Source organism: Actinomycetospora lemnae (assembly GCF_028737315.1).
GTDB lineage: Bacteria > Actinomycetota > Actinomycetes > Mycobacteriales > Pseudonocardiaceae > Actinomycetospora > Actinomycetospora lemnae.
In genome coordinates this window covers 1-114,284 of the sequence record NZ_JAQZAO010000003.1, presented here as the reverse complement: position 1 = coordinate 114,284, position 114,284 = coordinate 1, and the positions used below count along the sequence as shown (strand labels likewise).

Here is a 114,284-nt window from a genome sequence, read left to right as displayed (position 1 = left end):
GCCGCGACCGGCTCGTCGAGCGCCTGGTGCCGCTCTTCGAGCTCGCCCGGGACACCGGGTCCTTCGTCAACCTCGACATGGAGGAGTACAAGGACCTCGACCTGACCGTCGCCGTGTTCACCGCGCTGCTCTCGCGGCCGGGGCTCGAGGGCGTGCCGGCCGGCATCGTGCTCCAGGCCTACCTCCCCGACGCGCTCGGCGCGCTCACCGAGCTCGCCGGGTTCGCCCGCCGCCGCGTGGCCGCGGGCGGCGCGCCGATCAAGGTGCGGCTGGTCAAGGGCGCGAACCTCGCGATGGAGCAGGTCGACGCCGAGCTGCACGACTGGCCGCAGGCGCCGTACACGACCAAGGCCGAGGTCGACGCCAACTACGTCCGGCTGCTCGACCGCGCGATCGGCGGCGACCTCGTCGACGCGCTGCGCCTCGGCGTCGCGAGCCACCACCTGCACCACCTGGCCCTGGCCGTCGAGCTCGCGGCCGCGCGCGGCGCGGAGCGGCAGATCGACGTCGAGATGCTGCAGGGCATGGCGCCGGCGCAGGCGCGGGTGGTCGCGCGCGACGTGTCGGAACAGCTCGTGCTCTACACGCCCGTGGTGCACGCGGGCGACTTCGACGCCGCCGTCTCCTACCTCGTGCGCCGGCTCGAGGAGAACGCCTCGCCGGAGAACTACCTGTACGCGCTGTTCTCCGACGCCGGGGTGACCTCGTACGTCGACCGGTTCCGCGCCTCGGTGCGCGACCGCGACGCGGTGTCGGCGAGCCCGCGGCGCACGCAGGACCGCAGCACCGAGCGCCCGCACCTCCCGGCATCCGATGGTCCAGCTCCCCTGTCGGCGTGCTCCCCTGATCGCTCCGTGTCCCGCCGGTTCCGCAACGAGCCCGACACCGACCCCTCGCTGCCCGCCAACCGCGCGTGGGCGCGCAGGGCGATCACGACCCCCGCCCCGCCCGCGCGCGAGCCGGAGATCACCGACCCGGCCGCGGTCGACACGGTCGTCGAGCGCGCCGCAGCGTCGAGCTGGGGCGCGCGGCCGGGCCCCGAGCGCGCCGCCGTGCTGCGGGACGCCGCGCGGGCGCTCGCCGCGGCCCGGGGCGAGCTGCTGACGGTCATGGTCGGTGAGGCGGGCAAGACCATCGCCGAGGCCGACCCCGAGATCTCCGAGGCGATCGACTTCGCGGCGTACTACGCGGACCGGGCCGAGGACCTGACGGGAGACGCAGCGCAGCGGAGCTCGACCCGTCGGGACGGCGCGCCCTTCACCCCGGACCGGGTCGTCGTCGTGACCCCACCCTGGAACTTCCCGATCGCCATCCCCCTGGGCGGCTGCGTCGCGGCGCTGGCGGCCGGGGCGTCGGTGGTGATCAAGCCGGCGCCGCAGGTGCGCGCCTGCGCGGAGGTGGGTGTCGCGGCCCTGCACCGGGGCGGCATCCCCGCCGACGCGCTGCAGCTCGTCCACACCGCGGAGGGCTCCACGGACGACACGGCCGGGCGGCGCCTCGTCACGCACCCCGCGGTCGATCACGTCGTGCTCACCGGGGCGTCGGAGACCGCGGCGCTGTTCCGGTCGTGGCGCCCCGACCTGCGGCTGGTCGCCGAGACGAGCGGCAAGAACGCCCTGGTCATCACGCCCAGTGCCGACCCGGACCTCGCCGTCGCCGACCTCGTGCGCTCGGCCTTCGGGCACGCCGGGCAGAAGTGCTCGGCGGCGTCGCTGGCGATCCTCGTCGGGTCGATGCGATCGTCGCGCACGGCGGCCGGGGCGCGGTTCCACCGCCAGCTCGTCGACGCCGTCCGCACCCTGCGCGTGGGCCACGGCAGCGACCCCTCGACGACGATGGGCCCCCTCATCGGGCCGCCGGACGCGAAGCTCGAGCGGGCGTTGACCCGCCTCGATGCGGGTGAGCGCTGGCTCGTCGAGCCGCGGCAGCTCGGCCCGACGCTCTGGACGCCCGGCGTGAAGGAGCCCGTGGCGCCCGGGTCGTGGTTCCACCTCACGGAGTGCTTCGGCCCGGTGCTGGGGCTCCTGCACGCGGCGGACCTCGACGAGGCGATCGCGCTGCAGAACGCCACCGGCTACGGCCTGACCGGGGGCCTGCACGCCCTCGACCCGGACGAGATCGAGCACTGGACGGAGCGCGTCGAGGTCGGCAACGCCTACGTCAACCGCCACATCACCGGCGCGATCGTGCAGCGGCAGTCGTTCGGGGGCTGGAAGGGCTCGGTCGTGGGGCCCGGGGCGAAGCCGGGCGGGCCGAACTACGTCGCGCAGTTCGGGACGTGGCACGACGGCCCCCTCGACGCGCTGCCGTCGGCGCCGCTCGAGGCCGCCGCGGCCGAGCTGCTCGCCACCGCCGCCCCGGACTTCGGCCCCGACGACCTGACCTGGCTGCGCGCCGCCGCCGGGTCGGACGCCGCGGCGTGGCGCGACGAGTTCTCCGTCGAGCACGACCCGACCGGGCTGCGCGTGGAGGCGAACATCTTCCGGTACCGGCCGCTGCCCGCGCTGCGGCTGGTCGTCGGGCCCGACGCGCGCCCCCGCGACGTGCTGCGCGTGCGCCTCGCCGCGGCCTGCGCGGGCGTGCCGGTGCACGAGCTCGACGGGCCGCCCCGGCCCGGCGAGCGTCTCCGTGTCGTCGGCACGCCGTCGGACGAGCTCCGGCGGGCGGCCGCCGAGGCCGGGTCGTCGCTGGTCGAGGCCCCCGTGGTGGCCGACGGGCGGCGGGAGATGCTGACCGTGCTGCGCGAGCAGGCGGTCAGTGTGACCCGTCACCGGTTCGGCCACGTGGAAGCGTGAGCCGCCGCCGCGCGTTGTACGGGCCGTGGCACAGATGACGATGTACACGACCAGCTGGTGCGGCTTCTGCCGGCGGCTGAAGATGCAGCTCGACCGCGAGGGCATCGGGTACGCCGAGGTCGACATCGAGCGCGAGCCCGACGCCGCCGAGATCGTCACGAAGATCAACGGCGGCAACCGCACGGTGCCCACGGTCGTCTACCCCGACGGCAGCGCGGCGACCAACCCGAGCTTCGCCGAGGTCAAGACGACCCTGGCGCGCGTCGAGGCCGCGTCCTAGAACCCACGAACGGGGACTTCGCGCGCCTAGAAGCTGCGAACAGCACGTTCGCTGACGACACGCCTCACCCGGCGGCGGCCCACGCCTCGAGCATGGCTCGGGCGATGGACACGCCGCCGGGCAGGATGAGCTCGCGGCCGCTGCCGGCCTCGAAGGCCGTGCCGCCGACGCCGCCGGCGCTGCGCGATCGCCCACCCACCCCGCCGTCGCGGTGCGACCACGCCCCCGCGTCCAGCGCCCGCTGCAGCTCGGCGCGGGTGACCCAGCGGGCGCCCTCGATCTCGCCCTCCTGCAGGCGGAGCGTCTGCTCCGGGTCGGCGACGGCCGTGAAGCCGATCATGAGCGAGCGCGGGAACGGCCACGGCTGGGACCCCAGGTACGAGATCGTGTGGACCTCGACGCCCACCTCCTCCGCGCACTCGCGGGCCACGCACGCCTCGAGCGACTCGCCGGCCTCGACGAACCCCGCCAGCACCGAGTAGCGCCCCGCCGGCCAGATCGGCTGGCGCGCCAGCAGCACGCGGTCGGCCCCGTCGTGCACCAGGCAGATCATCGACGGGTCGGTGCGCGGGTACTCCTCGTGCCCGTGGGCGCGGCAGAGCTGCGCCCAGCCCGACTTGATCGCGTCCATCTCCGAGCCGTCGCGCGCGCAGAACCGCGAGCGGTCGTGCCAGTTGAGCAGCGCCACCGCCGTGGTCAAGAGCCCGGCGCTGCGGGCGTCGAGGTCGGCGCCGGAGCTGCGCAGGTCGGTCCAGTTCTCGTGGTCCGGCCCGCCGCCGGCGCGCTCCCACTGCTCGGCGGTCATGAACCCCGAGCCGGCGTCGTTCGACTCCGCCTCGGCCGGGTCGGGTACGCGCACCGCCCAGTACGCGGTGCCGCCCTCCTCGCCGAGGAGCACCGCGCCCTCGGGGATGTCGTCCCCCACGCCGGTCGTCGGGGCGAACGCGAGCGTCAGCGTGCCGTCGTCGCCCCGCTCGACCGGCGTGCGGCCGTGCGGGTCGACGAGGACCACCTGGGCGTCCGGCCAGAGCCTCTTGACGTGCTCCGGGTCGACGCGCAGCTGCTCGCGCCGGTCGACCGTGGAGCGCGACAGCGACGGGTCGGCGTCGAGGTGGAAGGCCGCGCGCAGGTCGGGTCCCGCGGTCCCCGTCACGAGCGGATCTCCACGCCGCCCAGCGCCCGCAGCGCGTCCGCCGTGCCCGCGGCGTCCGCGACGACGACGCCGGTGAACCCGGTGGGCGCGAAGAACGTCGTGGCGGCCGCGGCGACCTCCTCGACCGTCACCGCCTCGACGCGCCCCGGGTGCTCGCGCAGCCACGCCGAGGACAGCCCGTACGCGGCGAGGCCGGCGAGCGTCGAGGCGTAGCCGGCCTGCGTCGTCATCGAGATCAGCAGCGAGCCGACGAGGTAGCGCCGCGCCGACTCGACCTCCTCCGCACTCGGCGGCACCACCGCGAGGCGCCCCAGCTCGTAGCGCGCCTCGAGCAGGGCCGCGGCGGTGACCTCGGACGCGACGTCGGTCTCGACGAGCAGGACCGCGCCGTGCGGGTCGAGCTCGAGCGACGACGACGCGTGGTAGGTGTAGCCCTTGTCCTCGCGCAGGTTCTCCACCAGCCGCGACGAGAAGTAGCCCCCCAGCGTGAGGTTCGCGAGCTGCAGTGCCGCGTAGCGCGGGTCGCTGCGGCCCACCGCGGGCGCCGAGAGCCGCAGCTGCGACTGCACCGCCCCGGGCCGGTCGACCAGCAGGAGGTCCTGCGCCGTCAGCGCAGGCAGCGGCCCGAGGGCGCTCGCGTCCCCGCTCGACCAGCCCGCGAGGGCGGTCTCGACGCGGGCCACGGCGTCGGCCGGGTCGAGGTCGCCGACGAGGACGAGCACCGAGCCGCCCGGGCGCAGCGCCGCGGCCTGCAGCGCGCGCACCGCGTCGGGCGAGACGGCGGAGACCTCCTCGGGCCGCGGCATCTCCCGCGTGACCGGGTGGGTGCCGTAGCGCCGCTCCTGCAGCGCCCGCCGCGCGATCACCGACGGCTGCGCGGACGCCATCTCGATCCGCTCGACGAGGCGCTCGCGCTCGCGGGCCAGCTCGTCCTCGGGGTGGGTCGCGTCGAGGAGCAGGTCGGCGAGCACGTCGAGCAGGGTGTCGAGGCCCTCGGCCAGGGCGTGCCCGGACACCGAGAGGCGCTCGGGGTCGACCGAGAAGCCGATCTCGCCGCCGACCCCGGCCAGGTCGTCGTCGATGCCGACGCGGCTGCGGCGCCGCGTGCCGGACAGGATCGTCGTGGCGAGCAGCTCGGCGACCGCGGCGTGGTCGGAGCCCGCCGCGCCGGCGGACCCGGCCGTGTCGGCGAACGGCACCCGCAGGCGCATCTCGACCATCGGCACCTCGGCCCGGCGCACCGCGATGACCCGCAGCCCGGACGCGAGGACGGTGTCGACCTCGTCGGGGGCGGGCACCGCGCGCTGCGGGCCCAGCGGCGGGAGCGCGCGGGGCCCGGTGGGCGTGCTGCCGATCTCCTCGGCGCTGCGGCGGGTCGGCGCGCTCATGCCCCACCTTCGGGCGTCACCGTGAGGATCGCGCGGGCGTCGGGACGCAGCGCGCCGGCGGCCGCGGCGACCGCAGCGGGCTCGACGGCGGCGAGGCGCCCGGGCAGCTCGTCGGCGAGCTCGGCGCGGCCCTGCACCAGCTCGGCCGCCCCGAGGGCGAGCATGCGGCTCATCAGCCGGTCGTGCTCCCGGTGCAGTGACGAGGCCCAGCGCGCGGTGACCCGGCGCAGCTCCTCGGCGTCGGGGCCCCGCGCGGCGAGCCGGGCGAGCTCGTCGTCGACGGCGGCGACGACGCGGTCGGTGTGGATCGTCGCGGGGTGCACGGCGGTGATCGTGAAGGTGTCGGGGTCGCGGGCGTCGAGCGGGGCGCCCATGAGCCCGGCGGAGGCCGAGACGTCGGTGACGAGCTGGTCGCCGTAGACGAGGCGCTGGGTCAGCCGCGCGGCCTCCCCGTCGGTGAGCAGGCTCGCCAGCACCGCGTGGGCGAGGTAGCCGTCGAGGTCGGTGGCCGGGTCGGGCAGGCGGTAGCCGAGCGCGAGCGCGGGCAGCGGGGCGTGCGCGTCGATGACCGCGTCGCGGCGCTCCCGGTCGGGCGGCGGCTCGGCGAAGCTCGGGCGCGCCGGCACCGGGCGGGCCGGGATGTCCCCGAAGTGCTTCTCGACGAGCGTCGCGGCGTCCTCGACGTCGATGTCGCCGACGACGGTGAGCACGGCGTTGCCCGGCGCGTAGTAGGCGTCGAAGAACGCGGCCGCGTCGTCCAGGTCCGCCTGCTCGAGGTCGGTGAAGTCCCCGTAGCCGTTGTGGGCGTTCGGGTACGTGTCGTAGAGCACCGGCGGCAGCAGGATCCAGGGGAAGCCGCCGTACGGGCGGTTGAGGACGTTGAGCCGGATCTCCTCCTTGACCACGTCCACCTGGTTGCGCAGGTTCTCCTGCGTCAGGCGGGGCGCGCGCAGCCGGTCGGCCTCGAGGAACAGCGCGCGCTCGAGGGCCGCGGACGGCAGGACCTCGAAGTAGTTCGTGTAGTCCTGGTGGGTCGAGCCGTTGAAGACCCCGCCCGACGACTGCACGTGGCGGAAGTGCGCGAGCTTCTCCAGGCTCTCCGAGCCCTGGAACATGAGGTGCTCGAAGAGGTGCGCGAACCCCGTCCGGCCCTCCGGCTCGGAGCGGAACCCGACGTCGACGTGGACGGCGACGCCGACGACGGGGGCGGCAGGGTCGGGCACCAGCAGCACGCGGAGCCCGTTGTCGAGCACGCGGCGCGCCAGCACCTCGCTGGTTCCCTGGGGGGCGGTCACGCTGGAGGTCACACGATCAGAGCCTAATCGCGGTGCGGTCCGGAGGCCGGACGGCGCGGCCCGGCCGCCGCACCGCGGGTGCGGGGCCGTCCGGACCCCCGGGTCGTGGTGCGCGTGGAGGGCTGCCGGCGTCCGACGTCGAGGGCGGCGGGCCGCCCCGCCCGGGCCGACCGACCGGGGCGCGCAGCCGGCCGGTGCGCGGTGCGGCGGGCCGCCGGCCGCGGCGTCGCCGGGCCGCTCGCGGTGGTGGTGACGCGGCGGGCGGGACGGCGCGCCGGGGCGGTCGCCGCCCGGCGGGAGCGCTCGCGGACCACCGCGACGAGCAGCCCGGCCATCCCCAGCCCGGCGACGCCGGTGAGCAGGATCGCGAGGCGGTCGGTGAGCGGGGACTCGGCGGGCTCGGGGTCGACGAGGGCGGCGGACGAGCCCGTGCCCAGCACCCGGGCCGGCGCGTCGGCGGGCTCGCTGCCGACGAAGGCCATCCGCACGGTGAGGTGCGAGCCCATCGGGGTGCCGCAGCCGTCGAGCGGCATGAGACGGCGCCCGGCCGGGCCCTCGACGGCGATCGTGTCCCGCGGGTCCTCGCCCAGGCACGGGGCGGTGGCGACGACGGTCGCGGGGCCGACGGTCTCGACGGCCGCCGGCGCCGCGTCGGTCCCCGCGTCCGCACCGTCGCCGTGCGCCCCGACGGGGAACGCCGCGAGGATCAGCCAGAGCGCCACGCCCGCGCCGACCGCGAGGGCGAGGAGCACGCCGAGCACCGGACCGCGCCGGGTGCGACGCGTCGGTCGACCTGCTGATCGACCGCCCCGCACCAGGTGGGAACGATCCAGATCCGACCTCGCCGCGGTCCCCGTGAACGACACGGGCGGGATTCAAACACCTGCGACGCACCCACGTTCGAGGTATCCACCACACACGCGATCCGGCGTCTGCTACGGCGATCCGGGCACGGCCGACCCGTGCCCGCGGCCGTCGGCGCGGCCCCGTCCCACCGGAGAGCGACGGACCGCCGACCTTGAGGCCGCCGTGCGGGTGATCTTCGGTCGACGGGCCGCCGCGCCGGGGCCGCGTGACACGATCGGCTGACGCTCCGGACGCGTCAGGCTCGTCGAGCTGCGTCGGGCTCCGTCGGGCTCCGTCGGGCTCCGCCGGGCTCCGTCAGGCGAAGGCGTCCACGCCGGTCCGCTCGGCCGAGACGGCCCACAGGCGGGCCGCGGCGTCGGGGTCCAGGGCATACGGCCGCACGCCGTGGGCGCCCGCCTCCTGCGCCACCGTGGCGACCTCGCAGTCCTCGAGGTAGAGCCCGCCGAGGCCCGCGAGCTGCGGCGACGTCGCGGCCCACACCTCGGTGGCGGCGCCGGCCCCGGGCGTCTTGAAGCCGGCGGCGGCCTCCGGGGTCGGGTTGCCGTCCTCGTCGACCCAGCCGAGGGCGACCATCTCCTCGCGCGGGAGGTGGCGCTGCAGCGGGGTCAGGATCCCGCCGGGGTGCAGCGAGAACGCCCGGACGCCCTGCGGGGCGGCGAGCCGGTCGAGGTGCAGGGCGAACAGGACGTTCGCGGTCTTCGCCTGCCCGTACGCCTGCCACTTGTCGTACGGCTCGGTGCGCCAGTCGAGGTCGTCGAAGCGGACCGGCGAGCGGTGGTGCCCACGGGACGACACCGAGACCACCCGCGGGTCCCGCCCGCGCGCGATCGCCGGCCACAGGCGGTTGACGAGCGCGAAGTGCCCGAGGTGGTTGGTCCCGAACTGGGCCTCCCAGCCCGGGCCGACGCGCGTCTCCGGCGTCGCCATGATCCCGGCGTTGTTGATCACCATGTCGATGGCGCGGCCCGACGCGAGGAGGCGGTCGGCGAAGGCGGCGACACTGTCCTGGTCTCCGAGGTCGAGGGCGTCGGTCTCCACGCCCTCCAGACCGTCGAGGGCCTCCTTCGCGACGTCGGGACGCCGGGCCGGGACGACGACGTGCGCGCCGGCCGCGGTCAGGGCGCGCGTCGCCTCGAGCCCGAGCCCCGAGTAGCCGCCGGTGACGACGGCCAGCCGCCCGGACAGGTCGAGGCCCGCGAGGACCTCGGCGGCGGTGGTGTCCTTGCCGAAGCCGGAGCCGATGGGGTGCTGCTGTTCGATCACGCACCCGACGCTAGGCCTTCGAGTGCGCTCGAACGCAAACTCCTCGGAGCGCGACGATCACACGCCCCGGTCGCCCAGCATCCGCCACAGGTGCGCGGTCGCCTCGGCGCCGGCGAGCAGCAGGGGCACGACGGCGCGCTCGTCGGGGGCGTGGATGCGGTCCGAGGGCAGCATGACGCCGAGGAACGCCAGCGGGGCGTCGAGCTCGGTGGCGAGCAGGGCCTCCGGCCCGCTGCCGCCCTCGCGCGCCGGCAGCACCTCGGCCCCGAGCGCCGCGCCCATCGCCTCGCGGATGGTCGTCACGAGCGTGGAGTCGACGTCGCAGATCAGCGGCGGGACGCCCGGGCCGCCGGCGATGACCTCGGCGGTGATGCCGGGCGGGGTGTGCGCCTCGACGAAGGCGCGGATGCCGTCGAGGACACGCGCCGGGTCCTGGTCGGCGACGAGCCGGAACGTCAGCTTGGCGATCGCCGAGTGCGGCACGATCGTCTTGTGGCCGGGGCCGTCGTAGCCGCCGTGCAGGCCGTTGACCTCGGCGGTCGGGCGCGCCCAGAGCCGCTCGTAGGTGCTCCAGCCCGCCTCGCCCGCGGTGGCCTGGGCGCCCGCCGCCGAGGTCGCGAGCCACGCGGGCTCGTCGAAGGGCAGCGCGGCCCACGCGGAGCGCTCGGCGTCGGTCGGCGGGCGGACGTCGTCGTAGAACCCGGGCACCTGCACGCGGCCGTCGTCGTCGTGCAGCGCGGCGACCAGGCGGGCGAGCTCGGTGACGGGGTTGGGCACGGCGCCGCCGAACTGCCCGGAGTGCAGGTCGACCGAGGCGCCGCGGAAGACGATCTCGGTGTCGACCATCCCGCGCATGCCCGTGCAGACCGTCGGCGCGTCCCGGCCGACCATGCCGGTGTCGGTGACGACGATCGCGTCGCAGGCCAGCGCGTCGCGGTGCGCGGCGAGCAGCGCGTCGAGGTGCGCCGAGCCGGACTCCTCCTCGCCCTCGGCCAGGAGCTTGAGGTGCACCGCCGGGCCGTCGGCGCCGGTCGCGGCGAGGTGCGCGGCGACCCCGAGCCGGACCATCGCGAGGTGGCCCTTGTCGTCCGAGGCGCCGCGCCCGCGCAGCTCCTCCCCCACGACCTCGGGCTCGAACGGCGGATGGGACCAGCCGTCGGCGAGGTCGGCGGGCTGCACGTCGTGGTGCCCGTAGACCAGCACGGTCGGGACCGTGGGGTCAGCCGGATCGGCGGCGGGCCAGGAGGCGAACACCGCGGGCAGGGCGTCGGTGTCGTCCCAGACCTCGACCTGCGGCCAGCCCTCCGCGCGCAGCCGCTCCGCGAGCCACGCCGCGGAGCGCGCCACGTCGCCGTGGTGTCCGGGGTCGGCCGAGATCGACGGGATGCGCAGCCACTCCTGGAGGTCCGCGACGAACGCCTCGGCGCGGGCGGCGACGGCGTCCGCTTCGGTGCTGGTCATGCGCGCCACGCTAGTTCGCGGACCGCGTACGACACCGCCCGGCCACCGTCTTCCGGCGACCGGGCGGGAAGTCCTCGGGAGTCAGCGACGCGGCAGGATCTCCGCGCGGCGCACCCAGGCCACGACGCCGAGCAGCACGCCGAGGATGACCGGCGTGTACCAGAAGCCCTCGGAGAGGAAGAACAGCTGCGCGCCCGTCGCGCCGACCATGAGCGCCACCAGGCACGCCGCGGCGAGGCCCGCGAGCCGGGGCACGAGCAGGCCGATGCCGCCCGCGATCTCGAGCACGCCGACGACGTACCGCAGCCACTGGCCCGCGCCGAGGTCGGTGAAGATCTGCACGGCGTAGGCCTCGCCGACCAGCTTCGGCGCACCCGAGCCGATGATGAACATGAGCGCGAGCAGCACCTGCAGCGTCCACAGCGCGATGGTCGCCCCGCGGGAGCGCGTGGGGCCCGACGCGGTCGACGGGGTCGGGGCGGTCGCGGCGGTCATCTCGGTCCTCCAGGGGCGGCGGGGCGGTGTGGCCAGCCTGGTGGAGGTGACCGTCCTACGTCAATACCTCCTACTTGCTCATTCGTACTTTCGTCCGCCGCGGCGATCGGCTTCGCTGGCCCGATGATCCCCGCGGGATGGACACCCCCACCGGAGTTCACGACGCGCCCCGTGCTCGAGGGCACGGTCGGGATGGCGGCGGCGACGCACTGGGCCGCCGCCGCGACCGCGATGGGCGTCCTCGAGCGTGGCGGCACGGCGTTCGACGGTGCGGTCGCCGCGGCGTTCGTCCTGCACGTCACCGAGCCGCACCTCAACGGGCCGGGCGGCGACCTCGTCGCGGTGTTCGCCACCGCCGACGACCCGACGCCCCGGGTGCTCGACGGGCAGGGCCCGGCGCCGGCCGGGGCGTCCGCCGCGGCGTACCGCGACCAGGGCCTCGAGCGCGTCCCGGGCTCGGGCGCGCTGGCGGCCGCGATCCCCGGCGCGGTCGAGGCGTGGCTCCTGCTGCTGCGCGACCACGGGACCTGGGAGGTCGGCGACGTCCTCGCGCCGGCGATCGACTACGCCCGCGACGGGGTGCCGGCGGTGCCGCGGCTGGCGTCGACGGTCGCGACGGTGGCCGACCTGTTCCGCGAGCACTGGCCCACGTCGGCGGCGCTCTGGCTGCCCGGCGGGCGGCCGCCCCGGCCGGGCGAGGTGGTCCGCAACCCGGCCTGGGCGGACACCCTCGAGCGGCTCGCCGCCGCCGCGCAGGGCCGCGACCGGGCCGCCCGCATCGACGCCGTGCGCACCGTGTGGGCCGAGGGCTTCGTCGCCGAGGCGGCCGTCGCCGCGGCCCGCACGCCCCACCGGCACTCCTCGGGCACCGACCACGCGGGCGTGCTCACCGTCGCCGACACCGCGGGCTACCGGGCGCGGGTCGTCGACGCCGCCGTCGGCGAGTTCCGCGGGTGGCGGGTCGCCAAGTCGCCGGCGTGGGGTCAGGGCCCGGCGCTGCTCGCGGCGCTGGCGGTGCTCGACGGGTTCGACGACGCCGACCTCGACCCGGGCACGGAGACCGGCGCGCACCTCGCCCTCGAGACGATCAAGCTCTCCCAGGCCGACCGGGACGCCTGGTTCGGCGAGTCGGCGGACCTCGACCCCGCCGACCTGCTCGCCGACCTCCTCGCCCCCGACTACGTCGCCGCCCGCCGCGCCCTGATCACCGACGAGGCCTCGCCGGACCTGCGGCCCGGGCGCCCGGGCGGGCGCGACCCGGTGCTCGCCGACCTCGCCCTGGCCGGCGCCGGGATCGGCGGCACCACCGACGGCACCGTCGGCGAGCCCACCGTCACCCTCGCCGGCGAGACGAAGGGCGACACCTGCCACCTCGACGTCGTCGACCGCTGGGGCAACATCGTCTCGGCGACCCCGTCGGGTGGCTGGCTGCAGTCGTCGCCGACGATCCCCGAGCTCGGCTTCGCGCTCGGGACGCGCCTGCAGATGACGTGGCTGCAGGAGGGGCTGCCCGCGACGCTCACGCCCGGGCGACGCCCGCGCACCACGCTGACCCCGACGCTCGTGCTCGACGACGACGGCCCCGTCACCGCCTTCGGCTCGCCCGGCGGCGACCAGCAGGACCAGTGGCAGCTGCTCTACCTGCTGCGCACGCTCGTCGGCGGGTACGACCCGCAGCAGGCGATCGACGCGCCCGCGCTGCACACGACGTCGTCACCCAGCTCGTTCTGGCCGCGGGGCCGCGTGCCGGGGGGCGCGGTGGTCGAGGACAGGCTGCCCGACGCCGTCGTCGCCGGGCTCGAGCGGCGCGGGCACCGCGTGACCCGCAGCGGGCCCTGGACGCTCGGCCGGCTCTCGGCGGTCGGGATCGACCGGGCGCGCGGGCTGCGCTGGGGCGCGGCCAACCCGCGCGGGATGCAGGGCTACGCGGTCGGGCGGTGACGGCGGCGCTCTGCCAGGGTGCTGATCATGACCCGCTCTCCGGCGCCCCCCGCACCGGCGGCCGTGCTCGCCGGCGGCCTGCTGACGATGGGCGTGCTGCACGGCGTCGCGCCCCGTCCGTTCGACACGCTCGTGCCGCCGTGGCTGCCCGGCTCGCCCCGCCTCTGGACCTACGCCAGCGGTGTCGCCGAGCTCGCCGTCGGGGCCGCGGTGGCGGTGCCGCGCACGCGACGCCTCGGCGCGCTCGCGGCCGCGGCGCTGTTCGTCGCGGTGTTCCCGGCGAACGTGCAGATGGCGTGGGACTGGCGGCGCCGCTCCTGGCCCTGGCGCGCCGTGGCGTACGGCCGCCTGCCACTGCAGGCGCCGATGATCGCCCACGCGCTGCGGGTGCACCGCGGGGCCGGCTGACGCCGGCCCCGCGGGCCCCTCCCCGACCCCCCGGCTCCGATCCCCGACCGGAGTGGCCTACAGCCCCAGCCCCGCGCCCCCGAAGACCCCGGCCGGGTCGACGCGGCGGCGCACGGCGTCGATGCGCGCGCGGGTCGCCGGCGTCCACACGAGCTCCGGGCGCGCCGCGGCGACGGCGGGGTTGATCCAGTTGAGGCTCGTCTGCGACGCCGCCGAGGCCGCCAGCCCGTCGAGCAGCTGCGCCGCGACCGCCGGCACCACCGCGCGCAGCTCCGGCGGGAACGGTCCGACGACGCCCGCCAGGAACCGCGCGTCGCGGGCGACGACCCCCCGGCTGCCGCGCTGGACCGCGCCGGCGATGTGGCGCAGCTCGACGAGGAAGAGCGGGAGCTGCTGGTCGGGGCCGGCCAGCGCGAGCACGGCGTCGACGCCGGCCTCGTCGAGGTCGGCGAGGAAGCGCCCGTCGGCCCACGCGGGCATGGGGTCGACCGGGTCCAGGTGGATCCCGTCGATCGCCGCGTAGGGCATCACGTCGAGCATGTCCATCATCGGTGTCGCGACCGCGCGCATCGGCGCCACGAGCTCGCGGCCCTCCTCCGCGCTGCCGAGGTGGGCGACGCGCAGGTGGGCGACGGTCCGGCCCCGCAGAGGCGGCGGGACCGACTCGATGTCGGGCGCCCGCAGGATCGCCACCGACGTCGTCGTCTCCTCGGGCAGCGTCGGCGCCCAGGCGCGCCAGGCGTGCAGCACGGCCGGGATGTCGGCGGCCTCGTAGATCAGGCCGCCGCCGTAGAGCTGCGACAGCTCGACGAGCTCCATCTCGACCTCGGTCACGATGCCCGCGGCGTCCTTGCCGCCCAGCACCACGTCGAACAGCTCGGGGTCGGACGCGGCGGTGACCTCGCGGATCGCCCCGTCCCCGGTGACGAGCTGCACGCGGCGCACCCGGTCGCTCGCGTAGCCGTACTTCCGGGCGAACGGCCCGACGCCGCCGCCGACGACGTAGCCCGCGACGCCGACGTCGGTGGTCGACCCGTTGAGGCCCGCGAGCCCGTGCGGCGCCGCGGCCTCGACGAGGCGCGCCCACTTCACCCCGGCGCCGACGATCGCCCGCCGGGTGACCGGGTCGACGTCGACGCGGTCCATGCGCCGCGTGGTGACGACGAGCGTGCCCCGCTGCGCCACGTCGCTGTGCCCGGTGGCGAACACGCCGACCCGGATCCCGCGGGCGGCGGCCCACCGGACGGCGGCCGCGACGTCCTCGGGACCCGTCGCCCCGACGACGGCGACCGGGGCGTGCTCGGGACCGAGGTTGTAGGCCGCGAGCTCGGCGACCACCTCGACGTCCTCGGGACCGAGCACCGGGCCGGCGACGGTCCGTCGCAGCTCGGCCAGTGCGTCGTCCTGGTCGACTGCGGCGGTCGGGGCACCCAGCTCGGTCATCGCACGCTCCGTGGTCGTCGACTGGTCCGTCAGCGTGATGCTGCGGCTGGCGACGACGCTAGAGAGTCACGGAGCGTGCTACAAGCCCGATTTGGGTCGCCGGATCGTGACACTCCGTCAGATCGGCTCCGGCCCGGTGCTGACGGACCGTGGTCGCGCTGTGGGGTGCTCGTGTCCCTCAGCGCTCGTGGGTCGGGTTGCCGCGCGGCCGGATGGTGGCGTGCGGCAGCGCGGGCGCGGGCAGGCGGGCGGCCGCTCCCCGGCGGCCGTCGCGGCCCACGTAGCCCTCGACCTCGCCGAAGCGCTCGTCGCCGGCCTCCCACGCGGCGCGGAACGCGACGATCTCCTCGTGGCTGCGGCCGACGAAGTTCCACCACATGACGATCTCCTCGCCGAAGGGCGGACCGCCGAGGAGGACGACGCGGGCGTCCTCGTCCGCGCCGACCTCCACCGTGGTCCGGCCGGGCGGGAGGACGCCGAGCTCACCGCGCTCGAGGGGCTGTCCCTGCAGCGTCACGCGTCCCCGGTCGACGAGCACGCCGTGCTCGAACGTGGCGTCGACGGGCAGCGTGAGGCGCGCGCCGGGCGCGAGGAGGATCTCGGCGCCGAGCAGCGGGGTGGCGGTGGCGACCGGGGACGCCGACCCGGCGAGGCTCCCGAGGAAGACGCGCGCGGTGGCAGGGGTGTCGGTCGCGCCGTCGAGTGTCACCGGCTCGGGCACGTGGTGGGCGAAGGCGCGGGGCACGTCGCGCGCGTGGTCCGGGAGGGCGACCCACAGCTGGACCCCGTGCAGCACGGTGGTGTCGGGGGTGCTGACCTCGGAGTGCGCGATGCCGTGCCCGCCGGTCATGAGGTTGAGCTCGCCGGGGCGCACGAGGGCGTGCGTGCCGAGGCTGTCGCGGTGCTCGACCTCGCCGGTGAACAGCCAGCTCACCGTCGCGAGCCCGGTGTGCGGGTGCGGCGGGACGTCCATGCCGCCGGACGCCGCGGTGTCGTCCGGGCCGTAGTGGTCGACGAAGCACCAGGCGCCGATCAGCGTGCGCGCCCGCTGCGGCAGCGTGCGGCGCACCGTCATCGCCCGGGGACCGCCGAGCGGCACCGCGCGGGGCGTCAGGACCTCGACGGGAGCGTCCGTCCCGCCCGGTGCGCTCGCGAACTCCGGGGGCGCGACCTCCGTGTTGCTCACGTCCTCGATTGTGCGCCCGATCGCCGCGTGCTCATCGGGCGTCGGGCGCGCGGGGCGCTCAGCGGGGGTCGATGTCGACGTCCGGGGGCGGACCGTCGTCGCGGTCGGGGTCGGCGTGGGGGTCGTACGGCGAGGCCGCGGCGGGCGGGGGCTCCGGGTCGCCCTCGGGCGCGCGTTCCTCCTCGGGCACCGCGGCGACGAGGGCGCGCAGGCCGGCGGCGTCGAGCAGGTCGGCGGGGCTGACGGTCTCGTCGTGGCGGACGTAGTGCAGGGCCGCCCGGACCCGCTCGACCGGGATGCCCGACAGCGACGACCACGCCAGCCGGTACGCCGCGAGCTGGACCGCGAGCGCCGGCAGCGCGTCCTCGCGCGGGAGCCCGCCGGTCTTCCAGTCGACGACCGTGGCGCCCCCGTCGGCGTCGGCGAACACCGCGTCGATGCGGCCGCGGACCAGCGTGCCGGCCACCTCGGTCTCGAACGGCACCTCCACCGCCACCGGCGTGCGGTTCGCCCACCGGCTCGCGGTGAACCGTTCGCGCAGCTCCGCGGCGTCCGCGGCGCCGGCCGGGTCGGCCGCCGCGTCGGCGTCCTCGTCGGCGGCGCCGGGCAGCTCGTCGAACTCCAGCAGCTCGGTGGCCGAGAACCAGCGCTCCAGCCACGCGTGGAACTCCGTGCCCCGCCGCGCCCGCGGGTCGGGTGGGCGCGGGACGGGGCGGCGCAGGCGGCGGGCCAGCGCGCCGGGGTCGGCGGCGAGGTCGACGAGCTGGCTCACCGAGAGCTGTGGGGGCAGCAGCACCCGCGCGTGGCGGTCGCGCGCCGCCGCCCGCTCGGCGAGCAGGACCTCGATGTCCGCGGCCCAGCCCTCGGGGTCGGGGGTGGCGGCGGCGTCGGCGTGGACGGCGTCGTCGGCGGCGGCGTCGGCGTGGTCGGCGTCGGCGGGGGCGGCGTCGGCGGCGTCCGTGCTGACGTCCTGGGGCGCCGCGGCCCGCCGGGCCCGGGCCGCCCGGACCAGCGCCGCGCCCTCGTCGACCGCCGCGCGCCGGGACCCGAGCGGGTCGACCGGCCACGCCGCCTCGTGCACCGCCGCCGCCATCGGGTTCGGCTCGCCCTCCTCGGGCGGCTCGGCCCAGGTGTCGACGACACCGCCCCGCCCGGCGGCCACGAGCTCGCCCACCTCGCTGAGCAGCTCCGACGGCCCGCGGGGGCTGTCGCCCGTCTCGCCCCACCAGTGCCCGGACACGAGCAGGGCGTGCTCGGCGCGGGTGAGCGCCACGTAGAACAGGCGGCGCTCCTCGACGAGGCGCCGGTCGTCGAAGGCGCGCTCGTGGGCGTCGAGGCGCTCGGTGACCTCCTTGCGGTCGGCGGCGTCGTCGAGGTCGAGCGCGGGCAGGTCGGGGCGGTCGCCGCGCAGGTCGACCGGCAGCGACGCCACCGACGTCAGCCACGACCCCGACCGCTTCGCCGCCGGGAACACCTTGTCGACGACGTGCGGCAGCGCCACCAGCTCCCACTCGAGCCCCTTGGCCGCGTGCACCGTGAGCACCTGCACCCGCGTCCCGCCCGTCGCCGGGTCCGCGACGTCGACCTCGCCCGGGGCCAGGCCGTCCTCGGCGTCCTCGGCGGCATCCAGGTAGGCGAGCAGCGCCGAGACGGTCGCGGTGCCCCCGGACGCGGTGGCGCCGGCGGTGAAGTCGGCGACGACCTCGGCGAACGCGTCGAGGTGCGCCCGGCCGGTGGGCCCGGGGCGCGTCGCGGTCTCGACGTCGAGCAGCAGCACACGCTCGACGTCGGCGACGAGGTCGACCAGCGGGGCGGTGACGCGGCGGCGCAGCAGGCGCAGCTCGTTCGCGAGGTGCGTGAGCCGCTCGTACCCGGCGGCCGAGTAGCGCGCGGGCGGGCCCGGGTCGTCGAGCGCGTCGACCAGCCCGGCACGCTCGGCGTGCTCGCCGGGCAGGGCGGCGGCGACGGGGTCGGGGACCGCGTCGCTGACGGTGGCGGGGTGGGCCGTGTTCGCTGCGGGCGCCGCCAGCTCGCGCGCCCGGCGCCACAGCGCGGCGAGGTCGGCGCCGCCGATGCGCCAGCGCGCGCCGGTCAGCAGCCGGACCGCGGCCCCGCCCGCGAGCGGGTCGACCACCAGGCGCAGCGCCGACACGACGTCGCGCACCTCGGGCTCGTCGAGCAGCCCGCCGAGACCCACGACCTCGACGGGCAGGTCGCGGGCCCGCAGCGCGGCGGCGAGCGCGCTCATGTCGGCGCGCCGGCGCACGAGCACCGCCGTGGTCGGCGGCTCCGTGCCGGCGTCGGCGGCCGCGCGCCACCGGTCGGCGACCGCGTCGGCGACCCACGCCCGCTCCGCCTCGACGTCGGCGTGCAGCGCGACCCGGACGTCGCCGGCCGGCGCGCCGGGCCGGGGCCGCAGCTCGTCGACCGGGACCCCGGAGGCCCGCAGGGGCTCGGCGACCTCGTTGGCCAGCGCGAGGACCTCGGGCGGGTTGCGGAAGCTCGTCAGCAGGCCGTGGCGCGTCGCGGCGAGGTGCTCGCCGTCGGGGCCGACGCGTGGGAAGTCGGTGACGAAGCGGGGCAGGTTCGCCGCGCTCGCGCCCCGCCAACCGTAGATCGACTGGAAGGGGTCGCCGACGGCGGTGACCGTCGTGCCGCCGTCACCGCCGTCACCGCCGTCACCATTGTCGCCGGCGAAGAGCGAGCGCAGCATGATGCGCTGGGCGTGACCGGTGTCCTGGTACTCGTCGAGCAGCACGGCCCGGAACGCGTCGCGCTCGGCCGCCCCGACCTCGTCGTGGCCCTCGGCGAGGCGCGCCGCGGCGGCCATCTGGTCGGCGAAGTCGAGGCAGCGCTCGGCGCGCTTGCGCGCGGCCAGCTCCTCGACCAGGGGCAGCAGGGCCGCACGGAACCGCTGGGTGGCGACGCGGTTCGCGAGGGCCTGGGGCAGCGCGGGACGCTGCCCCTTCGCCGGCGGGGCGTCCTCGACGGCGCGGGCGAAGCGCTCGGCGTGCCCCCGCAGCGCCGCCGGGTCGGCGAGGTGCTCGCCGAGCTCGCCGGCCAGCGCCTGCACGAGCGCGGTGACGGTGGCGGGCACGCGGTCGGTGTCGAGGTCGGCGGCCCAGGTGGCGACGATCCGGTGCGCGAGCTGCCACGACGCGGTCGGCGAGAGCAGGCGCGCGCCGGGGTCGACGGGCAGGCGCAGGCCGTGCTCGGTGAGCAGGCGCCCCGCGTAGGCGTGGTAGGTCGAGATCGTCGGCTCGCCGGCGCGGGCGGCGAGGCGCCGGTCGCCGGATGGATCGAGCTCGTCGAGGAGGTTCGACGCCCCGAGCACACGCAGGCGACGGCGCACCCGGTCGGCGAGCTGCCCGGCCGCCTTGCGCGTGAACGTCAGGCCCAGCACCTGCTCGGGGCGCACGAGGCCGTTGGCGACGAGCCAGACGACGCGCGCGGCCATCGTCTCGGTCTTGCCGGAGCCGGCGCCGGCGGTGACCAGCGCGGGCTCGAGCGGCGCCCCGATCACGGCCGCCTGCTCCTCGGTGGGCCGGCGCAGGCCGAGGCGCTCGGCGAGCTCGACGGGGTCGATGAGCTCGGTGCCCGGCGGCGCGAGCGCGGTCACGGGACCTGCCTCCCCGAGACGTGGACCGGGCAGGCGGTGCGCACCGGGCACCGCGGGCAGGCGTCGTTCTCGCGCCCCACGAACACCGGCCCCTCGGTGGCGCGCGCCGCGGCACCGACGTGCTCGCGCCACTGCGCGAGGCCCTCGTCGTCGAGCGGTTCCTGCGCGCGCTCCTTGGCGGCGGTCCCGGCGCGCGAGAGGTAGACCAGGCGCGCCCCGCCCGGGGTGGAGCGCGCGGCCGTGCGGTCGGGGCCGGCGAGGGTCTCGGCGAAGGCGCCGAGCGCGGTGGCGAGCTGGTAGACCGCGAGCTGGGGGTGGGCCTGAGCGTCCGCCTTCGAGATCGGCGTCTTGCCCGTCTTCACGTCGATGATCACCGGGCGGCCGCGGGTGTCGATCTCGAGGCGGTCGACCCGTCCGCGCACCCGCACCCCGTCGGTGACCGCGACCTCGAGCTCGCGCTCCACCGCGGCCTCGGTGAGCTGCGCGCGCGTCTGGTCGCGCCAGCTCAGGAAGCTCGCCAGCATGCGGCGGGTGTTCGCGAGCTCGCGGCGGGAGAACCACGGCGCGCCCGCGTCGACCGACGCCCACGCGACGTCGAGCGCCTCGTCGAGCTCGCGGGCGTCGGCGCCCTCGGCGGCGCGCTGGACGAGGGCGTGCACGAGCGAGCCGGTGACCGAGGCGAGCGAGTCGGTGTCGTCGCCGCCGTGGGTCTGCAGCGCCCAGCGCAGCGGGCAGGTCAGGATCGTCTCCACCGCGCTCGGGCTGATCGCGATCGGCCCGGGCGGGCGCAGCGGCGCGTCGGTGGACGGGGTGAGCAGGCCGTACCAGTCGTCGGGGTCGGCGCCGGGCACGCCGGCGTCGGCGAGGCGCGCGAGCCCGTCGGCGGCTCGCTCGCGGCGCCCGGGCTCGGCGTCCGGGTCGGTGACGACGCGGCGCAGCTCGCCGACCAGCTCGGCCAGGACCAGCGCGCGCCCGGGGCGGCTGCGCGGCCTCGTCGCCTCGGCGGGGTCGTCGGTGGTGACGCCGCCGTCGACGTCGTCGAGGAAGCGCGAGGGCGTGACGTCCTCGGCCTCGACCGCGCTGACGTGCACCGCGCGCCGGGCCCGCGAGAGCGCGACCGCGAACAGCCGGCGCTCCTCGGCGAGGAGCGGCGCCTGGCCCGCGACGGCGGGGTCGTCGGGGATGCCGGCGAGGACGTCGACGAGCCGCTCGACCCCGAGCAACGTGCCACGCCGGCGCAGGTCGGGCCAGGTGCCCTCCTGCACGTCGGGGATGATCACCACGTCCCACTCCCGCCCGCGCGCCGCGTGGGCGGTGAGCAGGGCGACCGCCTCGCCGTCGGGGGCGCGCGGGGCGAGGGTGTCGGCGCGGATGCGCTGGTCGTCGGCCTGGGCGACGAAGCCGGCGACGGTGCCGCCGGGCAGGTCCTCGACGTAGCGGGCGGCGCGCTCGACGAGGGCGACGACGGCGTCGAGGTCGCGGTCGGCCTGCGCGCCGGTGACGCCGCCGCGCTCGCTGGCGGCGACCCAGCGCCGTTGCAGCCCGCTGCGGTCCCACACGGCCCAGAGGACGTCGGGCACCGAGGCGCCCGCGTCGATGGCGCCGGCCGCGGCCGCGAGCAGCTCGCCGACGCGGGCGAGCGGCGCGGCCTCCGACGGGCTGAGCAGCGCGAGGGGGTTCTTCTCCTGCGCGATGTGGTCGAGCAGGGCGTCGACGAGCAGCGCGTCGCTGGGCGTGTCCGCCGCGCCGCCGCCGGCCTCGTGGCGGCGCAGCAGCCCGCGGCGCAGCCGGCGCACGGCGAGCGGGTCGGCGCCGCCGAGGGGCGAGGAGAGCAGCGCGAGGGCGGTGTCGGCGTCGAGGCGCTGGGGGTCGGCGGCGCAGCGCAGGACCGTGAGCAGCGGGGCGACGGCCGGCAGCGCGGCCAGCGGGGTGTCGTCGGCGGGGACGGCGAGTGGGACGCCCGCGGCGAGCAGGGCCCGGCGCAGGGGCGGGAGCGAGCCGGCGACGCTGCGCACGAGCACGGCCATGCGGGACCAGGGGACGCCGTCGGTGAGGTGGGCGCGGCGCAGCCGGTCGGCCACCGCGGCGGCCTGGCGCCCGGTGGTGGCGTAGACGTCGACGGTGACGAGGCCGTCGTCGTCTCCCCCGTCGTCGTACGCCTCGCTCGGGGTCGGTGCCGTCCGCGTCCGTCCCGGGCCCGTGCCCGGCAGCGCGGCGACGACGCGGGCGACGGCGGCGCGCAGGGCGGGCCGGCTGCGGTGGTCCGGGTGCAGGACGACGGTGGCGAGCCCGCCGGGGTCGGCGTCGCGCAGCAGCGCCGGGTCGGCGCCGCGGAAGCCGAGCACCGAGGAGTCGGGGTCGCCGGCGAGCACCCAGTCGTCGGCGGCGGCGCCGAGGGTGCGGGCGAGCTCGACCTGCTGGGGGTCCATGTCCTGGACGTCGTCGACCACGAGGTGGCGCACCGCGGCCCGCTCGGCCTCGAGGAGCTCGGGGTCGGTGACGAAGGCGTCGAGCACGGCCGCGACCAGCTCGGCGGCGTCGAGCGGGGGCGCGCTGGCCAGCGGGTTGGCGGAGCCGGCCGCCGCGCGCAGGAGCGTGACCTCCTCGTACGTGCGGTAGAAGCGCCCCGCGGCGATCCAGGCGGGCACGCCGTGGCGCTTGCCGAGGTCGGCGAGCTCGCGGGGCCCGGCGCCGCGCTCGGCGGCGCGGAGCAGCAGATCGCGCACCTCGCCGGCGAACGCGGGCGCCTCGAGCGCGGGGCGCATGCGCAGCGGCCACCCCGACGGCACCCCGGCGCCCGCGACCTCGCCGGCGAGCAGCTCGCGGACCATGGCGTCCTGCTGCGCGCCGGGCAGCAGGCGTGGCGGGGCCTCGCCCCGGCGCTCGGCGTGGCGGCGCAGGACCGCGAAGGCGTAGGAGTGCACGCTGCGCACGAGCGGCTCGGCGACCGCGCGGGCGGGCCGGTCGGTGTCGTCGAGGGCGCGTCGCCGCGCGGCGATGCGCTCGCGGAGGGCGGCCGCGGCGCGCCGATCGCCGACGAGCACCAGCGGGCGCGCGTCGGGCTGCGCGTGGAGCAGGCGGGCGACCCGCTCGGCGAGCAGGGTGGTCTTGCCCGTGCCGGGCCCGCCGAGCACCCGCAGGAAGCCGGCGTCGTGCTCGAGGACGCGGCGCCCGGCGTCGTCGAGCACCAGCTCGCCCGGCACCCACGCCGCGGCGCGGCGGAGCTCGGGAGCGCGGTCGCCGCTCGTCGGGAGGCTCACGGGCACCACTCCACCACGGCCCCCCGACACCGCCGCGGATGCGGGTGGGCGCGCGGGCGCACGGGGTGTGCCAGCCTGGCGTCCAGGCTGGCGTTCAACGCCAGCGAAGGCCCCACGATCATGAGCGCCCCGCTGCCGTCGAGGAACGCGGCTGTGCTGGACTCAGCTCGTGGACGAGGCCCGGCACGAGCGGATCCGCGCGGCGGTGCTGGCGATCCCGGAGGGGTGGGTGGCGACGTACGGCGACGTCGCCGCCGAGGCCGGCGAGCGCTCGGCGCGCGTGGTGGGCAAGGTGCTGAGCGAGGACGGCGCGGACCTGCCCTGGCACCGCGTGCTGCGCGCCGACGGCTCCAGCGCGCCGCACATCCTCGACGAGCAGCACGCCCGCCTGCGCGCCGAGGGGGTCGAGATCCGCGACGGGCGCGTCGTGCTCGCCCACCACCGCCTCGCGAGCGGGTGGCTTTCCCGTCGTTGAGCGACAGCATGGACGCCAGGCTGAGACACCAGGCTGAGACACCTCAGCCGCCCGGGGACGGGTCAGCCGCGCCGGTAGAGGTCCAGGTGGGCGGCGGCCGCGGCGTCCCAGGTGTGCGCCGCCGCCAGCGCCCGGCCGACGGTCGCGTGGGCCGGGTCGAGCTCGGGGTCCCCACCGTCGAGCACCCGCCCGATCTCGCGCGCGAAGCCCTCCGGCCCGTCGGCGAAGCGCGCCGCGCCCGCGAACACCTCGCGCAGCACCGGCAGGTCCCGCGTCACGAGCGGCACGCCCGCCGCGAGCGCCTCCATCGCCGCGAGCCCGAAGCCCTCCTTCGTCGACGGGAACGCGAACACCGCCGCGCCCGCCACGAGCCCCGGCAGCTCGGCGTCCTCGACCGGCCCCAGCACCACGGGTGACACCCCCAGCGCCGCGGCCCGCGCGAACACCTCGTCCCGATACCCCCGGTAGTCGAACAGCGTGTCCCCGCCCGCGACGAGCAACGGGACACCGGGCAGGAGCGCCATCGCCTCGACCAGCTCCAGCGTCCCCTTCCGCGGCTCGATGCCGCCGACGGCCAGCACGTAGCGCCCGTACCGCGCCCGCCACGGCTCCCCCGCGCCGGAGGCGGCGGCCGCGGAGAAGCGCGCCGCGTCCACCCCGTTCCCGATCACCGCCGGCGACCGCCCCCACCCGTCGCGCACCTCGGCCGCCACCGCCGCCGACACGCACACCAGCGCCGCCGGCTCCACGATCGCCCGCTCGTGGCAGGCGGCGAGCTCGGGCGTCGTGAACCGGTCGAGGTGGTGCACGGTCCGCCACAACCCGGCGTAGCCCCGCGCGCGACCGACCGCGTTCGCCGTCAGACAGTCCTGGGCGTGCACCACGTCGGACGCACCCTCGAAGGCGTCCCCGAGCAGCGCGATCGACCGCAGGATCCGCTCCCCCACCGACTCGCCCTCGATCTCGGGCACCGGCACGAGACGCACGGTCACCTCGGGGGCGACCGCCCGGAAGAACCCCGTGTCCCCACCCCGCGCGAGCGCCCACACCGTCACGTCGTGCCCCGCCCGCGCGAACGCCTCGGCCAGCGCGAGCGTGTGCACGACCCCGCCGCGCGGCTTCGTCGAGTACGTCAACAGCGCGATCTTCATCAGCCGTAGGTCTCCGGCCGGCGCTCGGCGAGGTGGTGCAGCACGGCCCGGGCCGCGCCGACCGCGCCCGGCAGGTCCACCTCGGCGACGGCCAGCCCACCCTTCGACCAGGTCCGCGCGAGGATCTCCCCGCCCGGGCCGACGACCTTCGCCCGGCCCAGGAAGTGCAGCGCCCCGTGCCGCCCGCTCTGGTTCGACGAGAGCCACACGACCTGGTTCTCCGCGGCCCGCGCCTGGTCGTAGAGGTCGAACAGGCGCGCCTGGCGGTCCTGCGCCATGCGCGGCGCCCGGTTGGTCAGCGACGTCGGCCAGGCCGACAGGCACGCGATGACCTCCGCGCCGTCCACCGCCAGCGCCCGCGCGGCCTCCGGGAACGTCTTGTCGTGGTCGATGAGCAGGCCCATCCGCCCGAGCGGGGTGTCGAACGCGGAGAAGCCGTCGCCGGCGCGGAACAGCGGCGCGATGCCCGCGGGGAGGTGCACCTTGCGGTGCCGCCCGAGGATCCCGTCCCCGGACAGGCAGACTGCCGCGTCGTAGCGCACCGGGCCGTCGCCGTCGTCGGGACCCAGCTCGCTGTAGCCGAGACAGACGATCATCTCGCCGGCGATGTCGATCACCGACCGCACCTCGTCGCCGTTCGGCTCGAGCAGCGGCGGCAGGCAGTCGACGTCGGGGTGGCGCAGGTCGGTGAGGTACCCCCCGAGCGCCCCGTCGGGCAGCGCGAGCAGCGCCACCCCGGCGTCCCGCGCGTGCGAGATGATCATCTTGATCCGGTCGAGGTCGAACCCGACGTCCCGGGTGAAGTGGGCCGCGGCGGCGGCGAGGCGGACCACCCGTCGACCTCCTAGCCGGCCCGGGCCGCGACGGGCGCGAGCGGTGGCGCGTCGTACGACGCCGGCCGCCGGTCGCGCAGGTGGCCCATGAACCGGCGCGCGGCGTCCACCGCGTCGTCGACGTCCACCGACGCGACGGCCAGCCCCGCCTCGGTCCCCGTGGTGTCGAGGACCTCCCCGCCCGGGTCGACGATCTTCGCGCTCGCCACGAGCCGCATGTCCCCGAACGTGCCGGCCTGGTTCGCCGACACCCAGACGATCTGGTTCTCGAGCGCCCGCGCACGGTCGAAGAGGTCGAAGCGGCGGGTCCAGCGGTCGTCGGCGAGCACCGGCGCCTGGTCGGTGCGCGACGCCGGCCACGCCGACAGGCACACCACGACCCGGGCCCCGTCGACGGCCAGCGCCCGCGCGGCCTCGGGGAACGCCTTGTCGTAGCAGATCATCATGCCGAGCCGGCCGACCGGCGTGTCGAACGCGGTGAACCGGTCGCCCGCGGCGTACGAGCTGTGCTCGTTGAGCGGCTGGTGGACCTTGCGGTGGTGCCCGAGCACGCCGTCGCCGGTCACCGCCACCGCGCTGTTGTACGGACGCCCGCCCGACGCCGCGTCGCCCCGCTCGCAGAAGCCCGCGGTGACGACCGTGTCGCCGGCCAGCGCGATCAACCGCCGCACCTCGGGGCCGTCGACGTCGAGCTGCGGCGGCACGTCCACCGGTTCCCCCGCCCCGCCCGAGTCGTGCAGCGACGACAGGTACCCGCCCAGCGCCGCCTCGGGCAGGGCCAGCAGGTCGGCGCCGGCCGCGCGGGCCTGACCGAGCAGCTCCTCGATCCGCGCGAAGTCCTCGTCGAGGTCGCGGCCGAAGCCCGCGGCGGCGGCCGCGAACGTCCTGACGGTCATGGGGTGGTCCCTTCGGTGGTCCGGGCCCGGTCCGGTCCTGGTGCGCCGGCGCCGCCGCGGGGCGCGGCCCCGAGTCCGGTGACGCCGCCGGCGACGGCCTCGGTGGTCTCGCCGTCGGGCCAGCGCAGGGCGACCCCGGCGGTCCCGGTCACCGTGTCGGTGAGCTCCCCGCACACGGCGCTCGTCGCCGGCCCGGCCGACGGCGCGGGCGCCCCGGGCTCGTCGGCGGTGAGCAGCGCGAAGCCGGGGAAGCAGGTCAGCCAGTCGGCGGGGGTCGCGCCGGCCGGGCGGGGCACGGCGGCGACGTCGAGCACGGCGCCGGTCCCCGACGCCTCGGCGAGCATCCCGAGCGTGCCGACGACCCCGGCCATCGACACGTCCTTGGCCGCCGCCGGCCGGTGCGCCGCGCGCGGGCCGATCGCGCCGACCATGGCCCGCAGGTCGGCGGGAGCGCGCGTCGACGTCGAGTCCCACTGCCGGCCGGTGTAGCCGGGACGCCAGGTGCCGTGCAGGTCGGCGGTCAGGCGCACGGCCATGCCGGGCCGGCCGCCGGAGGCCGCGACGGGCGTCGTCGTCCGGCCCAGCGCGGTGACCGCCAACGAAGCGGGCACCTCGAGCTGCGTGTGCCCGCCGATCACCGGTACCCCGTAGGCCTCGGCGGCGGCGCGCAGGCCGGTCAGCACGCGGTGGGCGAACGAGGCGTCGCGCGCGCCGACGGCGTCGAGCAGCGCGATGGGCTCGGCACCCATGGCGGCGAGGTCGTTGACGTTGACCAGCACCCCGCACCAGCCCGCCCACTCCGGGTCGCGCTCGACCATCGCGGGCAGGATCGCGTCGCAGGCCGCGACGACGTCGCTGCCCGGCACGGGGGCCCCGTCGTCGCCGACGTGCGCACCGCTCCCGGCCAGGCCCGCGACGAGCTCGCCGAGCGGGGCCTTCGTCGCCGCGACGAGGGCGGCGAAGCGCCCGACGGGCCGGCGCATGCGCACGTGCGGCCGGCCGGCGACCGTCGTCGCGCGGACCCGCTGCCAGCCCAGCCGGCGGAAGAGGGTCTCGTTGGCGGCCTGCACGTCGGCCTCGAACCGCAGCACGCCCGCCGCCTCGGCGCGGGCGCAGGCGGCGCGGACCAGGGCGGCCCCGACGCGGATCCCGGCGCGGCGCCGGGCCGTCGGGGCGACGACGAGGCGGCTGCCCGTCCACCAGCCGAGGTCGGGGCGGGCGGTGTCCGGGTCGACGGGTGCGAGACGCACGCCGCCCAGCACCTCGCCGGCGCCGTCGCGGGCGACGAGGACGACGGCGCGCGGGTCGTGGTCGTGCTCGTCGAGGTCGCCGGCGATGTCGTCGCGGAACAGGCCCTGCTCGTCGACGAACACCGCGCGCCGCAGGGCCCGGTGGGCGACGACGTCGGGGTGGCGGGCGTCGGTCGCGGGCGCCTCGGTGATCGTGACGTCACGGGCGGGCCGGCGGGAGCGGCCCCCGAGGATCTCGTCGGCGGCGCCCAGGTCGTCCAGGAGCGACATCGTGCTCAGCCCCCCGCCGCGGACAGCGCCGAGCACGCGCCGCACGCCGCGCAGCCGGCGGCCTGGTCGGCGCCGCGCATGCCGGCGGCCTGCAGGACCTTGGCGACGCGCGCGGTGACCTCGGCGAGCAGCTCCGGGTCGGGTGCGGGGTCGCCGTCGGCGAAGGCGAGCGTGCCGGGGATCGGGCGGTAGGGGACGACGAAGGGGTAGACGCCGCGGTCGACGAGCTCGGCGGCGCCGGCGACGAGCTCGTCGGGGTCCTCGCCGAGCCCGACGATGAGGTAGGTCGACACGGCGTTCGGGCCGAACAGGCGCACGCTCTCGTCCCAGGCGAGCCGGTACTGGCTCAGGGGGACGGTGGCCTTGCCGGGCATCCAGCGGGCGCGCACGGCGTCGTCGAGGGACTCGACGTGGATGCCGATCGCGTCGGCGCCGGCCTCCTGGAGCTCCTGCAGCGCGGCGAGGTCGGACGGCGCGGGCGGCTCGCACTGGACCTGGATCGGCAGGTCCGGCACCGCGGCCTTGATCGCCCGCACGCAGCGGGCCAGGTGGCGGGCGCCGCGGTCGCGGCCGTTCGACGTGCCCGTCGTCAGCACCATCTGCTGCACGCCGTCGAGGCGGACCGCGGCCTCGGCGACCTCGGCGAGCTGGTCGGGCGTCTTCACCGCGGTGGTCGCGCCGGTGCGCAGCGACTGCTCGATGGCGCAGAACCGGCAGCGGTCCTGCTCCCCGTAGCGCACGCAGGTCTGCACGACCGTCGTCGCCAGCACGTCGTTCCCGTGCAGGCGCGCGATCTTCTCGTAGGGGACGCCGTCGGCGGTGGTGAGGTCGTAGAAGGCGGGGCGGGCGACGGTGGCGACGTCGACGCCGAGGTCGGTGACGCCGCCGTCGGGCCCGGTGCGCACCAGCCGCCCGTCGTGCAGGCGGTAGGGGCTCGCGGGGTTGATCGGGATCGTGGTCCTGAGGCCGTCGACGAGGACGTGGCCGTCGGCGGACGGGCCGGCGCCACCGGGGCGGCGCAGGGGGATCGAGGCGCCGAGGTCGGTGGTGGTGGTGGTGCTGGTGGTGCTGGTGGTGTCGGGGAGGTCGAGCGCGACGCCGCGGACGGCCAGTGCGGAGCGGGCGGCCACGAGGGGATCGGTTGGCAGCCCGGGATCGGACGACATGGGCGGACCTCCTGTGCTCTCGACGCGGGATGGCACGGGGCCGGTGCGGGTCGTCCCGCACCGGCCGCGGCGCGTCAGAGCTGGTAGGTCGAGTTGATGATCGCGCCCTTGCGGGCGTAGTGGATGAGCGCGTCCTGGACGTCGAGCGGGTGCGTCGGGATGACGCCCTCGATGAGGTCCTCCTCGCGGGCGCCGTGCAGCGACAGCCCGAAGCGGCAGCAGTAGACCTTGCCGCCCTCGCTCATGAACGTCTTGAGCTGGTCGTTGATGTTGTGCTCGCCGGGGAACGCCGAGGTGCCCGTGGTGGGGAACCCGCGCGTGGCCAGGCAGTTCAGCGAGCCGGGGCCGTAGAAGTACATGGCCGACTCGAAGCCCTTGCGCAGCGCGCGGGTCGCCTGGAGGACGGCGACGAAGCTGACCGACGACTCGTGCGCGATGCCGTGCACGAGGGTGAAGTAGGTCTCGCCGTTCTCGGCCTGGAGGTCGGGGAAGACCTTGGTGCCGCCGTAGATGCTCGAGCCCTCGGGCAGCGACGGGTGCGGGATCTCCTCGAGGCTCTTCTTCTCGACGTCGGAGAGCTCGGTGCTGGTCATGGTTCTCCTCGGGCAGACACGGTGGGACGGCGCGCGGGCGTGCGACGCCGGGGAGGATGAGGGGAGGGAGCGGGGTCCTCGCCGACCCCGCGGGAGGAGCGTCGGGACCGTTCCTCGCTGCGACCCAGCACACCAACGGCCGATTTCCGAAGTGTTTCCTCGTGACTACGAGGGCGGGTCGTCCTCCCCCGCGTGTTTCACCGCCGTGACCCGGCCCGCGTGCTGGAGGCGTCTGACGCACGGGGTGTTGTCAGCCTGGCGTCCACGCTGGCGTCCAACGCCAGGAAACACGCCAGCTCGATCGCTCGTCCCCACCCCCGGCGTCTGTCCACAGGCGCGGCGGCGCGGCTCACGCTCCCGCGCGGTCCTCCCCCACCGTCGTCGCATGCGCAGAGGCGAGTGGGCGGTGACCCCCGAGGTGCTGTGGGCGGCGAGCAACGAGGGGGTGATCGCCGTCCGGGAACTGGTGCTCCTCGGCGTCCCCGAGACCACCGCGTATCGCCGGTGTCGCGACCGCGGTCCGTGGCAGCGCCTCGGCCCGGGCATCATCGCGCTGCACAACGGGACACCCACCTGGCGCCAGCTGCTCATCGCCGGCCTGCTGCACGGCGGCCCGGACGCGATGATCACGGGCCGCGCGGGGCTCCGCCTCCACGGTCTGCGGCACGGTCCGGCGCCCGACAAGGTCCACCTGCTCATCTCCCACGCGCGCCAGGTCCGCAGCTGGCGCACCTTCCACGTGGAGCGGACGTCGCGACTGCCCCGGCCCGTCGAGCGCGCCGGTCTCCCCGTCGCGCCGCTCACCCGGGCCCTGCTCGACGAGGCCCGCCTCATGACCGACCCGACGGCCATCGCCGGCCTCCTCGCTGAGGCCGTCCAGCGATGGCTCGTCACGCCCGAGGAACTCCTCGAGGAGCTCGACGCGGGGTGCCGGAAGGGCAGTTCCGCCCCGCGGACGGTCCTGCGCGCCGTCGCGGGAGGTGCCCGATCGGCGGCGGAGTTCGACGCGCGGGCCTGGTGGCTCGCGCAGCCGGAGCTGCCGGCGGCGCGGTTCAACGTCCGCGTCCGCGACCTGTCCGGCCGCACGGTCGGCGTCGTCGACGCCCTCGTCGAGGACGTCGGCCTCGCCTGGGAGATCGACTCCGTCGAGCACCACTTCGCCACCCCCGACCAGGTCGACGCGACCGCCCGGCGTCAGCGGGCCCTGCGCGCCGTCGGGCTCCACGTCGTCAGCACCCGCCCGTCGCAGCGACGCGACGACGAGGTGGGCGTCCTGCGTGACCTCCGGGACGGGCTGGCGGTCGCCGCGGCCCTCCCGGCACCGCGGGCGACCTACGAGGACGACATCCCGCGCGCGAGCTGATGCCGGGATCGAGCTGGGGGATTTCCTGGCGTTGGACGCCAGCGTGGACGCCACGCTGAGACACACCCCGTGTCCAGCCGCCCTCGAGGGCTCGCTCGGGGGGGTGGGGTCGGAGGCGGGGGGTCAGCGGAGGGTCGGGGTGGAGCCGTCGCCCGTCTCGATGCCGCCGGCGGGGTAGTACGTCGTGCCCGAGGAGTAGCCGGTGGTCGCGACCGCCAGGTTGTTCACCACGCTCGACAGGAACACGGTGATCGACTCGCCGGCTTCGCCCAGGGTCGAGACGCCCTGGCGCGTGTTCGAGGCCGCGTCCTGGGGGTTGGAGATGATCGCGAACAGCACCAGGATGATGACGATCGTGCCGATGACCCGGGCGAGCATGGTCACAGCATCACCCCATCGTGACGCCGAGTAAACCTCGGGGTGGCGCTCAGTCGTTGAGCAGCCGGTCGAGCGGCACGTCCGTGAACCCGATCGGAGGAGGAACGGCCTGCGCCCGGTCCACATCCGGCGGGCCGACCGGTCGTCGCGGCTCGGGGACCCTCGACGGGATCGGTCGGGGCCGGCGGACCGTCCGCGCGAGGAGGCGGTCGCCGACGACCGTGCCCAGGTAGGCGTCGGACGGATCGAGGACGTCGTCGCGCGGCTCCGGCGTCGGCTCGCCCGGCCACGGGAACCAGCCGATCCACCGGTCGCCGGTGTTCCACAGGTACGGCAGCCCCGGCCGGTACCAGGCGATCCAGCGCCCGTCGGACGCGAAGAGGCGCACGACGCCCCCGACCGGCGTCCGGCCCCGGGCGGTCACGCCGCCGCCGCGCGGTAGCGCCGGACGACGACGTCGACGACGTCCGGGTGCTCGCCCAGCGGCTCGGCGACGACCGCCGCGCCCGCGTCGGCGAGCCACCGGTGGAACGCGCCGGGGGCGAGCAGCCACGTCGCCACCACCACCCGCGGCCCCCGCGACCCCGCCGACGCCACCACCGACGCCACCCGGGGCTCGCCGCCGGCGATGTAGCCGACCGGCACCTCGTGGCCGACCCGGGCCGTGAGCAGCGCCGCCGCGGTGTCGAGGTCCGCCCGGGCGCGCGGGTCGTTCGACCCGGCCGCCGCGAGCACCACCGTGTCCCCCGGCTGCGCGCCGGCCTCGGCGAGCCGGTCGAGCAGCACGCCCACCAGCTCCGGATCGGGCCCGAACGCCTCGGCCACGACGACGTCGGGGCGTCCGGTCGCCGCGAGCTGCTCGGGCACGTCGACGCGCACGTGGAACCCGGCGGCCAGGAACGCCGGCACGACCACCACCGGGCCGGGGAGCTCGGCGAGCGCCTCGGCCATCGTCGGGCTCACCACGTCGGCGTACGCCAGCCGCACCTCGACCTCCGGCACGGCCTGCGCCACCGCGGCGGTCAGCCGCTCCCACGTCGCGCGGCCGGCGGCGTCCTGCGTGCCGTGGGCGAGCAGGAGCAGGGCGGGAGCGCTCACACGCCCGCCACGGCGCGCGCGTGCTCCTCGAGCCGTTTCACCATCGCGCCCAGGCGGAAGCGCTCCGGGGCGATGCCGATGACCCCCAGGCGCTCCAGCGGCGCGGCGGTGACCGGGCCCACGCAGCAGGCCAGCACCCCGCCGCCGTCGGCGCCGGCGCGCAGCGCGTCGACCACCTCGGCGCGCATCCCCCGCGCGTCGGCCCGGTGCACGAGGCCCTCGACCGCCGGCGCGCTGGTGAACGTCACGGTGTCGACCTCGCGCGCCACGATCGCGTCGATCAGCGCGTCGACCGCGGGCAGGTCCGGCGGCGGCTCCCACCGGTAGACGTCGACCGTCGTGACCGCGGCACCGGCCGACCGCAGCGCGGCGAGGAAGTGGGTCATCGGGTCGCCGTGGCGCTGCACCACGATCCGCGTCCCGGCGACCCCGGTCGCGAGCAGGTGCTCGAGCACCTCCGGCGACGACTCGGTCGCGTCCGCCGACCACGCCTCCCGCAGCCCGGCGCCGCGGATCGCCCCGCGCGCCTTCGGGCCGCGCGCCAGCAGCGTCGCCGACGAGAGCACCCGGTGCAGCTCCTCGCCCAGCCCCCAGCCCTCCGCGACCGACAGCCACCCCCGGAACCCCTGCCCGGTGGTGGCGACGACGATCACCGGCGGGTCGGCGAGCAGCGCCCGCGTGGTCTCGGCGAGCTGCGTGTCGTCCTCCAGCGGCACGATCCGCATCGTCGGGCCGTGCACGACCTGCGCGCCCTTGCGGCGCAGCAGGTCGAGCTGGTCGTCGGCGCGGCGGTCGGCCGTCACGCCGACCCGCCACCCGCTCAGTGGCCCGCTCACGATCACGCCTCCAGGATAGGTCGCGGCGCCGCGGCACACCGGCGGACAGGGATCAGACCTCCGCGTACGAGACCCGCGTACCCGTCGTCGGGTCGGTCGCCGCCGTGGCGCTGCGCATGTAGACGGCGAACGTCACCACCATGCAGGCCGCGTAGAAGACCAGGAACGCCCAGAACGCCGGCGCGCCCGACTGCGTGGACTGGAACGACGACCGGAAGGCGAGGTTGATGAGCAGGCCGCCGAACGCGCCGACGGCGGCGGTGATCCCGATCGCGGCCCCGGAGATGCGCCGCGCCCACAGCAGCGCGGTCTCCTGGTCCCACCCGCGCTCCTCGGTCGCGGCGAGCGCCTTGGTACGGAAGATCGACGGGATCATCTTGTACGTCGAGCCGTTGCCGATGCCCGACGTGATGAACAGCAGCACGAACCCGACGGTGAACAGGGCCAGCGAGTCGATGCCCGACGCGGCGATGCAGATCACGGTGGACACCGCCATCGCCGCGAAGTTCCAGAAGGTCACCCTCACGCCGCCGACGCGGTCGGAGAGCCAGCCGCCGACGGGTCGGATCAGCGACCCGAGCAGCGGCCCGATGAACGTCACCGCCGCGGCCTGGAGCGGGGTGCGGCCGAACTGGTTCTGTAGGACCAGGCCGAAGGCGAAGCTGTAGCCGATGAAGGACCCGAACGTCCCGATGTAGAGGAACGCCATCACCCACGTCTGGGCGTCGCGGGCGGCCTCCTTCAGGGCGCCGCCGTCGTTGCGCACCGACGAGATGTTGTCCATGAACAGCGCGGCGCCCGCGAGCGACAGCACGATCAGGGGGATGTAGACCGCGAGCAGGAGGCGCGGCGCGTCGGGCCCCGCGGTCGCGATGATCAGCAGGCCGACGAGCTGGATGACGGCCACACCCAGGTTCCCGCCGCCGGCGTTGATGCCGAGCGCCGCGCCCTTGGCCCGGTCCGGGAAGAACGCGTTGATGTTGGTCATCGACGAGGCGAAGTTGCCCCCGCCGAGCCCGACGAGCGCCGAGATCACGACCAACGTGGTGTACGAGGTGCCGGGCTCCATGAACACGGCCAGCAGGATCGTCGGCACGAGCAGGAGCGCGGCGCTGATCACCGTCCAGTTCCGCCCACCGACCACCGCGACGGCGAGGCTGTAGGGCAGCCGCAGCGCCGCCCCCACGAACGTCGCCACCGAGACCAGCAGGAACTTGCCGGCGGCGTCGATGCCGTAGTCGGGCCCCATGAAGAGCACGAGGACGGAGAACAGGGTCCAGATCGAGAACCCGATGTGCTCGGAGAAGACCGAGAACCACAGGTTCCGGTTCGCGATCCGCTTGCCCGTGCGCTGCCAGAACGTCTCGTCCTCGGGGCGCCAGTCGTCGATCCAGCGTCCGCGCAGCAGGGCTGGCGCCATCGTCTCGCCTCCTCACCCGGCCGCAGGGCAGCCGGTCGGTGGTGGAGAGGCGGACGTTAGGAAGCCGGTGTGACGGCGGTGTGACCCTGTGTTGCCGCGGCGCAACCGCGCCGTGCGGGCCGCGTCACGCCGGGAGGTCCGCTCAGGACGGCGGCAGCAGGCTGCCGACGAGGCGCGCCGCGTGCTCGAGGCCCTGCAGCGACTCGCGGGTGCACGACGGGTGCTGCGCGTGCACGGCGAGGCGGAACAGCAGCGCGTGGAGCAGCATCTGGGGCCACTGCACGAGGTGCGCCCAGCGCGTCAGGATCCCGGGGTCGGCGCCGCCCCAGGCCAGCGCGTCGATGACGACGACCGCCGCCGCCCACTCCACCGGGCGCCAGAACGGCACGAGGTCGAGCACCGCGGGCGGCGCGCCGGGGTCGGAGGGGTCGAAGAGCACGGTGCCGAACAGGTCGCCGTGCACGAGCTGGGACGGGCGCTCGAGCGGGCGCCGGCGGCGCGCGAGCTCGCCGAACAGCGTCCCGCCGGTCTCGGGGTCGAGCGCGACCGTGCGCTCGCCGAACGCGGCCCGGTCGGCGCGGGCGAGCAGGTCGTCGCGGTCGTCGACCAGGCGCGGGCGATCCAGGCGCGCCGTCGCCCGGTGCAGGCGCAGGGACGCGGCGACGACGTCGTCGTGGCGCGGCTCGACGCGTCCCGCGACGTCGTGGCTCGCGGCCCAGCCGGCCACCACGCGGCGGCCGTCGCTGGCGCGCACCGGCCGGGCCAGGCGCAGCCCGTCGACGCCGACGGCCGCGAGCTCCTCGATCGCGCCCGCCGACCACGCCGCGAGCACGGTGTCGGCGACCGGGCGCAGCACCAGCGAGTCGCAGCGCCACGCGGGTCCGGGCAGGTCGGGGCGCGGCCGCGGCACCGCGTCCCGCACCCCGAACGCGGTGCGGACGTGCTCGGGCGGGCCGTGCTCCAGGCGCGGGTCCGACCCCGCCGTCCCGGCGCTCGCGCCCGCATCGGCGTCCTCGGCCTCGGGCGAGGGCGCCGTCTTGTGCGTGGGCGCGGCGGTCACGCTGCGCACGCTACTCGCGCGCGGGGAGCGACCCCTTCAGCCCGACCCGGCGTGTCGGCCCACGTCAGGGTCCAGCTCGGTCCCTACCAGACCTTGTACGGCAGGAACTTGCCGTTGAACGTCAGCTTCACCCGGTCGCCCTTGGGGTCCTCGACGCGCTCGAGGTCGAGGGTGAAGTCGATGGCGCTCATGATGCCGTCGCCGAACTCCTCGCGGATGAGCTCGTGGATGCTCGTGCCGTAGACCTGCAGGGCTTCCTGCAGGCGGTAGGTCACCGGCTCGGTCGGGTCGTGGGCGAGGTCGCCGCGCACCGGCGGCAGGGTCAGCGCGTCGACGGTCTCGTCGTCGAGGTCGAGCAGGTCGCCGATCGTGCGCGCCTGCTCGGCGTCCAGCGGCTGCTGCCCGAGCAGCGCCGACGTCGTCCACACCAGCGACCGGTCCAGTGCCTTCGCGAGCTCGGCCCAGCTGACGCCGCGGGCCTCCTTCGCGCGCACGATGTCGCGGCCGGCCTCGAGGCGGTCGTCCTTGTCCGTCATCTCCGCGTGCTCCTCACTGCTGCGGGACTGCTGCGGGGGGGTGGCCGGACGTCACTGTCCTCAGCTCTCGCGTGCCTGTACCCGGGCGAGGCGCGCGGTCCACCGGTCGCGGGTGTCGGGGTCCGCGGCGTAGCGCGCGAGCAGGGCCGGGTCGGGCTCCGGCGGGCGGCGCGGGACGTCGAGGACCCCGGCGGCGGGGTGCAGCGGCGTGGTGACGACGTCGCCCGCGAGCAGGTCGGCGGTGCCCAGCCCGCACGCGTACGGCAGCTCCGGCAGCGCGCCGGCGAGCGCGAGCCCGGCCGCGAGGCCCACCGAGCTCTCCACCGCCGACGACACGACGCACGGCAGCCCGATCTCCTCGGCCACCCGCAGCGCCGCGCGCACCCCGCCGAGCGGTGCCACCTTGAGCACCGCCACGTCGGCGGCCCCGGCGCGGGCGACGCGCAGCGGGTCCTCGGCCCGGCGGATCGACTCGTCGGCGGCCACCGGCACGTCGACCCGCCGGCGCACCGCGGCCAGCTCGTCGACCGACGCGCACGGCTGCTCCACGTACTCCAGCCCGCCCGCGGCCCGCGCCAGCGCGGTGATCGCGGCGACGGCGCCGTCGACGTCCCAGCCGCCGTTCGCGTCCACCCGCACCCGCCCGTCCGGGCCCAGCGCGTCGCGGACGGCCTCGACGCGGGCGAGGTCCTGGCCCGCGTCCTGCCCCTTCTCGGCCACCTTGACCTTGGCCGTGCGGGCGCCGGAGGCGCGCACCATCCGGTGCGCGTCCTCCGGACCGACCGCCGGCACGGTGGTGTTGACCTCGACCCGCTCCCGCACCGGCGCGGGCCAGCCGTCGTGCGCGGCCTCGCGCGCGCAGCGCCACCAGGCGAGCGCCTCGGCGTCGTCGTACTCGACGAACGGGCAGAACTCGCCCCACCCCGCCGGGCCCTCGACCAGCGCCAGCTCGCGCGTCGTGATCCCCCGGAACCGGGTGCGCATCGGCAGCGCGACCACGGAGACGCCGCTCATCGCGCCTACCCTAGATCGGTGCGCGCCGTGGAGCCGGTCCCGACCGACGGGAGCCCGCAGGCCGCCGCCCGCCTCGCCGAGCTCGCGGCCGCCGCGCTCGACGGCGAGGGCCCCGCGGTGCTGCCGACCGGGCCGGGCGAGCCGCCCCCCGCGTCCGATCTCCTCGCCCCCGTCGACGACGACGTCGCGGCGATCGTGACGACCACGGGCTCCACCGGCGACGCCAAGGCCGTGCTGCTCCCGGCGAGCGCCCTGCGCGCCTCGGCCGACGCGACGTCCCGGCGGATCGGCCCGCCCGGGCGCTGGCTGCTCGCGCTGCCCGCCCACCACGTCGCGGGCCTGCAGGTGCTGCTGCGCTCCGCGCACGCCGGCCGGCCTGCGGCGGCGATGGACCTGCGCGAGGGCTTCCGCCCCGACGCCTTCGCCGCGCTGACCGGAGAGGCCGGCGCCGCCTACACCTCCCTCGTGCCCACCCAGCTCGTGCGCCTGCTCGACGCGGGCGGCGACGTCCTCGACGCGCTGCGGTCGTTCACCGCCGTGCTGCTGGGCGGCGCCGCCGCGGACGTCGCGCTGTTCGAGCGGGCGCGGGCCGCGGGGGTCCCGCTCGTCACCACGTACGGCATGAGCGAGACCTGCGGCGGCTGTGTCTACGACGGCCGCCCGCTCGACGGTGTCACCGTGGACCTCGAGCCCGACGGGCGCATCGTGCTCGGCGGGGCGACGGTCGCGGCGGGCTATCGGGGGGCGGTGTCCGAGGCCGACCGCGCGGCGTTCACGGGAGACGGCTTCCGCACCAACGACCTCGGCGCCTGGTCCCCCGACGGTCGCCTCGCGGTCCTCGGACGCGCCGACGACGTCATCGTCACCGGCGGCGAGAACGTCGCGCCCGCCACCGTCGAGCGCGCCCTGCTCGCCCAGGACGGGGTGCGCGAGGCGTGCGTCGTCGGGGTGCCCGACCCGGAGTGGGGCGCGCGCGTGGTGGCCGCCGTCGTCGGCGACGGGCTCGACGGCGAGGCGCTGCGGGCCGCGGTGGCCCCGGGTCTCGGGCGGGCGGCGCCGCGCGCGGTGACCGTGCTCGACGCCCTGCCGCTGCGCGGGATCGGCAAGCCCGACCGGGCGGCGCTGCGGACCTACCTGGACGACTCCTTGGGCGGCTCCTTGCGCGGTAGCGACCGCACGTAGGCGACGCCCTCGCCGACCCAGCCCTGCAGCGCGGCGTCGTCGAGCTCGCCCTCGACGTCGAGCCAGCCCCGCAGCTCACGCCCCCGCATCTCCATGGGGCCGGCCCCCGGGCGCTCGAGCAGCACGTCGGCGCGTGCCGGGTCGACCCGCACCATGAGCACGCCCCGGCTGCTCGCGCACACGGTCATGTGCCCGCCCAGCAGGAACGCCTGGCCGCCGAACATCCGCTTCTCGGTGAGGTCGTCGTGCGCCGCCAGCAGGGCGCGCAGCCGCTCGGCGAGCTCGGTGTCGTACGCCACGGCCGGAGTATGGCGCGCCTCAGGCCCCGTCCCCACCCTCGTCGTCGCCGTCGCGGCTGCGCAGCGCGCTCGTCATCGCCGTCTCGAGGTGGCTGATGTCCTCGCGCAGCAGCGCCAGCGCCGCCCACGGGCCGCCCTCGACCTGCCGGCCCTCGTGCCGGCGGACCCCGGAGAGCGCGACGTCCACGAGCACGTCGGCGACCGCGTCGGCGTCGCCGTCGTGGTCCGGGCGGTACCACCAGGCGACCCAGTTCGCGGTGCCCAGCATCGCGAGCGCGACGGTCCGCGCGGGCAGGGGCCGGAAGTGCCCCGCCGCCACGGCCGTCTCGATCATCCCGGTGAGCAGGTGCAGCACGCGGCGCCGGGCCGCGCGGTGCACCTCGGCGATCTCCTCGGGCAGGTCGGGCTCGCTGCGGTCGAGCAGCCGGAAGCGCGACGTGTGGTGGGCGTTGTTCACCACGATGCGGCGCAGCGCGAGCTCGACGCGCTCGCCGGCGTCGAGGTCCTCGCGCGCCGCGGACTCCTCGAGGATCTCCACGACGCGCTCGAGGACGTCGCGGACGAGCGCGGCGAGGATCTCCTCCTTGTTGCTGACGTAGTGGTAGAGCGCGGGCCGGCTCACGCCCATGGCGTCGGCGATGTCCTGGAACGACGTGTTCGCGTAGCCCTTGGTCGCGAACAGCCGGCCCGCGTGCTCCAGCAGCTCGTCGGCCACCAGCCGTCGGCGGCTCTGTTGCCGTGCCATCCCCACCCCCGGCGCCGCGCGACCCTGGACCGCCCCATCGTGCCCGTCGGCGCCCTACCCCGCGCAGACGAGGTCGGTGCGCCCCGCCACGAGGCCGGCGGCGAGGTCGCCGAGGGTGTCGGGCGGCCCCTCGACGACGACCAGCGCGCCGGTCTCCTCGCGCAGCCGCTCGCCGACGTCGAGGCGGGTCAGCACGGCGCCGCGCGCCGCCGGCCCGGTCAGCCAGAACCCGCGCCACCCGCGCTGGGCGAGGTCGTGCAGCCGCTTGACCAGGACGTCGCCCTCGGCGCTCCACGGGTCCTCGAGGTCGACCTCGACGCGGGCCAGGTCGCCGACGACGTCCCCGGGGGGTGCCGAGAGCCGCTCCCGCTCGGCGGCGTCGAGCAGCCGCCCGGCCCAGCGTCGACCGCCGTGCTCGAGCGGCCGGTCGAGCACCCACGCGAGGATGTCGTCGTGCAGGGCGTCGACCGCGGTGCCGGCGTAGGCCGCGAGCCCGCGGCGCACGACGTCCGGGTTGGTGCCCGCGAAGCGCGTGAGGTCGACGTTCCCCGTGCGGGTCATGTAGGCGACCATCAGCTGGTCGACCGGCAGGTGCGTGCGCTGCGGGAACGAGTCCCACCACAGCCGGCTGCGACGCGCGAGCTCCTGGAGGCGCTCCACCTGGGGCCGGCGCTCCGCCTCGTAGGTGCGCAGGGCGGCCGGCAGGTCGTCGGCGGCGTGCACCGCGCGGACCAGCGCGATCGCGTCCTCCATCGCGAGCTTGGTGCCCGAGCCGACCGAGTAGTGCGCGGTGTGCGCGGCGTCCCCGAGCAGCACGACGTTGCCGTGGGTCCACCGGTCGCAGTGCACGGTGCGGAAGCGCAGCCAGCGGGTGCGGTTGCCGATGAGGCGGTGCCCGCCGAGCCGGTCGGCGAAGGCGTCCGACAGGTACGCCAGCGACGCGGTGTCCGACGCGTCGGGCGGCGTCTCCTCGGTCGAGACGTCGAACCCGGCCGCCCGCCACGTCGCCTCGTCGGTCTCGACGAGGAAGGTGCTGCGGCCCTCGGCGTAGGGGTAGGCGTGCGTGACGAACGTGCCGTGCGCGGTGGTGGCGGGCGCGAAGATCGCCGTGTCGAGGGCGACGCCGACACCCGCCCAGAGGTAGAGCCCGCCGGCGACGTCGACGTGCGCGCCGAGCGCGTCGGCCAGCGCGGTGCGCGTGCGGCTGTTGACGCCGTCGGCGACCACCACGAGGTCCGCGTCCAGCTCCTCGAGCGCGACGCGGCGCCCGTGCTCGATCTCGACGCCCGCCGCCTGCGCGTGCCGGGTGAGGATCGCCAGCAGCTCCGGGCGCGCGATGCCGATCAGCGCGCCGTTGTGCACCCGCGCCTCCCGGTCGCCCACCAGCATCCGCATGTCGTGCGGGCGCCCGGCGGCGAGCATGTCCGCGAGCGTCGCCGGGTCCGCGGCCTCGAGGTTGCGCTGGGTCCGCGCGGCGATCGCGACGCCGAACCCGAAGGTCGTCGCCGGCGTCGACTGCTCGTGCACCACGACCCGCGCTGCGGGGTGCGCGAGCTTGAGCAGGCGCGCGGCGTAGAGGCCCGCCGGTCCCCCGCCGAGCACCGCGACGCTGTCCACCCTCACGACGGGCTCCCCTCGTGCTCGAGCTTGGCGGCGATGTCCGCGCGCAGGTCCTTCTTCGAGACCTTGCCGACCGACGTCAGCGGGAACGCCGCGACGGCCTCCACCCGCTCCGGGAGCTTGAACCGCGCGAGCCCCTGGTCCAGCAGGAACGCGGTGAGCTCGTCGAGGGTCGGCGCCGCTGTGCCCGCTGGGCCGGCCGGCACGACGTAGGCGCAGATGCGCTCGCCGAGCACGGCGTCGGGCATGGCGACGAGCGCGGCGCCGTGGACGGCCGGGTGCCGCACGAGCAGCTCCTCGACCTCCTCCGCGTGGATCTTCTCGGCCCCGCGGTTGATGACGTCCTTGATCCGCCCGTCGATCGCGTAGTACGGGACGCCGTCGACGACGTGGCGCGTGACGAGGTCACCGGTGCGGTAGAAGCCGTCGGCGGTGAAGGCGTTCCTGTTGTGCGCCTCGGCCCGGTGGTAGCCGGGGATCGTGTACGGCCCGCGGCAGGCCATCTCGCCCAGCTCGCCGTCGGCGACCTCGTCGTCGGTGCCGACGTCGAGCACGCGCACCTCGTCGGCGGGCGAGATCGGCGTGCCGACGGTGTGCCGGCGCACCCACAGCGGGCTCTCCGGCGGCGTGTACAGGAACATCCCCTCGGCCATGCCGAACATCTGCTGGGTCGGGATGCCCAGCTCCGCCTCGAGGCGGTCGAGCAGCTCGACCGACGGGCGCTGACCGCCGAGGGCGAAACGCCGGATGCTGCCGAGGTCGGCGTCGCGGGCCCGCGGGTGGTCGAGCAGGCGGATCGCGACGGCGGGCGGCACCACGGGCACGACCGTGACGCGCTCGCGCTCGACCAGCTCCAGCACCGTCTCGGCGTCCGCGCCGGGCGCGAGCACGAAGGTCCCGCCCGTGAGGTGCGCGGGCTGCAGCGCCGCGGCGATCCCGGCGTTGTGCATGACCGGCAGCGGGTGCATCACCACCGAGTCCTCGTCGAGCTCGAGGGCCCGGGCCCAGGCCAGGGAGTTGTAGGCGTACTCGTGGTGACGTCGCGGGGCGACCTTGGGCAGGCCCGTCGTCCCGCCGGAGAGCTGGAACGCGACGACGTCGTCGGGGTCGGGTCGCGGGAGCGTCGTGGCCTCCCCGGCGCCCGTGGCCAGCAGCTCGTCGAACGCCACGGCACCCGCCGGCGCGGCGCCGCGGACGACGACCAGCGTGTCCAGCCCGTCGACGGTCTCCTGCAGGCGCTGCCCCTCGGCGACGAGGTCACGGCGGGGGACGTCGGCCTGCACGAGGTGGCCGCGCGCGCCGGTGTGCTCGGCGAGCAGCCCGATCTCGCGCACGCCGTGCTGGGGCAGCGTGCACACGGGCACGATGCCGGCCTTGACCACGCCGTAGTACGCGACGACGGTCTCGGCGACGTTCCCGAGCTGGAACACGACCCGGTCGCCCGGGCGGAGCGCGGTGCGCGTGAGCAGCCCGGCCGCGACGGCGTCGCTCGCCGCGTCGAGGTCGCGGTACGTCCAGCGGGACCCGGGCGTGACGAGCGCGGGGTGCTCGGGGCGGCGGCGCATCGCCGCGCGCAGGACCTCGCCGAGGGGCTCGGCGCCCCAGTGGCCCTCGCGCCGGTAGCGCTCGGCGAGCTCGGGCCGGAACGCCGGTGACGCCAAGGCGGGCGGTTGTGTGAAGGCTGTCCGGGCCGGCGGGGTCGTCGGTGCTGTCGGGGCGGCCTCGACCGACATGGTGTCTCCTCCTCTCCGTCGACGCGGGTGTCAGGCCTGGACCCGGGCGGGCGGGGCCGGGGCCGCTCCCGGGCTGCCGGTGTCGTGGGCGGTGCGGGCGGGGTCGTCGGCGGGGTCGTCGGCGGGTTCGTCGGTGCTGGTCGCGCGGGGCACCAGGGCGCAGGCGAGCGCACCGAGGACCGCCACCAGCGCGAAGATCGCGACGTTGCCGCCGAGCCCGACGCCGGCGGAGAGCAGCGCCCCGCCGAGGACCGGGCCCGTCACGGCGCCGAGGCGGCCGACGCCGCTGCTGACCCCGAGCGCGGTGGCTCGGCTTGCGAGCGGGTGGTGGGCGGCGACGTAGCCGTAGACGACGATCTGGTTGCCGGTGGTCGCCGCGCCGGCGACGAACACCAGCGCGTACAGCACGACCGTCGGCAGCGGCACCGCGATGAGCAGCAGCGACGCCGTCGCGAGCACGAACAGCGTGGTGGCGATCCAGCGGCTGCCGAAGCGATCGGCGAGGGATGAGCCGACGAGCCCGCCGACGATCGCGCCGAGGTTGAGGACCAGCAGGAACGCCAGCGCCGAGCCCAGCGCGTAGCCGGCGCCGCGCATGAGCTGCGGCAGCCAGGTGTTGAGGCCGAAGACCAGCAGGAAGCCGCAGAAGTTGGCGACCACGAACAGCAGCGTCGCCACGGCGGCCCGGCCGCGGAACAGGGCGCGGACCTGTCCGCGGGCCGCGCGTCCGGCTCGGGCGACGAAGCCGGGCGACTCGGGGAGCAGCCAGAGAGCGAGCGGGACGAGCGTGACCAGCGGCAGCGCACCCACCGCGAACAGCACCCGGAAGCCGGCGGGCTCGAGCAGGAACAGCGCGAGCAGCGCCGCGAGCACACCGCCGAGCGGGAAGCCGCACAGCATCAGGCCGTTGATCATGTGCCGGCGGGCGGCCGGCGCGACCTCCATGACGAGGGCGATGGCCGTCGGCGGGATGCCGCCGAAGCCCAGCCCGCCGAGGAACCGGAAGACGCCCAGCGCGAACGGCGTCGGGGCGAGCGCGGCCAGCAGCATCATCAGCGAGAACCACGTGAGGGCGACGATGAAGAGCCGGCGACGCCCGAAGCGGTCGGTGAGCGTGCCCGCGGTGATCGCGCCCAGGAACATGCCGAGCAGGGCGTAGCTCCCGATGGCGCCGACCTGCGCCGGCGTCATGTCCCACTCGGGGTGTGCCAGCAGCGCCGGCACCGCCGAGCCGTAGACGATCAGGTCGTAGCCGTCGAAGACGATCGCGCCGAAGCAGATCGCGACGGCGGCCGCGGCGCTGCGCGGCGAGATCCGCGGGGCCGGAGCGGCGGCCGGGGCCGTGGATGCCGGAGCTGGTGATTCCGAGGACGACACCGTCGTCTCCCTTCGTGGTGACGCCCGCAGAGGGTGGCGGGCGTCACCAAAGGTAGGGCCTGGTCGACACGAGTGTCAATGTTTCGACAGTGGTGAACAACGCCCGCACCCGCGGGTCTCCGTAGGCCCACCGGGCTCGGGTCAGGCAGCGACGCGTGCTCGTCCTCCGAGCCGGGGTTGTCGTTCCGGGTCGATCCAGCTCGGCGGCGTGAACCAGGGCAGTCCGTCGACGATCGCCACGGTCCAGTGCCCGTGGTGGACGAGCTGGTGGTGGAACCGGCAGAGCAGGGTCAGGTTGTCCAGCGCCGTCTTGCCGCCGTCCTGCCAGTGGTCGACGTGGTGGGCGTGGCAGCGCCGTGGGCGTCGGGTGCAGCCGGGGAACGCACAGCCTCCGTCGCGGACGACGAGCGCCCGGCGGATGGCCTCGGGGACGGTGTACGACAGCCGCCCGACGTCGAGGGGCTCGGAGCGGCTGCCGAGGACCATGGGGACGATCCCGGCGTCGCACGCCCACCGACGCACGGTGTCGACGTCGACCGCGACGCCGGAGTCCAGCGTGCCGTGCCCGATCGCCGCGCCGAGCCAGCGGTGGTCGATGGTGATCGTCAGGAGCGCCCGACCGGCTCCGGCCGGCTCCCGGGACGATCGGGGACCGCGCGGCTCGGGGATCGGTGCCTGCTGCGTCGGGTCGACCTCGTCGGCGTCGGCGCCGGCGGCCTCTGAGGGACCCTCACCCTCGGGACGGGCGTCGGCGGCCAGGCCGGTGGCGCCGAGGGCGTTCTGCGCGAGGTCCTTGAGGGCGTCGGCGTGGCGTCGCGGCAGGTCACGGTCGTCGTGGGCACCGGCCGGGGTGGACAGCACGTCGAACACCTCGACGATCGTCTCGGCGTCGAGCGGGTCCTGGATGCGGCCCTTGATGGCCAACGACCCGTCCCTGCGGCGCACCAGGCGGAGCTCGTCGAACCGGTCGGCGTCGTCCGGCGGAGCGACCCCGTCGGGGTCGAACTCCGCGATCAGCCGCTCGGCGACCGTGCGCAGCATCCGCGGCGGCAGCCCCGTCGCCGCCTCGGCCAGGATTCGCTCGCACTCGGCGAGGTCGACGACCGAGATGGCCTCCAGCCGCCCCAGCCGCGCCATCGTCCGCCGGATGACCGCCACCTGCTCCGGGCCGGTCCGCCCCTCGGCCAGCGCGACCGCCGTGCACGGATAGCGCGGCGGCAGCAGCTCGCCCTGCAGCGACCGACGGGGCACGAGGTCCTCGGCCTCGTCGACCCACCGCTTCGCCTCGGCCCGGTCGACCAGCCCCAGATCACCCACGAGCCGGTCGACGACACGGTCGCCGGTCTGCAGGGCGACGCCGAGCCGGTCGAGCTCGGCGATGTCCTCGAGCCGCCGGTAGTACTCGCACCGGGACGCGACCAGACGTCGCCGAGCGCGGTCGAGCGCCTCGCGCTCCGCCGGCCCGACCACGTCTTCGCTCATGTGTTCGAACGTAGACCGCACCCCCGACAGTGACGGCGCTGGACGCTGAGACCGCCTCAGCAACCACCGGGCCCGCCTCGGGCGCACCTCCTAGGCTCCCGGCCCATGGTCGACACCGACGCCCCGCTCTTCGACCCGACCGCGTGGCGGGAGGTGCCGGGCCCCGACGTCAGCGACTTCACCGACATCACCTACCACCGCCACGTCGAGCTGGGCTGCGTGCGGATCGCGTTCGACCGGCCGGAGGTCCGCAACGCCTTCCGCCCCCACACCGTCGACGAGCTGGCGTCCGCCCTCGAGCACGCCCGCACCAGCGCCGACGTCGGCGTCGTGCTGCTGACGGGCAACGGGCCGTCGACGAAGGACGGCGGGCACGCCTTCTGCTCCGGCGGTGACCAGCGCATCCGCGGGCGCACGGGCTACCAGTACGCGGAGTCCGAGACCGAGGTGTCCGCGGACGAGAAGGGCCGCGCCGGGCGACTGCACATCCTCGAGTGCCAGCGGCTCATCCGGTTCATGCCGAAGGTCGTCATCGCGGTCGTCAACGGCTGGGCGGCGGGCGGCGGGCACTCGCTGCACGCCGTGGCCGACCTGACGCTGGCGAGCGCCGAGCACGCGCGGTTCAAGCAGACCGACGCCGACGTCGGGAGCTTCGACGCGGCCTTCGGGTCGGCGTACCTGGCCCGCGCGGTCGGCCAGAAGTTCGCCCGCGAGATCTTCTTCCTGGGCCGGACCTACACCGCCGAGCAGATGCACGCGATGGGCGCGGTGAACGAGGCCGTCCCGCACGCCGAGCTCGAGACGACGGCGATCCAGTGGGCGCGCGAGATCCTCGGCAAGTCACCGCAGGCGCAGCGGATGCTCAAGTACGCGTTCAACCTCCCCGACGACGGCCTCGTCGGCCAGCAGCTCTTCGCCGGCGAGACGACCCGCCTCGCGTACATGACCGACGAGGCCACCGAGGGCAAGGACGCCTTCCTGCAGAAGCGCGCACCCGACTGGAGCCCGTTCCCCTGGTACTACTGAACCGGCGGCGTCGTCACAGGTCAGTCGTTCGGTCAGCGGCTGTCCGCGACCGGCGTCGGTACGGTCTTGAAACCTCTGACGATGAGGTACACGCCGAACGACAGCTCCCAGATGAACTCGGGGATGGTCGCCAGGCCCTGCACGGTACCGCCGCGGTCGATCACGTCGAACATGACGGCCACACTCGACAGGACGAGCAGCGGGCCCCCGATCAGTCCCACCACTGCCAGTCCCTTCGGAACCAGTCCTGACCGGAACATGAGGAAGCCGAGGATCATGCCGTTCGCGACGCCCGCGAAGATTCCTGGGCCCATCAAGAAGGCGCGATCATAGATCGCCGCGAAGACCAGTCCCAGGCCTGGGTCCGCAACTGCAGCGCCTTCCTGTCGCATGAAGATGAACGTCAGTGCGCTGACGATGCCGATGGCGATGAAGATGGCCTCGACCAGGCGGGCAGCAACGTAGCTCAGCGCGAGGCCTTCGCTGTATCGCCTGAAGATCACGTAAGGCACGACAGCTGTGCCGACGTTGGCCACGATCAGGATGAGCTCGAGCAGAGCGCCCGACGCAACACTTGCCGTGGGATCGAACCCGGACCCCGAGATGGACTCAGGAGCCTCCCTCAGAGGGGCGTAGAAGACGAAGTACGCCGGTATCGACGTGGCAAAGGTGATCACCATCAACCAGCCCGTCAGACTGGCGACCTTGCGCGCATTTCTCGGCGGCTGTTCGGTCGTATCCCGAGGAACGGTTGTGGTCATGATCGCCCTTCCCGGTGCAGCACTCCGTGTTCGCGCACGGGACGTCAAGGTCCCGCTCAGTGGACGGCGTGCCTAGCCACCGTCCGGCCGAAGGCCGGCGAGAAGCCACACTGAGACGTGCGGAGGGTGTCTGCGCGGTTGCCCACCGCTCAGGCTTCTGACCGTCAGAAGACGGCTCGATACACGCTGTGTCGGAGGCGGTCCGCTGGCTTTCCGAGCAGGTCGCCCGTCAGGCCTCGAGCTGACGCGCCGGGACGACGTGGACGGGTGGGCCCTGGAGTCCGAGCTCGCGGGCGATGGCCGGGATCGCCGGGTCCGCGAGGAACCCGTCGTAGTCCTCCTGGTCCCAGTCGAAGACGGACCACATCCGGTGCGGGTCGTCGGGATCGACGTAGGCACGGGCGGCGCGGCAGCCGTGCTGTCGCCGCTTCTCCACGCCGACGGTCTCGAAGATCTCCAGGAACCGATCGGGGTCGGTGACCCGGGCGACGGTGACGATCACGGTCTCTGCTCCTTCCGCCGTGGACCGACCGGGACGCTAGGAACTCGACGACGGTCGAGGTCAAGGCGCGCCTGATCGGAGCTGGGAGCAGGTCCGTTGCCCACCGGGACGGCGAGCACGTCGGGTCCGGGTGAGTTGAGCACGGGCACCCGGCGGGGAAGCCCGGGTCAGGCCGACGAGGCCGCGCCCGCCCTCGCCGGCTCCGCCGCCAGCGGGTCCTCGTCGGGGCCGTCGTCGGGACGCCCCACCATCAGCGACCCGACCACGCAGATGAGGACGTTGACCGCGAGGCCGACGAGCCCGCCGGGCACGCCGCCGAAGTCGTCGACACCCGCGACGGTCAGCCCGCCGGAGAGGAGCGCCCCGGCGAGCATCCCCCAGAACGCCGGGCCGGCGGCCATCCGCCGCCAGTAGAGCCCGAGCATGAACACCGGCGCGAGCTGCACGATCAGTTCGAACTTCAGCACGAAGATCTCGTACAGCGTCCCGGGCGGGTTCCACGCGAGGACGAGGAGGATCGCGACGGCGACGACGCCCGCGACCTTCCCGACGAGCACCTGCCGCTTCTCCGACGCGTCCGGCGCGATGTGGCGCCCGTAGATGTCCCGGGAGACGACCGACGAGAACGCCAGCAGCGCCGAGTCGGCGGTGGAGACGATGGCCGCGACGACCCCGCCGAACAGCAGGATCATCATGAGGTAGAAGACGACGTTGATGCCGGCGACCTGGTTGGCGATCATGCCGACCAGCTGCTCGGAGTCGTCCTCGGAGAGTCCGGGGAAGAGCTGGGTCCCGACGATCCCGACCACGAACACGACCGCCGTCGTCAGCAACGGCATCCACGCCATCACGGCCAGCGAGCGCTTGAGCGTGCGCTCACTGCGGGCGGCGTAGATGCGCTGGATCGCGTGCGGGTAGACCGCGGCGCCGAGGCCGATCATCACGATCATCGACAGCCATTCCACCGACGTCGCCGTCTCCGGTACCGCGACCTTCTCCGGGTCGGTCTGGGCCAGGGCCGCGGTGACACCACCGAGGTCGCCGCCGACGAGGTAGAGCGCACCGAAGAGCAGCACGCCGATCCCGACGAGCAGCGCGATGCCCTGCATGACGTCGGTGAGCGCGACGGCACGCATCCCGCCCGACCAGGAGTAGACGAGCATGACGAGCACGAACGCGATGACGCCGACCTCGTAGGGGATCGTCGTCCCGGTCAGCCCGGCGATGCCCTGGCCCATGGCCACGAGCTGCTCGAGCAGGTAGTTGGCGAGTCCCCACAGCATGAGGACCGCGACGAGGATCGTCAGCTTCCCCGACCCGAAGCGGTGCCGGACCCAGTCGGTCGGTGTGATGAACCCTTCCCGCTTCGCCACGACGTACAGGCGCGGCGCGAACAGCAGGTACGCCGCGATGACGGCGATCATGAACGGGACCGACTGCCACCAGCTGAAGCCCGACCGGTACGCCTCGGGGGCGTAACCGACGATCGAGTTGCCGCTGTACTGCGTCGCGTAGAGCGTGAAGAACAGGGCGACGAAGCCGAGGCCGCCGCCCGAGAGGTAGTAGCTGCGGGCGGACGTCGACGTCGTGCCGCGCCCGGCCCACCACCCGATGGCCAGCATGACCACGGCGTAGGCGCCGAGCACGAGGACCCCGCTCGTGCCGGAGAAGCTCAGGCCGTTCACGGGCGCACCTCCGCGTCCTGCTCACGGGCCGCCGCCGCGGCCTCCTCGGCCGGCTCGGCAAGGTTCCAGGCACGCAGGCACGCCCAGCACGTCAGCGCGCTGAAGGCGAGGGTGGCGGCGACGCTGATGAGCAGCCAGAACGGGATGCCGCCCACGAGCGGCTCGATGGTCCCGGCCGGCAGGTAGAGGGGCACCCCCGCGAGCACGACGACGCCCATGGCGACCCAGAGCCACGGGAATCGGACGGGTTCGCGCAGAGGTGGGCCCTCCGCGGGCGGCGTCGCGGTCTGATCGGGTCGTCGTCGGTCCATGGTGCTCCCGTCGTCGTGGGCGGTAGCGCGGTGGAACGCGCGGTGGGTCAGCGACCGTCGGGGTCGCGCGAGGAGCGCAACGTGGCGCCCGCGGCCCGGATGTGGGCCTGCATGACCGCGGCCGCCCAGTCGCCGTCGCCGGCGGCGAGGGCCTCGACGAGCTCGCGGTGCTGACCGAAGCTGCGACGCAGCTCGGCCTCCGAGTAGGTGTGGAACGTCCGGCGCACCACCGGCACGTCGATGAGGCGGACGAGCAGGTCGGGCAGGAGCCGGCCGGCGGCGCGGTGTACCGCGCGGTGCAGCTCCATGTTGAGGCGGGTGATCTCGTCGGCGGCGCGCCCGTCGGGGGCCTCGGCGAGCGCCTCCATGCGTGCGCACAGATCGCCCAGCGCGACGAGGTCGACGTCGCCACCGATCGCCGCGCGCCGCGCCGCGTGTCCCTCGAGGAGCGCCCGCAGCTCCACGAGCTCGGCGATGTCGTCATCACGCCAGCGCACGACCTCCGCGCCCCGCCGCGGGGTGACGACGACGAGCCCGTCGGCCTCGAGCCGGCGCAGCGCCTCCCGCACCGGCGTCCGGCTGACGCCGAAGCGCTCGGCGACCTCCTCCTCGCGCAGGCGGGAACCCGGTGCGCAGCGACCGCCGAGGATCTCGCCGCGCAGCTCCGCGTGCACGCGGGTGGCCGACTGTGACACCGATCATCTCCCCTTGCTCTGTGTACAAGCTAGGGAAGACGTCGCGGGCGAACAAGGCCCAATGGCGACGAACTACCGAGCGGAGTCGATTCTTGTGTACAAGAAAGCCGGTCAGCGGTCCGCGTCGTCGTCGGACCAGTGGTGCCGGCCGGTCCGTCGGGGCGGGTCGGACACCGGGCGACGCGGCCCGGGCGGGCCTCGGCGAACGACAGCACCGGCTCGTCCCTCGCGGACGGCACGAGCGCGGTGAGCCCGTCCGGGGGCGACGCGGGCCCGGACGGCGGCCGTCCCGGCGCCGGGGTCGGGCGGGGCCCGGGACGACTCGTGGTGGCCCGGCCCGGCGTGGGCGTCGGCGAGGGCACCCGGGGCGGCGGCGCGGGCAGCGGGGGCGGCGGCGCCGGCAGCGGCGCCCCGGTCGGCGCCGGCCCGGGACGCCCGGGACGTGCGGTCCCCGCCGTCGACCGGGCCGGTGGGCGCGCCACCGGTCCGGCGACGGGACCCGGAACGGCACCGGCCCCGGCCGGGACGGGCGTGTAGCGACCGGTGCCCGGTCCTGCCCCGGCCGTCGGTGTCCCCGCCGGCGGCGACGGGACCGGGCCACGGTGCGTCGGCGCCGGACGAGGGCGGGGCCGGGCGACGACGCGGTCGGCCGGACCCGACGGCGGGGCGGGCGGCGCGGCGCCGACGACCCGGCCGAGGAAGGCCCGCAGCGAGCCCTGGGAGAGCGCCGAGGTCTCGCCGCTCTCGACGTCGGTGGGGATCACCGGCGGCCGGGGACCGACGACGGCGCGCTGGGCGGGACGGGCGTTGCCGCGCCCGTCGGGCAGGACCGAGAGCGTGCGGCCCGCGGCCAGGTCCTCGACCCAGCCGAACGCGAGCACCGCCACGACGATCAGCCACACCGCGATGGCGAAGTGCTGGCCCTCGGAGTCCCAGCCGAACAGGTCGCCGATCTGCGGCGCGACGGCGATCGCCACGTTGTGCCAGAGGTAGATCGTGATCGCGCGGGCGTTGACCACCGTGACCAGCCGCCCGAGCACCGGGACCCGCTCGAGCCAGGCGACCTGCGGGTTCATCCGCAGCACGAGCAGCACCGCGCCGAAGGAGACCAGCGCCTGGGCGAACGGGATGTCGTTGAGGTCGACGCCGTCGTCGCCCGCGGGGTGGGTGAACGCCCAGACCAGGCCGCCGGCGACGAGCACCACCGCGGCGCACGAGGAGATCCACGGCGCGAGGCGCCGCAGGGTGCCCTCGCGGTGGGCGAAGCCGAGCATCCAGCACGCGGCGAAGGTGGCGCCGTCGACGACCGCCGGGCCGGCGGCACCCCACTCCCCCAGCGGTGAGCCGGCCAGGGCGTCGAGACCCACCACGACCAGGGGCACGGCGAGCGCCACGAGCGGGCGGCGGCGGAAGGCCCACAGCATCAGGGGCGTGAGCAGCACGAACCAGAGGTAGGCGCGGATGTACCAGAGGCCGATGACGGCGTCGGCGCCCCAGTCGCTGCCGGGCGGGTCGATGAGCGGGAAGAGCCAGTACAGGAGGTCCGACCACACCAGCGGCGAGGTCACCGTGCCGTCGGCGTCCTGCGCGGGCCACCCGTGCCAGAGCATCACCGGCACCGCGAGCAGCCCGAAGAACCACAGCGGGGGCAGCAGGCGGCGCAGGCGGTGGCCGATGACGTCGAGGGCCTCCCCGCGGCGCAGCGACTGGACCATGAGCGATCCGCCGAGCGCGAACATCACGCCCATCGACGGGAAGACCATGCTCATCCAGCCGCCGCCGAACGCGTGGTAGGTGACGACGCGCAGCAGCGCGATGGCGCGCAGGAGGTCGAGCCAGCGCTCGCGCCCCCCGCCGCGCGGTGGCGCGACCGGGGTCTCGGACGACGCCGGCGCCGCGTCCGGCGCGGGCCCGCGGGTCACCGGCGGGGCGGGGAGGCGGTCGGCGGCGGGGCGGGAGCGGCCGTCCTGACCCGCCGGTGCCTGGAGGTGCTCGGCGACGGCGCCGACGCGCTGCAGCTTCTGCCAGCGCACGCCGGCCCCGGTGACCGCGCTGATCACGGCCTGCACGAGCACCACGTACATGAGCTGGCGGTACATCAACTGCTGCACGGGCAGCGCCCACAGCGGTCCGAGCGGCTCGCCGTCCATCCGGAACGCGAGCACGCCCGCGATCACCTGGAGCAGCAGCATCGAGCCCCAGAGCAGCAGCGCCACCGCCGGGTCGCCGAAGAGCAGCCCGTAGACGAACAGCAGGTCGACCAGGGGCGCCGCGAGCGGCAGCGCGACGTGGAAGACCGCGACGTGGGCGAGCCCGAGACGGCCCATGCGCCCCGACGCCCCGCGCTCGCGCAGCGCGCGGCGGTGCTTCCAGAGCGCCTGCATCGTGCCGTAGCTCCAGCGGAAGCGCTGGCGCCACAGCTGCCCGGCGCTGACCGGCGCCTCGGTCCACGCGAGCGCCTTCTCGGCGTAGACCACGCGCCAGCCCGCGCGGCCGAGGGCGATGGTGAGGTCGGTGTCCTCGGCGAGGGTGTCCGACGACAGGCCGCCGACCTCCTGCACGGCCTCCCGGCGGAACGCGCCCGCCGCGCCGGGGATCGTCGAGATCGAGCCCCAGGAGTCCTGCACGCGCCGGTCGACGTTGAAGCCGACGACGTACTCGAGGTGCTGCATCCGCGGGACGAGGCGGTCGCGGTTGGCGATCTTGACGTTGCCGGCGACGGCGCCGACGTCCGGGTCGGCGAAGGGCGCGACGAGCTCGGCGACGGTGTCCGGCTGGAAGATCGTGTCGCCGTCGATCATGACGATGAGGTCGTGCCGCGCGGCGGCGACGCCGCGGTTGAGCGCGGCGGACTTGCCGGCGTTGGCCTGGCGCACCACCCGCACCCGCGGCAGGGCCAGGTCCTCGAGCAGGTCCGCGGTGCCGTCGGTGGAGCCGTCGTCGACGACCACGACCTCGAGCGGGTGGCCGCTCGCGAGGATGGAGCGGACGGTGGCCTCGATGTTCTCGGCCTCGTTGTAGGCCGGCACGACCACCGACACCGGGTCGGTCACCGGCTCGCCCCACGAGAACGCGGGATCGCGACGCCGGCGGGCGTGCCGGCGGGCGACGACGAGCATGACGACGAGCCGGGCGATGACCAGCCCGCCGACGCCGACGAGCGCGATCTCCATGAGGGTCACGACGCCCTGCGCGACCCCGACGGTCGCGAGCAGCGCCTGGCCGACCACGCGGTCGCGCGACGGGGCGGGCTGCCCGTACGGGCCGAGGCCGGCCGCGTCGCTGACCGTCGTGAAGCGGTAGCCCTGGGCCTGGAGCTGCGGGATCAGGCTGTCGAGCGCGGCGACGGTCTGGGAGCGATCGCCGCCCGCGTCGTGGAGCAGGACGGTGGCGCCGGCGCCGTGCTGCGGGGTCGCGTTGCGCACGATCGCCTCGACGCCGGGGCGCTGCCAGTCCTCGCCGTCGACGTCGGTCAGCACGGTGACGTAACCGGCCTGGCCCGCGGCGACGACGGTGCCGTAGCCCGGGTCGTCGAGGGCGTCGGAGGTCGACGAGAACGGCGGGCGCACGAGGTGGGTCGAGATGCCGGTCGCGCCGGCGATCGCCAGCTCGGTGTCGGCGATCTCGCGCTCGCGGCGCCAGGTCGAGACACCGGCGAGGTCGGGGTGCGTGAAGGTGTGGACGCCGAGCTCGGAGCCGGCGGCGACGATCCGCTGGGCCATGTCGGGGTGCTGGGCGACCATCGAGCCGACGACGAAGAAGGTGCCGGGCACCCGGTGGCGCGCGAGCACCGCGAGGATCTGCGGGGTCCACGTCGGGTCGGGGCCGTCGTCGAACGTCAGCGCGACCGTGCGGTCGGGCAGGTGCGCGGAGCGGACGGGGTCGGCGCGGGCGTCGATGATCGGCCCGCCGGCGGCGATGCCCGGGGGCACGGCGTCGTGGCCCTCGGGCGCGCGGGCGTGGGCGTCGTTGCCGATGCTCGCGTTCACGAGCCCCGACACCGTGAGCACGGTGAGCACCATGGCCGTCAGGACGACCGTCATCGTCCAGACGCCCCAGCGTCGTGGCGGACGGGTGGACCGTCTGCTGCGCACGCTCGTCACCGTGCGTCACCCCCTCCCCGCCTCACGTGATGCGGCCGTGTCCCGACCGTCACCTCGTCGTGTGTCAGACGATATCCGCGGGTGGGACGTCGTCACGCGGCGTGGGTGCCGTGCGGGGTCGCCGAGAGGCCGTGACGAGGGACGGCGCGCCGGGTCCGTGTCCGCTCGTCCCCCGGCGTCCGGTTCGTCCCGCGCCCGGGGTCGCTCCCCGACCCGACGAGGCCCCGACCAGGGAGGCGATGCCCACAGGAGCGCCGCGCGCCGGGGCTCGTGCGACGGCGCGGCGACACGCCGGGGACGGCCGCCGGCGGGCACGCGGCAGGGGTTGCGGAACGCCGCGCGAGGGCCTCGATACACCCCGCCGCGGTCGCGGAGCGTGATCGTCGGGGCGGTCAGGCCGTCGTCGCGCTCCGCGACCGGAGCGGGGACGTGCTCGGGGGACCTCGCTTGCGCCGCGAGGGTGCAGACGCGACGGTCGGCGTCGTGAGCAGCCCGTCGGAGACGCGCCCCGCCCGCCGGGGCTCCTCGCTCGTGCGCCGGCTGCTCGTGCTGGAGATCGCGACGGTGGTGCTCGCCGCGGTGATCGCCGGCGGGGTCAGCGCCTGGAACACGCGCGAGACGATCGAGCGCGACGCCGCCGACAAGATGGTCGCGGTGGCCGTGGCACTGGCGGCCTCGCCGGGGCTCGCCGACGCCGTGGCCGCGCGCGATGTCCCGCGGGTCCAGGCGGCGGCCGAGGCCACGCGGATCGGCACGGGCGTGTCGTTCGTGACCGTCATGGACCCGGCCGGCACCCGCCTGAGCCACCCCGAGCCCGCGCGGATCGGCGAGACCTACCAGGGCACCTTCCTGCCCGCGGCCGCCGGCGCGACGCTGGTGGAGACGTTCCCGGGCACCCTCGGGTTGTCGGTGCGGGCGATCGTGCCGGTACGCGGTGTGGAGGGAGACGCAGCGCGGCGGAGCTCGACCGGGCGGGACGGCGCGGTGGTCGGGATGGTCGCGGTCGGGCAGCTGCGGGTCCAGGTGGCCGACCGCATCGCGCGGGAGCTCGCGATCCTCGCGCTGGCGGCGGCGGTGGCGATCGCGCTCGGGGTGGGGCTCGCCGTGGTCGCGGCGCGCCGGGTCAAGCGCGACACCCTCGGCCTGGAGCCCCGCGAGATCACCGCGCTGCACCGCCACCACGAGGCCGTCATGGCCGCGATGCGCGAGGGCCTGCTGGTGCTCGACGCGGGCTCGGGGCGGGTGGTCGTGCTCAACGCCGAGGCCGCGCGCCTGCTCGGGCTGCCCGCCACCGTCGCCCCGTCCCGCGCGGCGGGGCCGACGCTCGCGGAGCTGGGCGTCGACCCGGCCCTGCAGGAGCGCCTCGCCGACCGCTCCCCCGTCACCGACGAGACGCTGCTCGTGGGCGAGCGATTGCTGCTGGTCAACCGCACCGAGCTCGCCCGGGAGACGGAGCGGAGCGGAGCTCGACCCGACGACACCGATCCCGACGTCGTCGTGACCCTGCGGGACCGGACCGAGCTGGAGGCGATGACCCGCGAGCTCGACGACGCCCGCTCCGTGACCCGCGCGCTCCGCTTCGCCGCGCACGAGCACGCGAACCACCTGCAGGCGGTGTCGACGCTCATCGAGCTCGGCGCCGGCGACGACGCCCGCGAGCTGGCCCAGCGCTGGACCCGCGACCTGCTCGCGGGCGCCGACGGCGAGCTGCGCGACCGGATCGCCGACCCCGCGCTCGCCGCCCTCGTGCTCGACAAGGCCGCCGACGCCCGCGACCGGGGCCTGGAGCTGCGCGTCGGCGACGACACCGCGCTCGCCGACGCCGACGCCGGCGACGAGCAGGCGTCGACCGACCGGGTCACCGTCGTCGGCAACCTCGTCGACAACGCCCTCGACGCCGCCCTGCAGAGCGCGCACGCCGGCGAGGGCGGGGTGGTGGAGCTCGACGTGCACGCCGCCGGCGGGGCCGTGGTGATCCGGGTGGCCGACGACGGCCCGGGGCTCGCCGACCCCGACGCCGCGTTCACGCCCGGCTGGTCGACGAAGGACGGCGACGGCCCGCCCGGGCGCCGTGGTCTGGGGCTCGCGCTCGTGCGGCGGGTGGTCGACCGGCGGCGCGGGAGCATCGAGGTCGAGCCCGGTCCCGACGGCCGCGGGACGGTGTTCACGGTGACGCTGCCGGTGGGCGCCGCCCCCGGTCGCCGCGCTCAGTCCCCGGCCGCGAGCCGGTAGCCGACGCCGCGCACGGTCACCACGACGCCGGGCGCGTCGAGCTTGCTGCGCAGCGCGGCCACGTGCACCTCGAGCGAGTGCAGACCGGCCTCGAGCCCCGGGTCGTCGGGCGCGAGCCCCCACACGTCGTCGAGGAGGTCCGCGCGCGACACCACGGCGCCGTCGCGGCGGGCGAGGGCGGCGAGCAGGTCGAACTCCTTGCGACGCAGGGCCACCTCGCGGCCGGCCACCTCGACCACGCGGCGGGACAGGTCGATCCGCAGCGGGCCGGCCTCCACCACGGGCGCGACGACGTGGCCCGCGCTGCGACGCAGGACCGCCTCCATCCGCGCGGTCAGCTCGTCGATCGCGAAGGGCTTGACGACGTAGTCGTCGGCGCCGCTGCGCAGGCCCAGCACGCGCGCCTGCTGGTGGCCCCGGGCGGTGACGGCGATGACCGGCACCGACGACCGCGCCCGCAGCCGCCGGCACACCTCGACGCCGTCGAGGTCGGGGAGGCCGAGGTCGAGCAGCACGATGTCGGGCGGGTCGGTGGCGGCGTCGGGCCCGGTGACGGCCTCCAGCACCCCCGCGCCGGTGCCGACGGGCGTGACGCGGTACCCGGCGGCCCGCAGCGCGGCGGCCAGCGCGTCACGGACCGCCTCGCTGTCCTCGACGAGGACGACCTTCACGTCGCCTCCCCTTCCCCGGCCCTTTCCTCAACTCATCCCCAACTCCGCGTCCTCGACCTCGCACGGAGGGTGATGCGTCCCTAGCCTCACGCTGCGGTGAGACCCACGCCACCCCACACCGGGGAACCGCGGGCCGGAAGGAGACGACGATGTCGACCACGCAGGCGGAGGCACCCCCTCCGGGACCGTCGGGCACCTCACGGAGCCGCAGCCGGGTCTTCACCCAGCTGTGGTTCTGGGTGGTCGTCGGCATCGCGCTCGGCGTCGTCGTGGGCCTCGCGGCGCCCGGCTTCGCCTCGGACCTCAAGTTCCTGCCCGACATCTTCATCCAGCTCATCAAGATGATCACCGCGCCGGTCATCTTCTGCACGGTGATCGTCGGGATCGCCTCGATCGGCAGCCTCGCCACGGCCGGCGGCATCGCGGTGCGGGCGCTCGCGTACTTCCTGCTCATGACGCTGGTGGCGCTGGGCCTCGGGCTGCTCGTGGTCAACATCGTCCAGCCCGGCGCCGGCTTCCCGCCGATCCCGCCCGACCCCGAGACCCTCGCCGAGGCGCAGGCGGACGTGGCCAGCGGGTCCCAGGGCGGCGGCGCGCTGGAGTTCATCGAGAACACCCTGCTGCCCGACAGCTTCGTCGGCCCGTTCGTCGAGAACGAGATCCTGCGCGTCCTGGTGCTGGCGATCCTCGTGGCCGCCGCGACCTCGATGCTCGCCCCGGCCCTGCGCAAGCGCGTCGTCGGCGGGATCGACCTGTTCGCCAAGGTCATCTTCGGCATGATCCGCCTGATCATGTTCCTGGCGCCGATCGCGGCGTTCGGCGGCATCGCCTACACCGTCGGTGCCCTCGGCGGCGAGAGCCTCGGCAACCTGCTCGCGCTGATGCTGACGTTCTGGGGCACGTGCCTGATCTTCGTCGTCGTGGTGCTCGGCGCCGTGTCCGCGTTCTCCGGGTTCAACGTGTTCAAGCTGATCCGGATGATCAAGGACGAGATCCTCATCATCGTCGGCACCTCGTCCTCGGAGACGGTGCTGCCGCGCCTGCTCGCCAAGCTCGAGTCGGCGGGCGCGTCCCGCTCGACGGTCAGCATGGTGCTGCCGACCGGCTACTCGTTCAACCTCGACGGCACCTGCATCTACCTGACGATGGCGGCGCTGTTCATCGCCCAGGCCGGCGGGCAGGACCTCCCGTGGGGCGTGCAGCTCGGGCTCGTCGCGCTCATGCTGCTGACCTCGAAGGGCGCCGCCGGCGTCTCCGGGGCGGGGCTGGTGACCCTCGCCGCGTCGCTGCAGGCCTTCGGCGGCGAGTTCTACACGACGGAGTCGATCGCCATCGGCATCGCGATCATCGCCGGCATCGACCGCATCATGAGCGAGGGCCGCGCGCTGACCAACGTCATCGGCAACACCGTCGCCACGATGGTCGTCGCGGGCTGGTGCGGGGAGCGCGACGACGAGCGCTTCCACGCCGCGCTCGACGACCCGTCGCTGGTCCGGGACGCGATCGAGCAGGAGACCCACGGGGACCTCGACCACGACGAGGACGACACCACCGCGACCGACCGCACCCCGGCCACCGCCGGCGCGCGGTAGGGCCACCCGGAAAGACACGAACGCGCCGTTCGCTGCGCTGGAAGCAGCGAACGGCGCGTTCGTTCGTCCTCGGTGATGCCCTCGGTGGCCCCTCGGTGGGGCCCTCGCTGGGGGCCGGGCCTCAGTAGGTGGGCAGCGAGGTGTCGACCTGCTGCGCCCAACCGGTGACGCCGCCGCCGACGTGCACCGCGTTGGAGAAGCCCGCGTTGTGCAGCGCCGAGAGCGCCTCGGCGGAGCGGACGCCCGACTTGCAGTACAGGATCGTCTGGCGGTCCTGCGGGATCTCGGTGAACGCCTCGCCCGAGAGGATCTTGTCCTTCGGGATCAGCTTGGCGCCGGGGATCCGCACGATCTCCCACTCGTGGGGCTCGCGGACGTCGATGAGCTCGAACTTGTCGCCCGCGTCCATCTTCTCCTTGAGCTCGGGCGCCGTGATGGTGTGCCCGGCCGCGGCGGTCTGGGCCTCGTCGGAGACGGTGCCGCAGAAGGCCTCGTAGTCGATGAGCTCGGTGACCTCGGTGGCGTTCGGGTCCCGACGGATCTTGACCTCGCGGTACTCCATGTCGAGGGCGTCGTAGACCTTGAGCCGGCCCAGCAGCGGGTCGCCGATGCCACAGATCAGCTTGATGGCCTCGGTGACCATGATCGAGCCGATCGACGCGCACAGCACGCCCAGCACGCCGCCCTCGGCGCACGACGGGACCATCCCCGGCGGCGGGGGCTCGGGGTAGAGGTGCCGGTAGTTCAGGCCCTGGCCGTTCGGCGCGTCCTCCCAGAACACCGAGACCTGGCCCTCGAACCGGAAGATCGAGCCCCAGACGTACGGCTTGCCCAGCAGCACCGCCGCGTCGTTCACCAGGTAGCGCGTGGCGAAGTTGTCGGTGCCGTCGAGGATCAGGTCGTAGTCGCGGAAGATGTCCAGCGCGTTCGACGAGTCCAGCGGCGTCTCGTGCAGGTTGACCGTGACGAACGGGTTGATCTCGGCGACCGACTCCTTGGCCGACTGCGCCTTCGACTTCCCGATGTCCGACTGCCCGTGGATGACCTGGCGCTGCAGGTTCGACTCGTCGACGACGTCGAAGTCGACGATCCCCAGGGTGCCCACGCCCGCGGCGGCCAGGTAGAGCAGCGCCGGGCTGCCGAGGCCGCCGGCGCCGACGACGAGCACCTTCGCGTTCTTCAGACGCTTCTGCCCGTCGACACCGACGTCGGGGATGATCAGGTGGCGGCTGTACCGGGCGACCTCGTCCTTGGTCAGCTCCGCGGCCGGCTCCACCAGGGGCGGCAGGGATGCCATGACGGCGCTCAACTCCCCATCTCTTCTGCTCGGGTCCTCACGACGCACAACCGCCGCGCTCCCCGCCATGTTCCCCGGCCGGGGACGTGACGTCAGCCGACGGGCGCGACGGGACCCTGAGGGTAGGGCCACGCGTTGGGCCGGCAGACCTTCCCGTCGCGGGGGATCTGCGTGCCCTGCGGGTTCTCCTCGGTGAGCTGCGCGAGGTAGTCGTTCGCCGTCCCGAAGCTCTGCTGCATCATGATCGGCGCGAGGGCGCCGTTCTCCGGGCAGGGCACGTGCGGGTTGTCGAAGACGTGCCCGACCTCGTGGTTGAGGGCGTACTGCCGGTAGAGGCCCAGCTGGCCCTCGAACGCCGCGCCGCCGCGGACCCAGCGGCTGCCGTTGATGAGCACGCGCCCGATGTCGGACTTCCAGCACGACGCCTCGTAGCGCAGGGAGTAGCCGCACAGCCCGCGGATGGTCATCTGCGCGGAGAGGCTGACGCGGAAGTCGGGCACGCCGGTGTCGATGCGGCGCACCGCGATCTGCCCGGAGCCGATCCAGCTGCGCGGGTCGGTGAGGGTGGCGTCGACGGCGGTGGCGTAGGCCTGCTCGCCCTCGGGCACGACGATGCCGTCCTCGACCTCGACGGTGTAGGTGTAGACGCGACCCGTGCCGGCCTGGGGCGTCGTCCCCGGCACCACGTGCCAGGTCCCCGAGCCCGTCACCGGGAACGCACCGCCCGCGGGCAGCTCCGCCGAGGGGATGTCGACGTTCTGGCCCACGCCGCGCGGGGCCTCGGTGACCACCGGCGTCGGCCGCTCGGGCGGTGCGAGCAGCGGCGACGCCGACCCCGCGTCACCGTCGGGCGACACCGCCTCGACGACGGCGAGCACGGTGAGCACCACCAGCGCCGGGATCACCCAGGTCCGCCAGGAGCGCAGCACCGACTTCCGCGGCGCCGAGCGCGCGGGCGGGCGCGCGCCGGCCCGGCCCCGTGGCGCCGTCGCGGGCCGCGATCCGGCGCCGGGCCGGGACCCGGTCCGCGGCCGGTCGCGGACGGCGGTCGAGGTGGGCTCGCGCCCGGGACGGCCCGCTCGCGGCGCACGCCCGTCCCCCGTCGGGGAGGCGTCGAGCGGGGAGTCGGCCGGGGCCTCCTCCCCGTCGGCGGGGCGCCTGGCCGGCCGGGTCACACGGGCACTGTGCCACACGCCTCCGGTCCGGCCACGCCCCGCGGCAGTCGATCACGGACTCGGCGTGCCGCCGCGTCCAGCCGGCCACGCACGGTCCCGCGCGCCCGCACCGGGGTTCCCGCGGCCGGCCAGGAGCCGTCGGCGGCGGCGTCGACCAGCCCCAGCACGGCGCGGGCGACGGTCTGCGGGCGCTCGATCTGCGCGACGTGGCCGACCCCCGGCAGCCGCAGCAGGCGCCCCGCGGGCAGGGCGGCGGCGGTGTGCGCGGCGCGGTACACGCCGACGAGACGGTCGACCTCACCCCAGACGACCAGCGTCGGCGCGCGCACCCGCGCGGCGGCCGCCCGCAGCGAGCGCGGCGACGGGGCCAGCCAGGTGCCCAGCAGCCCGAGGAACGACCGGTGCAGGGCCTCCGGGGCGTGCGCGAGGGCCGCCCGCTCCTCGGCCTCCTCCGCGGCCATGGCGAAGGCGCGGGGCCCGACCCGGTCGGGGTCGGCGTGGCACAGGGCCATGGTGCGGGCCAGGCGCTCGGCCGGCGTGGCCGCGGCCTGCTCGGCGCGGGCGCTCGCCCCGAGCAGCGGCAGCAGGGCCAGCGCCGCGCGCCGGCCGCCGAGGCGCGAGGGCAGCGGGCGCAGGTCGGGCATCGCGGGGCTGACCAGGGTCAGCGTGCGCACGAGGTCGGGGCGCTGGGCGGCCACGAGCAGGGACACCGCGCCGCCGAGGGAGTTGCCGAGCAGGTGCACGGGTCGGGTGCCCTGCCGCTGCAGGTCGTCGAGGTAGGCGATGACCGTCGCGGCGTGGGCCGCCGGCCGGTAGTCGCCCGACGACGGCGGCGGCGTGCGGCCGAAGCCGGGCAGGTCGACGGCGAGCCCCCGGAAGCGGGCGGACAGCGCACCGGCGAGCTCGGTCCAGTTGTTCGACGAGCCGCCGAGGCCGTGGACGTAGACCGCCGTCTCCCCCGCCGGGCCCGGCGTCTCGCGGACGTGCAGCGAGCCCGACCGGCCGACCGGCACCACGCGCCCCGGCCAGTACGGCGTCGGCGCCGTCGCCGTGCCGGTCGGGCCGAGCGCCGACGGGTCGGCGAGCGGGGGCGCGGGCACGTGCGGACCCGCCGCCGCGTCGTCGCGGACGGACCAGGACCGGCCGGTGGACGGCGCGGGACGACGGACGATCACGCGCACCATCATGCGGTGTCCCGCCGGTGTCGTCACGGTGACGCCCGGGTGGACGGGAGGCGGACTCCGACCCCGCCGGGCATGAGCCCGGAGATCACCCGGAGATCGCCGCACGTCGGCGCCCCGCGCGCCGCGACCCGCACGGACGTCACCCGATGGGTAGGGTCGGGCGACCGAGGCGGCCGAGACCGGCGCCGCCCGGCGGACGACGGTTGGTTGGGGGCGGGGGCCATGAACGGGCAGGCGAGCCTTCCGGGCAGCCCGGGCACCCCGACGGGGCGCCCGCGCATGACCCGCTCGGCGCGGCGGGCCCAGCTGCTCGAGGCCGCGCGCGACGTGTTCGGCCACCGCGGCTACCACGCGGCGGCGATGGACGAGATCGCCGAGCGGGCCGGGGTCAGCAAGCCGGTGCTCTACCAGCACTTCCCCGGCAAGCTCGACCTGTACCGGGCGCTGGTTCAGGGCGCCGCGGACGACATGGTGCGCACGGTGCGCGCGGCCATCCGCTCGACCACCGACAACAAGGCGCGCGTCCAGGCCACGATCCAGGCCTACTTCGACGTCGTGTCCTCCCGCGACGGCGCGATGCGCCTGGTCTTCGAGACCGACACGCGCGCGACGCCCGAGATCGCGGGCCTCGTCGACCGCGCGACCTCGGACTGCATCGACGCCGTCACCGAGGCCGTCACCACCGACGCGGGCCTGGAGCCCGAGCGGGCCCGGTTGCTCGCCGTCGGGCTCGTGGGCCTGTCGACGACGGCCGCGCGCTACTGGCTCGACGCCGGCCTGCAGCCGCCGCGCGAGGACGCGATCACGCTGATGTCGCAGCTCGCGTGGCGCGGCATCGGCGGGTTCCCCCGCCAGGAGGGCTGAGACCGGGGCGGGTCTCCCCGCCCCGGCCACCGGGTGGCTAGCTGCCGACCCCGAAGCCCACGCGACGCCCCTCCGGCGGCCCGATCTCCACGTAGGCGATGCGAGCCGAGGGGATGACGTACCGACGGCCCTTGTCGTCGGAGAGCGCGAGCGTGCCGCCGTTCGAGGCCAGCGCCTCGTCGACGAGCGCCTGCACCTCGTCGGGCGACTGGTCGCTCGCGACCACCAGCTCGCGCGGGCTCTCCGCCACGCCGATCTTGACCTCCACGCGTTCCTCCGCTCGAGACTGCTGTGTCGTGCCCGTACCGCTCGACGTGCCCGTGCTGCTCGACGTGCCCGTGCTGCTCGACGTGTCGGTCGTGCCGTCGCGCTGTGCCCGCGCGAGGCTAGTCCACGTCCGGCGTCCGGGCGGGCTACAGGCCGAGCGCCGCCAGCCGCCTGGAGTGCCGCGACTTCAGCGCCTTGAACACCGCGCCCCGCGACGCCCCGCCGAGCAGCGCGGCGGCCGCCTGCGGGTGCTCGTCGAGGACCTCGGCGGCCGCGGCGAGCGTCTCGCCCAGCAGTCGCCGGCCCCACATCGCGAGGCGCCCGGCGGTGCGCTCGTCGACGATCAGCTCGCCCACCGCCCGCTCGGCGAAGGCGTCGAACCCGCTCTCCCCGGCGGCCTCGCGGCCGGCGTCGGGGCCGCGCAGGAGCTCGGACGCGTCGCTGTCGTCGGCGGCCCCCGAGGCGGCGACGAGGTCCACCGCGAGCGTGCGCCCGACGTAGGCGCCGACGAGCGCCTCGCCCCAGTCGCGGGACGCGGTGCGCGCCGCGAAGGAGTCGAGCACCGGGGCGAAGGGGGCCATCGTGGTGATGAGGTCCACACCCCGCTGCGCGAGGTGCGCCCGGACGCGCTCGACGTGCGCCATCTCGACCGCCGCGAGCGCGGCCATCTCGGCGCGCCCGGTCAGGTCCGGGGCGAGCGCGGCGTCGGCGGCGAGCCTGGTGAACGCGGTCAGGGCGCCGTAGGCCACGGCGCCGAGCAGGTCGACGGGCGGGTCACCGGACGGGTCGGTGCTGGTGGCGGGGCGATCGCCCCCGGGCTCGCTCACGGCCGCCCACCCTAGGGCTGTGACGCGCTGGGGCGGGCGACGACTCGGCCACGACCGCCGGTGACACGGGTGTCCCGGGGCGCCCGGTACCATGGAGGCGTCCCGCGGTGGCATGCATCGTCGCCGACCGCCCGGTCGCCGTCGTGCGCCGCGAGACGCACCCGAGCGTGCGGGCGCCTCCGCCGGCTCTCCCGCGTCCGGTGACGTGGGGTCGCGCTCCGACGAGGGAGCGGGCCCGTGCACCAGTGCGCACCGTCGCCGACCCCGGACGTGGTCGAGCCAGCCGGCCCGCCTCGCGCGCACGACGCGAGAGAGGCAGACCCCTGACCACCGTCACCACCGACCCCCGTTCCGACTCCGGTCCTCCCGACGACGAGCCGGTCGCCGCGCCGCTGCAGGCCCGCGCCCCCGTCACCGAGGACGCCCCCACCTTCGCCGAGCTGGGCGTCGACCCCACGATCGTCGAGGCCCTCGCGAAGGTCGGCATCGAGCGCACCTTCGCCATCCAGGAGCTGACGCTGCCGCTGGCCCTCGCCGGCGAGGACGTCATCGGCCAGGCGCGCACCGGCACCGGCAAGACCCTCGGCTTCGGCGTCCCGCTGCTGCAGCGCCTGGGCCGCCCCACCGACGACGGCACGCCGCGCGCGCTGATCGTCGTCCCCACCCGCGAGCTGTGCGTGCAGGTCGCCAAGGACATCGAGACCGCCTCCCAGGGCCTCGGCACCCGCGTGGTGTCGATCTACGGCGGGCGCCCGTACGAGCAGCAGATCGCCGCCCTGCAGCGCGGTGTCGAGTTCGTCGTCGGCACCCCGGGGCGCCTGCTCGACCTCGCCCAGCAGGGCCACCTGGTGCTGGCCAAGGTCAGCGGCCTGGTGCTCGACGAGGCCGACGAGATGCTCGACCTGGGCTTCCTGCCCGACGTCGAGCGCATCCTCGGCATGCTGCCCGAGAAGCGCCAGACGATGCTGTTCTCGGCGACGATGCCCGGGCCGATCATCACGCTGGCCCGCACGTTCCTCACGCAGCCGACGCACATCCGCGCCGAGCAGGTCGACGCCAGCGCCATCGGCGAGAAGACCCAGCAGTTCGTCTACCGCGCCCACGCCCTGGACAAGGTCGAGATACTGGCGCGGACCCTCCAGGCCACCGACCGCGGGCCGACCATGGTGTTCACCCGCACCAAGCGCACCGCGAGCAAGGTGTCCGAGGAGCTCGCCGAGCGCGGCTTCGCCGTCGGCGCCGTGCACGGCGACCTGGGCCAGGGCGCCCGCGAGCACGCGCTGCGCGCGTTCCGCGAGGGCCGCATCGACGTCCTGGTCTGCACCGACGTCGCCGCCCGCGGCATCGACGTCACCGGCGTCACGCACGTCGTCAACTACCAGTGCCCCGACGACGCCAAGACCTACATCCACCGCATCGGGCGCACCGGCCGCGCGGGCAAGACGGGCATCGCCATCACGCTCGTCGACTGGGACGACCTGCCCAAGTGGAAGATGATCTCCGACGACCTGGGGCTCGGTGCCCCGGAGCCGCCGGAGACGTACTCCAGCTCGCCGCACCTCTACGCCGACCTCGGCATCCCCGAGGGCTCGGGCGGGCGCGTGGCCCGGCGCCGCCGCCCCGCGGAGGAGGAGGCCGAGGACGGCCCGCGCCGCGAGACCCGCGAGAGCGGCGGGCGCGGCCGGGGCCGGTCGCGCGACGGCCGTTCCGGCGGTCGCGAGGGTGACGCCGAGGCCGGTGAGGAGTCCGGCGAGGACGAGGGCCGGCGGCGTCCGCGCCGGACGCGCTCGCGCACCCGCCGCCGCGCCGGCGAGGTCGTCTCCGGTGACGGCGCCGAGGGCACGGAGACCGGCACCGACGCCGACACCGAGCGGCACGAGGAAGCCACCAGTGACGCGGACGGGGGCTCGACCGAGACCCTGACCGAGGGCTCGGGCGAGGGCTCGGGCGAGGGCTCGGGCGAGGGCGGCCGACGCCGTCGCCGCCGTCGGGGCGGCCGCGGATCGGGTTCCCGGTCCGGCGCGAACGGTGCCTCGCCGGACGGGTCCGACGGCGCGGGCACCGCGCCCGCCGAGGCCGCACCCGCGGCGTCCACGACCGAGTAGGGCCACGCGCCGGTGAGCTCGCCGACGTCGGCCCGCACGCCCGGGTCCGCCGACCCGGGCGACCGGTCGAGGGACGGGTCCCCGCGCCCGTCCCGGCTGCCGCGCCCGGAGCGGCGCAGCCGCGGCGACCTCGTCGCCGTCGCGTTCCTGGTGGTGGCGGCCGTCGTCGGCACACTGCTGGTGCTGGCGTCCGGTGACGCGGCGGACACCGAGCTCACCCCGGCGTCGCCGCCGCTGCAGCCCGGCGCGGACGGCCCCGTGCCGACCGCCCTGGGCGAGGTGTGGCGGGCCGCGAGCCCGGCCACGCCGGCGCCGCTCGCGGTCGGCCCGGCCGTGGTCACCGCGGGCCCGGACGGCGTCGTCGGCCACGACCCGGTCACCGGCCGCGAGGCGTGGCGCTACAGCCGGCCCGAGGCGCCGTGCACCGTCGGCACCGGGTTCGGCGACGTCCTGGCGGTGTTCCGCACCGACGGGCCGCTGGGCACGTGGTGCTCCGACGTCGCCGCCCTCGAGCCCGACACCGGCACCCGCGGCCCCGCCCGCAACGCCGACCTGCGCGAGGGCACCCGCCTGCTCGCCGACCGCGACCACGTCACCGGCACCGGCGCGGACCACGTCGAGACCTGGCGCTCCGACCTCGTGCTGACCACCGAGGTCGGCCGCGTCGCGACGCCCGTGCAGCCGCCCGACGCCCAGCCGCGCGCGGAGTGCACCAACGGCTCGATCGCCGTCGGCGGCGGCACCGTCGGCATGGTCCAGCGCTGCCCCGGCGAGGACAGCGACCGGCTGACCGTCGTCGACGCCGACCCGCAGAGCTCGGAGAAGCCCGAGGAGCGCTCCAGCACCCCCCTCGGGGTGCGCGGCGCGCGGCTCGTCGCGCTGACCGACCAGCGCGCCGCGTGGGCGGCGCCGGACGGCACGCTGCACGTGGTCGGCACCTCGGCCGACGCCGAGACGCTGATCCCCGAGACCGTGTACCCCCTCGGCACGGCGGCCGGCCCCACGACCGACCCGACCGACCTCGCGGCGACCGTCCGGCCCGTCGGCCCGGTCCTGCTGTGGTGGACGGGCACCGCCACCGTCGGGCTGGACGCGGGCGACCTGCGGCCCCGCTGGACCCTGCCCGGCACGCTCGGGGCGGGCGCGGCGTGGCCGGGCAGCGCGCCCGCGGCCGTGGCGCTCGTCCCGGTGCCCGACGGCCTCGCCGTCGTCGACGCCGCGACGGGCACCCCCCGCGGCCCGGTCGTCCCGGTCGCCCGGGGCGGGGACCCGACCGCCCCGGTGGCCGTCGCCGCCACCGGCACCACCGTGGTCGAGCTGCGCGGATCGACCGTCGTCGCCCTGCGCCCGCCGGGCTGACCGCACCGCCGCCCGCACCACGTCACGGCCCTTCCGGGCCTGTCATGCGGCAGACTCCCCGAGGTGGGCCGCCCCGATCACCCCGGCACCGCCGCGCCGTCGGACGGCACGGCGGACGACACGGCGGACGACGGGCTGGACGGTGCGGTGGCTCGTGAGGCCACCGGCGTGCCGGCCGGCCCGCCCGACGCCACGCCCGCGCTCCCGGTGGGCCGGGGCCGGGCCCAGCGCCACCCCCACGGTGCGCGCCGGGTCACGGTCCCGTCGTCGCTCGGTCCCCTCGCGGCGCTGCGGGCCGAGCCCGACGCGGCGGCCGCGATCGAGGGCCGGCCCGCCACGGCGCTGCTGCTGCCCGGCTACTCCGGCTCGAAGGAGGACTTCGCGCCGCTCATCGACGCCGTCGCCGCGGGCGGCATCGGGGTGCTCGCGCTCGACCTGCCCGGCCAGTACGAGTCGCCCGGCCCGGCCGCCGAGAGCGAGTACCAGCCGGACCGGCTCGGGCCGGTGATCGCCGGGATCGTCGCCGACGAGGTCGCCGCCGGCCGCCGGGTCCTGCTGCTCGGGCACTCGTTCGGCGGGCTCGTCGCCCGCGCCGCGGTGCTGGCCGGGGCGGCGGTGCGCGGGCTGACGCTCATGGACTCCGGGCCCGGCGAGCTGCCCATGGGCCAACGGCGGACGAACCTCGACGTGCTCGAGCCGATCCTGCGCCGCCGGGGCATCGAGGACGTCATCGCGCTGCGCGACGCGTCCGGGGAGTGGTCGTCGAAGGACCCGCAGGTCGTCGCCCTGCTGCGCGAGCGCCTGCGCCGCTCCACGGTGACCGGGCTGCTCGGTATGGGCGACGCGCTGCGCGCCGAGCCCGACCGCACCGCCGAGCTCGTCGCCGCCGTCCGGGCCCGCCGCGTGCCGTGCCTCATCGTCTGCGGGATCGACGACGACGCCTGGCCGGTGAGCATGCAGCGCACCATGGCCGACCGCCTCGAGGCCGAGTTCGCCGCCGTGCCCCACGCCGCGCACGCGCCGAACGTCGAGAACCCGACGGCCCTGCTCGACGTCCTCGTCCCGACGTGGCGCACCTGGCTGCGCGACGACCTGCTGGGCTGACGGGCCGCTCAGGCCCACCAGCTGATCGCGAGCAGCAGGAAGAGGATCACCGGCACCGACGCGGCGGCGAGCACCGCCACCCCGGAGGAGGTGCGGCGGTGCGCGGCGATCGCGGTCGCGCCGACCGCGACGACCGCGCCGAACAGGTGCGCGGCCACGGTGTCCACGCCCGGCCCGGGCCCGCCGAGGAGCCACGGCGCGGCGACGACGACCACCGCGAGCACCACGAGCCCGCCCGCGAGCACGCGTGCCAGGGCCACGAGGCGGCGGCGGGTGCCGGCGAGGCGGTCGGGGCGTCCGGTGCGCGCGATCGCCCCGGTCGACAGGCCCGAGGGCGGGGTGGGCCGGCCGACGGCGCGCGCCCGCTCCCGGCGGGTCGCCGCGCGGGGCACGCCGGCGGGCGAGGTCCAGCGCTCGGTGGAGGTCGGGCGCCAGGAGCCGGTGGCGGTCACGCCGGGGGCACCGCGGGCGCCGGGACCGCCAGGTGCGCCCCCGCGGGGCGGGATCGGCGCCTCGCCCCCGCTCCACGGCCGCGGTGGCGTCGGCTGCGTCTCCGGCCCGTCCGGGCGTCCCGGGTCCGGCTCGGCGGCGCTCACGGCGCGAGCCCCGACCAGGCCGGCTCCGCGGGCGCGGCGGCGCGTCCCTCCGGGCAGTGCCGCCGGACCTCGCAGGCGCCGCAGCGGGGCCCGGGCAGCGGGGGGAAGAGCTCCTCGGCGCGGCGCGGGTCCTCCTCGAGCACGTCGGCGGCCGCACCGAGCGCGGTGGCGCCGGCCTCGGCCCGCTCGCGGTGGGCGGCGAGCGAGGCCTCGTCGTGGTCGGCGGCGGCGATCGTCCCGCTCGGCAGGTGGTGCAGCTCGACCCGGCGGCACGGGCGGCGCAGCGTGCGGCGCGCGGCGAGGACGTAGAGCGCGAGGGCCGGCGAGCCCGCGGCGTCGGCGGCGTCGGGCACCCGGCGGCCGGTCTTGTAGTCGACGACGACGACCTCGCCGTCGCGGTCGTCGAGACGGTCGGCGCGACCCTCGGCGACCATCGCCCCGACGGGCGCGGACAGCCACCGCTCGAGCCCGACGACCTCGCCCACCGGCTCCGGCGCGTCGACGACGCCGTGGCGCTCGACGTAGTCGCCGACCCACGTCCGGGCGCGCTCGCGGTACTCGGCGGCCTGGGCGTCGTCGCGGAAACCCTCCGACGACCAGTGCCGGTCCACCTCCAGGGCCGCGCGGGCGGCGCTGCGCCGGGCGGGGCGCTCGCCGAAGACGGCGTGCAGCGCGTTGTGCACCACGGCGCCGAGCGTGCTCGCCGCCCGCGGCCCGCCCCGCGGCGGCGCGGGGCGGTCGAGGTAGGTCAGGCGGTAGCGGCGCCGGCAGTCCTGCCAGGTGGCCAGGCGCGACGGGGTCACGCGGACCAGGCGGGCGGGCATGCCGTCCAGACCCAGCTGCATGCTCATCGCCTCCACCCTAGGCGGCGCCGGGAGAGCGTCCGTGGTCCGGTTCCGCTGCGCTCCGCGTCCTCAGCCCGCGAGCACCTCGGCCCCCGTCGCGCGCGCCGCGAGGGCCTCGAACTGGTCCCGCGCGGTGGTCTCCGCGGCGATCGGGGTGGACTTGTTGGTGCCGTGGTAGTCGCTCGAGCCCGTGACCAACAGGCCCTCGGCCGCCGCGACCTCGTGCAGCGCCGCGCGGTCGTCCGCGTCGTGGTCGGGGTGGTCGACCTCGATGCCCACGAGACCCTCGCGCGCCAGGTCCGCCAGCACCGACGCCTCGACCACCGGACCGCGCCGCCGGGCGAAGGGGTGCGCGAAGACCGGCACGCCACCGGCGGCCACGATCATCGCGATCGCCCGCGCGATCGGCGTGTCCTCCTTCTCGACGTAGTACGGGCCGTCCTTGCGCAGGATGTGCTCGAACGCCTCGGACACCGACCCCACCACGCCGGCCTCGACGAGCGCCTGCCCGAGGTGCGGGCGCCCGGCGGGCGCGTCGGCGGGTAGGCGGGCCAGCAGCGCCTCGCCGTCGACGGGGAGCCCGCCCGCGGCCATCCGCTCCCCCATCGCCCGCACCCGCTCGCGCCGCGAGGCCCGCAGCCGCTCCTGCTCGGCGAGGATCTCGGGGGCGGCGGGGTCGAAGAGGTAGCCCAGCACGTGCGCGGTGACCGTCCCGCCCCGCCCGTCGGGGCTCTCGGTGGAGAACTCCGCACCACGCACGAGCGTGAGCTCCGCAGGACGCGCCCGGGTGGCCTCGTCCCAGCCCGCCGTCGTGTCGTGGTCGGTCAGCGCGAGCACGGTGACGCCGGCGGCCACGGCCGTGGCGACGAGCTCGGTCGGCGAGTCGGTGCCGTCGGAGACCGCGGAGTGGGTGTGGAGGTCGATCACCCGGCCAGTATCACCGGCCGGGCCTCAGCGCCGCCGTCCCCGCGCGCCGCCGAACCCGGACCCCGGCAGCGTGTACGAGCGGGTCTGGCGCTTGTCGCCGAACACCAGCTCGGAGATGGCCTCGTAGACCTCTTCGGGGTCGGGCAGGAAGTCGATGCGGTTGAGCGCCTGGATCTGACCGGCCGACTCGATGACCATCGTCCCGTAGCCGAGCAGGCGGCCGTTGAGGCTGCGCTCGAACGTCAGGTCGGTGACCTTGGTCAGCGGCATCATGCCGACCTGGTGGGTGAAGATCCCCTTGGTGAGCATGACGCGCTTGTCGGTGACGACCACCTTCTCGACCCACCACTCGCTGACCTTGTAGCTGGTCTTGAGCAGCACGAGCAGCGCGCCGTACCAGAACAGGTTGTCCAGCACGACGTTCTGCGGGAGGAACGCCGCGCCGAGCGCGAGCAGGACGAACAGGACGACGGCCTGCAGCACCTCGCCGACGATGACCGCCCAGTGCCGGCGGAAGCGGATCACCCGCCGCTCGGTGGGCAGGACGTACTCGTCGACCTCGCGGGGTGCCAGCACGTCGGACCTCCGGACCTAGAACAGCGCCTGGATGAATTCCACCACTGCAGCCGCCGCGTCGCCCAGGATCGTCAGGATGCTGAGCACCAGATCCGCCGAGCCCTGGGGCTGGGAGATCACGAAGAAGAGCAGGAACGCGACGCCCACGAAGATGCCGATCTTTCTCGCGTTCACCAGGATCCCTCGCGGTCGTCGCCGTGGTCGTGGGCAGTATGGGTCGTCCGGGCCGTGACGGACATCCGGCCACGGGTGATACTAGGGTGATCTCGTGTGACGATGCGTGATCCCCAGGTGGCGCTCGGCGCGTCGCGTGGTGTGGCGGGTGACGTGGTGTGCGTCGGGGGCATCGTCACCGACGCGCGGGGCCGCCTGCTGCTCGTGCGCCGGGGCCACGATCCCGAGGCCGGACGCTGGTCGCTGCCCGGCGGGAAGGTCGACCCGGGCGAGACGACGGTCGCCGCCACGGCGCGCGAGGTCGCCGAGGAGACCGGGCTCGACGTCGTCGTCGGCGAGGAGGTCGGGCACGTGCGCCGGCCCGCGCCGGACGGGCGGACGTTCGTCATCCACGACTTCCGCTGCCGGCTCTCCGACGCGTCCGACCCGGCGACGGAGCCGCGCGCGGGTGACGACGCCGCCGACGCCCGCTTCGTCGACGCCGCCGCCTACGCCGCCCTCGACGCGGCCGGTGAGCTCGTCACCGGGCTCACCGCCGCGCTGCGCGGGTGGGACTGCCTGCCCCGCTAGTCGCGCTGCGGGACCGGGCGGCGGGGCTGCTCCGCCTCCACGGCCTCGTCGGTGCCCTCGGACGCCGGGCGCTTGGGCACCATCACCTTGCGGCGGTAGATGCACACCACGACGCCGTCCTGGTTGTAGCCGATCGTCTCGACCTGGACGACGCCGCGGTCGTTCTTCGACGACGACTCCTTCTTGTCGAGCACCGTCGACTCGCCGTAGATCGTGTCGCCGTGGAACACCGGCTTGACGTGGCGCAGCGACTCGACCTCGAGGTTCGCGATGGCCTTGCCCGACACGTCGGCCACCGACATCCCGAGCAGCAGCGAGTAGACGTAGTTGCCGACGACGACGTTGCGCCCCTGCTGGGTGCCCTCGGCGTAGTGGGAGTCGAGGTGCAGCGGGTGGTGGTTCATCGTGATGAGGCAGAAGAGGTGGTCGTCGTACTCGGTGACCGTCTTGCCCGGCCAGTGCTTGTACGTGGCGCCGACCTCGAACTCCTCGAAGTACCGACCGAACTGCACGGATCCGCCTCCTGAACGTCTCTGGTCGAGAAGGCGCCGCGTCCGAGACCTGTGACTCCTCGGTCCGACGGCGCCGACGAAGGTCGCTAGGATGACGGACCGACCGAGTTCGTGTCGCGCGAGGCGAGGGAGGTGAGACGTGGACGACTCCTATTGCAGGCCGGCTGCCCTGCCCCCGAGTACGGGCCGCGTCCCCTCCCGTGGGACCACCCGGCGCTGACGCGTCCGCGGGTGGTCCGGGAGGGACGCGGTGGCTGGATGTCCGAAGTCCGCACCCCGTCCGGTCCCCGGAGGTCGTCATGCCTGCCCTGCCCACCCTGCGCAACGCCGGAGCCCGCGTGATCCGCCCGGGTCGCGCAAAGGACCCGCGGGTCCCCCACGTGCCGCTGGCCGCCTTCGTCGTCGACTGCGCGGTCTACGTCGACGGCAGGCGGCTCGACGGGCACTGGAACCACCGTGACGCGATCGGCGAGGTCCGCCGGCGCGGCGAGGGCTTCGTGTGGATCGGCCTGCACGAGCCCGACGCCGAGCAGATCCACGACATCGCCGAGGTGTTCGGCCTGCACCCGCTGGCCGTCGAGGACGCCGTGCACGCCCACCAGCGCCCGAAGATCGAGCGGTACACCGGGGCCGCGGGCGGCGGCGACGACATGCTGTTCTCGGTGTTCAAGACCATGCGCTACGTGGCGCACGCGTCCCCGACCACCGCCAACGAGATCGTCGAGTCCGGCGAGCTCATGGTGTTCCTGGGCCGCGACTTCGTCGTCACCGTGCGCCACGGCCAGCACTCCGGGCTGCGCCGGGTGCGCCACAACCTCGAGGCCGACCCCGAGCACCTCGCCCAGGGACCGGCGGTCGTGCTCCACGCCGTCGCCGACCACATCGTCGACTCCTACCTCGACGTCGCCGCCGGCGTGGAGAACGACATCGACGTCATGGAGACCGAGGTGTTCGCGCCGTACACCGAGGTCGGCGCCGAGCAGATCTACATGATGAAGCGCGAGGTGCTCGAGCTGCGCCGGGCCGTGACGCCGCTGGTCACGCCCATGCGGCGGCTGACCGAGGGCTACTCGCCGCTCGTGCCGTCGGAGGTGCGCAGCTACTTCCGCGACGTCGAGGACCACCTCGCCACCGTGGCCGAGCGCGTCGCGTCGTTCGACGAGCTGCTCACGACGCTGGTCGACGCGGTGCTCGCGAAGATCACGCTGCGCCAGAACAACGACATGCGCAAGATCACCGCCTACGCGGCCCTGCTCGCCGTGCCGACGATGCTCGCCGGCATCTACGGCATGAACTTCGACTACATGCCCGAGCTGCACTGGGAGTTCGGCTACCCGGCGGTGATCCTCGCGATCCTGCTCATCTGCGGCGTCCTCTGGCGGACGTTCCGGAAGAACCGCTGGCTCTGACCGGGTCGGCCGGCCCCGGGCAGCGCGCCCGCCGTCGGACGGTCTCAGGAGGCAGGGGCGGGGAGGTCAGCCCTCGGTGCCCATGGCGAGCTTGCCCAGCATGTCGCGGGCCTTCTCGGCGTTGCGGGGCTGGCAGAGGACGTCGTAGCGCCCGGCCACGAGCTGGCTCTGCGAGGTGAAGTCGCGCCGGCCGCGGGAGGCGCCGTAGGTGATCGCGCCCGACACGACACCGAACACGATGCCGATGACGAGGCCGGTGAGGATCGAGGCGAGGCCGCCGGTGGGCGAGAGCAGCGACAGCACGAGGCCCACGAACAGACCCAGCCACGCCCCGGACGCCGCGCCGGTGAGCAGGACGCGGCCCCAGGTCAGGCGACCGATGACCCGCTCGACGAGCATGAGGTCGACCCCGACGATGGTGACGTCGGCGACCGGGAAGTCGTTGTCCGCCAGGTGGTCGACAGCGCGCTGCGCCTCCTCGTACTTCGCGTACGAGCCGACCGGCCAGCCCGACGGCGGCTCGGGGAGGTTCGGCAGCCCGGGCTGGGCGCCAGGGCGGTTCCCGGTGAACGGCGCAGTCACGACGATCCCTCGCTGTCTTCCATACGGTCCAACTGGTACGTCAACGCCTCGCCCGGCCCGGGAGTGCCCGGACCGGACGGGGTGTGACGCAGGACCGTACCGCCGCCCGGCGCCGTCGAGCGATCAGCGCAGCTTGTAGTCCTTGAGCAGACCGCGGCTGATGATCGTCTTCTGGATCTCCGAGGTGCCCTCGCCGATGAGCAGGAACGGCGCCTCGCGCATGAGGCGCTCGATCTCGTACTCCTTGGAGTAGCCGTAGCCGCCGTGGATGCGGAACGACTCCTCGGTGACCTCCTTGCAGTACTCCGAGGCGAGCATCTTGGCCATCCCGGCCTCGACGTCGTTGCGCTCGCCGCGGTCCTTGAGGCGCGCGGCGTTGACCATCATGTGGTGCGCGGCCTCGACCTTGGTGGCCATCTCGGCGAGCTTGAACGAGATCGCCTGGTGCTGGGCGATCGGCTTGCCGAAGGTGGAGCGCTGCTGGGCGTACTCGATGCCGAGCTCGAAGGCGCGGATCGCGATGCCGCAGGCGCGGGCGGCGACGTTGACGCGGCCGACCTCGACACCGTCCATCATCTGCGCGAAGCCCTTGCCGGGCGCCGCGCCGAGGACCTGCGACTGCGGGATGCGGAAGCCGTCGAACACCATCTCGGTGGTGTCGACGCCCTTGTAGCCCATCTTGTCGATCTTGCCGGGGATGCTGAGGCCCTCGGCGACCTTGCCGAAGCCGCGCTCCTTGTCGACGAGGATCGTCGTCAGGTTCTGGTACGGCTTCTCGGCGCCCTCGTCCGTCTTGACCAGCACCGCCGACAGGTTCGACGACCCGCCGTTGGTCAGCCACATCTTGGCGCCGTTGACGACGTAGTCGTCGCCGTCGGCCTTCGCGCTGGTCTTGATGGCCGCGACGTCCGAGCCGAGGTCGGGCTCGGACATGGAGAACGACCCGGTGATCTCGCCGGTCGCCATCTTCGGCAGGTAGTGCGCCTTCTGCTCGGGCGTGCCGTGCTGGCGCAGCATGTAGGCGACGATGAAGTGGGTGTTGATGACGCCCGAGACGCTCATCCACCCCCGGGCGATCTGCTCGACGACCAGCGCGTAGGTCAGCAGCGACTCGCCCAGACCGTCGAACTCCTCCGGGATCATGAGCCCGAACAGGCCCATCTCCTTCATCCCGTCGACGATGTCCTGCGGGTAGACGTCGTCGTGCTCGAGCTGCTGCGCGTGCGGGATGATCTCCTTGTCCACGAAGTCGCGGACCGTGGACAGGATCTCCTGCTGCACATCGGTCAGGCCGGCGGTCTGGGCGAGGCGTGCCATGCGTGGTGCTCCTGGGCGAGTAGAAGTTACCGGCGAGTATCGCCTTAGCTCTCCGGCGGCGTCCACCGCTCGCCGCGGGTCATGCCCGCGGCGCGGCCCTTGCCGGCGATGACCAGCGCCATCTTGCGCGACGCCTCGTCGATCATCTCGTCGCCGAGCATCGCGGAGCCCTTGGCGCCGCCCGCCTCCGAGGTGAACCACTCGTAGGCGTCGAGGATGTTCTCGGCGTGGTCGTAGTCCTCCTGCGACGGCGAGAAGGTCTCGTTCGCGGCGTCGATCTGGCCGGGGTGCAGCACCCACTTGCCGTCGTAGCCGAGCGCGGCGGCGCGGTTCGCGACGCGGCGGAAGCCGTCGACGTCGCGGATCTGCAGGTAGGGGCCGTCGATGGCCTGCAGGTCGTTGGCCCGCGCGGCCATGAGGATCTGCATGAGGATGTAGTGGTAGGCGTCGCCCTCGGTGTAGCCGGGGGGCTGCTCGCCGACCACCAGCGACTTCATGTTGATCGAGGCCATGAAGTCGGCGGGGCCGAAGACGATGGTCTCCAGGCGCGGCGACGACGCGGCGATCGCGACGACGTTGTTCAGCCCGCGCGCGTTCTCGATCTGCGCCTCGATGCCCAGCCGGCCGACCTCGAGGCCCATCGTCTTCTCGATCTGCGTGAGCAGCATGTCGAGCGCGTGGACCTGCTCGGCGGTCTGGACCTTCGGCAGCATGATCGCGTCGAGGTTGGCCCCGGCGCCCTCCACGACCTCGGTGACGTCGCGGTAGGTCCACTCGGTGGTCCAGTCGTTGACGCGCACGACGCGCGTCTTGCCCTCCCAGCCGCCCTCGTTGAGCGCGGCCACGATCGTCTTGCGGGCCTCGGGCTTCACCAGCGGCGCGCAGGCGTCCTCGAGGTCGAGGAAGATCTGGTCGGCGGGCAGGGTCCGGGCCTTGTCGATGAACTTCTGGCTCGACCCCGGCACCGCCAGGCACGACCGGCGGGGGCGGTTCACGACACTCACGAGACTGCTGACCTCCTCGTCGTCCGTCCGCGGGCGCTCGGGGCACGCCGCGGGCTGGTCGCCGATGCTGACACGGACCGTCACGGAGCATCGGTCGAGGTGGCGACCCTCTCACCGGTGACTCGATCCAGCCGGACGGCACGACCGGCGGCGCGCGACCGTTAACCTGCTGCGGTGACTACCGCCATGTCCAGGGTGTTCGTGGCCCGCATGGTCGGGCTGCCCGTCCTGGGCCCGGACGGCGAGCGGATCGGCCGCGTGCGCGACGCGGTCTGCGCGGTGGCGGTGGGCCCGCGGCCACCCCGCGTGCTCGGCCTCGTCGTCGGGGTGGGCTCGCGGCGGCGCATCTTCGTGCCGATGCTGCGGGTCACGTCCGTGGACGCCGCGGCGGTCACGCTCGCGACGGGGCAGGTCAACCTGCGGGCGTTCGCGCAGCGCCCCAACGAGGTGCTCGTCGTCGGGGAGATGCTCGACGCCCGCGTGCGGGTGGTCGACCACGACGCCGACGCGCAGGTCGTCGACGTGCTCATGGAGCACCAGCGCAGCCGCGACTGGCTGGTCACGCGCCTCGCGGTGCGCGAGCTCGTCGGGCGGCTGGGCCGGCGGGGCCCGGTGCAGGTGCTGCCGTGGGCGGCGATCTCCGGGCTCTCGCTCTCGGAGTCCGGGCAGGGCACCGAGCAGCTGCTCTCGACGTTCGAGGACATGCGCCCGGCCGACATCGCGCACGCGCTGATGGACCTGCCCCAGCGCCGCCGGCACGACGTCGCCGACGGCCTGGGCGACGACCGGCTCGCCGACGTGCTCGAGGAGCTCCCGTCGTCCGAGCAGCAGGACCTCCTGCGCCACCTGTCCACCGAGCGCGCCGCCGACGTGCTCGAGGAGATGGACCCCGACGACGCGGCCGACCTGCTCGCGGACCTCCCCGGCGCCGAGTCCGAGGAGCTGCTCGGTCTCATGGAGCCCGAGGAGTCCGAGCCGGTCCGGCGGCTGCTGACCTACTCGTCGGACACCGCGGGCGGGCTCATGACGCCCGAGCCGATCGTGCTCCAGCCCGGCGCGACGATCGCCGAGGCGCTCGCCCACGTCCGCAACCCCGACATCACCCCGGCGCTGGCGTCGATGGTGTTCGTCTGCCGGCCGCCCACGGCCACCCCGACCGGGCGCTACCTCGGCTGCGTGCACGCCCAGCGGCTGCTGCGCGAGGCGCCGTCGGACCTCGTCGCGGGCGTGCTCGACGCCGAGCTCACGCGCCTGGGGCCCGAGGCGTCGCTCGCCGAGGTCACCCGCTACTTCGCGACCTACAACCTCGTCTGCGGGCCCGTCATCGACGAGGCCGGGCACCTGGTCGGGGCCGTCACCGTCGACGACGTCCTCGACCACCTGCTGCCCGAGGACTGGCGCTCGCAGCCCGACCCGGAGCCGACCCCCACGACACGGGCCGCACCCACCGGAGGCGGCCGTGCCTGAGCCCACCACCCGCCGGCGCCTGGACCAGCCCGCCGGCAGCCGCCGACTGCGCCTCACCGTCGACACCGAGTGGTTCGCGCGGGTCGCCGAGCGCCTGGCCCGCTTCCTCGGCACCGGCACGTTCCTGCTGTGGCAGTCGATCCTCGTCGCCACCTGGATCGCGCTCAACGTCTTCGCGATCAGCCTGCAGTGGGACCCCTACCCGTTCATCCTGCTCAACCTCGCGTTCTCGACGCAGGCCGCGTACGCCGCGCCGCTCATCCTGCTGGCGCAGAACCGCCAGGACGACCGCGACCGCGTCTCCCTCGAGGAGGACCGCATGCGCGCGGGACGGCTGTCGGCCGAGACCGAGTACCTCGCCCGCGAGCTGGCGTCGATGCGGCTGCAGCTCGGCGAGGTCGTCACCCGCGACTACCTGCGCGGCGAGCTCGAGCAGGCCCGGGGGGTCCGGGAGGGCGCGCGGGACGGCGAGCGCCCCGGCAAGCCGGACAAGGCCCTGGAGAAGGCGGTCACGAAGGCCGTGGACCGGGCCGTCGACCGGGCCGTGAACCGCACGCTCGACGACGCGGTGGAGCGTGCCCTGGTCCGCGCCCTCGAGCAGCGGGCCATCGCCGCCGAGGGTGACCGGACCAACGGGCGCTGAGCCGCGCCGCGCTCGAGGAGGGGTGACGCGCACCGCCTCCCGTGCCGGAGCCCCTCAGGTGACCGGCACGTAGCATGGCGGTGAGCCGACGGGGGCCTCACGCCCCCGCCCCGGTGCCCCGGCGGGTCTCCCCGCGGTGCGTGGGGCCGGGTGTCCTCGAGATGTCGAGAAGGGTCCGATGGCCGCAGCACCATCCGTCGACGCGATCCGGTCCGCACTGGCCGGCGTCGAGGATCCCGAGATCCACCGTCCGATCACCGAGCTGGGCATGGTCAAGGACATCAACGTCCTCGACCACGGCAAGGTCGAGGTCGGCGTCTACCTCACCGTGGCCGGGTGCCCGATGAAGGAGACGATCACCCAGCGGGTCACCTCGGCGGTCTCCGCCGTCTCCGGCGTCACCGCCGTGTCGGTCGACCTCGACGTCATGAACGACGAGCAGCGCCGCGAGCTGCGCAAGACGGTGCGCGGCGACGCCGACGAGCCCGTCATCCCGTTCGCCCAGCCCGGCTCGCTGACGCGCGTCTACGCCGTCGCGTCGGGCAAGGGCGGGGTCGGCAAGTCGTCGGTGACGGTCAACCTCGCCGCCGCCATGGCCGACCGCGGCCTGTCGGTCGGCGTGGTCGACGCCGACATCTACGGCCACTCGGTGCCGCGCATGCTGGGCACCGACGACCGACCCACCAAGGTCGACGACATGATCATGCCGCCGCAGGCCCACGGCGTGAAGGTCATCTCGATCGGCATGTTCACCCCGGGCAACACCCCGGTCGTGTGGCGCGGGCCGATGCTCCACCGCGCCCTGCAGCAGTTCCTCGCCGACGTGTTCTGGGGCGACCTCGACATCCTGCTGCTCGACCTGCCCCCGGGCACCGGCGACATCGCCATCTCGGTCGCGCAGCTCATCCCGAACGCCGAGCTGCTCGTCGTCACCACGCCGCAGCAGGCCGCGGCCGAGGTCGCCGAGCGCGCCGGCGCCATCTCGCTGCAGACCCGCCAGCGCCTCGCCGGGGTCGTCGAGAACATGTCGTGGATGGACATGCCCGACGGCTCGCGACTCGACCTCTTCGGGTCGGGCGGCGGGCAGGCCGTGGCCGACTCGCTGGCGAAGTCGGTCGGCGGGAACGTGCCGCTGCTGGGCCAGATCCCGATCGACACCCGCCTGCGCGAGGGTGGCGACGCCGGCGTCCCGCTGGTGCTCAGCCAGCCGGAGTCCGCCGCAGGCGCCGCCCTGCGCGCGGTGGCCGAGAAGCTGTCGGTGCGCTCCCGGGGCCTCGCGGGCATGTCGCTCAACATCTCGCCCGCGGGCCGCTGAGTCACCTCGCCGGCGGCGGCGCGGTCCGGGGTTGCAGCGAACGCGCTGTTCGCTGCTTCTAGGCGTACGAAGTCCGCGTTCGCTCGCGGGGTCGCGTTCGCCTCCGGTGTGCGAACGCGCTGTTCGCTGCTTCTACGCGTACGAACAGCGCGTTCGCTGCAACACCCGCTCAGTATCCGCGCGCCCGGTACGCCGCGCGCTGCTCCTTGGTGACCTGCTTCCAGCGCCCCCGACGCTCGGCCGCGAGCCGGGCGTCGGTGCGCGCGGCCGCCCACTCGTCCTCGCGCAGGAGCTTGCGGTAGGCCTCGAGCCGCCGCGCCGGGAGCGTCCCGCCCGCGACGGCCTCCTGCACCGCGCAGCCGGGCTCGTGCTGGTGCGCGCAGTCGGTGAAGCGGCACCCCTCCCCGAGCTCGACGACGTCGGTGAAGGCGCGGTCGATGCCCTCGGCGGCGTCACGCACGCCCACCGCCCGCAGGCCCGGGGTGTCGACGAGCACCCCGCAGTGGTGCGCCTCCGGCGCCGCAGCTCCGCAGAGCTCCGTGCGGCACGGGAGGGGCAGCAGCTCGCGGTGCACCGTCGTGTGGCGGCCCTTGCCGTCGACGGCGCGGACCGCCCCGGTCGCCATCGCCTCCACGCCGAGCAGCGCGTTGGCCAGGGTGGACTTCCCGGCGCCCGAAGGCCCGACGAGGACGGTGGTGCCGCGCGCGGCGGCCGCGACCTCGGCGAGCCCGTCGCCGGTCACCGCGCTGACGGGCACGACGTCGACGCCGGGTGCCGAGTCGGCGAGGTCGGTGAGCGCCTCGACCAGCGCCCCGTCGTCCCGGTCGATCTTGGTGAGGACGACGACGGGCGTCGCGCCGCCCTCCCACGCGAGGGCGAGCAGCCGTTCGACGCGACCGGGCCGGAGCCGGGCGTCGAGGGGCACGACGACGAGGACCGTGTCGACGTTGGCGGCGAGGACCTGCGCGTCGGAGCGCCCGGAGACCGTCGCTCGAGTGAGGGCGGTGCGCCGGGGCAGGACGGCGCTGACGGTGCCGTCACGGACGAGGACCCAGTCGCCGACGGCCGGGACATGCCCGCGCGGATCGGCGTGGACGCGGTCGTCGGCGGTGAGGACGTCGACACGGCCGCGGTCGACCCGGGCGACCCGGCCGGGCACGGCACCGTCGGGCACGAGCGCGTTCCACGCGTCGTCCCAGCCGTAGCGGGTCAGGGTGGTGTGGTCAGGGGTGGAAGCAGAGAGCACGGGAAGGGGACCCTTCGAGGAGCCGCCGTCGGGCGACGGCGGGCGGGAGCTCTGGTGCGCCCCGTGAGCACCGTGCGCGCAGCACTCAGTGCGAGCCGGTCGGCGTCACCAGGAGGTGCGTCGGACGGCGCCGTTGATGGCGCCCGTGCGGGCCGCCATGGCGTTCACTCCTCGAACAGTCCCCGGGATTCGACCTCCCCGGACGGAGCCAGCATGCTCCCCGCGTCCCGGACTGCGCCATCCCTTTTCGCGGACGGCATCCACTCGGCGCCATTGCCCGCCCGATCGCCAGGTCCCCGCAGACACGAACGGCGACTTCGTGCGCGTAGAAGCCGCGAACAGCGCGTTCGCTGCGACGACGCCGAGCCTCAGGCCACCTGCAGCGACCGGCGCGACAGGCCCCACATGGTGCCGTCGATCGTCGTCGTCACCGGGGCCTCGGGGTCGGTGGCCGCGCCCAGGGTGACGAACAGCGGCACGAAGTGCTCGGCCGTCGGGTGCGCGTAGGGCATGCCCGGCGCCTCGCGGAAGCGGTGGAGGGTCTCGAGGTCGCCGCGGTCGAGGGCCTCGGCGGCCCAGGCGTCGAAGTCGCCGGTCCAGCCCGGGGTCTCCTGCCCGCCGAGCATCTCCGGGGTCAGGAACGGCAGGCCGTGGGTCATGAAGCCCGAGCCGACGACCAGCACGCCCTCGCCGCGCAGCTCACGCAGGCGGGTGCCGATGGCGAGCAGGCGCTCCGGGTCCTCGGTCGGCAGGCTCATCTGCAGGACCGGCACGTCGCCGAGCGGGTACATGACCTTGAGCGGCACCCACGCCCCGTGGTCGAGGCCGCGGCGCGAGGTGTGCACGGGTTCGCCGTCGGGCAGGGTCGCGGCGACGCGGGCGGCGAGCGCCGAGGCGTCGGGCGTCGCGTAGGTCATGCGGTAGAAGCGCTCGGCGAACCCGCCGAAGTCGTACACGAGCGGCGTGCCCGCCTCCGGGCTCGACAGGGTCAGCGGCGCGGACTCCCAGTGCGCCGAGACGATGAGGATCGCCCGCGGCGTCGGCAGCCGGTCGGCCCAGGCACCGAGGCGCGTCATCCACTCCGCGTCGTCGAACAGCGGCGGCGCCCCGTGGCTCACGTAGAGCGCGGGCAGCGGTCCGTCCTGCGGGGTCCACGACGCGCGGCGGGCGGCGCGCTCCCGGGCGGCCGGCTCGTACGCGTCGAACGCCGCTCCCGGGTGGGCGGTGGCGAACGGGTCCATGGCGAGCTCCTCGTCCAACGATTCCACCGCCGACACTACGGGCTGTGGGTTGAAGCATCAAGTAACATGGGTCCCATGGACGAGACGCCGTGGCTGGACGACGCGGAGCAGCGGGCGTGGCGCCGCACGGCCGCGGTGATGACGCTGCTGCCCGCCGCGCTCGACGCCCAGCTCCAGCGTGACGCCGGCCTGACCCAGTTCTCCTACCTGACGCTCGCGATGCTCTCCGAGACGCCCGGGCGCACGCTGCCCATGAGCGCGCTGGCCGCCACCGTGAACTCGTCGCTCTCGCGGCTCTCGCACGTCGTGGCGCGCCTGGAGCAGCAGGGCTGGGTGACGCGCGAGCCGTCGCCGGAGAGCGGGCGGGTCACCGTCGCGCGGCTCACCGACGCGGGCATGGAGAAGGTCCGCGAGACCGCGCCCGGGCACGCCGCGGAGGTCCGCCGGCTGATCTTCGACGCGCTCGACGACGAGGGCGTCGCGTCGCTGGCGTGCGTCACCGCGGCGATCCTGGGCCGCCTCGACCCGGCCGGCGGGATGCGGGCGAACCCGCTCAGCCGCGAGGCCCACCCGGTCGACGACCGACCCGCCACGGGGTGATGTCGGGCGGCACGCCCTTGCCGCGGCGGCCGCGGAGCGGGAACGCGGCGAAGCGCTCGGCGTCGAGGAACGCCCGGCTCGTGCTGGAGACGCAGACCTCGCCCGGCCCGGCCGCGTCGGTGATCCGGGCGGCGATGTTGACGTCGCGGCCGTAGTAGTCGCCGCCGAGCTGCTGCGGGGTGCCGACGTGCACCCCGGCGCGCAGGGCCAGGCGGTGCCCGTCGACGTCGATCTCGCCGACCGCGTCGCGCGCCGCCAGCGCCACCTCCACCGCGTCCTCGACGCTCGGGTGCACGGCCATCAGCCCGTCGCCGAGCCGCTTGACGACGCGCCCGCGCCGGCGCACGAGGGGCTCGACGGCCGCGCCGACCCGGCGCAGTGCCGTCACCGCGACGTCGTCGCCGACCTCGAGCGTCCAGTCCGAGAACCCGGCGAGGTCGGTGAACAGGACGACCACCTGCTCGTCGCTGTGCCGCTCCTCGACGCCCGCGTGCGCCTGCCAGACCTGCAACGCGGTGAGCCCGACCTCGCGCAGCACGCTCGGGCGGGTCGCCGCGAGCGGGGCGAGCTGGGCCGCGAGCCGCCCGACGGCGTCGTCCCCGGTCGAGAGGGGGTCGCCGTACGTCGCGTCGCCGGGCAGCCGGGACCTCGCCCACTCGACCGCAGCGAGCAGCCGCGGGTCGGAGTCGAGCCGGTGGGCCGCCTCCAGGACCCGGCGGCGCACCGGCTCACGCTGATGCGCGAGCACGTTGACCGACGGTAACAGCCGACCCGCCACCGACCCTCGCCCCCGAGCACCTCGTGAGGAGGGACACGGGGCTCACGTGGCGTCGGGATCCAGCGGGGCGCTCTCGCCCGGGCCCAGCGGACGGCTGGCCTCGGGGCGGCGGGTGGGCGTGCCGGGCGCCGGGGTGGCGGGCAGCGCCGCGGCCGTGCCGGCGGCGGTGCTCGCCGTGGTGCCGGCGGTCGACCCCGGCGTCGGGGACCCGCTCCAGGTGCCGTCGGCGGGCGGCTCGGTGAACAGGTGCTGGCGCACCGCCCGGCGCGGGTCGAGGTCGCGGACCGACCGCAGGTCCTCGAGCGGCTTGCGGAGCTCGTCGAACTCGGGCCCGAGCTCCTGGCGCAGCTGGTCGCGCGCGCCGGTGGCGTAGTCGCGGATCGTCCGCACCGTGTTCGCGACCCACGCCGCGGCCGCCGGGAGGCGCTCGGGGCCCAGGACGAACAGGCCGACGAGCGCGAGGACGATCAGCTCGGGCCAGCCGATGTTGTCGAACACCCCTGCCCCCTAGAGCGTGACCTGCAGCGTCAGCGGACGGCCCTGGCGCACCACGCCGAGCGTGACCACCTGGCCCGGCGGGTGCTCCCGCACGGCCACCACGAGCTCGTCGGCGGACGCGATGGGCCGGTCGTCGACCCGCAGGACCACGTCGCCCTCCAGCAGCCCGGCACGCGACGCGGGTCCACCCTGACGCACGTTGAGCACCTGCGCACCGTCCGCGGCGCCGTCCGTGACCGACTTCGCGTTCACGCCGAGGTCGCTGTGGGTGTAGCCGCCGGTGCGGATGATCGACTCGGCGATGACGCGGACGTCGTCGATCGGGATGGCGAAGCCGAGGCCGATCGAGCCGCCCTCGCCGCCGCCGAGGGTGCGGATCGCGGTGTTGATGCCGACGACGGCCCCGGAGGTGTCGACGAGCGCGCCGCCGGAGTTGCCGGGGTTGATCGCGGCGTCGGTCTGGATGGCGTCGATGACGGGGTTGGCCTCGGCGGACTCGGCGTCGAGGCGCACCGGGCGGTCGACCGAGCTGACGATGCCCTCGGTGACCGTGCCCGCGAGGCCGAGCGGCGAGCCGATGGCGATGACGCCGTCGCCGACGCGCAGGTCGGAGGAGCGTCCGAGCTGGGCGACGACGGGGTTCGCGATGTCGACCTTGACCACGGCGATGTCGGTCTGCGGGTCGCGGCCGACGACGCGCGCGGGCGCCCGCAGCCCGGAGGCGAAGACGGCCTCGAGGGTGGCGCGCGGGTCGGTGGCGGCGAGCTCGACGACGTGGTTGTTGGTGACGATGTAGCCGTCGGGTGTGAGCACGACGCCCGAGCCGGTGCCGCCGCTGGTGCCGGCCTGCAGCTCGAGCGAGACCACCGCCGGGGTCACGCGGCCCGCGACGTCGGCGACGGATCCCGGCGGGCGCTCGCGGCCGACCTCGACGGGGGTCAGCGTGGCGCCCGGGTCGACGAGGCTGTCGGCGCCGCCCGCGACCGCCCACCCGACGACGCCGCCGACCCCGCCGAGCAGCAGGGCCACCACGGCGAGGAGAGCCAGCGCGGTCGGCTGGACGCGCCGGCCGAGGAGGAGCTCGCGGGCCGACAGGCGCGGGCCCACCGGGCGGGCCGCCTCGCCGGGCCGGGACTCGCCCAGCGCCGGGCCGCCGAGCTCGGCGCCCGTGTCGGGGTCGCGCCAGGGGTCGGCGGTCGCGGTCTCGCCCGCCCAGAAGTCGTCGGGCGTGTCGGTGGGGCGCTCCGGGGGCCGGTCGGGCCGCTGCAGCGAGGTGGTCGCGCCGCCCGGGGGGCGTCCGAACGCCGCGGTGAGCGCCGGGGCGGGCGCGTCGCGGTGCGGGGCCGGCCGACGGCCGGGGTCGCCGTTGCGGGCGCCGAAGCCGCCCTCGACCCCCGCGGGCCGGCCGAAGACGGCGGCGAGCTCTCGCTCGTCGGGGGCGGGGTGGCCGTTGCCGGGAGCGTGGGCGGCGCCGTTGACGCCGTTGGTGCCGTGGGACGCGCCGTTCTCGGGCACCGCGCCGTGGCCGTTCGTCGGTGCCGGGCCGTGGCCGTTGCCCGCCGCGTGGCCGTTGCCCGCCGCGTGGCCGTTGCCCGAGGCGTGGCCGTTGCCGGAGGCGTTGCCGGAGGCGTTGCCGGAGCCGTTGCCGGAGCCGTTGCCGGAGCCGGCGTCGCCGTGACCGGCGTCCGGGCCCGGCTCGGGGCGCGGATCGGTGGGTCCGCTCATGACGCCTCCCCGCGGGGGGCGGCGGGCCGCAGCCCGGGCTCAACGGTGGTGCTCATCGCCCCTCCACCGTAGAGCCTCGGCCCGCGGCACGCGTCGACACGGTCACAGCGTGCGACCGCCGTGGTGAAGGGTGCGTCAGGGGGCGCCGGGTCCGGGCAGGCCGGGTGCGGACGGGGTGGTGGTGCTCGCGCGGACGGCGAGGTCGGCGGCCGCGGCGGTGGGCGTGACGGTCGGCGCGACGACGACCGGGCCGCCGGACGAGGAGGCCGGCGCGGTGCCGGACACGACGGCGGGGCCGGACAGGGCGGCCAGCGCGGCGGCGCCGACGACCACCCCGGAGCTCAGGGCGACGGGCACGCCGAGGGTCCGCCGGCGGGAGCGGCGGCCGCGGGCGGGTGTCTCGGCGGGGACGACGAGCTCGCCGTCGGGGCCCACGGCCAACCCGGCGGGCGGCTCGGGCAGCGGCGCGGCGTCGGGGATCGAGCACAGGGCGCTGAGCAGCGAGCTCGGCACGGCCGGGCCCCCGGCGGCGCGCACGCGGCGGCGCGCCTGGCGCTGCGCGGCGACCTCGGCGGCGCAGGACAGGCAGTGGTCGACGTGCGCGGCGGCGCGCCGGGCCGGACCGGGCGGGAGCTCGTCGTCGACGAACGCGACGACGGCGTCGAGCGCGAGGTGGCCGGCGTCGGTGAACCGCCGCGGCCAGCCCCCGGTGCGCCCGGAGATCACGAGGACCGCCGTGGGCCGGCGCCGACCCGGTCGGCGGCACGGGACTCGAGGGCGGCGCGCAGCGACTGGCGCCCGCGGTGGATGCGGCTTCGCACGGTCCCCAGTTTGACACCGAGGGTCGCCGCGATCTCCTCGTACGAGAGACCTTCCACGTCGCAGAGCACGACGGCGGCGCGGAACTCGGGCGCGAGGGCGTCGAGCGCGGCCTGCAGGTCGGGGTCGAGGTGGGCGTCGGACCAGACCTGCTCCGGGTCGGGGCCGCCGCCGGGCAGGCGGTCGGTGTCCTCGGGCAGGCCCTCCATGCGCAGGCGGGCGCGGCGGCGGACCATGTCGAGGAAGAGGTTCGTGGTGATGCGGTGCAGCCAGCCCTCGAACGTGCCGGGCTTGTAGCCGGCGAGGGACCGGAACACGCGGATGAACGTCTCCTGCGTGAGGTCCTCGGCGTCGTGGGCGTCGCCGGTCAGGCGGTAGGCGAGGCGGTAGACCCGGTCGGCGTGCTGGCGCACGACGTCGTCCCAGGTCGGGGGCACCCAGGCGTCGGCGGCGTCGGCGAACGGCTCGGTCGTGGTGCTGTCCTCCGGGCGCTCGAGCAGGGCCGTCGCCGAGCCGCCCACCGGACCGGGGGAGGCGGTGTCGGCGGCGGGGACGGGTCGGTCGGGCATCGGCGGGCGCGCTCCTCGGCTCGTCGGGGCGGCGCCGGTCGGGGGTGCCCGGCGACCTGGCCACCACTGTGGCGGCCCGTGATGTCACGGGGGTGAGGTCGGCCTGAGAGACCCCTGAGTTTCCGGACGGGGCGGTGACGCGTCCCTCACCCCGACCGTGTCGGCGGCGTGTCGGCGCGGCACGCCGCCCGGGAGCGTCCACGCGATCTAGCCTGCTCGAATGGCGACGGGACGCCCCGGGGGGCGCGGGGGCGGGGGCGTGCGCGGCTCGTCCCGCCCGCTGCGGGCCGTCCGGCGCACCCCCGAGGCCCCGACCGGTCCTGTGGCCGTCGGCGACGCCCCGGAGCCCGACGCCGAGGCCGTGCGCGCCCGCGCGCGGACCCGGCTCGCCGAGCGGGCGGAGGCGTTCCTCGCCGAGGACGAGCTGCTCGCCGACCTGCGCGAGCGCTCCGCCGCCGAGGGCGTCGTGGCCGTCGCGCCCGCCACCGCCGCGGCGCTGACGTTCCTCGCGGCGTCGACGCGGGCACGTGCGGTGGTCGAGATCGGCACCGGCCTGGGCCTCGGCACCGTCGCCCTCCTGCGCGGGATGCCGTCCGACGGCCTGCTGACCACCATCGACCCCGACGGCGACCGCCAGGTCCGGGCCCGCGCGGCGTGCGTCGAGGCGGGGTTCGCGGCGAACCGTGTGCGCATGATCAAGGGCACGTCGCGCCAGGTGCTCCCCCGGCTCTCCGACGCCGGCTACGACCTCGTCGTCGTCGACGGTGTCACCACCGAGTTCCCCCGCGACCTCGAGGCGTCGTTGCGGCTGCTGCGCCCGGGCGGGGTGGTGGTCGTCGACGACGTCCTGTGGTCCGGCCGCGTCGCCGACCCGGTGCGCCGCGAGGCCGTCGCCGGCGCGCTGCGCGAGACCGTGCGCCTCGTGCGGGAGGACGAACGCCTGGTGCCCCTGCTGCTGCCGGTGGCCGAGGGCCTGCTCTGCGCCGCGCGGCGCTAGCTCCCGGCGCGTCCGGCGACGAACTCGACCAGCGTCCGGGCGGCGAAGCCCGTGGCGCCCTTGGCGACCTCCTCGTGCGGGCTGTCGCAGCGCGCGGGGCCGGCGATGTCGAGGTGCGCCCAGGGCTGCCCGTCGGTGAAGCGGCGCAGGAACAGGGCCGCCGCGATGCCGCCGGGGCCGCCGGGCGCCTGACGGACGTCGGCGATGGTGGAGTCGACGTCGGGGTCGAGGTCGGCCGACAGGGGCATCGGCCACCACGCCTCCCCCGTCGCCGCGCCGGCGTCGACGATCGCGGCGCGCAGGGCCGGGTCGCTCGCGAACACCCCGCCCGTGCGCACGCCGAGCGCGACCTTCATCGCCCCGGTCAGCGTGGCGACGTCGACGACGACGTCGGGCCCGAGCACCTCGAGCGCATAGGCGATCGCGTCGGCGAGGACCATGCGGCCCTCGGCGTCGGTGTTGGTGACCTCGGTGGTGGTGCCACCGCGGTGGCGCACGAGGTCGCCGGGGCGGTACGACGAGCCCGAGACGTGGTTCTCGGCGAGCGGGACGAGCCCGGTCACCCGCACCGGCACGCGCAGCCGGGCCAGCGCCCGCAGGGCGGCGACGACCGCGGCGCCGCCGGCGCAGTCGGTGCGCATGTCCGCCATGCCGGCGTTCGGCTTGATCGAGATACCGCCCGTGTCGAACGTGATCCCCTTGCCGACGAGCACGACGTGCCCGGCGGCGGGGTCGGCGTCGGGCGGCGACCAGGACAGCTCCAGCAGCCGCGGCGGGCGTGAGGAGCCGCCGCCGACGGCGAGCACGCCGCCGAAGCCCTCCGCGGCGAGCCAGTCCTCGTCCCGCACGGTGACCTCGAGGCCGCGGGCGTCGGCAACGAGCTCGCCGGCCGTGGCGGCGAACCAGGCCGGCGACTTGGCGCCCGAGGGCGTGTCCGCGAGGTCGCGGGCCCGGGCGGTCGCGGTGGCGAGCTCCACGGCGCGCTCGACGGCGTCGTGGTGCTCGGCGGGGACGTCGAGGTGCACGCGCACCCGCGGCGCGGCGCCGTCGGGGCGGACGGTGAAGCGGTGCGAGCCGAGGACGACGCCGATGGCCAGCGCGGCCCAGTCGTCGGCGGTGGCGGGACGGTCCTCGTCGCGGTCCGGGCGCAGGAGCGCGCTGCGGGTGCCGTCGGCCACCGCGTCGCCGAGGGCGTGCGGGGGCGCGTCCCGGACCGCGCGGACCGCCGCCGCGCCGGCGGAGCGCCAGTCGCGGGCGCGGCCCTCGCCGACCCCGACGAGCCAGCTCGCCGGGGGCTCGCCGGGCAGCGCGACCACGGCGCCGGCCGACGGTCGCCAGCCGGGCGGGGCGCCCTCGACGACCGGGGTGGCCGCCTCGTCGGTCTCGCTGCTGTCGGTCTCGCTGCTGTCGGTCTCGCTGCTGTCGGTCGCGCTGGTGCCGGTCTCGCTGCCGCCGGTCTCGCTGCCGCCGGGGTCGTCACTGCGGTCGTCACCGCGGGCGCCGCCGTCGGCGGTGCTGCTGTCGGTGTCGTCGTCGGGGGTGCGCCCGTCGCGCCGTCGCCAGCGCAGCACGGCGACGGCGCCGGCGGGCGTCTCGGGGGTGAGGACGGCGAGCGGGGTGGGCAGCGCCGGGGCGGCGAAGGCCGCGTCCACGGCACCCTCGCTGCTCGCCCCGGCGGCGCCGTCCGGCCCGGCGGGCGTCGAGGTGCTCAGCCGACCACGCCCTGCAGGGCCTCCCGCAGGTCGCCCGCCTCGTCCGCCGTCATCTCGACGACGAGGCGCCCCCCACCTTCGAGCGGCACGCGCATCACGATGCCGCGCCCCTCCTTGGTGACCTCGAGGGGACCGTCACCGGTCCGGGGCTTCATGGCCGCCATAGCGTGCTCCCTCCACGAACTGGTCGTCTTCGCCCTCCCGTCGCCCGAAGGGACGACCGGGAGCGAGCGCCGTGTGACAGGCGACGATTCTTCCCTATGGTCCCGACCGGCACGACACCGGAGCGATCATCCGGGCGTGTCCTCCCCGGTCAGGGCTGTTCCCGTGCCGTTCCCGGCCCCCGCCGCGCGGAAGCATCCGGCCACGTGGTCGTCGACCATGCCGGTCGCCTGCATCAGGGCGTAGCACGTCGTCGGGCCCACGAACCGGAAGCCGCGGGCCCGCAGCGCCTTCGCCATCGCCGTCGACTCCGGTGTGGTCGCGGGGACGTCGGCGAAGCTCGGCGGCGCGGGGCGCGGAGGCGGGGCGAACGACCAGAGCAGCGTGTCGAGGTCCTCGTCGCGCTCGGCGAGCCCCAGGACGGCGCGGGCGTTCTCGATGGTGGCCTCGATCTTCGCCCGGTTGCGGACGATGCCGGCGTCGGCGAGCAGGCGCGCCACGTCGTCGTCGCCGAAACGGGCCACGGCCTCCGGGTCGAACCCCGCGAACGCCGCTCGGAACGCGGGCCGCTTGCGCAGGACCACGAGCCACGAGAGCCCCGACTGGAACGCCTCGAGGCTGATCCGCTCGTAGAGCGCGTCGCGGCCGCGCAGCTCCCGCCCCCACTCGGTGTCGTGGTACTCCGCCAGCAGCCCGTCCCCGGCGCCCCACGGGCAGCGCCCCACGCCGTCGGCACCGACGACGGCGGTCAGCACGGCGGTCACCGGGCTCTCCACCGGGCGCTCACCGTGGCACCACCCGTGCTCCTCGCCGTGTTCCTCACCGGGCCCTCACGGTGCCACGTCCCGCTCGCAGCGGCGGGCAAGCTCCTGCAGCGACCGCTGCAGACCCCAGGCGAACGCCGGCTTGACCACCGGCCAGCCGAGCGCCCCGAGGGGGCCGAGCGGCAGGTCGAGCTGCTCGCTCCACACGAACGTCGCCGCCTCGCGCCCGTCGTCGCCCCTCCGTTCCAGGACGGTGAAGACACCGCTGCCCCGCACGACGTGACCGGTGTGCCGGACGGTGGCCCGGTGCGGCGGGTCCCAGCCGACGATCTCCATGGTGTCGGTGACCCCGAGCGGACCCACACCCGTGGTCGCGGCCAGCTCCGAGCCGATGCTCGTGCCGTCGCCGCGCGTGACCTTGACCGACGTCCCCAGCATCCACTCGCCCTGGGACTCCCAGTCGGTGACCTCGTGCCACACCGTCTCGACCGGGGCGTCGACGTCCACCGACACCGTGATCTCGCGCCGCGCCATGTCCGCTCCCCGCTCGCCGCTCCCCCGCCGCTCAGCGCCGCGGGCCGTCGACGCCGGACGTTCCCCGCAGCGCGCCCGACGACGCGCCGGGTGCGTCACCGCCGGCCGCGGTCCCGACCGTCCCCACCGATCCCGCCGTGCTCACTGTGCCCGCCGTGCCAGCTGTGCCCGCCCTGACCGTCGGGTCGGTGGGCGTCGGGTCGTCGAGCCCGTCGGCCCCGGATCGGCCGTGGCCGTTCGTGCGCACCACCGTCGCGGGCTCGACCGGCGGGCCGGCGTCGGGCGATCCGGGAGCGCCAGGAGCACCGCCCTCCATCGCCTCGACACGGGCCCGCAGGGCGTCGACCTCGGCCGCGAGGCGCTCGAGCGCCCAGTCGACCTCGCTGCACTTGTAGCCGCGCAGGGTCTGCTGGAAGCGCAGGTCGCGCACGTCACCGCCCGTGAGGTCGCGCGCGGGCAGCCGCGTCGGCGTGGCGCCGGGCGGCATCGGGGCCAGCTCCTCGCCCCGGCCGAAGACGAAGGCGGCGAGCAGGTAGACCGCGGCGGCCACGAGGCCGACCACGATGACGTACACCAGCGCGCTGCCCATGCCCCCGATCGTAGGTGCCCGCCCCGACACGCCCTGCCGGCTACCGCCCGTCAGCTCCCGGTGGCGCGTCGTGTCGTGAGCGACGCCAGCGGCGGGCGGTCGGTGGTGGCGACGGCCTGCTCGTCGGGGAGCCAGTCACCGTCCACGGGGACGAACTGGGTGAGCGGGTCGCTGCCGGGATGGCCGGGGACGCAGCGGCGCAGGACGGCGTCGAGCACCTCGGCGGCCGTGGCGCCGAGGGCGCGCAGGCTGCGGTGGCGGTGCTTGCGCACGCCGAGGTCGACCTGCGCGATCGCGTCGAGGCCCCGCTCGCGGTGGGTGTCGAGCAGCAGGCCGATCTCGACGCCGTAGCCGGCGGCGAACGGCAGCGACTCGAGCAGCTCGCGGGTGGCGGCGTACTCGCCGCCGAGGGGCTGCACCACGCCGGCGAGCTCGGGGCGCAGGGCTGCGAGCGCGGGGCGCGCGGTGAGCTCGGTGACCCGTCCCCCGCCCGTCAGGGCCGCGTCGTGGTCCGCCATCCCAGCAAGCGGAAGCCGTAGCGGCCGGTGGTAGAAGCCCTTGACCAGCGCGACCCCGTCGACGGTCAGCAGCGGGCCGAGCAGGTGGGTGACGAAGTCGGGGCCGAGGTCGACGAGGTCGGAGTCGAGGAAGACGACGAGGTCCCCCGACGTCGCGGCCAGCGAGCGCCACAGCACCTCGCCCTTGCCCGGCCGGACCGGGACGTCGGGCAGGACCGCGTCGCGCGCCACGACCCGGGCGCCGGCCGCGCGGGCCCGCTCGGCGGTGGCGTCGGTGGAGCCGGAGTCGACGACGACGAGCTCGTCGACCAGCGTGCCGAGCAGCGGGCGCACCGCCGCCACGACCCCGCCGACCGTCGCCTCCTCGTCGAGCGCGGGCAGCACCACCGACACCGTGCGCCCGCGCTTGGCGGCGGTGAGCGCCTCGGCGGTCCAGTCCGGGTGCGCCCAGGTCCGGCGCGCGAACCAGTCCTCGGTCCCGTTCCTCACCGGTGCGCCTCCGGCGCCTGTGAGCAGCGCACCGTCATGCCAGCGCCCGCACGGTCCGGACCGGGGCGCGGTCGCCGCGGATCGCCGACACCATGTCGACGACCCGGCGTGTGGCCGCCACCTCGTGCGCGCGGAACATCCGCGCGCCCGCCCACGCCGCCACGGCCGTCGCGGCGAGCGTGCCCTCGAGGCGCTCGGTGACCTCGGTGGTGCCGAGGGTCTCGCCGACGAAGTCCTTGTTCGACAGGGCCATGAGCACCGGGCGCCCGAGCGCGACGAGCTCGTCGAGGCGGCGCAGCAGCTCCAGGCCGTGGAAGGTGTTCTTGCCGAAGTCGTGGGTCGGGTCGACGAGGATCCGCGACGGGTCGACGCCCGCGCGCTCGTGTGCCCGCGCCTGCCGCTCGACCTCGGCGACCACGTCGGCGACGACGTCGGTGTAGCGCACGCGGTGCGGGCGGGTCCGGGGCACCGCGCCGCCGGTGTGCGAGCAGACGATCCCGGCGCCGAACTCGGCGGCCACCTCGCCCAGCTTCGGGTCGACCCCCGCCCACGTGTCGTTGATGAGGTCCGCGCCGGCCGCGCAGACCTCGCGCGCCACCTCTGCCCGCCAGGTGTCGACGCTGATCGGGACGTCCGGGTGGCGCTCGCGCACGGCGGCGACGGTCGGCAGCACCCGGCGGAGCTCCTCCGCGACGTCCACCCCGGGCCCGGGGCCGGCCTTGACCCCGCCGACGTCGACGACGTCCGCGCCCTCCGCCACCACGCGGTCCACCGCGTCGAGCGCCGCCGACGGGTCCCAGGCGGCGCCGCGGTCGTAGAACGAGTCCGGGGTGCGGTTGACGATCGCCATCACCGCCACGCGCCCGTCCGCGGGCAGCAGGGGCCGCGCCGGCCGAGGGGTGGTCATCACCCCGATCCTGACACGGCCCGCGGGGTGCGGGCCGGGTCGAGCGCGTCGAGGGCGGTCGCCACGGTCGTCGTGCGCACGACCCCCGACATGCCCCGGGCCGTGACGAACCCGGTGCCGCGCAGGTCCTCGAGCCAGGCGAAGAGCGGGTCGTAGTGGCCGTCGGGGTCGAGCACGACCACCGGCTTGGCGTGCATCCCCAGCGCGTGCGACGTCCAGGCCTCGAACAGCTCCTCGAGCGTGCCGAGCCCGCCGGGCAGGGCGAGCACCGCGTCGCTGCGGGCGTCCATCTCGGCCTTGCGGGTGCGCATGTCGCCGACGACGACGAGCTCGTCGCACTGGTCGTCGGCGACCTCGAGCGCCACGAGCGCCTCGGGGATGACCCCGACCGTGCGGGCCCCGCCCTCCCGCGCGGCGCGGGCGACGGCACCCATCATCGAGACCCGTCCACCGCCCGAGACGAGGCTCCAGCCCCGCGCGGCGATCGCGGCGCCCACCTCGCCGGCCAGCGCGATCGCCGCCTCGGGCACGGGTCCCGACGCGCAGAAGACGCAGACCCTCACGAGCCCACGACCTCGCGGAAGCCCTCCTCGACGATGGTGACCACCTCGTCGATGTCGTCGGTGAGGTGGATGAGGTCGACGTCGTGGCGGCTGATCGTCCCCGCGTCGACGGCGGCCCCGGCGAGCCACTCGACGAGCCCGCCCCAGTAGCTCGTGCCCAGCAGCACGACCGGGAACCGCGTGACCTTGCCCGTCTGCACCAGCACCAGCGCCTCGAACAGCTCGTCGAGCGTGCCGAAGCCGCCGGGCAGGCAGACGAACGCCTGGGCGTACTTGACGAACATCGTCTTGCGGGCGAAGAAGTAGCGGAACCCGACGCCGAGGTCGACCCACGGGTTGAGGCCCTGCTCGAAGGGCAGCTCGATGCCCAGGCCCACCGACAGCCCGCCGGCCTCCGCCGCCCCGCGGTTGGCGGCCTCCATGACGCCGGGCCCGCCGCCGGTGATGACGGCGTAGCCCGCGTTCGCCAGCGCCCCGCCCAGCGCCATCCCGAGCGCGTAGTCGGGGTGCTCGCGGGGCGTGCGCGCCGACCCGAAGACCGTCACCGCGCGCGGGATCTCGGCGAGGACGCTGAAGCCCTCGACGAACTCGGCCTGGATGCGCTGCAGGCGCCAGGCGTCGGAGTGCACCCAGTCCGCCGGGCCCCGGGAGTCCAGAAGGCGCTGGTCGGTGGTGGAGCTCAGCCGTGCCGGGTCGCGGTGCTCCGGGCGACGGCGGTCGATGGTGGTCGGGCGCGGCGCGGTGGCGTCAGTGCCCGCCGGGTCGTCGTGGAGCATGCGGCCGAGCCTAGGAGGCCGACCCGAACGAGGCCGGACCGCCGGGTCCACGGTTTGGGTGGGCCCGTTGCGTGGCACGCCCGGGGTGGTTGAAGCACGAACCACTTCTCGGAGGAGGACCACCCGTGGCGACGGTCACGCCCAAGGTCGCGATCATCTACTACAGCTCCACCGGCACCATCCACGAGCTGGCGCAGGAGTACGCGAAGGGCCTGGAGAACGCGGGCGCCGAGGTGCGCATCCGCAAGGTGCGCGAGCTCGCGCCGCCGGAGGCCATCGCGTCGAACGAGGCCTGGCAGCGGAACGTCGACGCCACCGCCGACGTGCCCGAGGCCACGGCGGACGACGTGCTGTGGGCCGACGCCGTCGTGTTCGGCTCGCCGACGCGCTACGGCAACATCGCCGCGCAGCTCAAGCAGTTCATCGACACCCTCGGCCCGCAGTGGGCGCAGGGCCAGCTGGCCGACAAGGTGTACTCGGGCTTCACGTCGACCTCGACCGCCCACGGCGGCCAGGAGTCGACGCTGCTCGCGCTCTACAACACGATCCACCACTTCGGCGGCGTGATCGTGACCCCGGGCTACACCGACCCGATCCAGTTCACGGTCGGCAACCCCTACGGCCCGTCGCACGTCGACGGCCAGGGCTCGATCCCGATCTCGGACGACACGCGCCACGCCACGCAGTACGCGGGCCAGCGCATCGCCACCGTGACCCGCCAGCTCGTCGCGGGCCGCAGCGAGGTCGCCGCGATCTGAGGCGGCGGCCGACCTGACCGAAGGGCACCTCCGCTCGCGTAGATCGAGCGAGGGTGCCCTTCGGTCAATAGGGGGCGCGACTCGCACCGTTCCGGCGAAGGGCGCCTCTCGACCGGTAGATCGAGCGGAGGTGCCCTTCGGTCGGAACGAGACGACGGCTCAGGCGCGCGTGAGATAGGTGCGCAGGACGTCGGCGGCCTCGGAGATCGCCGCGACCGGCACCGACTCCTCGCGCGTGTGGGCGAGGTTCGGGTCGCCCGGGCCGAAGTTCAGCGCCGGGATGCCGAGCGCCGCGAACCGGGCGACGTCGGTCCACCCGTACTTCGCGACGGGCACGGTCCCGGTCGCCGTGACGAAGTCGGCCGCGGCGGGCGCCGACAGCCCCGGCAGCGCGCCCGGGGAGGCGTCGGTCTCCGTGAGGTCGTACCCCGCGAGCACCTCCGCGACGTGGACGCGCGCGTCGTCGAGCGAGCGGTCGGGCGCGAAGCGGAAGTTGACCGTCACCTCGCAGACGTCGGGCACGACGTTGCCCGCCACCCCGCCGGCGACCTTCACCGCCTGCAGGCCCTCGCGGTAGACGCAGCCGTCGATGTCGACCTCGCGCGCGGTGTACTCCGCCAGCCGCGTCAGCACCGGTGCCGCGGCGTGGATCGCGTTCGTCCCCAGCCACGAGCGCGCCGAGTGCGCGCGACGGCCCTCGGTGCGCACCACCACCCGCAGCGTGCCCTGGCACCCCGCCTCGACCTGGCCGGACGTCGGCTCGCCGAGCAGCGCGAGGTCGGCGTCGAGCCAGTCGCGGTGCTCGCGCTCGAGGCGCCCGAGGCCGTTGCGCGACGCCTCGACCTCCTCGCAGTCGTAGAGCACCAGCGTGACGTCGTGCGCGGGCTCGACGAGCGCGGCGGCGAGGTGGGTCATCACCGCCACCCCGGACTTCATGTCGCTCGTCCCGCAGCCGTACAGCGTCCCGCCGTCGCGCCGGGAGGGGACGTTGTCGGCGATCGGGACGGTGTCGAGGTGCCCGGCGAGCAGCACCCGGCGCGGGCGTCCGAGGCGCGTGCGGGCGAGGAGCGCCTGCCCCGAGCGCAGCAGCTCCAGGTGCGGCGCCTGGCTCGACAGCGCGGCCTGGACCGCGTCGGCGAGAGCCTCCTCGTCGCCGGACACGCTCGGGACGTCGACCAGCGCGGCGGTCAGCGACACCGGGTCGGCGAGCAGGTCGAGGGTCACGGGCGGGGCACTCACGCTGCCGGAGGCTAACCGGGTGTTCGGTCCGTCCGGCGCAGGTCCCGCCCCCTCACCCGGTCGGGCGCTCACCGTCAGCCCCCGGACGGGTCGCGCCGCGGCCGCCCCAGCACCCCGAGCGCCGCGACCAGCAGCACGACCGCGAGCACGGGCACCGACCACCGCGCGACGTCGAGCAGGACCGCCGCGACGGCGGCGCCGCCGACGAGCGCGCCGAGCTGGCGCAGCGCGACCACCCGCCCGCGCGACCCGCCGGCGACGAGCGCCGCGAGGCCCCCGGTGAGCGTGCCGGTGAGGTACGTCGTCGACTCCCCGAGCCGCAGCGCCGTGGCGCTCTGGGCGCCCATCGCGAGCGACGCCGCGGCCAGCAGGACGAGGACCACGGCCCCCGACGCGGTGGCCCCGACCAGCACCCACGCCACCGCGAGCGCGACGAGCACGACCAGCTCCGCGAGGAGCGGCCGGGCGACGGACCCGGCGCGGCGGCGCCACGCGTACGACCACACCACGACCCCGACGGCGAACCCGAGCACCGCGAGCGCCGGCGGCCACAGCGCGCGCGTGTCGCCCCGGCCCGCCGCCCCGCCGGCCGTGACGAGGTTGCCGGTGACGACCCCCGCGAACGGCCCGCCCAGGCTCGTCACCGCCCAGAGGTCGACGACACCGGCGACGGCGGCCAGCAGGGTCGAGGCGGTCGCCACCCGGCCGGGCGCGCGCCGGGTCGCCCCGGTCGCCGGTGCGGTCACGGCCGCCAGCCTGGCGGACGACTAGCCTGGCGCGCGATGAGCACCCCCGCGCCGCCGTCCCGCGCCCTCGGCGTCGGACTGGCCACCGTCGCCCTCGACGGCACCGTCCTCGACACCTGGTACCCGCTGCCCGAGCTGGTCGACGCGGGCGACGACATGGCCGAGGAGCCGGGCACCGTGGTCGTGCCGGCCGGGGAGCTCGAGCCGTCGCTGGTCGACGCCCTGGGCACCGACCGGGACCGCGGCGTCGAGGTCGTCGCCGTGCGCACCGTCGCCGACCTCACCGGCCCGCCCGCCTCGGCGTACGACGTCTACCTGCGCCTGCACCTGCTCTCGCACCGCCTCGTGCAGCCCCACGGCGTCGACCTGACCGGCATCTTCGGCCACCTCGCCAACGTCGTGTGGACCAACCACGGCCCCTGCCCGGTGCCCGAGTTCGAGATCGTCCGTGCCCGGCTGCGCGCCCGCGGGCCGGTCACCGTCTACGCGGTGGACAAGTTCCCGCGCATGGTCGACTACGTCATCCCCTCCGGCGTGCGCATCGGCGACGCCGACCGCGTGCGCCTCGGCGCGCACCTCGCGAGCGGCACGACCGTGATGCACGAGGGCTTCGTCAACTTCAACGCCGGGACGCTGGGCACCTCGATGGTCGAGGGCCGCATCTCCGGCGGCGTGGTCATCGGCGACGGCTCGGACGTCGGCGGCGGAGCGTCGATCATGGGGACGCTCTCGGGCGGCGGCAAGGAGGTCATCGCCATCGGCGAGCGCTGCCTGCTGGGCGCCAACGCCGGCATCGGGATCTCGCTCGGCGACGACTGCGTCGTCGAGGCCGGCCTCTACGTCACCGCGGGCACGCGGGTGACGCTGGACGACGGCACCGTGGTCAAGGCCGTCGAGCTCTCCGGACGTCCCGGCCTGCTGTTCCGCCGCGACTCGACCACCGGCACCGTGCACGCCCTGCCGCGCACCGAGGGCGCGCGGGTGGAGCTCAACGCCGCCCTGCACAAGAACTGACCGCCCCGGCGCGCCGCCCTACCGGCTCGTAGGGTGGACGTGTGGACGTGGAGGTCACCCGGCTGCCCGGGATCGGCACCAAGCAGGAGTTCGACACCGCGTCCGGGCGCCGGATCGGGGTGCTGACCCACCGCGACGGGCACCGGGAGCTCCTGGTGTCGGGACGCGACGACCCGGACGCGTGCAGCGCGTCGGTGGCGCTGTCGGACGCCGAGGGCCAGGCGCTCGGGACCCTGCTGGGCGCGCCGAACCTCGTCGCGCAGCTGCAGGACCAGCAGCGCGAGGTCGAGGGCATCAGCACCGCGCAGTTCCCGGTCGGGGCGGGCTCGCCGTACGACGGTCGCCCGCTGGGCGACACGGCCATGCGCACGCGCACGAGCACGTCGATCGTCGCCGTGGTGCGCGACCACGTCGTGTCGCCGTCGCCGGGCCCGGAGTTCGTGTTCGTCGCGGGCGACCTCGTCGTCGTGGTGGGCACCGGCGAGGGCCTCGGCCAGGCCGCGGCGATCCTCGAGAACGGCTGATCGTCGGGTGCACTCGACCGCCCTCTCGCTCATCGAGCTGGGCGCGCTGTTCTTCGGGCTCGGCGTGCTCGGGCGGGTCGCCGGGCGCCTGGGCATCTCGCCGATCCCGCTCTACCTGCTCGGCGGGCTGGCCTTCGGGTCGGGCGGGCTCGTGCCGCTGGAGGGCATCGAGCCCTTCACCGGCGTCGCCAGCGAGGTCGGCGTCGTCCTGCTGCTCCTGCTGCTGGGCCTCGAGTACTCCGCCTCCGACCTCATCGGCGGCCTGCGGCGGTCGTGGCTCGCCGGGATCGTCGACATGGTCCTCAACGCCGCGCCCGGGGCCATCACCGCGCTGATCCTGGGCTGGGGCCCGCTGGGCGCGCTCGCCATGGCCGGGGTGACGTGGGTGTCGTCGTCGGGCATCGTCGCGAAGGTCCTCGACGAGCTCGGCCGGCTGGGCAACCGGGAGACCCCGGCCGTGCTGTCGGTCCTCGTCATGGAGGACCTCGCGATGGCGCTCTACCTCCCGATCACCACCGCCGCGCTCGCCGCGCTGGGCTTCGCGGCGGGGCTGCGCACGGTCGCGATCGCCGTCGTGCTCCTGGTCATCGTGCTCGTCGTCGCGCTGCGGTTCGGGCGGGTGGTCTCGGCGGTCGTCGAGTCCCCGAGCTCCGAGGTGTTCCTGCTGCGCGTGTTCGGCATCGCGCTGCTGGTGGCCGGCGTCGCCTCGCAGCTGCAGGTCTCGGCCGGCGTCGGGGCGTTCCTGCTCGGCATCGCGATCTCCGAGGACACCGCGGAGAGCGCCACGCGCGTGCTCGCCCCGCTGCGGGACCTGTTCGCGGCGGTGTTCTTCGTCGTCTTCGGCCTCAACACCGACCCGCGCCAGATCCCCGCGGTGCTGCCGGCCGCGATCGTGCTGGCGATCGTGTCGACGGCGACGAAGCTCGGCGCGGGCTGGTTCGCCGCCCGCCAGATCGGGGTCGGGCGGCTCGGCCGCTGGCGCGCGGGCGCGGCGCTCGTGGCCCGCGGCGAGTTCTCGATCGTCATCGCCGGGCTCGCGCTGACCACCGGCTCCGTCGATCCCGGCCTCGCGCCGCTGGCGACGACGTACGTGCTGCTCATGGCCATCCTGGGCCCGGTCGCCGCGCGGGTCGTCGAACCCGTGCACGCCGCGCTCACGCGCCGTGTGCGGCCGTCGCCGGGCTGACCCGAGCGGCGGGCCCGGAGGGTCGGGAGCTCAGGAGTCCTCGTAGGTGACCCGTCGCGGGCCCAGCCGCACGACCGCGACGCCCTGCACGACCACGGCGGCCAGGATGACCACCAGCGCCGCCCGGAACCCCGCGAGGTCGATGAGCACGCCCATGACCGGCGGGGCGAGCGCGGCGAGGACGTACGCCGAGCCGAGGGTCAGCGCCGACACCGACGCCGACGTCGCGCCGTCCGGGGTGCGCCAGGCGACCACGGCGAGGCCCAGCGGGAAGCCCGCGCCCACCGCCACCGACGCGAGCACCACCCAGGGCCACGGCCCCACGATCGGCAGCACGGGCGCCACGAGGATCCCCACCACGCCGACCCCGGCGCACACGACGCAGAACGCCGCCCACGGCGCCCAGGCCCGCCGGCGCTCGGCCAGGAGCGGCACGAGCAGGGCCGCGGGGATCTGGACGACGTTCCACACCGACAGCACGACCGCCGCGCGGGCGGTCGAGGAGCCCTGCGCCTCGTAGAGCGGGGCGAGCCAGGTCAGCCACCCGTAGAACTGCACCGACGACATCGCCTGGAACAGCACCGCGAGCCGCGCGAACCGGTTGCGCCACGGCAGCCGGACCGGCGGCGCCTGCGTCACGTCGTGCAGACGCCGGGTCGCCGGCCACCACACCACCAGCGCGAGCACGGCGGGCACCGTCCAGGCCGCGAGCGCCCACCACCACCCGCCGAGCAGGTCCTGCAGCGGCAGCGCGGTCAGCGAGGCGACGGTGGCGCCGCCCATCATCGAGACCGTGTAGAGGCCGGTGGCGGCACCGGCGCGGTCGGGCAGGTGGTCGCGGACGACGCCGGTGATCGCGACGCCGACGACGCCGATGCCCAGCCCGATCGCGAGGCTCCCGACCAGCAGGGGCACCGCCGCGGGCAGCCCGTGGGTCAGCGTGCCGAGCGCGATCGCCGACACGCCCAGCGCCGCCGCCTGCTCGCGTCCCGTCCGGCGGGCGAGGGCGGGCGCGGCGAACGAGCCGGCGCCCATCATGAGGATGGTCGCGGCCTGCACGAGCCCCGCGAACCCCGCCGAGACACCCAGGTCGGCGCGGATCGTCTCCAGCAGCGGCGGATAGGCCGACAGCGCGGCACGCAGGTTGAGGCCCAGCGCGAGGACCGCGAGGAGGACGACGACCGGCCGCACCGGCTGCCGGGTCTCCGGGGGTGTCACTCCGCCAGGCGTCGCGCGGCCGCGGCGATCCCCTCGTCGGAGGCCGTCAGCGCGACGCGCACGTGGGACGCGCCCGCGGGCCCGTAGAACTCGCCGGGGGCGACGAGGACACCGCGCGCGGCGAGGCGGTCGACGGTGGCGCGGCACGGCTCGCCGGCGGTCGCCCAGAGGTACAGGCCGGCCTCGGAGTGCTCGACGCGCAGGCCGGCGGCCTCGAGCGCGGGGCGCAGGACCGCGCGGCGGGCGTCGTAGCGCGCGCGGGCGTCCGCGACGTGGACGTCGTCGGTGAGTGCAGCCGTCATCGCCTCCTGCACGGGGCGCGGCACGATCATCCCGGCGTGCTTGCGGACCTGCAGCAGGCCGGCCACCAGCGCGGGGTCACCGACGACGAGGCCCGCGCGGTAGCCCGCGAGGTTCGACGTCTTCGACAGCGAGTGCACCGCGAGCAGGCCGGTGAGGTCGCCGCCGTGCACGACCGGGTCGAGCACCGACGTCGTCACCACCCCGGGCCCGGGCAGGGCGAGGTAGCACTCGTCGGCGGCGACGACGGCCCCGAGCTCCCGGGCCTCGGCCACCCGCGCGGTGAGGGCGGCGGCGTCGAGGACGCGCCCGGTGGGGTTCGACGGCGAGTTCAGCCAGACCAGCCGCGTGCCCGCGGGCAGCGGCTCGTCGTCGCCCACCCGCGCCGGGTGGGCACCGGCGAGCTGGGCGCCGACCTCGTAGGTGGGGTAGGCGAGGTCGGGGAAGGCGACGAGGTCGCCCGCCCCCAGTCCCAGCAGCGTCGGCAGCCACGCCACCAGCTCCTTGGAGCCGATGGTGGGCAGCACGGCGTCGGGGTCCAGACCCTCACCGGCCGACGCGGCGGCGCCGTGCCGGCGTCCGAGGGCCTCGACCGCGGCCCGGCGCAGCGCCGGCGTGCCCCAGGTCTGCGGGTAGCCCGGGGAGTCCCACGCGACGCGCAGGGCCTCGCCCACCGCGGCAGGCACGGGGTCGACGGGCGTGCCGACCGACAGGTCGACGACCCCGTCCGGGTGGCCGCGCGCGACCGCGGCGGCCCCGGCCAGGCTGTCCCAGGGGAAGTCCGGGAGCGCCGGGAACCGGACGCTCGTCGGCATCCTCACGGGTCGAGCTCCGCTCCGCCCCGTCTCCCGCGCAGTCACTCCCCCTGCGGCGGCAGGTCGGGCACCGGGCCCGCGTCGCGGTCGACCTTGCCGACCTTGGAGGCGCCGCCGGGCGAGCCCAGCTCGTCGAAGAAGTCGACGTTCGCCTGGGTGTAGACCGACCACTGGTCCGGGACGTCGTCCTCGTAGTAGATGGCCTCCACCGGGCAGACCGGCTCGCACGCCCCGCAGTCGACGCACTCGTCGGGGTGGATGTACATCATCCGACCCCCCTCGTAGATGCAGTCGACAGGGCATTCCTCGATGCACGCCTTGTCGAGCACGTCGACACACGGTTCGGCGATCACGTACGTCACGTCTGCTCCTGCTCCTCACTCACGAAAGTCCGACACGACCCGGACCCACGCGTGGTGGTGTCACGCGGCCTCGGGGCACGTCTGCGGCGAGTATTCCGGTCGTCGCCGCGTCATGCCCGTGCGGGGGCGTCCAGATTGCCGCACAGCGGCATGTCGGCGGTCACACCCCGGGTGCCCCGTCAGGCCCTGCCCTGCTCACGCGCCACCCACCGCGCCGCCGCGCGGGCGGCCCGCTTGAGCCCGGAGCGCTCGCTGCGGTAGCTCGCGAGGGCCCCGACGACGGGCAGGTTGGCCAGCGCGCGCCAGAACCGGTTGCCCTGCGGGCGCCGGTCCAGCTCGCCCTGCAGGCCCCAGAGCGTCTTGCCCATGCGCCACAGGGCGCTGGCCAGCGCGGACAGGTGCCCGCGCTCCTCGCGCTCGGTGCTCACCGCCCCCGCCAGCTCGCCGGCCTCGCGCTCGACGTCGGCGGCGTGCGGGTCACCGTGGCGGCGCGGGTCGACGTCACGGCCGAAGAGCACCGACGCGAGCAGGCGCACCTGCTCGTCGCGCCCGTCCATGCCGTGCTCGCTCGCGATCGCGCAGACGACGAGGCCCTGCGCGGCGAGCCCGAGGATGTCCGAGACGGGCAGCCGGCGCGCCAGGGCGCCGCCGATGCCCGGGATCGAGGCGACCACCGAGGTGAAGCGGCCGACCCGCGACACCCACCACCGGTCGCGCTCCTCGGGGCTCATCGCCTGCCAGCGCGGGGTGCCGGGCAGCTTGGAGGTGGCCAGGCGGTCGAGCACCCGGGCGCGCACGGTGCGGAAGGCCCGCCCGACCTTGCCGCGGCGGGTCGTCGGCACCGGGGCCGTCTCGTGACCGCCCTGCTGCAGCTCGAGCGCGCGGCGGCGGGCCAGGCGACCGAGGCGGAAGGGGTCGGCGTCGCGCAGGCCGCGCAGCACCGGGCCGGTGGCGGCCACGAACGGACGCAGGACGCGGACGACGTGCTCGTCCGGGATGGCGGGCATGGCGGCTCGTTTCCCGACCGCCGCCCGGCTCAACCGTCGGCGGACGGCGCGGGGACGCGCTCGGCGCGACGGGCGGCCCGCGCCGAGCGCCACGACAGCGCCAGCGCGCCCGGCACGACCCCGGCGCCGAGCAGCAGGACCGCGCGCCAGTCCGGCGGCAGCACGCCCGCGCCCGCGGGGCTCCACAGCCCCGCGACGAGGACGGTCAGCGTCCACGCCGCCAGCGGCACCGCCGCCGCGCGCCCCCGGGGGCGCGCCGCGTCCGCGGCGAGCACGAGCACCGGCGTCGTCACCAGCGCCACCAGCGCCGCGAGCGGCAGCGGGATCCCGGCGTCGGCGGTGCGCAGGGTCAGCCACGCCATCTCGGTCCACGCGAGCAGCACCGCGTCGATCGCCAGCAGGACCACGGCCACGATGGCCACGACGGGCGGCAGGGTGGGGGTGCGCGGGTCGTCGGCGCCGGTGGTGGTGGTGGTGGTGGTGGAGCGTGGGTCACCCTCGCTGCCTGCCACGCGCCCGGGGACTCCCTCGCTCCCCCCGGCTGGGCTCCCCCCGGACCCGCTCACGAGGGCGGGAACAGGTCGTCCGGCGGGCTCGCCGGACCGCGCAGGTGCACGAAGCACTCCACGGGCAGCACGGGCTGGGCGAGGCCGTTCGACAGCGCGAACACCGGCGGCTCGCGGCCGTCGTCGTACACCGCGATCTGGGTGGCGTGGGCGCGCAGCGCGGCGAGCTTGCGGACGCGCGCCCTGCCCAGCGGCACCCGGGTCGTGATCGTCGCGTCGGGCACCGTCGGCAGGTCCTCGACGGGCGGCACGGGCAGCCCGAGCCACGACCGGCGCCGCAGCACCGCGAGCCCGGCGGCGACCTCGTCGCGCGGTGCGGCGGTGGCGACGACGGTGACCGTGGCCGCGTCCGGGTCGACGGCCTCCACCGCGGCCATCGTGATGTCGTGGGCCCGCACGTGGTCGGGGTGGCCGTAGCCGCCGTGCGCGTCGTAGGTCACCACCACCTGCGGCCGCACCTCGCGCAGCACGTCGGTCAGCGACGCGACCTGCGCGTCGAACCCGTCCGGGCCTGCGAACGCGCCCGCCGCGATGACCGCCGGCGCGGCCGCGAGGATGCCCTCGCCCACGCGCTCCATCCCCGAGTCCTGCCACGTCCCGGCGCCCGCGAGCCAGCGGTGGTCGGTGACGCCCAGCGCCGCGCACGCCGCCGCGAGCTCGCCCTCGCGGTGCTCCCCCAGCGCCGCGCCGGACAGGTGCGCCAGCTCGGGCGGGATCACCTCGCCCTGCTCGCCGCGGTTGCACGTCACGAGCGTCACCGGCACGCCCGCCGCGGTCGCGAGGGCCATCACGCCGCCACAGGTGATCGTCTCGTCGTCCGGGTGGGCGTGGACGAGCAGCAGCGGACCGGGGCTCACGAGCACGTGACCGTAGGTGCTCGACGCGGCGGGCGCGGCCACCGGGTATGACGTCACAGCGGCGCGCGGGAGGAGAGCGGTGACGGAGCTGGTGTGGTCGGTGTCCTGGGAGACCGACCTGGACGACGCGGAGCACGAGCCGCTGACCGCGCTCCTGGCGCGGGCCTACCCCGCCGAGACGGACCGGCTGGTCGGGGGCCGCAGCTGGACCGGCGCGCGCCCCGAGCTGCGGATCGTCGCCCGCGACGGCGGCGTCCCCGTCGCCCACGCCGGGATCATCCGCCGGTTCCTGCGCGCCGACCCGCACCACGGACCGGGTCGCGACGTCCTCGTCGGCCACGTCGGCCTCGTCGCCGTCGACCCCGACCAGCACCGCGGCGGCGTCGGCCGGGCGCTGATGGCGCAGGTCGTCGACACGCTCGTGGGCCTCGACGTCCCGTTCGGGTTCCTGACCTGCGGACCCGATGTCGAGGGCTTCTACCGGGCCGTGGGGTGGACGCGGCTGCCCGGCGTCGCCGTGCGCATGGTCAGCATCGACGACTGCGTCGTCACCGACCAGGACCCGGCCATGGTGCACGCGGCGGGCCGCCCGCTGACCGACTGGCCCGCCGCGAGCGTCCTCGCCCAGGACGGGCGGGGGATCTAGCGTCTCGCGGTGATCGAAGTACCGATACGGACACTGGGTGTCAGCGACGGCACTTCGCTGACACGGGGCGTGCTACTCCGCGCGCACCAGGTGCGGGGGTTCCGCGAAGTGGCAGGCGGCGGGGTGGTCGGTCGACGGGCGCACCTCGAGGGCCGGCGGGTCCTGCGCGCAGATCGTCGCCGCCTTGGGGCAGCGCGTGCGGAACCGGCAGCCCGAGGGCGGGTCGACGGGGCTCGGCACGTCGCCCTCGAGCCGGATCGGCTCGCGGCGCCCGCGCAGCGACGGGTCGGGCACCGGCACCGACGACAGCAGCGCCTGCGTGTACGGGTGCGACGCCCGCGTGTAGATCTCCTCGGCGGTCCCGGTCTCGACGATCGACCCGAGGTACATCACCGCGACCCGGTCGCAGAGGTGGCGCACGACGCCGAGGTCGTGGGCGATGAACAGGTAGGCCAGCCCGAACTCGCGCTGCAGCTCCGAGAGCAGGTTGAGCACCTGCGCCTGGATCGAGACGTCGAGCGCCGACACCGGCTCGTCGCACACGATGACCTTGGGCCGCAGCGCCAGCGCCCGCGCGATCCCGATGCGCTGGCGCTGCCCGCCGGAGAACTGGTGCGGGTAGCGCCGGATGTGCTCCGGGTTGAGGCCGACGACCTCGAGCAGCTCCTGCACGCGCCGCTGCCGGTCGGCCTTGGGCGCCACCTCGGGGTGGATGTCGAAGGGCTCGCCGACGATGTCGCCGACCGTCTTGCGCGGGTTCAGCGAGGTGTAGGGGTCCTGCAGGACGATCTGCATGTCGCGGCGCCACGCGGTCAGCGCCGAGCCGCGCTTGGCGAACAGGTCCTCGCCCTCGAAGGTCGCCGTCCCGCTCGTGGGCGGGATGAGGCGCATGAGCACCTGGGCGAGCGTCGACTTGCCGCAGCCCGACTCCCCGACCACCCCGAGCGTCTCGCCCGGGTGCAGGTCCAGCGACACCCCGTCGACGGCGCGGACGTGGCCGACGGTCTTGCGGAACAGCACGCCGCGGGTGACCGGGAAGTGCTTGACCAGGTCGCGCACGGACAGGACGGGCTCGGTGCTCACCGCGACACCACCTCCTGCGTCGACGGCCGGTCGGACCCCTCGGCGGCGAAGCGCTCGGCGAAGTGGCAGGCGGCCTGGTGCTCGGTGGCGTGCTGGGTGGCGGACGCGGGCCCGATCTCCCGCAGCGGCGGCACCTCGTCGGTGCACACGTCCACCGCGGACGCGCAGCGCGGGTGGAACGGGCAGCCGTTCGGGATCGCCGCGAGGCTCGGCGGGAGGCCCGGGATCGGGCGCAGCGGGGCGCCCGCGACCCCGCCGGCGCCACTGTCCACGCGCGGCACCGACTCCATGAGCCCGCGCGTGTACGGGTGCCCGGGGTGCGCGTAGAGCGTCGTGGCGTCGGTGTGCTCGACGATCCGCCCGGCGTACATCACCGCGATCCGGTCGGCGACCTCCGCGACCACCCCGAGGTCGTGGGTGATGAGGATCAGCCCCATCCCCCGCTCGCGGCGCTGCTCGTCGAGCAGCTCCATGATCTGCGCCTGCACGGTGACGTCGAGGGCCGTCGTCGGCTCGTCGGCGATGAGCAGCTCGGGGTCCAGCGCCAGCGCCATCGCGATCATCGCCCGCTGCCGCATGCCGCCCGAGAACTGGTGCGGGTACTCCTTGACGCGCTGCTGGGCGTTCGGGATGCGCACGAGGTCGAGCATCTCCGCCGCGCGCACCATCGCGTCCCTGCGCGACATCCCGCGGCGGAAGCGGAACTGCTCGGCGATCTGGAAGCCCACCGTGTAGACGGGGTTCAGCGCCGACAGCGCGTCCTGGAAGATCATCGCCATCGACTCGCCGCGCAGGAGCCGGCGACGCTCGGGGTCGGCGCCGAGCAGCTCCTCGCCGCGGAAGCGCACCGAGCCGCCGGTGATGCGCCCCGGCGGGGCGTCGAGGATGCCCATGATCGTCTGCGCGGTGACGCTCTTGCCCGACCCCGACTCGCCGAGCACCGCGAGCGTCTCGCCCTCGTCGACGTGGTAGCCGACGCCGTTGAGCACGTGCGCGGTGTCCGGGCCGCGGCCGAACTCGACGCGGAGGTCGTCGACCTCCAGCAGGCGGGCCCCGCTCACGGCGGTCACCGTCCCCTCGGGTCGAAGGCGTCGCGCACGGCGTCGCCGAGCATGACGAAGGCGAGCACCGCGACGACCAGGAAGGCCGCCGGGAAGAACAGCGCCTGGGGGATGTCGGCGACGCGCTCCTGGGCCTCGGAGATCATCACGCCCCACGACACCACCGGGTCGCGCAGCCCGATGCCGAGGAACGACAGCGTGGCCTCGGCGCCGATGAACACCCCGAACTGGATGGTGGCGAACACCAGCACCGGGGCCAGCGTGTTCGGCAGGATGTGGCGGGCCACGATGCGCCACGGCCCCGCCCCGAGGGCGCGGGCGGCCTTGACGTAGTCCTGCTGGACGGCCTCCAGCGCCGCCGCGCGCATGATGCGCATGGCCAGCGGCCAGGACAGCACGACGATCGTCAGCACCACCTGCGTGACGATGCGGACCTCGCCGACGATCTGTCCCGGCTTGTTGAACGTCGTGAGGATGACGATGCCGCCGAGGATGAACGGCAGGCCCGCGAACACCTCGGCGAACCGCGAGATGACGCTGTCGCCCCAGCCGCCGACGTAGCCCGCGGCGAGCCCGGCCACGGATCCGAGGACGACCGTGCCCAGGCTCGCGAGCAGCCCGACGGTCAACGTCGGCGCGGCGCCGTGGATGGCCCGCGCGTAGATGTCGTGGCCCTGGAGGTCCCGGCCGAAGATCGCGTCCGGCGACGGGTCGGCGCCCGAGAGGGCGAGGTCGGCCGCCTGCGGATCCACCGAGGTGAACAGCGTCGGGAAGAGCGCCATCACGAGCAGGACCCCGATGAGCGTCGAGGCGATCCAGAACAGGGGGCGGTGGCGCAGCTGGTCCCACCCGTCGGCCCACAGCCCGCCGGTGGGCTCGGCGTCCGGGCCGGTCCCCGTCGACGCGGCGGCCCCGGCCGTGCGGAGGCCCGGTGCGGTCTCAGTCATAGCGGATCCTCGGGTCGAGCACGGCGTAGAGCAGGTCGACGAGCAGGTTCGCCAGCAGGAACACGACGACGAGCAGGGACACGATCCCCACGACGGTGGCGATGTCCTGCTGCTGGATGCCCCGGAAGACGAGCCCGCCGATGCCGCGGATGTTGAACACGCCCTCGGTGACGATCGCCCCGCCCATGAGCGCGCCGACGTCGTAGCCGAGGAAGGTCACCACCGGGATGAGGGAGTTGCGCAGCATGTGCACCCCGACCACGCGGCGGCGCGGGAGGCCCTTGGCGACCGCGGTGCGCACGAAGTCGGCGCGGGCGTTCTCGACGAGGCTCGTGCGCGTCAGGCGGGCGACGTAGGCCATGGACAGGCTCCCCAGCACGAAGCCGGGGACGATGAGCTGCCCGATCGTCGGGTCGCCGGGCACCGAGGGCCGGATCCACCCGAGCTCCACCCCGAGCACCTGGCGCAGGACGAGGCCGGTGACGAAGACCGGCAGCGCGATGAGCACCAGGGTCGAGACGAGCACGAGGTTGTCGACGAACCCGCGCCCGCGCAGGCCGGTGAGCACACCGGCCGCGACGCCGATGAGGGCCTCGATCACCACGGCCACCAGGGCCAGCTGGATCGTCACCGGGTAGGCGTCGGCGATGAGGGTCGACACCTCGGTCCCGGAGAACGTCTGCCCGAAGTCGCCGGTCAGCAGGGCACCGAGGTACTTGAGGTACTGCAGGACCAGCGGGTCGTCGAGGTTGTACCGCTCGGTCATCTGGGCGACGTAGGAGGCCGAGCACTCCCGCTGCCCGCACTTGCCCGCGAACGGGTCGTCGGACAGACCCCAGACCAGGACGTAGACGATGAAGGTCGTCCCGAGGAACACCGGGACGAGCTGCAGCAGGCGCCGCAGGGTGTAGCGGCCCACGCGTCAGCCCTGCGGGTTGAGCCGGTAGGTCGTGGTGTCCTGCCGGTTGAGCGGGTTGTGCTCGGCCTCGGCCACCCGCGCGGAGTTGCCGTAGATCACCGGGCGGCTCCACAGCGGGATGTTCGGCATGTCGCCGAGGACGAGGCGCTCGGCCGCGGCGTAGCCCTGGTCGGCGGTCGCGATGTCCGGGGCCTGGTCGGCCTGGCTCAGCGCGGCGTCCACCGCGGGGTTCGAGTACACGTAGTCGTTCGTCGAGGCGTTCGTGCGGTACAGCTGCGTCAGGAACGTCTCGATGCTCGGGTAGTCGCCCTGCCAGCCGTTGCGGAACAGGCCGGTGAACCCGCGGTCGTTGGCCAGGCGCCGCTGCTCGGAGAACGACGGCACCGGGGTGTACCGGGCGTCGATGCCGAGGGTCTGACGGATGCTGTTGGCGACGGCCTGCATGTACGGGTCGTGCCCTCCGTCGGAGTTGGCGGTCAGGGTCAGCGGGCCCTGGAAGCCGCCGGCCTGGGCGAGCAGCTGCTGGGCGCGCTGCGGGTCGAAGGTGCAGGACTCCCCGCACTGGCCCGGCACGTAGCCCTCGGCGGCCGACGTCGCGTAGCCGGTGGCCGGCCGGTACACCCCGCCGAAGATCTGGTTCACGATCGCCTGCCGGTCGATGGCCATCGAGATGGCCTTGCGCAGGTCCGGGTTGGCGAAGCGCGGGTCGTAGAGCGGGAAGCCGAGCGAGTCGGTGACCAGCCCCTCCTTCTGGTGCGCCCCCGCCCCGAGGTCGGTGCGCCACCGGTCGCCGGCCAGGGCGGCGCTGGGCATCGCGCGGACGTGGTCGAGGTTCCCGGACACCACGTCGTCGTAGGCGGTCTGGATCTCGGAGTAGACGCGGAACTCCAGGCGCTGGGCCTGCGGCTTCACCGAGCCCGCGTACTGGTCGTTGCGCACCAGCGTCAGGTTCTGGTTCGGCGTGCGGGACTCGAACCGGAACTCGCCGTTGCCCACCGGCGCGGCCTCGTAGCCGGCGCGGTCGGTGAAGAACTTCTGCGGCATCGGGTAGTACGCGGAGTACCCGAGCGTCAGCGGGAAGATCGTGAACGGCGCCTTGAGCGCCACCGTGAACGTCTGCGGGTCGACGACGCGCAGTCCGCGCATGGTCGGTGCGGTCGGCGCCTCGGTGGAGACCTCGTCGTAGCCGTCGATCTTCTCCATGAACGACTGCGCCTCGGCCGCGTTGGGGCCGTAGGCCGTCCAGTTCCAGGAGTCGACGAAGCTCTGCGCCGTCACCGGGGTGCCGTCGTGGAACGTCCAGCCCGGCTTGACCCGGATGGTGAAGTTCCGGTTGTCCGTCGTGGTGATCGACTCCGCGACCTCGTTGCTCGGGTCGGCGGTGTCCACGTCGTACTTCACGAGCCCGGCGAACAGCGCGTCGATGACGTCGCCGCCGTTCTGCTCGGTGGTGTTGCCCGGGATCAGCGGGTTCTCGGGCTCGCCCCACTCGATGCTGATCGTCTGGGCGGACGGGTCGTCGCCGCCCCCTCCCCCACCACACGCGGTGGCGACCAGCGCCACGGCCAGCGCGGCGGCCCCGGCCGTGACCAGACGGCGCATCGACAACGTTCCTCCTCGACGGTTCCGACCGGCTCGCTCGCGCGGCGCGACCGCGTCGTCACGGCGCGTCACTCGGTCGCGCGAAACCTTAGCGTTCACCAAGAAGCCCGCAAGAGTGGCCGGGAACGTTCACGTGAACCGTCCCGGACGCTGACCTCCCTCGTGGGTCAGTTGATGCCGTCGTCGCCGCGCTGGGTCGCGGGCGGCGGGGTCCACCGGTCGGCGCCGGCGAACGGGCTCTCGGTGAGCGGCGGCACGACGACGTCGGTCCGGTCGGCGGGCCCGACCAGCACCGACGCGGCCTGGAAGAGCGGGATCGTCGGCAGCGACGACCACAGCGACGGCTCGGCGAGCGCGAGCGCGGTGTCGGTGGAGACGGCGCCGGACGACGCCGCGTCGAGCAGCGACTGCAGCGCCGGGTCGCAGAACCCGGACGGCGTCAGCGCCTCGGAGGCCTGGGGCTCGGCGAGCTCCTCGGCGAGCTCCTCGACCTCGTCGGCGTCGGGCGTCGTCGCGGCGGTGGAGGGGCCGGCGGCGTCGGTGGACGTCGGCGCGGTCCCCGTCGCCGACGCGGGGGGCGCGGCGCTGGTCGGCGGGGACGTGCTCGTCGGCGCGGCCG

Annotated in this window: 105 protein-coding genes and 3 pseudogenes (1 of these 108 running past the window's edge); 26 read left to right on the top strand and 82 right to left on the bottom strand. The window is 75.6% G+C overall.

Translation table 11 applies throughout. From position 1 onward, the window contains the following. Together PGB27_RS07420 and PGB27_RS07415 are read left to right on the top strand one after the other, a co-directional pair. Positions 1 to 2,795: the 3' portion of a proline dehydrogenase family protein gene (locus PGB27_RS07420; RefSeq protein WP_274199730.1), read on the top strand. It extends 628 nt beyond the left edge of the window; only the last 2,795 of its 3,423 coding nucleotides appear in the window; the start codon falls outside the window, past its left edge; it ends in the stop codon at positions 2,793 to 2,795. Between the two features lie 34 nt (positions 2,796 to 2,829). Beyond that, a complete protein-coding gene (locus tag PGB27_RS07415; RefSeq protein WP_274200125.1) occupies positions 2,830 to 3,075 on the top strand; it encodes a mycoredoxin in 246 nt (81 codons plus the stop codon). 64 nt (positions 3,076 to 3,139) lie between these two features. On the opposite strand, the gene nudC is transcribed toward PGB27_RS07415, so the two are convergent. From nudC to PGB27_RS07380, 7 genes are all read right to left on the bottom strand, one after another. After that, on the bottom strand, positions 3,140 to 4,228 hold the full coding sequence (nudC, locus tag PGB27_RS07410) for an NAD(+) diphosphatase (protein WP_274199729.1): 1,089 nt from the start codon (positions 4,226 to 4,228) through the stop codon (positions 3,140 to 3,142). Further along, positions 4,225 to 5,616: a M16 family metallopeptidase gene (locus tag PGB27_RS07405; protein ID WP_274199728.1), complete on the bottom strand. Its 1,392-nt coding sequence runs from the start codon at positions 5,614 to 5,616 to the stop codon at positions 4,225 to 4,227. The genes nudC and PGB27_RS07405 overlap by 4 nt, the downstream gene beginning before the upstream one ends. Further along, on the bottom strand, positions 5,613 to 6,923 hold the full coding sequence (locus PGB27_RS07400) for a M16 family metallopeptidase (protein ID WP_408630029.1): 1,311 nt from the start codon (positions 6,921 to 6,923) through the stop codon (positions 5,613 to 5,615). Before PGB27_RS07400 ends, PGB27_RS07405 begins: the two co-directional genes overlap by 4 nt. An 11-nt stretch (positions 6,924 to 6,934) precedes the next feature. Next, positions 6,935 to 7,663 carry a hypothetical protein gene (locus tag PGB27_RS07395; RefSeq protein ID WP_274199727.1) on the bottom strand — a complete coding sequence of 243 codons (729 nt, stop codon included), beginning with the start codon at positions 7,661 to 7,663 and terminating at the stop codon, positions 6,935 to 6,937. Positions 7,664 to 8,072: 409 nt separating this feature from the next. Further along, positions 8,073 to 9,041: an SDR family NAD(P)-dependent oxidoreductase gene (locus tag PGB27_RS07390; protein ID WP_274199726.1), complete on the bottom strand. Its 969-nt coding sequence runs from the start codon at positions 9,039 to 9,041 to the stop codon at positions 8,073 to 8,075. A gap of 57 nt (positions 9,042 to 9,098) precedes the next feature. Beyond that, positions 9,099 to 10,502 (bottom strand): M20/M25/M40 family metallo-hydrolase, encoded by a 1,404-nt coding sequence (locus PGB27_RS07385; protein WP_274199725.1) that lies wholly within the window; start codon positions 10,500 to 10,502, stop codon positions 9,099 to 9,101. An 81-nt stretch (positions 10,503 to 10,583) separates the two neighbouring features. Next, a complete protein-coding gene (locus PGB27_RS07380; protein WP_274199724.1) occupies positions 10,584 to 10,997 on the bottom strand; it encodes a DoxX family protein in 414 nt (137 codons plus the stop codon). A gap of 123 nt (positions 10,998 to 11,120) precedes the next feature. Here PGB27_RS07380 and PGB27_RS07375 point away from each other — a divergent pair, with 123 nt between their 5' ends. Next, positions 11,121 to 12,938, top strand: coding sequence for a gamma-glutamyltransferase family protein (locus PGB27_RS07375; protein WP_274199723.1), 1,818 nt, complete (start codon positions 11,121 to 11,123; stop codon positions 12,936 to 12,938). A gap of 27 nt (positions 12,939 to 12,965) precedes the next feature. Beyond that, positions 12,966 to 13,346: a DoxX family protein gene (locus PGB27_RS07370; RefSeq protein ID WP_274199722.1), complete on the top strand. Its 381-nt coding sequence runs from the start codon at positions 12,966 to 12,968 to the stop codon at positions 13,344 to 13,346. Between the two features lie 57 nt (positions 13,347 to 13,403). On the opposite strand, the gene PGB27_RS07365 is transcribed toward PGB27_RS07370, so the two are convergent. From PGB27_RS07365 to PGB27_RS07350, 4 genes are all read right to left on the bottom strand, one after another. Next, positions 13,404 to 14,789, bottom strand: coding sequence for an FAD-binding oxidoreductase (locus PGB27_RS07365; protein WP_274199721.1), 1,386 nt, complete (start codon positions 14,787 to 14,789; stop codon positions 13,404 to 13,406). A 178-nt stretch (positions 14,790 to 14,967) separates the two neighbouring features. Continuing rightward, positions 14,968 to 15,975: a pirin family protein gene (locus tag PGB27_RS07360; protein ID WP_274199720.1), complete on the bottom strand. Its 1,008-nt coding sequence runs from the start codon at positions 15,973 to 15,975 to the stop codon at positions 14,968 to 14,970. Between the two features lie 58 nt (positions 15,976 to 16,033). Beyond that, the gene (locus PGB27_RS07355; RefSeq protein WP_274199719.1) at positions 16,034 to 19,594 is read right to left on the bottom strand and encodes an ATP-dependent helicase; all 3,561 of its coding nucleotides are present in this window, start codon (positions 19,592 to 19,594) and stop codon (positions 16,034 to 16,036) included. After that, positions 19,591 to 22,863, bottom strand: a complete 3,273-nt coding sequence (locus PGB27_RS07350) for an ATP-dependent helicase (RefSeq protein ID WP_408630028.1) — start codon at positions 22,861 to 22,863, stop codon at positions 19,591 to 19,593. The genes PGB27_RS07355 and PGB27_RS07350 overlap by 4 nt, the downstream gene beginning before the upstream one ends. Before the next feature lie 160 nt (positions 22,864 to 23,023). Between PGB27_RS07350 and PGB27_RS07345 the strand changes: the two genes are divergently transcribed. After that, complete coding sequence (locus PGB27_RS07345) at positions 23,024 to 23,329, top strand: MGMT family protein (RefSeq protein WP_274199717.1); 306 nt, start codon at positions 23,024 to 23,026, stop codon at positions 23,327 to 23,329. 62 nt (positions 23,330 to 23,391) lie between these two features. Here the strand turns inward: PGB27_RS07345 and PGB27_RS07340 are convergent, their stop codons facing one another. From PGB27_RS07340 to PGB27_RS07315, 6 genes are all read right to left on the bottom strand, one after another. Beyond that, complete coding sequence (locus PGB27_RS07340) at positions 23,392 to 24,480, bottom strand: MSMEG_0565 family glycosyltransferase (RefSeq protein WP_274199716.1); 1,089 nt, start codon at positions 24,478 to 24,480, stop codon at positions 23,392 to 23,394. Next, complete coding sequence (locus PGB27_RS07335; protein WP_274199715.1) at positions 24,480 to 25,313, bottom strand: carbon-nitrogen hydrolase family protein; 834 nt, start codon at positions 25,311 to 25,313, stop codon at positions 24,480 to 24,482. Before PGB27_RS07335 ends, PGB27_RS07340 begins: the two co-directional genes overlap by 1 nt. Before the next feature lie 11 nt (positions 25,314 to 25,324). Next, positions 25,325 to 26,209, bottom strand: coding sequence for a carbon-nitrogen hydrolase family protein (locus PGB27_RS07330; protein WP_274199714.1), 885 nt, complete (start codon positions 26,207 to 26,209; stop codon positions 25,325 to 25,327). After that, a complete protein-coding gene (locus PGB27_RS07325) occupies positions 26,206 to 27,729 on the bottom strand; it encodes an MSMEG_0567/sll0787 family protein (RefSeq protein ID WP_274199713.1) in 1,524 nt (507 codons plus the stop codon). Before PGB27_RS07325 ends, PGB27_RS07330 begins: the two co-directional genes overlap by 4 nt. Before the next feature lie 5 nt (positions 27,730 to 27,734). After that, positions 27,735 to 28,895, bottom strand: coding sequence for an MSMEG_0568 family radical SAM protein (locus tag PGB27_RS07320; RefSeq protein ID WP_274199712.1), 1,161 nt, complete (start codon positions 28,893 to 28,895; stop codon positions 27,735 to 27,737). A gap of 74 nt (positions 28,896 to 28,969) precedes the next feature. Further along, on the bottom strand, positions 28,970 to 29,488 hold the full coding sequence (locus PGB27_RS07315; RefSeq protein WP_274199711.1) for an MSMEG_0572/Sll0783 family nitrogen starvation response protein: 519 nt from the start codon (positions 29,486 to 29,488) through the stop codon (positions 28,970 to 28,972). Between the two features lie 385 nt (positions 29,489 to 29,873). Between PGB27_RS07315 and PGB27_RS07310 the strand changes: the two genes are divergently transcribed. Beyond that, a complete protein-coding gene (locus PGB27_RS07310) occupies positions 29,874 to 30,851 on the top strand; it encodes a hypothetical protein (RefSeq protein ID WP_274199710.1) in 978 nt (325 codons plus the stop codon). Between the two features lie 123 nt (positions 30,852 to 30,974). Here the strand turns inward: PGB27_RS07310 and PGB27_RS07305 are convergent, their stop codons facing one another. The 8 genes from PGB27_RS07305 to PGB27_RS07270 all read right to left on the bottom strand — a co-directional run bounded on the left by PGB27_RS07305 (position 30,975) and on the right by PGB27_RS07270 (position 37,193). Further along, complete coding sequence (locus PGB27_RS07305) at positions 30,975 to 31,235, bottom strand: hypothetical protein (protein WP_274199709.1); 261 nt, start codon at positions 31,233 to 31,235, stop codon at positions 30,975 to 30,977. Between the two features lie 43 nt (positions 31,236 to 31,278). Next, positions 31,279 to 31,653, bottom strand: a complete 375-nt coding sequence (locus PGB27_RS07300; protein ID WP_274199708.1) for a hypothetical protein — start codon at positions 31,651 to 31,653, stop codon at positions 31,279 to 31,281. Further along, positions 31,650 to 32,327, bottom strand: coding sequence for a sirohydrochlorin chelatase (locus tag PGB27_RS07295; protein ID WP_274199707.1), 678 nt, complete (start codon positions 32,325 to 32,327; stop codon positions 31,650 to 31,652). The genes PGB27_RS07300 and PGB27_RS07295 overlap by 4 nt, the downstream gene beginning before the upstream one ends. Next, the gene (locus PGB27_RS07290) at positions 32,324 to 33,163 is read right to left on the bottom strand and encodes a uroporphyrinogen-III synthase (RefSeq protein WP_274199706.1); all 840 of its coding nucleotides are present in this window, start codon (positions 33,161 to 33,163) and stop codon (positions 32,324 to 32,326) included. Before PGB27_RS07290 ends, PGB27_RS07295 begins: the two co-directional genes overlap by 4 nt. 52 nt (positions 33,164 to 33,215) lie before the next feature. Continuing rightward, on the bottom strand, positions 33,216 to 34,583 hold the full coding sequence (locus tag PGB27_RS07285; protein ID WP_274199705.1) for a nitrate/nitrite transporter: 1,368 nt from the start codon (positions 34,581 to 34,583) through the stop codon (positions 33,216 to 33,218). A gap of 142 nt (positions 34,584 to 34,725) precedes the next feature. After that, positions 34,726 to 35,547, bottom strand: coding sequence for a TIGR02569 family protein (locus PGB27_RS07280; RefSeq protein WP_408630033.1), 822 nt, complete (start codon positions 35,545 to 35,547; stop codon positions 34,726 to 34,728). A gap of 179 nt (positions 35,548 to 35,726) precedes the next feature. Beyond that, positions 35,727 to 36,179: a cyanase gene (cynS, locus tag PGB27_RS07275; protein WP_274199703.1), complete on the bottom strand. Its 453-nt coding sequence runs from the start codon at positions 36,177 to 36,179 to the stop codon at positions 35,727 to 35,729. A 60-nt stretch (positions 36,180 to 36,239) separates the two neighbouring features. After that, positions 36,240 to 37,193 (bottom strand): o-succinylbenzoate synthase, encoded by a 954-nt coding sequence (locus PGB27_RS07270; RefSeq protein ID WP_274199702.1) that lies wholly within the window; start codon positions 37,191 to 37,193, stop codon positions 36,240 to 36,242. Positions 37,194 to 37,211: 18 nt separating this feature from the next. Between PGB27_RS07270 and menE the strand changes: the two genes are divergently transcribed. Then, positions 37,212 to 38,375: an o-succinylbenzoate--CoA ligase gene (gene menE / locus PGB27_RS07265; protein WP_274199701.1), complete on the top strand. Its 1,164-nt coding sequence runs from the start codon at positions 37,212 to 37,214 to the stop codon at positions 38,373 to 38,375. Here the strand turns inward: menE and PGB27_RS07260 are convergent. From PGB27_RS07260 to PGB27_RS07235, 6 genes are all read right to left on the bottom strand, one after another. Beyond that, entirely contained in the window at positions 38,324 to 38,674 is a 351-nt protein-coding gene (locus PGB27_RS07260) for a TfoX/Sxy family protein (RefSeq protein WP_274199700.1), read from the bottom strand. The genes menE and PGB27_RS07260 overlap by 52 nt on opposite strands. Positions 38,675 to 38,693: 19 nt before the next feature. Next, a complete protein-coding gene (locus PGB27_RS07255; RefSeq protein ID WP_274199699.1) occupies positions 38,694 to 39,419 on the bottom strand; it encodes a TetR/AcrR family transcriptional regulator in 726 nt (241 codons plus the stop codon). Positions 39,420 to 39,473: 54 nt separating this feature from the next. Beyond that, positions 39,474 to 41,042: an FAD-dependent monooxygenase gene (locus tag PGB27_RS07250; RefSeq protein WP_274199698.1), complete on the bottom strand. Its 1,569-nt coding sequence runs from the start codon at positions 41,040 to 41,042 to the stop codon at positions 39,474 to 39,476. After that, positions 41,039 to 42,772 (bottom strand): (2,3-dihydroxybenzoyl)adenylate synthase, encoded by a 1,734-nt coding sequence (locus tag PGB27_RS07245; protein ID WP_274199697.1) that lies wholly within the window; start codon positions 42,770 to 42,772, stop codon positions 41,039 to 41,041. The genes PGB27_RS07250 and PGB27_RS07245 overlap by 4 nt, the downstream gene beginning before the upstream one ends. Before the next feature lie 30 nt (positions 42,773 to 42,802). Next, positions 42,803 to 44,149, bottom strand: coding sequence for an MFS transporter (locus PGB27_RS07240; RefSeq protein ID WP_274199696.1), 1,347 nt, complete (start codon positions 44,147 to 44,149; stop codon positions 42,803 to 42,805). A 141-nt stretch (positions 44,150 to 44,290) separates the two neighbouring features. Beyond that, complete coding sequence (locus tag PGB27_RS07235) at positions 44,291 to 45,631, bottom strand: HNH endonuclease signature motif containing protein (RefSeq protein ID WP_274199695.1); 1,341 nt, start codon at positions 45,629 to 45,631, stop codon at positions 44,291 to 44,293. 105 nt (positions 45,632 to 45,736) lie between these two features. Between PGB27_RS07235 and PGB27_RS07230 the strand changes: the two genes are divergently transcribed. Next, positions 45,737 to 46,657, top strand: a complete 921-nt coding sequence (locus PGB27_RS07230) for a 1,4-dihydroxy-2-naphthoyl-CoA synthase (protein ID WP_274199694.1) — start codon at positions 45,737 to 45,739, stop codon at positions 46,655 to 46,657. A 32-nt stretch (positions 46,658 to 46,689) separates the two neighbouring features. On the opposite strand, the gene PGB27_RS07225 is transcribed toward PGB27_RS07230, so the two are convergent. From PGB27_RS07225 to PGB27_RS07200, 6 genes are all read right to left on the bottom strand, one after another. Then, positions 46,690 to 47,418: a DUF4386 domain-containing protein gene (locus PGB27_RS07225; RefSeq protein WP_274199693.1), complete on the bottom strand. Its 729-nt coding sequence runs from the start codon at positions 47,416 to 47,418 to the stop codon at positions 46,690 to 46,692. 229 nt (positions 47,419 to 47,647) lie between these two features. After that, a complete protein-coding gene (locus PGB27_RS07220) occupies positions 47,648 to 47,920 on the bottom strand; it encodes an antibiotic biosynthesis monooxygenase family protein (protein ID WP_274199692.1) in 273 nt (90 codons plus the stop codon). Between the two features lie 167 nt (positions 47,921 to 48,087). Beyond that, positions 48,088 to 49,605, bottom strand: coding sequence for a sodium:solute symporter family protein (locus PGB27_RS07215; protein WP_274199691.1), 1,518 nt, complete (start codon positions 49,603 to 49,605; stop codon positions 48,088 to 48,090). Further along, positions 49,602 to 49,916, bottom strand: a complete 315-nt coding sequence (locus tag PGB27_RS07210) for a hypothetical protein (protein ID WP_274199690.1) — start codon at positions 49,914 to 49,916, stop codon at positions 49,602 to 49,604. The genes PGB27_RS07215 and PGB27_RS07210 overlap by 4 nt, the downstream gene beginning before the upstream one ends. 47 nt (positions 49,917 to 49,963) lie before the next feature. Continuing rightward, positions 49,964 to 50,611 carry a GntR family transcriptional regulator gene (locus PGB27_RS07205; RefSeq protein ID WP_274199689.1) on the bottom strand — a complete coding sequence of 216 codons (648 nt, stop codon included), beginning with the start codon at positions 50,609 to 50,611 and terminating at the stop codon, positions 49,964 to 49,966. Between the two features lie 29 nt (positions 50,612 to 50,640). Continuing rightward, the gene (locus tag PGB27_RS07200; protein WP_274199688.1) at positions 50,641 to 54,705 is read right to left on the bottom strand and encodes a glycosyltransferase; all 4,065 of its coding nucleotides are present in this window, start codon (positions 54,703 to 54,705) and stop codon (positions 50,641 to 50,643) included. A 492-nt stretch (positions 54,706 to 55,197) separates the two neighbouring features. Here PGB27_RS07200 and PGB27_RS07195 point away from each other — a divergent pair, with 492 nt between their 5' ends. Further along, positions 55,198 to 56,946: a sensor histidine kinase gene (locus PGB27_RS07195; protein ID WP_274199687.1), complete on the top strand. Its 1,749-nt coding sequence runs from the start codon at positions 55,198 to 55,200 to the stop codon at positions 56,944 to 56,946. Here the strand turns inward: PGB27_RS07195 and PGB27_RS07190 are convergent. Next, positions 56,922 to 57,617, bottom strand: coding sequence for a response regulator transcription factor (locus PGB27_RS07190; RefSeq protein ID WP_274199686.1), 696 nt, complete (start codon positions 57,615 to 57,617; stop codon positions 56,922 to 56,924). The two genes, PGB27_RS07195 and PGB27_RS07190, sit on opposite strands and share 25 nt — an antisense overlap. 149 nt (positions 57,618 to 57,766) lie before the next feature. Here PGB27_RS07190 and PGB27_RS07185 point away from each other — a divergent pair, with 149 nt between their 5' ends. Then, on the top strand, positions 57,767 to 59,209 hold the full coding sequence (locus PGB27_RS07185) for a cation:dicarboxylate symporter family transporter (RefSeq protein ID WP_274199685.1): 1,443 nt from the start codon (positions 57,767 to 57,769) through the stop codon (positions 59,207 to 59,209). A 121-nt stretch (positions 59,210 to 59,330) separates the two neighbouring features. Here the strand turns inward: PGB27_RS07185 and moeZ are convergent, their stop codons facing one another. The 3 genes from moeZ to PGB27_RS07170 form a co-directional block, all read right to left on the bottom strand. Next, positions 59,331 to 60,506 (bottom strand): adenylyltransferase/sulfurtransferase MoeZ, encoded by a 1,176-nt coding sequence (gene moeZ, locus PGB27_RS07180; protein ID WP_274199684.1) that lies wholly within the window; start codon positions 60,504 to 60,506, stop codon positions 59,331 to 59,333. A 92-nt stretch (positions 60,507 to 60,598) separates the two neighbouring features. Then, entirely contained in the window at positions 60,599 to 61,681 is a 1,083-nt protein-coding gene (locus PGB27_RS07175; RefSeq protein WP_274199683.1) for a DUF3152 domain-containing protein, read from the bottom strand. Then, on the bottom strand, positions 61,678 to 62,865 hold the full coding sequence (locus PGB27_RS07170; RefSeq protein WP_408630032.1) for an alpha/beta fold hydrolase: 1,188 nt from the start codon (positions 62,863 to 62,865) through the stop codon (positions 61,678 to 61,680). Before PGB27_RS07170 ends, PGB27_RS07175 begins: the two co-directional genes overlap by 4 nt. Before the next feature lie 222 nt (positions 62,866 to 63,087). Between PGB27_RS07170 and PGB27_RS07165 the strand changes: the two genes are divergently transcribed. After that, the gene (locus PGB27_RS07165; protein ID WP_274199681.1) at positions 63,088 to 63,729 is read left to right on the top strand and encodes a TetR/AcrR family transcriptional regulator; all 642 of its coding nucleotides are present in this window, start codon (positions 63,088 to 63,090) and stop codon (positions 63,727 to 63,729) included. Between the two features lie 37 nt (positions 63,730 to 63,766). On the opposite strand, the gene PGB27_RS07160 is transcribed toward PGB27_RS07165, so the two are convergent. Both PGB27_RS07160 and PGB27_RS07155 read right to left on the bottom strand, forming a co-directional pair. Then, the gene (locus PGB27_RS07160) at positions 63,767 to 63,997 is read right to left on the bottom strand and encodes a DUF3107 domain-containing protein (protein WP_274199680.1); all 231 of its coding nucleotides are present in this window, start codon (positions 63,995 to 63,997) and stop codon (positions 63,767 to 63,769) included. Positions 63,998 to 64,142: 145 nt separating this feature from the next. Further along, complete coding sequence (locus tag PGB27_RS07155; protein WP_274199679.1) at positions 64,143 to 64,823, bottom strand: ferritin-like fold-containing protein; 681 nt, start codon at positions 64,821 to 64,823, stop codon at positions 64,143 to 64,145. A 245-nt stretch (positions 64,824 to 65,068) separates the two neighbouring features. Here PGB27_RS07155 and PGB27_RS07150 point away from each other — a divergent pair, with 245 nt between their 5' ends. The 3 genes from PGB27_RS07150 to PGB27_RS07140 all read left to right on the top strand — a co-directional run bounded on the left by PGB27_RS07150 (position 65,069) and on the right by PGB27_RS07140 (position 69,391). Then, positions 65,069 to 66,928: a DEAD/DEAH box helicase gene (locus PGB27_RS07150; RefSeq protein ID WP_408630027.1), complete on the top strand. Its 1,860-nt coding sequence runs from the start codon at positions 65,069 to 65,071 to the stop codon at positions 66,926 to 66,928. Positions 66,929 to 66,940: 12 nt separating this feature from the next. Continuing rightward, positions 66,941 to 68,287 carry an Rv3212 family protein gene (locus tag PGB27_RS07145; protein WP_274199678.1) on the top strand — a complete coding sequence of 449 codons (1,347 nt, stop codon included), beginning with the start codon at positions 66,941 to 66,943 and terminating at the stop codon, positions 68,285 to 68,287. A 63-nt stretch (positions 68,288 to 68,350) separates the two neighbouring features. After that, on the top strand, positions 68,351 to 69,391 hold the full coding sequence (locus PGB27_RS07140; RefSeq protein ID WP_274199677.1) for an alpha/beta fold hydrolase: 1,041 nt from the start codon (positions 68,351 to 68,353) through the stop codon (positions 69,389 to 69,391). An 8-nt stretch (positions 69,392 to 69,399) separates the two neighbouring features. Here PGB27_RS07140 and PGB27_RS07135 read toward each other — a convergent pair whose 3' ends face one another. From PGB27_RS07135 to PGB27_RS07115, 5 genes are all read right to left on the bottom strand, one after another. Continuing rightward, the gene (locus tag PGB27_RS07135) at positions 69,400 to 69,843 is read right to left on the bottom strand and encodes a hypothetical protein (protein WP_274199676.1); all 444 of its coding nucleotides are present in this window, start codon (positions 69,841 to 69,843) and stop codon (positions 69,400 to 69,402) included. 140 nt (positions 69,844 to 69,983) lie between these two features. Beyond that, on the bottom strand, positions 69,984 to 70,838 hold the full coding sequence (locus PGB27_RS07130) for a RecB family exonuclease (protein WP_274199675.1): 855 nt from the start codon (positions 70,836 to 70,838) through the stop codon (positions 69,984 to 69,986). A 63-nt stretch (positions 70,839 to 70,901) separates the two neighbouring features. Beyond that, positions 70,902 to 71,759: a PHP domain-containing protein gene (locus PGB27_RS07125; RefSeq protein ID WP_274199674.1), complete on the bottom strand. Its 858-nt coding sequence runs from the start codon at positions 71,757 to 71,759 to the stop codon at positions 70,902 to 70,904. Between the two features lie 24 nt (positions 71,760 to 71,783). Then, positions 71,784 to 72,335: a PH domain-containing protein gene (locus PGB27_RS07120; RefSeq protein WP_274199673.1), complete on the bottom strand. Its 552-nt coding sequence runs from the start codon at positions 72,333 to 72,335 to the stop codon at positions 71,784 to 71,786. Positions 72,336 to 72,350: 15 nt separating this feature from the next. After that, positions 72,351 to 72,509 (bottom strand): hypothetical protein, encoded by a 159-nt coding sequence (locus tag PGB27_RS07115; protein ID WP_274199672.1) that lies wholly within the window; start codon positions 72,507 to 72,509, stop codon positions 72,351 to 72,353. A gap of 102 nt (positions 72,510 to 72,611) precedes the next feature. On the opposite strand from PGB27_RS07115, the gene PGB27_RS07110 reads away from it, so the two are divergent. Continuing rightward, positions 72,612 to 73,079 (top strand): NUDIX domain-containing protein, encoded by a 468-nt coding sequence (locus PGB27_RS07110; RefSeq protein ID WP_274199671.1) that lies wholly within the window; start codon positions 72,612 to 72,614, stop codon positions 73,077 to 73,079. Here PGB27_RS07110 and PGB27_RS07105 read toward each other — a convergent pair. Then, entirely contained in the window at positions 73,076 to 73,591 is a 516-nt protein-coding gene (locus PGB27_RS07105) for a MaoC family dehydratase (RefSeq protein WP_274199670.1), read from the bottom strand. The two genes, PGB27_RS07110 and PGB27_RS07105, sit on opposite strands and share 4 nt — an antisense overlap. A 299-nt stretch (positions 73,592 to 73,890) precedes the next feature. Between PGB27_RS07105 and PGB27_RS07100 the strand changes: the two genes are divergently transcribed. After that, on the top strand, positions 73,891 to 75,000 hold the full coding sequence (locus PGB27_RS07100; RefSeq protein ID WP_274199669.1) for a magnesium and cobalt transport protein CorA: 1,110 nt from the start codon (positions 73,891 to 73,893) through the stop codon (positions 74,998 to 75,000). Positions 75,001 to 75,066: 66 nt separating this feature from the next. On the opposite strand, the gene PGB27_RS07095 is transcribed toward PGB27_RS07100, so the two are convergent. The 3 genes from PGB27_RS07095 to PGB27_RS07085 all read right to left on the bottom strand — a co-directional run bounded on the left by PGB27_RS07095 (position 75,067) and on the right by PGB27_RS07085 (position 77,903). Further along, on the bottom strand, positions 75,067 to 75,588 hold the full coding sequence (locus PGB27_RS07095) for a general stress protein (RefSeq protein ID WP_274200122.1): 522 nt from the start codon (positions 75,586 to 75,588) through the stop codon (positions 75,067 to 75,069). A gap of 117 nt (positions 75,589 to 75,705) precedes the next feature. Continuing rightward, positions 75,706 to 76,899: an acyl-CoA dehydrogenase family protein gene (locus PGB27_RS07090; protein ID WP_274199668.1), complete on the bottom strand. Its 1,194-nt coding sequence runs from the start codon at positions 76,897 to 76,899 to the stop codon at positions 75,706 to 75,708. 44 nt (positions 76,900 to 76,943) lie between these two features. Further along, a complete protein-coding gene (locus PGB27_RS07085; RefSeq protein WP_274199667.1) occupies positions 76,944 to 77,903 on the bottom strand; it encodes an HpcH/HpaI aldolase/citrate lyase family protein in 960 nt (319 codons plus the stop codon). Between the two features lie 186 nt (positions 77,904 to 78,089). Between PGB27_RS07085 and PGB27_RS07080 the strand changes: the two genes are divergently transcribed. The 3 genes and pseudogenes from PGB27_RS07080 to PGB27_RS07070 all read left to right on the top strand — a co-directional run bounded on the left by PGB27_RS07080 (position 78,090) and on the right by PGB27_RS07070 (position 81,328). Further along, positions 78,090 to 79,370, top strand: a complete 1,281-nt coding sequence (locus PGB27_RS07080; RefSeq protein ID WP_274199666.1) for a magnesium transporter MgtE N-terminal domain-containing protein — start codon at positions 78,090 to 78,092, stop codon at positions 79,368 to 79,370. Beyond that, positions 79,363 to 79,812: pseudogene (locus PGB27_RS07075) on the top strand (DUF1003 domain-containing protein); the annotation flags it as partial. The gene PGB27_RS07080 and the pseudogene PGB27_RS07075, both read left to right, overlap by 8 nt. Before the next feature lie 379 nt (positions 79,813 to 80,191). Then, positions 80,192 to 81,328: an Mrp/NBP35 family ATP-binding protein gene (locus PGB27_RS07070; RefSeq protein ID WP_274199665.1), complete on the top strand. Its 1,137-nt coding sequence runs from the start codon at positions 80,192 to 80,194 to the stop codon at positions 81,326 to 81,328. A 169-nt stretch (positions 81,329 to 81,497) separates the two neighbouring features. Here the strand turns inward: PGB27_RS07070 and rsgA are convergent, their stop codons facing one another. Continuing rightward, positions 81,498 to 82,574, bottom strand: coding sequence for a ribosome small subunit-dependent GTPase A (gene rsgA / locus PGB27_RS07065; RefSeq protein WP_274199664.1), 1,077 nt, complete (start codon positions 82,572 to 82,574; stop codon positions 81,498 to 81,500). Between the two features lie 368 nt (positions 82,575 to 82,942). Next, a complete protein-coding gene (locus PGB27_RS07060) occupies positions 82,943 to 83,815 on the bottom strand; it encodes a dioxygenase family protein (RefSeq protein WP_274199663.1) in 873 nt (290 codons plus the stop codon). Positions 83,816 to 83,890: 75 nt separating this feature from the next. On the opposite strand from PGB27_RS07060, the gene PGB27_RS07055 reads away from it, so the two are divergent. Beyond that, complete coding sequence (locus PGB27_RS07055; RefSeq protein WP_274199662.1) at positions 83,891 to 84,415, top strand: MarR family winged helix-turn-helix transcriptional regulator; 525 nt, start codon at positions 83,891 to 83,893, stop codon at positions 84,413 to 84,415. Here the strand turns inward: PGB27_RS07055 and PGB27_RS07050 are convergent. The 5 genes from PGB27_RS07050 to sigE all read right to left on the bottom strand — a co-directional run bounded on the left by PGB27_RS07050 (position 84,369) and on the right by sigE (position 88,804). Then, a complete protein-coding gene (locus tag PGB27_RS07050) occupies positions 84,369 to 85,163 on the bottom strand; it encodes an adenylate/guanylate cyclase domain-containing protein (RefSeq protein ID WP_274199661.1) in 795 nt (264 codons plus the stop codon). The genes PGB27_RS07055 and PGB27_RS07050 overlap by 47 nt on opposite strands. Before the next feature lie 72 nt (positions 85,164 to 85,235). Continuing rightward, the gene (tatB, locus tag PGB27_RS07045; RefSeq protein WP_274199660.1) at positions 85,236 to 85,691 is read right to left on the bottom strand and encodes a Sec-independent protein translocase protein TatB; all 456 of its coding nucleotides are present in this window, start codon (positions 85,689 to 85,691) and stop codon (positions 85,236 to 85,238) included. A gap of 9 nt (positions 85,692 to 85,700) precedes the next feature. After that, positions 85,701 to 87,416, bottom strand: a complete 1,716-nt coding sequence (locus tag PGB27_RS07040) for a trypsin-like peptidase domain-containing protein (protein WP_274199659.1) — start codon at positions 87,414 to 87,416, stop codon at positions 85,701 to 85,703. Positions 87,417 to 87,551: 135 nt separating this feature from the next. Next, complete coding sequence (locus tag PGB27_RS07035; RefSeq protein ID WP_274199658.1) at positions 87,552 to 88,142, bottom strand: zf-HC2 domain-containing protein; 591 nt, start codon at positions 88,140 to 88,142, stop codon at positions 87,552 to 87,554. Further along, positions 88,139 to 88,804, bottom strand: coding sequence for an RNA polymerase sigma factor SigE (sigE, locus tag PGB27_RS07030; RefSeq protein WP_274199657.1), 666 nt, complete (start codon positions 88,802 to 88,804; stop codon positions 88,139 to 88,141). Before sigE ends, PGB27_RS07035 begins: the two co-directional genes overlap by 4 nt. A 220-nt stretch (positions 88,805 to 89,024) precedes the next feature. On the opposite strand from sigE, the gene PGB27_RS07025 reads away from it, so the two are divergent. Then, entirely contained in the window at positions 89,025 to 89,801 is a 777-nt protein-coding gene (locus PGB27_RS07025; protein WP_274199656.1) for an O-methyltransferase, read from the top strand. Here PGB27_RS07025 and PGB27_RS07020 read toward each other — a convergent pair. The 9 genes and pseudogenes from PGB27_RS07020 to PGB27_RS06980 form a co-directional block, all read right to left on the bottom strand. Beyond that, positions 89,798 to 91,453 (bottom strand): leucyl aminopeptidase family protein, encoded by a 1,656-nt coding sequence (locus PGB27_RS07020; RefSeq protein WP_274199655.1) that lies wholly within the window; start codon positions 91,451 to 91,453, stop codon positions 89,798 to 89,800. The two genes, PGB27_RS07025 and PGB27_RS07020, sit on opposite strands and share 4 nt — an antisense overlap. Before the next feature lie 56 nt (positions 91,454 to 91,509). Beyond that, positions 91,510 to 91,677: a DUF3117 domain-containing protein gene (locus PGB27_RS07015; protein WP_133827309.1), complete on the bottom strand. Its 168-nt coding sequence runs from the start codon at positions 91,675 to 91,677 to the stop codon at positions 91,510 to 91,512. 126 nt (positions 91,678 to 91,803) lie between these two features. Then, positions 91,804 to 92,439, bottom strand: coding sequence for a DNA-3-methyladenine glycosylase I (locus PGB27_RS07010; RefSeq protein ID WP_408630026.1), 636 nt, complete (start codon positions 92,437 to 92,439; stop codon positions 91,804 to 91,806). 66 nt (positions 92,440 to 92,505) lie between these two features. Next, positions 92,506 to 92,973 (bottom strand): SRPBCC family protein, encoded by a 468-nt coding sequence (locus tag PGB27_RS07005; protein WP_274199654.1) that lies wholly within the window; start codon positions 92,971 to 92,973, stop codon positions 92,506 to 92,508. 304 nt (positions 92,974 to 93,277) lie between these two features. Further along, positions 93,278 to 93,562 (bottom strand): annotated as a pseudogene (locus PGB27_RS07000) (DivIVA domain-containing protein); the annotation flags it as partial. A gap of 50 nt (positions 93,563 to 93,612) precedes the next feature. Beyond that, complete coding sequence (locus PGB27_RS06995) at positions 93,613 to 94,569, bottom strand: glucosyl-3-phosphoglycerate synthase (protein WP_274199653.1); 957 nt, start codon at positions 94,567 to 94,569, stop codon at positions 93,613 to 93,615. 34 nt (positions 94,570 to 94,603) lie between these two features. After that, entirely contained in the window at positions 94,604 to 95,476 is an 873-nt protein-coding gene (gene folP / locus PGB27_RS06990; protein ID WP_274199652.1) for a dihydropteroate synthase, read from the bottom strand. Beyond that, on the bottom strand, positions 95,476 to 96,039 hold the full coding sequence (locus PGB27_RS06985; protein WP_274199651.1) for an LOG family protein: 564 nt from the start codon (positions 96,037 to 96,039) through the stop codon (positions 95,476 to 95,478). Before PGB27_RS06985 ends, folP begins: the two co-directional genes overlap by 1 nt. Then, positions 96,036 to 96,815, bottom strand: coding sequence for an LOG family protein (locus PGB27_RS06980; RefSeq protein WP_274199650.1), 780 nt, complete (start codon positions 96,813 to 96,815; stop codon positions 96,036 to 96,038). The genes PGB27_RS06985 and PGB27_RS06980 overlap by 4 nt, the downstream gene beginning before the upstream one ends. Before the next feature lie 125 nt (positions 96,816 to 96,940). Here PGB27_RS06980 and wrbA point away from each other — a divergent pair, with 125 nt between their 5' ends. Then, on the top strand, positions 96,941 to 97,573 hold the full coding sequence (wrbA, locus tag PGB27_RS06975) for an NAD(P)H:quinone oxidoreductase (protein WP_274199649.1): 633 nt from the start codon (positions 96,941 to 96,943) through the stop codon (positions 97,571 to 97,573). Between the two features lie 159 nt (positions 97,574 to 97,732). On the opposite strand, the gene dapE is transcribed toward wrbA, so the two are convergent. Together dapE and PGB27_RS06965 are read right to left on the bottom strand one after the other, a co-directional pair. Then, a complete protein-coding gene (gene dapE / locus PGB27_RS06970) occupies positions 97,733 to 98,812 on the bottom strand; it encodes a succinyl-diaminopimelate desuccinylase (protein ID WP_274199648.1) in 1,080 nt (359 codons plus the stop codon). Between the two features lie 74 nt (positions 98,813 to 98,886). Beyond that, entirely contained in the window at positions 98,887 to 99,558 is a 672-nt protein-coding gene (locus PGB27_RS06965) for a DUF1275 family protein (protein WP_274199647.1), read from the bottom strand. 36 nt (positions 99,559 to 99,594) lie between these two features. On the opposite strand from PGB27_RS06965, the gene dapD reads away from it, so the two are divergent. Genes dapD through PGB27_RS06950 form a run of 3 tightly spaced genes read left to right on the top strand, consistent with a single transcriptional unit; the run spans position 99,595 to position 102,282 of the window. Further along, positions 99,595 to 100,572: a 2,3,4,5-tetrahydropyridine-2,6-dicarboxylate N-succinyltransferase gene (gene dapD / locus PGB27_RS06960; RefSeq protein WP_274199646.1), complete on the top strand. Its 978-nt coding sequence runs from the start codon at positions 99,595 to 99,597 to the stop codon at positions 100,570 to 100,572. Positions 100,573 to 100,613: 41 nt separating this feature from the next. Continuing rightward, positions 100,614 to 101,096 (top strand): cation:proton antiporter regulatory subunit, encoded by a 483-nt coding sequence (locus PGB27_RS06955; protein WP_274199645.1) that lies wholly within the window; start codon positions 100,614 to 100,616, stop codon positions 101,094 to 101,096. Between the two features lie 7 nt (positions 101,097 to 101,103). Beyond that, entirely contained in the window at positions 101,104 to 102,282 is a 1,179-nt protein-coding gene (locus tag PGB27_RS06950; RefSeq protein WP_274199644.1) for a cation:proton antiporter, read from the top strand. 30 nt (positions 102,283 to 102,312) lie between these two features. Here PGB27_RS06950 and PGB27_RS06945 read toward each other — a convergent pair whose 3' ends face one another. From PGB27_RS06945 to mshB, 6 genes are all read right to left on the bottom strand, one after another. Then, positions 102,313 to 103,500: an MFS transporter gene (locus PGB27_RS06945; RefSeq protein WP_274199643.1), complete on the bottom strand. Its 1,188-nt coding sequence runs from the start codon at positions 103,498 to 103,500 to the stop codon at positions 102,313 to 102,315. Continuing rightward, a complete protein-coding gene (gene dapC, locus PGB27_RS06940; RefSeq protein WP_274200120.1) occupies positions 103,497 to 104,615 on the bottom strand; it encodes a succinyldiaminopimelate transaminase in 1,119 nt (372 codons plus the stop codon). Before dapC ends, PGB27_RS06945 begins: the two co-directional genes overlap by 4 nt. Positions 104,616 to 104,656: 41 nt before the next feature. Beyond that, positions 104,657 to 104,977 carry a ferredoxin gene (gene fdxA, locus PGB27_RS06935; protein WP_116709287.1) on the bottom strand — a complete coding sequence of 107 codons (321 nt, stop codon included), beginning with the start codon at positions 104,975 to 104,977 and terminating at the stop codon, positions 104,657 to 104,659. A 179-nt stretch (positions 104,978 to 105,156) separates the two neighbouring features. After that, positions 105,157 to 105,984, bottom strand: a complete 828-nt coding sequence (locus PGB27_RS06930) for a hypothetical protein (RefSeq protein WP_274199642.1) — start codon at positions 105,982 to 105,984, stop codon at positions 105,157 to 105,159. A gap of 29 nt (positions 105,985 to 106,013) precedes the next feature. Continuing rightward, positions 106,014 to 106,496, bottom strand: coding sequence for a hypothetical protein (locus tag PGB27_RS06925; protein ID WP_274199641.1), 483 nt, complete (start codon positions 106,494 to 106,496; stop codon positions 106,014 to 106,016). A 50-nt stretch (positions 106,497 to 106,546) separates the two neighbouring features. Further along, a complete protein-coding gene (gene mshB / locus PGB27_RS06920) occupies positions 106,547 to 107,407 on the bottom strand; it encodes an N-acetyl-1-D-myo-inositol-2-amino-2-deoxy-alpha-D-glucopyranoside deacetylase (RefSeq protein ID WP_274199640.1) in 861 nt (286 codons plus the stop codon). Positions 107,408 to 107,486: 79 nt separating this feature from the next. On the opposite strand from mshB, the gene PGB27_RS06915 reads away from it, so the two are divergent. Next, complete coding sequence (locus PGB27_RS06915; protein WP_274199639.1) at positions 107,487 to 108,053, top strand: GNAT family N-acetyltransferase; 567 nt, start codon at positions 107,487 to 107,489, stop codon at positions 108,051 to 108,053. 72 nt (positions 108,054 to 108,125) lie between these two features. Here PGB27_RS06915 and PGB27_RS06910 read toward each other — a convergent pair whose 3' ends face one another. From PGB27_RS06910 to PGB27_RS06885, 6 genes and pseudogenes are all read right to left on the bottom strand, one after another. Next, on the bottom strand, positions 108,126 to 109,136 hold the full coding sequence (locus tag PGB27_RS06910) for an ABC transporter ATP-binding protein (RefSeq protein WP_274199638.1): 1,011 nt from the start codon (positions 109,134 to 109,136) through the stop codon (positions 108,126 to 108,128). Then, the gene (locus tag PGB27_RS06905; protein ID WP_408630025.1) at positions 109,133 to 110,206 is read right to left on the bottom strand and encodes an ABC transporter ATP-binding protein; all 1,074 of its coding nucleotides are present in this window, start codon (positions 110,204 to 110,206) and stop codon (positions 109,133 to 109,135) included. The genes PGB27_RS06910 and PGB27_RS06905 overlap by 4 nt, the downstream gene beginning before the upstream one ends. Beyond that, positions 110,203 to 111,144 carry an ABC transporter permease gene (locus PGB27_RS06900; RefSeq protein ID WP_274199636.1) on the bottom strand — a complete coding sequence of 314 codons (942 nt, stop codon included), beginning with the start codon at positions 111,142 to 111,144 and terminating at the stop codon, positions 110,203 to 110,205. The genes PGB27_RS06905 and PGB27_RS06900 overlap by 4 nt, the downstream gene beginning before the upstream one ends. Beyond that, complete coding sequence (locus tag PGB27_RS06895; RefSeq protein WP_274199635.1) at positions 111,137 to 112,063, bottom strand: ABC transporter permease; 927 nt, start codon at positions 112,061 to 112,063, stop codon at positions 111,137 to 111,139. Before PGB27_RS06895 ends, PGB27_RS06900 begins: the two co-directional genes overlap by 8 nt. 3 nt (positions 112,064 to 112,066) lie before the next feature. Then, positions 112,067 to 113,665, bottom strand: coding sequence for a peptide ABC transporter substrate-binding protein (locus tag PGB27_RS06890; RefSeq protein WP_274199634.1), 1,599 nt, complete (start codon positions 113,663 to 113,665; stop codon positions 112,067 to 112,069). A 167-nt stretch (positions 113,666 to 113,832) separates the two neighbouring features. Then, positions 113,833 to 114,284 (bottom strand): annotated as a pseudogene (locus PGB27_RS06885) (hypothetical protein); the annotation flags it as partial.

Excerpts from the sequence above, each read along its gene's own strand:
- PGB27_RS07415 (WP_274200125.1), top strand. The coding sequence starts at position 2,830 with ATGACGATGTACACGACCAGCTGGTGCGGCTTCTGCCGGCGGCTGAAG.
- PGB27_RS07405 (WP_274199728.1), bottom strand. The coding sequence starts at position 5,616 with ATGAGCGCGCCGACCCGCCGCAGCGCCGAGGAGATCGGCAGCACGCCC.
- PGB27_RS07385 (WP_274199725.1), bottom strand. The coding sequence starts at position 10,502 with ATGACCAGCACCGAAGCGGACGCCGTCGCCGCCCGCGCCGAGGCGTTC.
- PGB27_RS07380 (WP_274199724.1), bottom strand. The coding sequence starts at position 10,997 with ATGACCGCCGCGACCGCCCCGACCCCGTCGACCGCGTCGGGCCCCACG.
- PGB27_RS07375 (WP_274199723.1), top strand. The coding sequence starts at position 11,121 with ATGATCCCCGCGGGATGGACACCCCCACCGGAGTTCACGACGCGCCCC.
- PGB27_RS07370 (WP_274199722.1), top strand. The coding sequence starts at position 12,966 with ATGACCCGCTCTCCGGCGCCCCCCGCACCGGCGGCCGTGCTCGCCGGC.
- PGB27_RS07365 (WP_274199721.1), bottom strand. The coding sequence starts at position 14,789 with ATGACCGAGCTGGGTGCCCCGACCGCCGCAGTCGACCAGGACGACGCA.
- PGB27_RS07340 (WP_274199716.1), bottom strand. The coding sequence starts at position 24,480 with ATGAAGATCGCGCTGTTGACGTACTCGACGAAGCCGCGCGGCGGGGTC.
- PGB27_RS07330 (WP_274199714.1), bottom strand. The coding sequence starts at position 26,209 with ATGACCGTCAGGACGTTCGCGGCCGCCGCCGCGGGCTTCGGCCGCGAC.
- PGB27_RS07325 (WP_274199713.1), bottom strand. The coding sequence starts at position 27,729 with ATGTCGCTCCTGGACGACCTGGGCGCCGCCGACGAGATCCTCGGGGGC.
- PGB27_RS07320 (WP_274199712.1), bottom strand. The coding sequence starts at position 28,895 with ATGTCGTCCGATCCCGGGCTGCCAACCGATCCCCTCGTGGCCGCCCGC.
- PGB27_RS07315 (WP_274199711.1), bottom strand. The coding sequence starts at position 29,488 with ATGACCAGCACCGAGCTCTCCGACGTCGAGAAGAAGAGCCTCGAGGAG.
- PGB27_RS07310 (WP_274199710.1), top strand. The coding sequence starts at position 29,874 with ATGCGCAGAGGCGAGTGGGCGGTGACCCCCGAGGTGCTGTGGGCGGCG.
- PGB27_RS07285 (WP_274199705.1), bottom strand. The coding sequence starts at position 34,583 with ATGGCGCCAGCCCTGCTGCGCGGACGCTGGATCGACGACTGGCGCCCC.
- cynS (WP_274199703.1), bottom strand. The coding sequence starts at position 36,179 with ATGACGGACAAGGACGACCGCCTCGAGGCCGGCCGCGACATCGTGCGC.
- PGB27_RS07270 (WP_274199702.1), bottom strand. The coding sequence starts at position 37,193 with ATGAGCGGCGTCTCCGTGGTCGCGCTGCCGATGCGCACCCGGTTCCGG.
- PGB27_RS07255 (WP_274199699.1), bottom strand. The coding sequence starts at position 39,419 with ATGGCACGGCAACAGAGCCGCCGACGGCTGGTGGCCGACGAGCTGCTG.
- PGB27_RS07245 (WP_274199697.1), bottom strand. The coding sequence starts at position 42,772 with ATGTCGGTCGAGGCCGCCCCGACAGCACCGACGACCCCGCCGGCCCGG.
- PGB27_RS07235 (WP_274199695.1), bottom strand. The coding sequence starts at position 45,631 with ATGAGCGAAGACGTGGTCGGGCCGGCGGAGCGCGAGGCGCTCGACCGC.
- PGB27_RS07230 (WP_274199694.1), top strand. The coding sequence starts at position 45,737 with ATGGTCGACACCGACGCCCCGCTCTTCGACCCGACCGCGTGGCGGGAG.
- PGB27_RS07225 (WP_274199693.1), bottom strand. The coding sequence starts at position 47,418 with ATGACCACAACCGTTCCTCGGGATACGACCGAACAGCCGCCGAGAAAT.
- PGB27_RS07210 (WP_274199690.1), bottom strand. The coding sequence starts at position 49,916 with ATGGACCGACGACGACCCGATCAGACCGCGACGCCGCCCGCGGAGGGC.
- PGB27_RS07185 (WP_274199685.1), top strand. The coding sequence starts at position 57,767 with ATGTCGACCACGCAGGCGGAGGCACCCCCTCCGGGACCGTCGGGCACC.
- moeZ (WP_274199684.1), bottom strand. The coding sequence starts at position 60,506 with ATGGCATCCCTGCCGCCCCTGGTGGAGCCGGCCGCGGAGCTGACCAAG.
- PGB27_RS07170 (WP_408630032.1), bottom strand. The coding sequence starts at position 62,865 with ATGGTGCGCGTGATCGTCCGTCGTCCCGCGCCGTCCACCGGCCGGTCC.
- PGB27_RS07165 (WP_274199681.1), top strand. The coding sequence starts at position 63,088 with ATGAACGGGCAGGCGAGCCTTCCGGGCAGCCCGGGCACCCCGACGGGG.
- PGB27_RS07130 (WP_274199675.1), bottom strand. The coding sequence starts at position 70,838 with ATGAGCATGCAGCTGGGTCTGGACGGCATGCCCGCCCGCCTGGTCCGC.
- PGB27_RS07110 (WP_274199671.1), top strand. The coding sequence starts at position 72,612 with ATGCGTGATCCCCAGGTGGCGCTCGGCGCGTCGCGTGGTGTGGCGGGT.
- PGB27_RS07100 (WP_274199669.1), top strand. The coding sequence starts at position 73,891 with ATGCCTGCCCTGCCCACCCTGCGCAACGCCGGAGCCCGCGTGATCCGC.
- PGB27_RS07090 (WP_274199668.1), bottom strand. The coding sequence starts at position 76,899 with ATGGCACGCCTCGCCCAGACCGCCGGCCTGACCGATGTGCAGCAGGAG.
- PGB27_RS07080 (WP_274199666.1), top strand. The coding sequence starts at position 78,090 with ATGTCCAGGGTGTTCGTGGCCCGCATGGTCGGGCTGCCCGTCCTGGGC.
- PGB27_RS07070 (WP_274199665.1), top strand. The coding sequence starts at position 80,192 with ATGGCCGCAGCACCATCCGTCGACGCGATCCGGTCCGCACTGGCCGGC.
- PGB27_RS07060 (WP_274199663.1), bottom strand. The coding sequence starts at position 83,815 with ATGGACCCGTTCGCCACCGCCCACCCGGGAGCGGCGTTCGACGCGTAC.
- PGB27_RS07055 (WP_274199662.1), top strand. The coding sequence starts at position 83,891 with ATGGACGAGACGCCGTGGCTGGACGACGCGGAGCAGCGGGCGTGGCGC.
- PGB27_RS07040 (WP_274199659.1), bottom strand. The coding sequence starts at position 87,416 with ATGAGCGGACCCACCGATCCGCGCCCCGAGCCGGGCCCGGACGCCGGT.
- sigE (WP_274199657.1), bottom strand. The coding sequence starts at position 88,804 with ATGCCCGACCGACCCGTCCCCGCCGCCGACACCGCCTCCCCCGGTCCG.
- PGB27_RS07025 (WP_274199656.1), top strand. The coding sequence starts at position 89,025 with ATGGCGACGGGACGCCCCGGGGGGCGCGGGGGCGGGGGCGTGCGCGGC.
- PGB27_RS07015 (WP_133827309.1), bottom strand. The coding sequence starts at position 91,677 with ATGGCGGCCATGAAGCCCCGGACCGGTGACGGTCCCCTCGAGGTCACC.
- PGB27_RS07005 (WP_274199654.1), bottom strand. The coding sequence starts at position 92,973 with ATGGCGCGGCGCGAGATCACGGTGTCGGTGGACGTCGACGCCCCGGTC.
- folP (WP_274199652.1), bottom strand. The coding sequence starts at position 95,476 with ATGACCACCCCTCGGCCGGCGCGGCCCCTGCTGCCCGCGGACGGGCGC.
- PGB27_RS06980 (WP_274199650.1), bottom strand. The coding sequence starts at position 96,815 with ATGCTCCACGACGACCCGGCGGGCACTGACGCCACCGCGCCGCGCCCG.
- dapD (WP_274199646.1), top strand. The coding sequence starts at position 99,595 with ATGAGCACCCCCGCGCCGCCGTCCCGCGCCCTCGGCGTCGGACTGGCC.
- dapC (WP_274200120.1), bottom strand. The coding sequence starts at position 104,615 with ATGCCGACGAGCGTCCGGTTCCCGGCGCTCCCGGACTTCCCCTGGGAC.
- PGB27_RS06930 (WP_274199642.1), bottom strand. The coding sequence starts at position 105,984 with ATGCCCGCCATCCCGGACGAGCACGTCGTCCGCGTCCTGCGTCCGTTC.
- PGB27_RS06900 (WP_274199636.1), bottom strand. The coding sequence starts at position 111,144 with ATGACTGAGACCGCACCGGGCCTCCGCACGGCCGGGGCCGCCGCGTCG.
- PGB27_RS06890 (WP_274199634.1), bottom strand. The coding sequence starts at position 113,665 with ATGCGCCGTCTGGTCACGGCCGGGGCCGCCGCGCTGGCCGTGGCGCTG.